Genomic DNA, 112,205 nt, shown 5'->3' with positions numbered 1-112,205 from the left:
GGAGCTGTCGGGGCAGCAGCCTGCGCGGGGGCCTGAGCCGCCAGACCAGTGGATGCTGCCGCGAAGGGATGCGCGACAGGGGCAGGCACCGCTCCGGCCGCGCCGCTGGCCACTGGGCCCGGGGGCGCCGACGTCGTCGTTGGGGGAGCCTCGCTCACCGGCGTGTCACCCACCGATTGCGCGGGCGGCAGGGGCTGCATGCCGACGACGGGCGGTGCGGTCCACGCAACCGGCCCGGCGGCTTCGGCGGCGGCCGGGGCGCTGACCGTGGCTCCCGGAACGCCGGCTGGCGCGGAGGCTGTCCCCGTCGCCCATGCGACGGGGACTGCAACCTGCACGGGTGCCGGTCGGCTGGTCGGAGCAGAGAACGGCACCGGCGGAACGGGCGCGAAGGCCGCCGTGGTCGGAGACGAACCAGCCCGGGCGTCCTCCGCGGGACGGTCCCAGCTGGCCGCGGCTGACGGCGCCGGCGGTGTGGCCGGAGGAACGAACGCGGGAGGAACGAACGCCGGAGGAACGAACGCCGGAGGAACGAACGCGGGAGGAACAAAGGCGGGCACGACGACCGGAGAGCCGGCGACCGCTGACGATCCCGGCGCCGGGTTCGGGGCCGCGGCGACGTCCGACGCGCGACCGGTGAGCGGCGCAGCCCCCGCGGCAGCCGGGTTCCAGGTGGCCTTCCCGAAGCCGAGGATCAGGACCCAGACCGGGGATACCAGAATCCCGAGAACGGTGAAACCGCCGCTCCGGCCGAACCCACGGTTGATGTTGTTGAGGGCGAGGCACAGGATGACCGCGCCGACGATGTTCACCCCGGGGATGAGCAGAGCAATGACCCAGAGCGCCGGGTAGCCGCCCAGTTGCAGGAAAGTGATCGTATTGAGCACCGGGACCCAGGCCCTCCAGCCCTCGAGGTCGGCCTTGCCGAACATCCGGGACAGCCCAAGGGCCGTGACAACGTAGACCGCGATGGATGCCACGCTGCTGAGCAGAAGCATGACCCCGAGCGCGCCGACGAGAGCATCCGTCTCATTCATCGCCGGACCTCCTCGGAGAGAACCGGTCGCGGCGGTGTGTCGGTTCCATGATGATCGTGCCTTTCGGACGCGCCTGAGTCAGACGAATGACTGGAGAAGTGCGGGCACCGCGCGGCGGGCATCCGTTGGGGCGGCACCGACGGCTGCGCGAGGGTCGTTGCCCGGATTCGCGGCGCACACACACGAGTCTTCAGCATGTCGTCCCCCCAGACCGGCCACCGACGGGGGCGTCAAAATAAAGATATCAGCCCGATTTCGCGCTGACGAGAGGTTTCGCCCCTCACACCTGCATATTCCCGCCCTCCGGCCCACCCGTCGAGTCCCACCCCCGGTGGTCGAGCCCGTCGAGACCCGGTGGTCGAGCCCGTCGAGACCCGGTGGTCGAGCCCCACCCCCGGTGGTCGAGCCCGTCGAGACCCGGTGGTCGAGCCCCACTCCCGGTGGTCGAGCCTGTCGAGACCCGGTGGTCGAGCCCCACTCCCGGTGGTCGAGCTTGTCGAGACCCGGCATGCCGACCCTGATCATTTAGAACACGACTTCGAAAACTAGCTCACTAATATGTGACAGACTCTCGACTACGCGTACTATTCCTGATAACCTCAAACCATGACCACCACCGCAGATGACCTCAGGCAGGCAACGGATGCCGTCGCCCGCCTGGGCTCCTCCTGCGCCGACTATGAGGCCCTGCCCGACGCCGAGGTGCTGGCCGGTCAGAGGCAGATCGCGGCCGCCCGCCGTCTGCTCGACACCCGCTCCGCCTGGATGGCGGCAACCATCGCCCGCCGCTCTCGGCCCGAGCTCGGCCATTCGGGTCTGGCCGCGCAGCAGGGCTTTCTTTCGCCCGAGGCACTGATCCAGAACTCGACCGGCTCGACCAAGAACGAGGCGTACAAGCTCGTCGCAGTCGGCACGATGATGGCCGACGCCGAAGCGGCGGAGAAACTCGTCGAGGCGGCTGTGGAGTCGCCCGATGCGGATCCCGCCGCGGTCGCGGAGTTCGTGGCGAAGGTGCCGTGGCAGGCAGCGATCGCCCGAGCCGTCACCGACGGCAGCCTCTCGGTCGATGCGGCCGAGTCGATCCGTTCCGGCCTCGGCCAGATCGATGCCGCGGTCACTGCCGAGAAGCTGGGCACCGCCCTCGAGGCGCTCCTCGTTGAGGCCGCGTCGCTGAATGTCGACCAGGTCTTCAAGCTCGCCCGGCGCCTGCGCGACCAGCTCGACGAGGCCGGCATCGCCGCCCGGGAGAAGCAGGCTCACGACGACCGGTTCCTGCGCGTGTACCGGCTCGGCAACGGCAAGGTGCGCCTGCACGGCCTCTTCGCTCCGGAAGACGGCGAATTCGTGCTCTCGACTTTCGACTCCATCACCAGCCCTCGCCGCGGCGGGGTGCGGTTCGTCGACAAGGAGAAGGCAGCCTGGGCCAAGCGCGTCCAGGATGACCCCCGCAGCACCGAGCAGATCGCCGCCGACGCCCTCGTCCAGCTGCTGAAGATCGCCGGTGAGGCCGACCAGGGCCGCGTCTTCGGCGGCCGCCGCCCCTCGGTGCGGGTCATCGTGACCGAGAAGGCCCTGAAGCCGGGACAGCCGGCCGCCCCGGAGACCGCCGAAGCAACCGAAACCCGCGAAGCCGCCGCCCACGGTCAGATCGAGGGCAACCCCGTCCCGATCTCGCAGGAGACCATCGACCGGCTTCTCTGCGACACCGGAACCCGCGGCATCCAGATCGACGACACCGGCCAGATCATCAACGTCGGCCGTGACGAACGACTTTTCACCGAAGCACAACGCGCCGCAATGGGAGTGCGTGACGGCGGCTGCCGCTGGGTGGACTGCGATCGATCACCCGCGTGGACCGAAGCGCACCACATCAACGAATGGCTCGCCGACAACGGGTACACCGACCTCGCCGACGGAATACTCCTCTGCCACCCGCACCACCTGCTCCTGCACAACCAGCACTGGACGATCATCCGCACCGGCAACGACTACTGGCTCAAGCCACCCGTCGACGTCGACCCGGAACAAACCCTGATCGCACTGCCGAGTAAGAGGGCCACTCTGTAAACCGTCGGAAGCCGACCTCGGGCCAACCCGGCAAACCGGAAGCCGATCCCAGGCCACCCGGCATACCGGAAGCCAATCTTGAACGTTCTCCACGCGCAGTCCTTGATGTCTTTGCTGCTCTTGGCTCTTGGCGCTTGGCTCTTCGCTCTTCGCTCTTTCTTTTTTCGACGTGCTCGTGCCCAGCGGCGCGGGACTGCTGCGTTTCGCTATGTTGCGGGCATCCGAGAGGGAGGTCAGCGACTCAGCTAGCCTGCCCCCATGCCCACCTCGCCTGAACTGTGCCTTGATTTCGAAACCCGCCAGATCCACGCGGGCGAGATGATCGATCCCGGTTTCGGTGCGCGGGTCGGTCCGATCTATCAGACAGCCGGCTACCTCTTCTCGTCGTTCGACGATGCCGAGGCCCGATTCTCAGGTGCCACCGCGGCGAGCGTCTACTCCCGCAGCGAAAACCCGACGAACGCGGCTGCCGGCCGCCGACTGGCCGACCTCGAAGGCGGTGTCGCCGGCATCGTCGTGGGCAGCGGACAGGCCGCCATCGCCGCTACCCTGTTCGCCCTGGCCTCCAGCGGAGACCACATCCTCGCCACCGAGAACCTCTACGAGGGCACGAAACAGCTGTTCCTGGGCAGCCTCACCCGCCAGGGTCTGCGGGTCGAGTTCGTCCCCGAGTCCGCCAGCGACGCGGACTGGGCCGAGCGCGTCACCCCGCGCACCCGCGCACTCTTCACGGAAACAATCCCGAATCCCAAGAATCAGGTCGTCGACCTCGAACGCCTGGCCGCCATCGCCCACCGGGCCGGTGTCCCCCTCGTCGTCGACAGCACCGTGGCCACCCCCTACCTCTGTCGGCCCATTGAATGGGGTGCGGACATCGTGATCCACTCCACGTCGAAGTGGCTTGCCGGCCACGGCGCGGTGATCGGCGGGGCCGTGATCGACGGCGGGCGCTTCGACTGGGCTGCTCACTCCGACCGTTTCCCCCAGCTGACCACGTCGCCGCGTGCCGGAGTCTCCTCCTTCGTCGACCGGTTCGGCACCGCCGCCTTCCTCGCCTACCTCCGCACCGTCACGGTGCTCGAATACGGTCCGACCGTGCCACCCACGAGTACATTCCTCTTACTGCATGGGATCGAAACCCTGTCGCTGCGCATGGAGCGCCACGTCACCAATGCCCAGCAGGTGGCGGAGTGGCTCGAACGGCATCCGCTGGTCGCCGGGGTCGACTACCCCGGGTTGCCGTCGAACGCCTTCCATGAGCGGGCGAAGAAGTACCTGCCGAAGGGCTCCGGATCCGTCGTCTCCTTCGACCTCGCCGCCGGGCGCCCCGCTGCGAGACTCTTCATCGATGCGCTGCGGCTGATCAGCAACATGACGCACATCGGCGACGTGCGCACCCTGGCCCTCCACACCGGCAGCACCATCCACGGCCGACTGACCGAGCCCGAGCGCCTGGCCGCCGGCATCACACCGGGACTCATCCGGCTGTCGATCGGCCTGGAAAGCGCCCGCGACATCATTGCTGATCTGGAACAGGCCCTGGGCGCGGTACACCGCGGCACGGATGCCCCGGGTCACGCCTGAGGGCGCGATCCCCCGCGATCTGACTGCGGCCGAGGTCAGGCCACGTTCGCGAGCGAATCACGGGCGGCGCGAGCCACGAGCTCGGTGATGCGCTGCACGGCCTCGCGGAGCGTGTCGGGCGAGCAGGCCAGGTTGAGGCGGGCGAACCCGATGCCTTGTCGGCCATAGGTCTGCCCGTCGTTCAGGGCGACCCGGGCTTCGTTCAGGATGCGCGCGGCCGGCTGTTCACCCAGACCGAGGCCGCGCAGATCGAGCCAGGCCAGGTACCCGGCGCGGGGGCGGTGATAGGTGACTCCGGGCAGGGACTCCCGGAGCAACTCGTCGAGCAGTCGGTCATTCGCGACGATGTGGGCGACGGCGTCGTCGAGCCAGCCCGTACACGAGTAGGCGGCGACGTTGGCGTGCAGGCCGAGGATGCTCGTGCGACAGGCCACCTCCTCGGGAAGTCGATCGAGAAGAGCCGCCGTGACGTCATCGCCTGCGACGATCAGCGCGCACTTGGCTCCCGCCAGGTTCCAGCCTTTGCTGGCCGAGGTCACGCAGACCGAACGCGCTCCGGCCCGCTCCGCGAGCGGCGCGAAGGGCGTGAACGTGACCCCGGGGTGGGTCAGCGGAGCGTGCACCTCGTCGCTCACGACGAGCACACCGTGCAGGGCGGCGATCCGGGCCACGGCGGCGAGGGTGTCGGCCCCGAAAGCGATGCCGACCGGGTTGTGCGGGTTGCAGAGCAGGAACACATCGGCTCCGGCGGCGAAGGCTGCCTCCAGCCCCACCAGGTCGAGCGCCCAGTCACCGTCGACCTCGCGCAGGGGCACCTCGACAACGTCGGCCCCGGCCTCCTCGACCAGCTCGAAGAACGGCGGATAGACCGGCGGGGTCACCACGACGCGACCGCCGTTAGGGAGGGCCAGGCGCAGCGTCTCGACGATGCCGACGCTGACATCCGTTGCAATGTGCACGCGGCGGGGGTCGACCTGCCACCCCCACCGGCTGGCCGCGAACTCGCCGAAGGCGGCGGCGAGCGGCCCGGGGCCGTCGAGGTAGCCGACGTCGGAGGCCTGGATGCGGGCCACCAGCGCCTCCACGATGGGGGTCGCCAGGGCGTAGTCCATCTCGGCCACGAACAGGGGCAGCACGTCGGCCGGGAACCGGGTCCATTTGATGCTGCTGCGATTGGAGCGGATGCTGTCGAGGTGAGGGGTGTTCACGAGGGCCATACCTCAGCCTGTCGGTCGGGCGAACGGATGCCCAGAGCCGTCGTCACGAATCGTCACGATCCCCGGGCCCGTTCTCGCTCCCAACGGCGAGGGGCCCGCACCCGCGTCAGCGGATACGGGCCCGGGCCCGGGTCCGCGAGCCGGCGGCTACTCGTAGCGGAGCGACTCGATCGGGTCCTGCCGTGCCGCGCGCAGGGCCGGGATCGTACCGGCCAGAAACGCCAGCCCCATCACCACGAGGATGATCGTGGCCAGCGAGGCGGGATCGAAGGCCACCAGGGTGAGCCCGGGCAGGTCGGCCAGCAGCGTGTCGGCCAGCACCGCATTGGCGCCCATCCCCGCCAGCATGCCGATGCCGACACCGATTGCGCTTCCCATCAGGCCGATGAACACGGCCTCCAGGCTGAACAGGCCGAAGATCTTGCCGCCACCCAGGCCCATCGCCTTCATCAGGCCGATCTCCCGGGTGCGTTCCTGCACGCTCATCAGCAGCGTGTTGACGATGCCGAAACCGGCCGCCAGAAGAGCGATCACGGCGAAGGCGTTCAGTACCAGCACGATGCCGTCGATGACGGCCTTGAACGAGCCGATCTGGTCCTCTACGGTGGTGCCGGTGTAGCCCAGGTCGGACAGGCCGGCCTTCAGGGTGGTCAGGTCCTCCTCGGCGCCGGTCGGATCGAACCGGACCACGGCCTGGGCATAACTGTCCTTGCTGCTCTCCGACAGGCCGACGCTTTGGGCGTCGTAGAGGGCCTCGGTGAGTACCTCGTTGGCCGTGAACGCCGTCGATCCGGCCAGGCCTTCCTCGGAGACGCCGACGATGGTGGCCGCCAGCTCGGATTGGGTGCCCGTGACGTCGGTGATGGCGAGGGTGAGCGTGGCACCCAGGGCGTCGGCGTCATCCGTGAAGCCCAGGGGCGTGACGAACGAGACCGGCACGGCGACCTCGTAGTCGCTGCTGTCCGAGTCGGGCTCGGCGCCCGCCGCGAGGTCCAGCGCCATGCCGGGGATGAAGCTTCCCACATTGGCCTCATAGGCGGTGCCGGCGGCGACCTGCACGTAGTCCGGGCTCACGCTCAGCTGCGGTTGCACGGAGAGAACGCCGTCAACGGCGCCGATCGCGTCGAGGTCGTCCGTGGTCAGGGCAATGAGGCTGAACCGGGGAGCACCGGGCGGCGAGTTCGGAGAATCGACCGCCACCGCTGCGGGATCGTACTCGACTGGACCCTCCGAGCTGTCTTCGGCCGCCTTGGTGACCGTCAGGACGTCGTCGGCGCCGATCGAGGCCACGGTCGTGTCGATGTACTGGTTGATGCCGGTGCCGACCCCGCTGGTGAGCGTCAGCGTGAAGGCACCGATGAAGATCGAGAGCACGGTGAGGATGGTGCGGGTCTTGCTGCGCAGGCTGTTCTTGACGGCCGAGCGGATCAGGTCGACGGCGTTCATGCGCGCACCTCCGAAACTGTCGATGCGGCGGCCGGGGTGGCCGGCACCGCGTGCAGGCTGTCGGTGATCAGGCCGTCACGGATGTACACCCGCCGGTCGCAGCGGGCAGCGAGGTCTTCGTCGTGCGTCACGATGATCAGGGTGATGCCCTTCTCCCTCTGCAGCGAGAACAGGATGTCCTCCACGACCGTGCCGGTGGCGGAGTCGAGGTTTCCGGTGGGTTCGTCGGCGAAGATGACGCTGGGGTTGTTCACCAGCGCCCGCGCGATGACCACACGCTGCTTCTGGCCTCCGGACAGGTCGGTGGCCTTGTTGCGTGCCTTGTCGGCCAGGTCGAGCTGCTCGAGCACGGCCATCCCGCGGCGTTTGCGTTCGGCGCCCCCGACGCCGGCGATCTGCAGCGGCAGCGTCACGTTGTCGAGCACGCTCGTGTTGGGGGTCAGGAAGAATTGCTGGAAGACGAAACCGAAGGTCTCGTTGCGGGTCTGGTTGACGACCCGGCCGGAGAGCCCGCTGGCGTCGCGGCCGCTGAGCTCGACGGACCCGGTGCTGGGGTTGTCGAGCAGCGCCAGCAGGTGCATGAGGGTGGACTTGCCCGACCCGCTCTTGCCGACGATGGCGATCGATTCGCCCTGCTGAATGTCGAGGGAGACGCCCTTGAGGGCGTCGAACCGGGTGGCACCGCGGCCGTACGACTTGTGGATGTCGCGAGCGGCGAGAACGGGGAGGGACATGGGTGAGTTCTCCTGGTTACTGCGTGATGGTGGCTGAGTGGGTGGTTGGCGTGCCGGCCGGACCGGCTCACGTCGAACCGGTCCAGCGGCACACCTCCAGTGTCGACGGGCACGCGGCGCAGGTCGTCGCCCCTACGTGGCAACCTGGCCGTACCGCGCCGGGCCCGGTTCGACCGGCTGTGGAGGCCGGCCTACCACCACCGCAGTACGCCGGGCACCCGCGCCCGCGGGAGGACAGCGTGCGGCTCGGTTGACAGAATGGTGTCGAGTCCGATCCTCGGGCGGGAGGACAACATGCCGATCCAGAGCGACCACGTCCCGGAGGGCGACCGCAACTTCACTCCGCTGTCCCGGCTGCCCGTTTGGCTGCGCGACACCATCCTGGTGGTGTTCGTGCTGGGTCCGAGCTTCGCCACCCACGACCTCGGTGGCGCCGCGACGTCGAGCGTCGGGGCCGCACTGCTGGTGCTCGTCTCGGCCGGCTCAGTCCTGCTGCGCCGGCGCGCGCCGCTCGTGGGGGCATCCGTCGCGGTTGTCGCCTGCGTGCTCGGCCTCGCCATCGACGGGTCCATTGTGACCCAGCTGTTAGCGGTTCTGATCGGGGTTTTCGGTGTGGCCCGCTGGGTGGGGAGGCGCACCTCGCTGATCTTCTCCGGCGCGACGGTGATCCTGCTGTCGGTGGCCACGGTGGCCTTCCTGGACACCCCCTGGAACGACATCCGCACGCTCTTGCAGCTGGCCGCTTTCGTGGGATTCGCCACCGCCGCCGGCGACGCGAATCGCTCGCACGCCGCGTACATCCGGTCGATCACCGACCGGGCCCGCCGTGCCGAGGAAACCAAGGAGTCCGAGGCGCTCGGCCGCGTGGCGGAGGAGCGCCTGCGCATCGCCCGCGACCTGCACGACCTTCTCGCCCATCAGATCGCGGTGATCAATCTGCACTCCAGCGTCGCTTCGCAGGCACTCCCCGACCGACCGGACGACGCCGAGAAGTCGTTGGCGACCATCCGGGAGGCTGCCCGCGGCGTGCTGGGCGAGATCGGCAGCCTGCTCAACGTGCTGCGAGCACCGGATGCGGGTGGTCCCGGCACCGGCACCGCGCCCGTCGCCGGGCTCGCCGACCTCGAAGCGCTGCTCACCGACTTCGAGCGCAGCGGTCTGAGCGTGGAGCACCGGGTCGTCGGCACGCCCCGGACGCTTCCCGGTGCCGTCGACATGGTGGCCTTCCGCGTGGTGCAGGAGGCCCTGACCAACGCCCACAAGCACGGCGCCGACCGCTCCGCGCTGCTGCACCTGGACTACCAGGCGGCGGGGGTGGAGATCGTGGTGACCAACACGGTGGACACCACCGGACGCGCCGGATCGGCCGGCGCGTCGAGCCGCACGGCGGACGGTTCCGGCCACGGTCTGCTCGGCGCACGTGAACGCGTGGGATCGGTCGCCGGCCGCCTGACCGCGGCCCGGGGGCCTGGCCCGGTCTTCCGATTCACCGCCTGGTTGCCGACCGGCGGAGACCCAACCGCCGATCCGACCTCCGCCACAGACCCAGCCGCGGCCGTTGCCGCACCCCGAACGAATGGTGCCTCATGATCTCCGTGGTCCTCGCCGACGACCAGTCCCTGATTCGCACGGCCGTGGCGGAACTGGTGTCGCACGAGGAGGGCTTCACGGTGGCCGGGCAGGCCGGCAACGGGCGCGATGCCGTGGCCCTGGTTCGGGAACTGCGCCCCGATATCGTGCTGATGGACATCCGGATGCCCGTGATGGACGGCATCCAGGCGACCGCGGCCATCTGCGCCGACCCTGCGCTGGCCGGAACCCGGATCATCGTGCTGACCACCTTCGAAGAGGACGAGTACGTGCTGCAGGCCCTGCGAGCCGGAGCGAGCGGCTTCGTCGGAAAGGGCACGGAGGCCCGCGACCTGATGAACGCCATCCGCACCGTGCACAGCGGCGACGCGCTGCTGTCGCCACGGGCCACCAGGGCGCTCATCGACCGTTACACGGCCCCGGCCGAGCGCCCGTCCCTCGTGGCACCGGCCGAGCTGGCGCTCCTCACCGACCGGGAGCGGGAGATCCTGCTGCTCGTGGGCCGCGGCCTCGCCAACAGCAGGATCGCCGACGAGCTCGTGATCTCCCCGCACACCGCCAAGACCCATGTGAACCGCATGATGACCAAGCTGGGCGCGCACGATCGCGCCCAGCTGGTGATCATCGCCTACGAGTCGGGCCTGCTCGTGCCCGGTTCGTGAGCCGGGACGCGTCGCCAGGACCGGTCAGTCTTCCTCTTCAGCCCGCGAGAGCCGCTGCGACACATAGACGGGGATGAACGAGGCAAGGATGATGACGGTGGCGACCACGTTGACGACGCTGGCCTCGTTGGGGCGGGCCATCTGATTCATGATCCACAGCGGCAGCGTGTCCACTCCCGGCGGTGCCGTGAAGATGGTCACCACCACCTCGTCGAAGCTGAGGGCGAAGGCCAGCAGACCTCCGGCCACGAACGCGGTGCGGAATTGGGGGAAGGTGATCAGCTTGAAGGTCTGCCAGAGCCCGGCCCCGAGGTCCATCGAGGCCTCCTGCAGGTTCGGGCTCATGCGCCGCAACCGGGCGAGCACGTTGTTGAAGACCATGACCATGCAGAAGGTGGCGTGGGCCACGATCATGCCGAAGTACCCGATCTGAATGCCGATCGGTTCGAGGATGTTGTTGTACGTGTTGCTCAGGGCGACACCCGTCACGATTCCGGGCAATGCGATCGGGAGCACGACGAGCAGGTTGACGGTCTGCTTGCCGAAGAAGCTGTACCGCTGCAGTGCGAACGCGGTGAGCGTGCCGAGCACCAGCGCCAGCGCGGTGGCACCGAGGCCGACGACGATCGAATTGAGCAGGGCTGCCCGAATGGGCTCGCTGGTGAAGGCGACCACCCACCAATTGAGCGAGAAGTCCGTCACCGGCCACGTGGCGATCCGGGCGGCGTTGAACGAGTTGAGCACGACGAGGGACAGGGGGATGTACATGAACACGAGCACGACGCCGACGATGGCGCCGAGGCCGATCTTGGCGCTGCGGGTGAGTCTCAGCATGGCGGGCTCCTACATCCGGTCCAGTGCGCCGGTCTTACGAACGGCGAACAGGTAAACCAGCACGAAAACGATGGGAACGACCGAGAAGGCGGCCGCGATGGGCGGGTTGAGGTTGATGTTCGAGGCGATCACGCTGCCGATCATCTGGGTGGAGCCCCCCACGAATTTGGCGGCAAGGTAGTCGCCGAGGCTGAGCGAGAAGGTGAAGATCGAACCGGCGATGAGGGCGGGCTTGAGCAGGGGTACGACGACGGTGCGGATGGTGGTCCAGCTGCGCGCACCCAGGTCGGCCGACGCGTCGAAGAGGTTGGCCGGGATCTGGCGCACCGCGGTGTAGACGGGCAGGGCCATGTACGGGAACCAGAGATAGGTGAGAGTGAGGACCACGGTCGTGTAGCTGAATCCGGGACCGCTGAGGCCGAGGGGTTCGAGGGCCGAGTTGAAGAAGCCGTTCTCGGTGAACGTGATGCGCATGGCGAGGATCTTCACCAGGTAGCCCGCCCAGAGGGGCAGGGTGATGGCGACGGCCAGGAAAGCACGCAGCCAGGGCGACGCCACCTTGGCCATGAAGATACCCAGCGGGATGGAGAACACGACGCTGAGGATCGTCACCAGCAGGGCGATCGACAGTGTTCGCAGCGAGGTCGAGAGGTAGGCAGGGTTTTCGACCAGCCGCACGAAGTTGTCGAGGGTGAAACCCGGGATGACCTTGGAGGTGAACGGGTCGGTGCGCCAGAACGCGGTGATCAGGAGCATCACGAGGGAGAAGATGTAGACGCCGACGAGCCAGGTCAGGGGCAGAGCCAGCAGCCCGAGCAGGCGAAGCCGTGGACTGCGGTGCAGCCGGGTCGAGAGCGGCTTGCTGCCGGCGGGCTGGACCCGGCCCGGGCCGGGTGTCGTGACGCCGCCCGGCTCGGCTGGCGTGACGCGGGGCACTGTGCTGGTCACGGTGATTCCTTCGGTGCTTGCGGATGCGGGTGGGGGCCGGTGGGGCCCCGGTCGGGGCCCCACCGGAAGGTGACTAGCTCTTGACGGTGAGCCAGGCATCCGTCCACTGCTGGAAGTTGGTGCAGGTGACGTCGGTACGTCCGTCGATGCACTGCTCGAGCGGAGTGGTCCAGAACCAGACGTTCTCGAAGTACTCCTCGTCGGTGGCGTGGAAGTAATCGCAGTGCGCTGCGGCCTCAGCGCTGGTCTCGCAGAAGGCGCCGTTGGCCGGGGCCATGCCGAAGCCCATCGCGATCGCGCCGTTGACCTCGGCGGAGCTGGTGTAATCCATCCACAGGTAGCCGCAGTTGGGGTTCTTCGCCTCGGCCGAAATCATCCAGGCGTCCGACCAGCCGGTCGAGCCCTCTTCGGGCAGCACGCTCTTGAACTTCTCGTCCTCGGTGAGCTTGCGCAGGATCTCCCACGAGGTGCCCACGACGGACGTTCCACCGGCGTACGAGGTGATCTGGGCGACCGGGTCGGCCCAGTACTCGCTGACGATCCCGTTCTGCGTCTTGAGCAGCTCGATGGCGGCGTCAAGCTGCTCCTGGTCGAGCGCGTACGGGTTGGTGATGCCCAGATCGGGTTCGTGCGTCATCAGGTAGACGGCGGCGTCGGCGATGTAGATCGGGGCGTCATAGGCGATGATCTCGCCGGCATAGGGGCTGTCTTCCTCCCACACGACGTCCCAGCTGGTGGGTGCCTCGGTGACGACCTCGCTGTTGTACTGCAGGATGTTCGCACCGCGGCCGATCGGAACGCCGTAGCTCTTGCCGTTGATCGTGTCGTAGATCTGGCCCTGCATGCCCTTGACGGTGTCGTCGCCGAAGTTGGGGATCAGGTCGATGTTGATCGGTGCGACGTCGCCGCCGGCGATCAGGCGCAGGCTCGCGTCGCCGGAGGCTGAGACGAGGTCGTAGTCTCCGGTGCGCATGAGCGTCACCATCTCGTCGCTCGTGCCGGCGACGCGACGGTTGACGGCGCATCCGGTTTCTTCGGTGAACTGGTCGGACCATGCCGGCTCGACGAATCCGCTCCAGGCGACGATGTTCACCTCGCCCTCGGCCTTGCCCAGCTTGTCCATCATGGGCACGTCGGGAACGTCGATGTTCAGGCCGCCGGCAGACGTGTCGCTGTTCGCCGTGTCCCCGGTGCCGCTGCAGCCGACGAGCACCAGCGTTGCCGCTGCCATCATCGCGGGAAGCAGCATGTACTTCTTCTTCATGGAACTCTCCTAGTGATTCGTGGTGCAGGGTTGGTGTCGTGAGGGTCGTTCGGCTCAGGGGACGATCGACACGTGGTCGGTCTTCCAGATGGCGCGCACGGCGTCTCCGCGGCCGAAGGCGGCCGCCGCTGTGGGGTGGTGGTCGTTGTGGCGTTCGGCGGTGAGGCGGAGGCCGGCGGCGGTCTCGATGATGTACCGCGTGGCCGGGCCGGTGTAGACGGTTTCGTAGACGGTGCCGAGCACGGAGGTCTCGTCTGCGGCGACGGCGGAAGCAGCATCGGCGAGTCGCACCCGCTCCGGGCGCACGCTGATGAGCTTGTCTATTCCGGTGATGACGCTGGCGTGGGCAGGGGCGATGAGGTTCGAGATCCCCAGGAATCCGGCCACGAACGCGGTCTGGGGAAACTCGTAGACCTCGTTGGGTGTTCCGACCTGTTCGATGCAGCCGTTGTTGAACACGGCGATGCGGTCGCTCAGGGTGAGGGCCTCCTCCTGGTCGTGGGTGACGAAGATGAAGGTGATGCCGACCTCGCGCTGGATCTGCTTGAGCTCAACCTGCATCTCTTCGCGAAGCTGCTTGTCGAGAGCGCCGAGCGGCTCGTCGAGCAGCAGAACGCTGGGCTGCAGGATGAGCGCACGGGCCAGCGCGATGCGCTGCCGTTGCCCCCCGGAGAGCTGGTGGGGCAGGCGGTCGGCGGTGTGGGCGAGGCGCACCTGCTGGAGGGCCCGCTCGACTCGTTCCGCCGTTTCGGACTTCCCCATCCTCCGCACCCGCAGACCGTAGCCGACGTTCTCGGCGATGGTCAGGTGGGGGAACAGCGCGTAGTCCTGGAAGACCGTGTTCACGTTGCGGTCGAACGGGGCCATCCGGGTGACGTCGACGCCGTCGAGTTCGATCGATCCGCTCGTGGCGTCCTCGAAGCCGGCGATCATGCGCAGCACCGTGGTCTTGCCTGACCCGGAGGGCCCGAGCATGGAGAAGAACTCCCCCGCGTGAACTTCCAGGTTGAGTTCTGCGACGGCGACGACATCCCCGAACACTTTGGTGACGGAGTGCAGGCTGACGCCCTTGGGCGTGGGCGAAGCGGCTGATGCTGCTTCCAGTAGTGCGCGGCCAGACTGTGGCATTGGTCGATGACTCCTTGGAACGACGGTGGTCTAAGAGGTTGGACTAAACCTATAGTTCCATAGGTTTTGTTGCAAGCAATTTAATCTCGTGGTTCATTCATCGCGGGAGCCCCGGCGGTGTGAGGGAGAATGAGGCCGTGCCCGCATCAACGACGACGCCCTCTCGACGGGGCGAGCCCTCGCGACTGCAGAGCGCCGTGTTCCAGCCCATCGGCGACGCGGGACGGGCGGCCCTGGTGGAGCGGCGCATCGCCGAGGCGATCACCGGTGGAGTCCTCGCTCCCGGCACGAAGCTGCCGGCGGAGTCCGAGTTGGCCAGGCTGTTCGGCGTCGCTCCGGCAACCGCTCGGGAGGCACTCCACTCCCTGCGCGAGCGTCGCCTGGTCGTCACCCGCCGCGGGCGCAGCGGCGGAAGTTTCGTCGCGGAAACGGCCAATGCCGCAGAATTCGCCACGCGGGCCCTGTGCGCCATGTCACGGGTCGCCCTCCGCGACCTCGCCGCGCACTACCTGGCCGTCACTGGCGCCTGCGTCGCCCTGGCCGCCCAGCGGGCCGACCCGAGCGAGATCCTGCGCATCCGCGGCCGGCTCGATCGCTACACCGGCAACGATCCACTGACGTGGCGACGGCTGGCCGACGACGCGCACCTCGAGATCTCAGCGCTCAGCCAATCGGCCAGGCTCACCCGTGAGCAGATGCGCCTGCAGGCGGAATTCTCGCCGTTCCTCGCGCTCGTCGACGCGTCCGAGGCCGATCGGGATCGCAGCCGTAACCAGCTCCTCGCCGTTCTCGACGCCGTCGCCGCCGCGGACTCGGCTGCCGCGACCGGCCGGGTGCGCGAATCCATCATGGATGCCGTGGACCGGCTGATCGACCACCGGGCGGAGTTGGCCCGGTCGTGACTGCGGGCGCTCTCCCCCGGTACTGTGTATCCCAGTCACCGAGGATCAGCGCCCTGGCGCGACTCGCAACAAGGAGGTTGCCATGACTACAGGAGTCACCACGGTCGCGTCCCGCGCGGTCGCAGCCGTCGATGGGTACTTCGCTGACGCCCTCGACGCCCTGGAGGCCTGGCGGCTCGACATCGCGGGCGACATCTCCGCGGCGCGGCGCTCCGGGCCGGTCACCACGTCGCGACTCGACGCATTGGTGGCGCCGTACGCGCGGCAAACCCTCGACACGCCCGGAATCTCCGTCTACGGTGCGGGCTTCATCGCCGCCTACGACTCCCTCGCCGACGCCCCCAGCCACCTCGCCTGGTGGCAGGGGCCGCAGCGGGCCCGGCTGACCCTCGCCAATCAGGCGATCAACAAGGGCAACATCGACTACAGCGAACTCGAGTGGTACCGGGTTCCCCTGCTCACCGGTGAGGCCCACATCGCGGGGCCCTATGTCGACTACCTGTGCAGTGACGAGTACACGATCACCGTGGCCGCACCGGTGCGGATCGATGATGTCTTCGTCGGCGTCACCGGACTCGACCTGCTCATCGACACCGTCGAGCGCGACCTCACGCCCCGCCTCGCGCTGCTGGGTGCCGACATCACCATCGTCAACACCGCCGGCCGCGTCGTGGTGTCGACGAACCACCGCCTGGCCACCGGGGAGTCCCTCCGCGGTGACGCATACCGGGACGCCGAGCGGGTGCCGTGTCTGCGCACGCCGCTCGAGATCATGCTGGTCTGACACGACCGCGTTCCGAACGCCACCAGCACCCGATTCACCGTGAGAACGACAAAAGGCCCCCGATTTCTCGGGGGCCTTTCTGTCCGATTGGGTTGTTGGCAATCAACCCATCTTGTTCACTGTGCGCGAGGGGGGACTTGAACCCCCACGTCCTTTCGAACACTGGCACCTGAAGCCAGCGCGTCTGCCAATTCCGCCACTCGCGCGAACTTAGGAAGATTAGCACTTTCCGAGGGCACTCCGCCATTCGAGGCAGACGGGCCCCGCGAAACACAGGGCTGCACGGCGTGGCGGGCATCCCCGACCGCACAGGAAAATGCCCCCGAAGTGGCGACACGGACTCGCTCCCGTAGGATGACAACCCTTGCCGGGTATTGCCCGGCGGGTGAGTTAACACTTGAGACAAGTAACATGCTCATAGCCGAAAGGATCGGATCGGGAGACCTGTGGGCATTCTGGATAGTTTTGAAAAGGGTCTCGAGCGTGCCGTCAACGGTGCGTTCGCCAAGACCTTCAAGTCGGGGCTGCAGCCGGTGGAAATCACCTCAGCGTTGCGTCGCGAACTCGACACGAAAGCGGCGGTTGTGTCCCGCGATCGCATTCTCGCGCCCAATCGCTTCACGGTTCGGATGAGCAACACCGACTTCCAGCGCATGTCCGCCCTCGGTCAGACCCTCCTCGACGAACTCACCTCACTCGTGCAAGAGCATGGCCGGGATCAGCGCTACCAGTTCGCCGGCGGCGTCTCCATCAGCCTCTCCGCCGACCGGGGCCTCAGTGAGGGAATGGTCCAGATCGACTCCAGCACCATCAAGGGCAGCGTCGCCTGGATCCCCGTGGTCGAAGTCAACGGCAAGCGTTACCCCCTGACCCAGTCGCACACCGTCATCGGCCGTGGCAGTGACGCCGACATCACCATCGACGACTCCGGCACCTCCCGCCGTCACGTCGAGATCCTCTGGGACGGCTCCCGAGCCCAGGTGCGCGACCTGGGCTCGACCAACGGCTCCCAGCTCAACGGTTCGCCGGTCAAGCAGGCGATCCTGGAACCCGATTCCGTCGTCACCATCGGTCGCACCCGCATCGTCTTCCGCGTCATCGCGCAGGCCTCGTCGTCGTCCGAGCCCGTCAGCGAGCGTCGGCGCGACGGCGGCCGCGAGCGGCATGACATGGACGGATTCTGGGGGCCCAACGCATGAGCGTCAGCGAACTCACCCTGCTGGTGCTGCGCCTCGGCTTCCTTCTGGTGCTGTGGCTGTTCATCTTCGGTATCGTCTACGCGCTTCGCAGCGACCTGTTCGGCCACCGCGCACGCAAGATGCAGCCGGATGCCGGTGCACCGGTCGGTGTGCCCGCCGCGTTCCAGAGCCCTGTCACCCTGCCCCCCGCGGCCGCGGCATCCGCGCCCACCGAGCAGTTCGCAGCCAGGCCCAGTCCGGCGTTCACGGACGTGGACGACAAGGCCACCAGCCAGAACGCGACCCGCCTCGTGATCACCTCCGGCCCGAAGGCGGGCACCGAGTTCCCCCTCACCGGCGACTCGATCACCATCGGCCGGTCCGGCGACTCCAGCCTCGTCATCCGTGACGACTACACGTCCACCCACCACGCACGCCTGATGCTCTGGCATGACAAATGGATGATCCAGGACCTCGATTCGACGAACGGCACCTTCCTCGACGGCAACCGCCTGGCGGTCCCCACGCCGGTCCCGCTGAACACCACGGTCAAGATCGGCGCAACCAGCTTCGAGCTCCGGCGGTAGCTGCATGGCGACAGTCAGTCACAGCGCGGCCGCGTCCCACGTTGGAAAGATTCGGTCCAACAACCAGGACTCCGGTTATTCCGGGCGCCATCTCTTCCTGGTGGCCGACGGGATGGGCGGCCACGCCGGCGGCGACGTCGCCTCGGCGATCGCCACCAAGCGCATCACGGAAGCCGACCGGGACTACCAGTCGCCGCAAGACGCCGAGTTCGCCCTGCAGGCCGCACTGATCGCCGCCAACTCGCAGCTGGCCGAGACGGTGTTCGAGCACCCCGAACTCACCGGCATGGGCACCACCGTCAGCGCCATCATCGTGTTGCAAGACGAGGTCGCCATCGCCCACATCGGCGACTCGCGCATCTACCTGCTCCGTGAGGGTGAGCTGTCGCAGATCACGATCGACCACACCTTCGTTCAGCGCCTCGTCGACAGCGGCCGCATCACCGAGGCGGAAGCCATGGTGCATCCGCGCCGCTCCGTGCTGATGCGGGTGCTCGGCGACGTCGAGTCGTCCCCGGAGATCGACACCTCGATCCTCGCCACGTTCGCCGGCGACCGCTGGCTGATCTGCTCCGACGGCCTCAGCGGCGTGGTCTCCAACACGGGCATCGCCGCGGCTCTGCTCAGCCCTCTCGACGCGCAGGGCGTCACCGACCGCCTGGTCAAGGAAAGCCTCGACGGCGGGGCGCCCGACAATGTCACCATCGTCGTCGTCGACATCGGCTCGCCCGTCGACCGGGTCGACTCCCCCGTCATGGTCGGGTCGGCATCCGCCCCTCTGGCCTTCGGCGAAGAGCCCACCCGCGGTCGGGCGCTGCGCATGTCCAGCCTGCGCCTGCACCCCGTGCGGGAGACACACTTCGAGCCCGACTCCCAGGACTATCTCTCCGAGCTGATCGAAGAGGACAACCGCCGTGCACGCCGGCGCAAGGTCACCTGGCTGGTCGGCATCACCCTGCTGGTCCTGACCATCGTCGGCGCCGGGTTCTTCGGTTACCAGTGGACCCAGAGCCGCTACTACGTGGGGGTGGAGGGCAGCACGGTCGCGATCTTCCAGGGCGTGCAGCAGGACCTCGGCCCGCTCTCCCTCTCCTCCGTCTACGAGGACACCGACCTGGAACTGTCCGAGTTGCGGGTCTACGACCGGCAGCAGGTCGAACAAACCATCAGCGCAACGTCCCTCGCGGACGCCATGCTCATCGTCGAACGGCTTCAAGATGCCAGCGTCCAGTAACCGGTCAACGACGACGGATGCGCCGGCGCGCCCGCCCCGCGTGCGTCGCCTGCATCTGCCACAGAAGCTGCGCAACCTCGAGTTGTTCCTGCTGCTCATCGCCTGCGGCATCAACGCCGCCAGCGTCGTGCTCGTGCAGCTCGGCGCGCTCGGCCGCATCGACACCACCCTCGTCCTGCTCGGCGCCGGCCTCTCGGTGATGGTGCTGGGCATGCACGTGGTGCTGCGCTTCGTGGCCCGCGAGGCCGACCCCTTCATCCTGCCCATCGCCACCCTGCTCAACGGCCTCGGGATCGCCATGATCTACCGCATCGACCTGGCCAACCAGGAGACGGGCCTGTCCAGCGCCTCCGTGCGCCAGACCATCTGGAGCGCCCTGGCGATCGGCTGCGCCATCGCGGTGCTGCTGATCATCCGCAATCACCGAGTGCTGTTCCGGTACACCTACATCGCCGGTTTCGTCGGTGTGGCCCTGCTGCTGCTCCCCCTCGTGCCCGGCCTCGGCCGCGAGGTCAGCGGAGCGCGCGTCTGGATCGGAATCGGCTCCTTCGCCACCTTCCAGCCGGGTGAGATCGCGAAGATCGCCCTGGCGGTCTTCTTCGCCGGCTACCTCGTGCGCAACCGCGACAGCCTCTCCATGGTGGGCAAGAAGTTCCTCTGGATGCGGTTCCCGCGCCTGCGCGACCTCGGCCCGATCCTCGTGGTCTGGGCGTTGTCCATGTCCGTCATCATCTTCCAGCGCGACCTCGGCACCGCCCTGCTCTACTTCGGACTGTTCCTGGTCATGCTCTACCTCGCCACTGGCCGGCTCAGCTGGGTTCTGCTCGGCATGTCCCTCTTCCTGGGCGGCGCCCTCGTCGCCAGCCAGACCCTGGACTACGTCAACGGCCGGTTCCAGAACTGGCTCGACGCCCTCAACCCGGATGTCTACACGGCCGACGGCGGCAGCTACCAGCTGGTGCAGGGCCTCTTCGGCCTCGCCAAGGGCGGCCTCGTCGGCACGGGCCTCGGCCAGGGGCGTCCGGAAATCACTCCGGTCCCGCAGAGTGACTACATCATCGCCAGCCTCGGCGAGGAACTCGGCCTGGCCGGCATCTTCGCGATCCTGGCCCTCTACCTGCTCCTCGTCGCGCGCGGCTTCCGCATCGGTTTCGCCGGCAACGACGATTTCGGCAAGCTGCTGGGCGTCGGTCTCTCCTTCGTCATCGCACTGCAGTGCTTCATCGTGATCGGCGGCGTCACCCGGGTGATTCCGCTCACCGGGCTGACGACCCCGTTCCTGGCCGCGGGCGGGTCCTCCCTCGTGGCGAACTGGATCATTGTGGCCCTGCTCCTGCGCCTGTCAGACACAGTGCGCAACCAACCCAGGCTGGTGGTCTGATGAATCGTGAACTCAAGCGAGTGAGCATGGTCGTGCTGCTCATGTTCGTCGCTCTCCTCGCCTCGACGACGATCGTGCAGGTGTTCCAGGCTGACAGCCTGTCCGCGGATGCCCGCAACACCCGCACGCTGTACGACAGCTATTCCATCGAGCGCGGTCCCATCCTCGTCGCGGGTGAGCCGATCGCCCAGTCGATGCCCGCCGACGACGAATACAAGTTCCAGCGCACCTACAGCAACGGCCCGCTCTACGCCCCGGTCACCGGGTTCATCCCCCTCAACGGAGCGCCGACCGGCCTCGAGCACGCCCTCAACAGCGAACTCAGCGGAACCTCGGACGCTCAGTTCTTCGACAAGATGAACGCCCTGATCACGGGCCAGAGCCCCAAGGGGGCATCCGTCGAGGCCACCATCGACCCCGTCGCGCAGCAGGCCGCCTGGGATGCCCTCGGCGACCTCACCGGGTCGGTCGTGGTCACCGAGCCGGCGACCGGCCGCGTCCTCGCCATGGTGTCCAAGCCCAGCTACGACCCGAACCTGCTCACCGTGCACGACGACCAGCAGGTCACCGACAGCTACCAGGCCCTGCTCAACGACGAGTCCGACCCGCTGATCGACCGGTCCATCAATGCTCTCAACCCCCCTGGCTCGGTGTTCAAACTGGTGGTGGTGACCGCCGCGCTCGAATCGGGCAAGTTCACCCCGGAGAGCACGTTCCCCAACCCGGCCACCTACCAGTTGCCGGGGTCGTCGTCGATCGTCATCAACTCCGGCGGCGGAACGTGCGGCGGCGGCGACACGGTCACCATCGCGACCGCCCTCAAGCAGTCCTGCAACATTCCGCTGGCGGAACTCGGGCTGCAACTGGGAGACGACGCCATCCGCGCAACGGCCGAGAAATTCGGCTTCAACAGCGACTACTCGATTCCCCTCGACGTGTCCCAGAGCGTGTACCCCACCGTTCTCGACGACGCGCAGACCGCCCTGTCGGCCTTCGGCCAGACGGATGTGCGGGCAACAGCGATGCAGATGGCGATGGTCTCGGCCGCGATCGCCAACGGCGGTGTGCTGATGGCCCCCAACCTGGTGGACAAGGTGACGGCCCCCGACCTGAGTCCGATTCAGGTCTTCGAGCCACAGACCAGGGAACGGGTGATGAGCGCTGAAACGGCCGCAACCTTAACCCAAATGATGGTCAATGGAGTCCAGGATGGCGCCGCCAGCAATGCAAGAATAGACGGGGTCGATGTGGCAGGAAAAACGGGGACGGCGGAGAACGCCGAAGACGAGCCCTACACACTGTGGTTCACCGGTTTCGCCCCTGCGGCGGATCCGAAATACGCGATCACCGTTCTCGTTGAAGACGGCGGGGGAATGGGCCAGACGGGGTACGGCAATCTGCTTGCCGCACCAATTGCAAAGCAGGTACTAGAGGCGGTGCTGAACAAATGAGACCTACATCAGGGCTCACCTTCGGGGGACGATACGAACTGCAGTCCCGGATCGCCATTGGCGGGATGGGCGAGGTTTGGAAGTCCGTCGACCTCGTAATCGGCCGCACGGTCGCCATCAAGATCCTCAAGGACGAGTACCTCGGTGACCCCGGGTTCCTCGAGCGCTTCCGCGCCGAGGCCCGGCACGCCGCCCTGGTCAACCACGAGGGCATCGCCAACGTGTTCGACTACGGCGAAGAAGACGGCAGCGCCTTCCTGGTGATGGAACTCGTCCCCGGCGAGGCACTGTCCACGATCCTCGAACGTGACCACGTGCTTCCCGCCGACAAGGTCCTCGACATCGTGTCGCAGACGGCTGCCGCACTGCACGCTGCCCACGCCGCGGGCCTCGTGCACCGTGACATCAAGCCGGGCAACCTCCTGATCACGCCCGAAGGCCGCGTCAAGATCACCGACTTCGGCATCGCCCGGATCGCCGACCAGGTGCCGCTGACGGCAACCGGCCAGGTCATGGGCACGGTGCAGTACCTCTCTCCCGAGCAGGCCAGCGGTCGCTCCGCCTCGCCGACCACGGATATCTATTCTCTGGGGATCGTCGCCTACGAGAGCCTCGCCGGCCGCCGCCCCTTCACGGGTGAGTCGCAGGTCGCGATCGCCATGGCCCAGATCAACGAGACCGCTCCCGACCTGCCCGAAACGGTGTCGGAGCCGGTGCGCAACCTGGTGATCTCCTGCCTGGCCAAGAACCCGGCCGACCGGCCGGCCTCGGCCGCGCACCTGTCCCGCGCCGCCGCAGCCCTTCGCCGCGGTGACATCGCGGCGGCTGCGGCATCCGTGCCCGCGATCATGAACGGTGTCACGCCGACCTCAGCGACCATGCTGATGCCCGGCGCAGCCGGTATGGCGGCCACCACGGTGCTGAACACCGGTGGGCCCGCGACGCGTTCGTCCACGATCGCGACGGAAACCGACGAGGAGAAGAAGAAGCGCAGCCCGTGGACCTGGCCTCTGATCGCCTTGATCGCGCTGCTCGCCCTCGTTCTCACCGGCACCCTGATCGCCCTGTTCACACAGGACGATCCGAGCACTCCGGTGGATAAGCCCACGGCATCCGCCACGCCGACGCCGACCAAGACGCCCACGGCGACACCGAAACCGACCCCGACACAGGCGCCGGCGGTCACCACCGTCGAGGTCAGCCTGGCTGATTTCCAGGGCCTGACCAGTGGGGAGGCCCGCGACAAGCTCTCCGGTCTCGGTCTGGTCGCGGATGTCCAGACCGGCAACGCCGCAGCAACCGAGGACCAGATCGCCGACACCGTCTATGAGGTGAACCCGACCGGCCCGGTCACGAAGGGCTCCACCATCACGGTCAAGGTCTACGGCGCCGCCGAGACCCCCGACGCCCCGACGGCGGCACCCACGGTTGCCCCGGCGACGGCCGTCGCCGGCACCCCGGTGACGGTCAGCTGGGCGGCCCAGTCCTGCCCCAGCGGCCAGACCCTGTCGGGCTATGAGGTCGTCGCCGACGGCGCGGCCGAGTCCCCCGGCGCGCTGGGCCCGGACGCCACCTCGACCACGATCACCACGGGTCCCGACGCCGGAACCTTCACGGTCAAGTTCCGCTATATCTGCGGCCAGGTCTCATCCGACTACTCAGCATCATCGACCGCGGTCACGGTCACGGCAGCGCCGGCAGGATAGCCGCCGCGTGAGGAGTTACCGCTAAAGTACGAAGATCTGTGTCTGCGACCTGGGAGTAATGCTGTGACTGATGAAGGCCGACTTCTCGCTGGCCGGTACCGTGTGGGGGCACACATCGGGCGCGGTGGGATGTCCGACGTGCACATCGGCACCGATTCCCGGCTCGGCCGCACGGTCGCGATCAAGCTGCTCAAGTCGTCCCTCGCCGCCGACCCGGCGTTCCGCACCCGCTTCCGCCAGGAGGCACAGGCAGCCGCTCGCATGGCTCACCCCACCATCGTGCGGGTCTTCGACGCGGGCGAGGAGACGATCGTCGAAAGCAGCGGGCACGAGTCGCAGATCCCGTTCATCGTGATGGAATACGTCGACGGCCGCCTGCTCAAGGACATCATCCGGGAGGGTCCGCTCCAGGCCGACGAGGCCGTGCGCATCATCGACGGCGTTCTGACCGCCCTCGAGTACTCACACCGGGCCGGTGTCGTGCACCGCGACATCAAACCGGGCAACATCATGATCACCAGGACCGGCCAGGTCAAGGTGATGGACTTCGGTATCGCCCGCGCCATCTCGGACTCCTCGACGACGGTGGCGCAGACCACGGCGATCCTCGGCACGGCCTCCTACTTCTCTCCCGAGCAGGCCAAGGGCGAGTCGGTGGATGCCCGCACCGACCTGTACTCCACCGGTGTCGTCCTGTTTGAAATGCTCGCCGGACGAGCGCCGTTCCGCGGCGAGTCCCCCGTGGCCGTGGCCTACCAGCATGTGAGCGAGACTCCGGTCAAGCCGAGCTCGATCAACCCGAAGGTGTCCCCCGCCCTCGACGCCGTCGTGCTGCACGCACTGGCCAAGGATCGTTTCGATCGTTATCAGAGCGCCGTCGATTTCCGTGCCGACGTCGATCTGGCCGCCGGCGGCCAGATCCCGGTCTTCCACAGCGCCGACGACTCCGGTGGCGGCCTATTCGCGGCTGCCCCGCTGTCCGCGTCCGCCTCCGAGCTCGCCCTCAAGCAGCTCTCCGAGGACGAGTCCATGGTGCGCACGCAGCGCCGGCCGCCCGTGATCTGGATCTGGGCGGGCATCCTGAGTGTCGTCGTCATCGTGCTGTCCGTGATGATCTGGGCCTTCAGCCTCACCCCGAGCAGTGATCTGCCCGACAACTCCCGCCGGGTGCCGTCTCTCACCGGGCTCAGCTACGACCAGGCGCAGACCTCCCTGCTGGATCAGGACCTCGCCGCCATCCGTGCCGAGGAGCCCAGCGCCACCGTGGCCAAGGACCAGGTCATCCGCACCGACCCGCCCGCCGGAACGATCGCCCAACCGACCGACCTGATCCGGGTGTACATCTCGACGGGGGCTCAGCCGGTCGATGTTCCGGATGTCACGAACCAGCCACTGGCAGACGCTCAGACCACGATCACGGACCTGGGCCTCACCCCCGGGTCGGTGACCCGGGAGAATTCCCCGGACGTCGCGGCTGGACTGGTGCTCCGCACCGACCCGGCTGCCGCTTCGATGGAGAAGACCGGCGTGACGGTCAACTTCATCGTTTCGAGTGGGCTCGTCGCCCTCCCCGATCTGGAGGGTCAGGCTCTGAGCGCCGCGACCGATCTGCTCAACAGCGCCGACCTGCAGCTGATCAGCATTCCCACCCCCGACGACACATGCCCGCTGGAGGCCGGCTCCCCGGTGACCAAACAGTCCCTTGCCCCGGGTGATGTGCCCCAGAAGTCCGAGGTCACGCTGTTCTACTGCGCCGGCTGATCACGCTCCCGGCCGACGGTCAGCTGAGCTTCAGCATGGGCGTGAGACCCTTCGCCGTCTCCCGCGCCTCGGGTAGGCCGGCCAGGGCGAGCCAGTTGGCGACCATTGTGTAGCCGCCCTCGGTCAGGACGGACTCGGGATGGAACTGGACTCCCAGGATCGGTGCGCTCACATGCCGCAGGCCCATGATCACGCCGCCCTGGGTGCGCGAGGTGACGATCAGCTCACTCGGCACCGTCCCGTCGACCACGGCGAGGGAGTGGTAGCGCGTGGCCGTGAAGGGCTGCGGCACACCGTCGTAGAAGTCGCTGCCGTCGTGCGTGATCTGACTGGTCTTGCCGTGCATGAGTTCTTCGGCGTTGGTGACCGTGGCCCCGAAGGCCTCCGCGATCGCCTGATGACCCAGGCAGACGCCGAACAGGGGCAGTCCTGAATCGACGGCGGCTCGCACGATGGCGATGGAGACCCCGGCGTCAGACGGTTTGCCGGGCCCGGGCGAGAGGAGAACGCCGTCGAACTCCGCAATCCGGGCCGCGGCGTCCGCGGGCTCGAAGGCGTCGTTGCGCAGCACGACGGTTTCGGCCCCGAGTTCCATCAGGTACCCGTTGAGCGTGTAGACGAAACTGTCGTAGTTATCGATGACGAGGATGCGGGTCATGGGCGTCCCACCGTGACTTCCTGGTTGTTGACAATGGAATCCACCCATGGGAAGACCCAGGTGGACAGGGTGAACAGAACGATGGCCAGCAGAACGAACACGAGCACGATCCGAAGCCACAACGGTCCGGGTAGAAGCCGCCAGAGCGCAGCGTACATAGTGGCCTCCTAGCCCTGGGCCTGGGCGTCGATAACGGCCGCGACCTCGGCCGGCGGGCCGGCGGATGTCGGCTGCCAGGACTCGAGAACACCGTACGCGATGATGCGCTCGGCCGTGGACAGCAGTGGGTTGCAGCTCGTGAGGGTGATGAACCGGTCCACCGGAGCGGCCACCGCGTTGTGCGGCACCGGTGCGATGACATCCACCGCGGTCGGAGCCACATATTCGAGATCGCGGAACCGGTAGGTGTAATAGCCGTCCGCGGTCTGCACGTAGATCGCGTCTCCCAGCCGGAGCTCATTGATCCGGTGCATCCCGCCGCCGTTGGCGCTGCGGTGCGCCGCCAGGGCGAAATTGCCGACCTCACCCGGCATCTGGGTGCCCGGGTAGTGGCCGATCCCCGAACGGGAGCTGTTGAGCACGTCGTTGCCGATCCCCTCGGCGATGGACCGGTTGTAATCCGCCCCGAAACGCGGCACGTAGAGCACGGCGAAGGATTCGGACTCCCCCGCTGTCTCAGCGACGACCGGTTCGCCGAAATCCACCGCTTCGGCAGCATCCACTTCCGGGGCGGCGGCAGGATCCCGGTTGGAGACGTCGGCGTCGATCCAGGTTTGACTGATTTCGGCGGCGGCAGTGGATTGCTGGCCCGCCATGACCATGTCATTCCACCAGAGTTGCCAGCCGAGGAAGACGAGAACGAGCACCCCGGCGGTGATGAGCAACTCACCGAGCACGCCCACGACGCTGACCCGCGCCCGGCGGCCGCGGTGGCGCAGGGCTCGGCGGGTCGGCTCAGCGGGAGGCATTTCTTCTCGCTCGGACATGGTCTCGATTCTAATCGTGGAGGTGCGCGCCACCCGGCGGATGCCTGCGTCGGGTTTCAGCCAAAGGCGCTAGAATCGCAGGCATGTCACGTGCGAATCCCCGAACGAAGCCCGCCCGCACCGAGGTCGTCCGCTCCGGTGAGGCCGGTCCGAACCCCGTGTGGTTCAAACCGGTGATGTTCGGCTTCATGCTCATCGGCCTGGCCTGGATCATCGTGTTCTATGTGAGCCAGGGCACCCTGCCGGTGGCCAGCTTCGGGTCGTGGAACATCATGGTCGGCTTCGGGATCGCCTTCGTCGGCTTCCTGATGACCACGCGTTGGCGCTAGCGCTCCCCCTGAATTCGCCCCTCTCACACCGAGAATGACAACGGTGTAATTATCCCCATGTGGATAACCTGTGGATAACTTCCTGGCCGCGGCAACGCCCCTCGGGTGCCCGGTGTTCGCGCGCATCCGTGGCTAAGCTGCTGTGTAAACCAAACGGGGGGCACCGGTCGAAAAGCGGCCGAACTGTGTTTCCGTCGTGTGAGAGAGGCGCAACGCTATGAAGGCATCAGCACAACTGGGCTCCAACCTGCAGTCCGTTCTCGTCGACCTGATTGAGTTGCACGTTCAGGGCAAGCAGGCGCACTGGAGCGTCGTGGGCAAGAACTTCCGGGATCTGCACCTGCAGCTCGACGAGATCATCGACGATGCCCGGCTGTTCTCCGACCAGCTCGCCGAGCGGATGCGCGCCCTCGACGCCCTGCCGGACGGCCGGAGCGAAACCGTCACCGCAACCACCCACCTGCCCAAGTTCCCGGCCGGTGAGGTGGACACCACGGAGACCGTCGGCCTCGTCACCGACCGTCTCGATGCGACCGTCGACAACATCCGGGCCGTGCACGACGCGGTCGACGAGGAGGACCCGACGAGCGCCGACATCCTGCACGCCTTCATCGAGAAGCTGGAGCAGTATTCCTGGATGGTCAGCGCCGAGAACCGCACCCCGCGAAAGCCCACGTCCAAGTCCTCGACCAAGCCGGCCGGCAAGGCTTGAGCCGGGAGCCGGTCTGGCTGACGGCACCGGGTAAGAGAACAGCGGAATCCGGCCTGCGGGGCACCGCCGCGGCGGCCTTCGCCGTGAACGGAGACGCTGCGCGAGCCCTGGAGCTGTCCCGCACCCTCGGCGCCTCCGTTCCCCGCCCGGGGTCAGGGCAGACGCTCCGGCTCTTCGAAACCCTGGCCACTCTGGCCGCCATGGACCTCACGGCGGCCAGAGTGGCCGAGGCTCACCTTGATGCGCTCTCCATCCTCGATCAGGCCGCCCTGGATCCGGCCGTGCTGGTCGCGGACGGAGGCACGGAACCGACCTGGGGCGTCTTCGCCGCCGAAGGCGCGGGGGCTCGCCTCGTCGCGCGACCGACCGGCGCCCAACAGTGGCGACTCGACGGAACGAAACCCTGGTGCTCGCTCGCCGGCTCACTCAGCCATGCCCTGATCACCGCGCACACCTCCCCCACCACCCGGCGCCTGTTCGTGGTTGCCCTCGCCGACCCCGGAATCACCGCCCGCACCGATATGTGGGTGGGCCGAGGGCTCCCCGGCGTGCCGAGCGGGCCGGTGGAATTCCGGGACATTGCCGCGCGGCCGGTCGGAGCCGACGGCTGGTACCTCCGCCGGCCGGGCTTCGCCTGGGGAGGGATCGGCGTCGCGGCCTGCTGGTGGGGTGGAGCCGTCGGCCTGGCCCGACGCGTCTGGGAGTCCGTGCTCGAGCGGGAACCCGATCAGATCGCGCTCGCCCACCTGGGCGCCCTCGACCTCGCCCTGACTGCCGCGGGGACCTCCCTGGCCGCCGCCGCGGCGGCGATCGACGCCGGAGAGGCCGGCGGCGAGCAGGGCGCACTCCTCGCGGCGCGGGTGCGCGGCCAGGTCGCACACACTGTCGACGCGGTGATCACCCGCGCGGGCCATGCACTCGGCCCCGCCCCGCTCGCCTTCGACGCCCGGCATGCCGCCCGCGTCGCCGACCTGCAGCTCTATGTTCGCCAGCACCACGCCGAACGTGACGATGCGGCCCTCGGGCGACGCCTGCGGGAGTCGGGGGTGTCCCCATGGTGACGTTCCAGCACACGGAGGTCGGCACGTCCGAGAACGTCTGGGCGGAGGCGCACCGCTCGCCACAACGCCCACCGGAGGAACTGCACGTCGATGAACTGCGCCAACTCGTCGTGGTCGCGGCGCACCCCGACGATGAGACCCTCGGCGCCGGCGGGCTGATCGCCCGGGCCGCCCAGGCCGGCCTTCCGGTGACCGTGGTGGTGCTCACCAACGGCGAGGCGTCCCACCCCGGCTCCAGCACGCACGACCCCGCTCGTCTCGTGGCACTGCGCCGACTCGAGGTGACCGCCGCCGTCGCCGCCCTGGCGCCCACGGCGCTGGTTCGCCTCGTCGGACTTCCCGACGGATCCCTCGCCGGGCATCTGCAGGACGCGGCGCGCGCGATCTCCGACGCCATCGGAGACGACGGCCCGGGAACCTGGCTGGTGACTCCCTGGCGTCTCGACGGCCACCCGGACCACGCGGCGGCGGCCGAGGCAGGCCGCCAGGCGGCTGGAGACCGAAGTATCCGGCTCCTCGAATACCCGATCTGGGCCTGGCACTGGTCTACCCCGGTCGACCCGCTCTGGTCGCACGTCTCGGTGCGGACTCTGGACCTTGCACCCGAAGACAGCAGGCGCAAGTCCCGGGCGATGACCCTGCATCGCAGCCAGGTGCAACCGCTCTCCGACCTACCTGGCGACGAACCGATCATCCAGGCGAGTTTCAGTGCGCACTTCGAGCGCGGCTACGAGACATTCATCCAGAGCGAGAGTGAACCGGAGACCCGGCCGGAGGCCGAGGCCAGGCCGAGCCTGTCCGGAGCCTTCTTTGAGGACTTCTACGCCGGAAAGCGCGATCCGTGGGGCTTCGAGACCCGCTGGTATGAGGAGCGAAAACGCTTCGTCACTCTGGCGGCGCTGCCCCGCCCACGATTCCAGGCGGCGCTGGAACTGGGCTGCTCGATCGGCGTGCTCACGGCCGGTCTGGCCGACAGGTGCGACAGCGTCGTCGCAGTGGACATTGCTGAGCAGCCGCTCCGGGTGGCTCGCGCCCGGCTGGCCGACCGCCCAGGCGTCACCTTCGCACGGCGAACCCTGCCTGCCGACTGGCCGGACGGCTCGTTCGACCTGATCGTGCTCTCCGAGGTCGGCTACTATTTTTCCGCGGAAGAACTGACCGAGCTGCTCGCGCGCTGCCGCGACAGCCTCTCGGACGGTGGGGCGATCGTGGCCTGCCACTGGAGGCATCCGGTGCCGGAGTATCCACTGACCGGGGACCAGGTGCACGCCGAACTCGGCCGGCTGGCCGGGATCGAGCGCACGGTGCAGCATCGGGAGCGCGATTTCCTGCTCGAGGTGTTCGAAGCGGCGCCGGCGCGCTCCGTCGCCCAACGTGAAGGCCTGGTGCCGTGAGCCGGCAGGATTCGATCGACCGGGTCGTCGTCGTCGTACCGGCCCGCAACGAGGAAGAGCTCCTGCCGCGCTGCCTTTCGGCGCTTGACGAGGCCATCGCGGAGGTCGGCGACGTGGCCGGCCAGGCACCTCCCGTCATCGACGTCGTGGTCGTGCTCGATCGGTGCAGCGATGGCACGGCCGCCATCGCCGCGGCCTGGCCGAAGATCGAGAGCATCAGCACGAACAGTGGGGCCGTCGGGGCCGCCCGCCGCACCGGTGTCCGGCATCTGTTGCCTACGTCGGACCATTTCACCTCGGCAACCTGGATCGCGTCGACGGACGCCGACTCCGCCGTGCCGCCGAACTGGCTGTCCGCGCAGCTCGCCTTCGCCCGCAACTCGGTCGATCTCGTGCTGGGAACCGTGATTCCCGATGAGGGGTTGGCCGACGGCGTCCGGGAACGGTGGGACGCCCAGCACCGCCTGGTCGAGGGGCACGGCCATGTTCATGGCGCGAACCTCGGCGTGCGCGCCGACCGGTACCTTCAGGCCGGGGAATTCGCCCGCGTCGACGGGCACGAAGACGTTCGGCTGGTCTCCGACCTGCGCAGCCTCCGGGTGAGCGAGATCCGCACCGAGCTGATTCCGGTGCTCACCTCCGGACGGCTCACCGGACGCGCCCCGGCGGGCTTCGCCGGCTATCTGCGTGACCAGGCCGCCGAAGCGCTCCCCTAGACCAGGAACATCGACAGGCTGAGCAGGCCCAGCACCGCCCCGAAAGCAGTGATCAGCACCGTCTGCAACCTCTGCTGCTTGATGCGGCGGGTCTGAACGAAGATCAACCCGATCACGGCTCCGGCCACCAGACCACCGACGTGCGCCTGCCAGGCCACGTTCAGCCCCGGCAGGAAGCCGATCACGAGGTTGATCCCGACCAGGATCAACAGCTGGGTCGCGTTGCCGCCCAGGCGTCTCTGGATGACCAGGAACGCACCCATCAGACCGAAAATGGCCCCGGATGCGCCGACCACCGGAATGCGCGGATCGGACAGGAACAGGACACCCAGTGATCCGGCAAGACCACTCAGCAGGTAGAGGGCGAGGAACCGCCCCCGGCCGAGCATTCCCTCGAGGATCTGCCCGAAGATCCACAGTGTGTACATGTTCAGCAGCACGTGGAAGATGGAGCCGTGCACCAGGACGCTGGTCAGCATCCGCCACGGCTCGAAATTCCCGGGATACGAGTAGACGCCCGCGTACCAGAGGATCCTGGTGAGATCGTCACCCAGAACGAACTGCAGCAGATACACCGCCATCGTGATGCCGACGATCGTGGTCGTCACCGGGTGCGAGGACCGGGTGAGCCGGGTCAGCACGGCCGGCTTGGTGCGCGGGGCGTGCTTGCGCTGCTCCGCCATGCACTCGGGGCAGATCACGCCGACGGCGGCCTGCGTCTGGCAGTCGGGGCAGATCGTGCGGCCGCAACGCTGGCAGAGGATGAAGCTCTGCCTGCCCGGATGCCGGTAGCAGAAGTTCGCGGCGGTTCCGGGCAGGTCTGTCATCGAAGGGAGCCTAGACCTGCTCGACGGTGACGCTCTCGATGACAACTTCCGTCAACGGACGGTCGCGGCCGTCGGTGGGAACCGTCGCGAGCTTCGCGACGATCGCACGGGAGTCCTCGTCTTCGACGGCGCCGAAGATGGTGTGCTTGCCCTGCAGCCAGGTGGTCGGCACGACGGTGATGAAGAACTGCGAGCCGTTGGTTCCGCGGCCGCCCTGGATACCCGCGTTCGCCATGGCGAGCACGTAGGGCTGGGTGAAGTCGAGGTCAGGGTTGATTTCATCGTCGAACTGGTAGCCCGGTCCACCGGTGCCCTGGCCGAGCGGGTCGCCGGCCTGGATCATGAAGTCCTTGATGATGCGGTGGAAGACCGTGCCGTCGTAAAGCGGCGCGTTGGAGGTCTGACCGGTGGCAGGGTGCTTCCACTCGATCTCACCGGTCGCGAGACCGACGAAGTTCTTGACGGTCTTCGGCGCGTGATTGCCGAAGAGGTTGACCTTGATCGGTCCGAGGGTGGTGTTGAGAGTGGCGACAGCGGTGTGCTTAGACATGGCACCAATTCTTGCACAGCCGAATTCGGGCAATCCGATGGACACCCGCGCACCCAGAGCCCTCCCAGACGATTGCGTGGCAAGATGGACAGTGTTAGCCACATGACATCGATGGAGGGTCCAGATGAGCCTGTCACGCAAGCGCCGCAAGGAACTTACTCGGCTGCGTAAGAGCGCAGACGAATTATGGAACAACCAGCAGGAAGTGCTTGAGCGTGCCAACGCCATCGCACGGGAGGCCAGCCGCCAGGCCGGCATCCTCACCCGCGAAGAAGTAGTACCCCGCGTGCGTGATAGCTACGATCACCTCCTGCGCCCCGGAGTGCAGGCCACTCAGGACATGGCCGAAGGCGTGCGCCACCAGGTCGTCGACCGGTTGCTCCCCGGCATCGGCAGTGGAATCGGCACGGCCATCGGCTCCGTGATGAGCGTCGGGGACATCGCACGCGACGCACGAGTTCGCGCTGCGCTGAACCGCGTGCGGTTCCAGAAGCCCGTTGTGATCGAGAAGAAGGGCCCGGGCGCCGGCACCTACATCGCGCTCGGTGTCGCCCTGGCGGCCGCCGCCGGCGTCGCGTACGCCGTCTGGCAGACCTTCCGCGCCGATGACGAGCTGTGGGTCGCCGAAGACGAGCCCGCCGCCGCCACGTCGGTCGAGGACTAGTCCTCAGCACGAGTTCAGCTACTCAGGGGAGGGCCCGCATCCAGTGGATGCGGGTCCTCCCCTTTTGTGTGCGTGAGGGGGCTGCGTCAGGGCACTGCGGGCACGGCGCCTCGTAGCGGTCCCCGCAGGCCTGATGGGCCTTGAGAGCGCTCAGGGAGCGGCCTGAGCGCTGTGGAGGGGCTTCGCGCCTCCGAGCCAGGGATCTGCCACGGGGAGCCCCTTCGTTCGCTCCTTCGTCGCTCACTGCGGGTTCGATTCGCAGTGTTCTATTAAATGAGTAACGCCCGGCCCCAAAAAGCGGGGCCGGGCGTTACTCATTTGTGGAGCCACGGGGAATCGAACCCCGGACCTCCTGCTTGCAAAGCAGGCGCTCTACCAATTGAGCTATGGCCCCGCATGTTCACGGGGAGTGTGTGCTGTGGTGGTGACTCTTGCGTGGGGATACCGGGATTTGAACCTGGGACCTCTTCGTTATCAGCGAAGCGCTCTAACCAACTGAGCTATATCCCCCTCTTTGGGCAGGTTTGAGACTACCCGATGCGGCGGGAATCTCCCAATCGAGCCGCACAACGACTCGATTGGGAGGATCCGACGACTAGTTGTTCGTGAAACCGACGAGCAAACCGCCGGTGATCTTCACGCTCAGGTTGTACAGAACCGCGTAGACGGCTCCCAATGCGGTGATGACGACCGTGTTCAGAATCGCCACGACGAAGGCGAAGCCCATGACATTGCCGATCGACAGGATGCTGGCCAGATCCGAGGACGCACCCGCGATGTCGGTGTACAGGTCGTCGATCTTGCCGAAGATCCCGGTTCCGTTCAGGATCGTGAAGATCAGGAACGTCGCCACGATCGTGACGATGCCCAGGCACAGCGCGATCAGGAAGGACAGTTTCACGGCCGACCAGAAGTCCACGTACACGAGCTTGAGCCGGACCTGTTTGGTCGCGGCCGGCTTGCGGCTGGATTTCTTGGCGAGCTTTTCAGCGACACTACTCATTTACAGGTACTTCCTCTCCCAAGGCGCTTTCCGGATCGGCCGCAATGATCTCGGCCACCAGGTTGCGCTCGGTGTTCTTCGCGATAGCGATGATTCTGTCTTCATCCGCAAACTTAGCGAAAACGACACCCATTGTGTCTCGTCCCTTGGCGGGGACCTCGGAGACGTCAGAGCGTACCACCTTGCCGCTGGCGAGGACCACGAGCACTTCGTCCTCCTCATCGACGATCAACGACCCGACGAGGTCTCCGCGATCGTCACTGAGCTTGGCGACCTTGATGCCCAGACCGCCGCGGTTCTGCAAGCGGTACTGGTCGGCGGCGGTGCGCTTGGCATAACCGCCCTCGGTCACGACGAACACGTAACCGTCGTCGGAGACCACGGAGGCGTCCAGCAGGCTGTCCTCGCCGCGGAAATGCATGCCGATCACGCCGGACGTGCTGCGTCCCATCGGGCGCAACGCTTCATCCGATGCCGTGAACCGGATCGACATTCCCTTTTTGGAGACGAGCAGCAAATCGGAGTCGTTCTCGACGAGCAGGGCCGAAACGAGCTCGTCGCCCTCGCGGAGCTTGATCGCGATGATGCCGCCCGTGCGGTTCGTGTCGTACTCGCTGAGCGCGGTCTTCTTGATCAGGCCTTCGCGAGTGGCGAGCGTCAGGTATTGCGCCACGCCGTAGTCCCGGATGTCCAGGATCTGCGCGATCTCTTCTCCCGGCTGCAGCGCGAGCAGGTTGGCCACATGCTGGCCCTTGGCGTCGCGGCCGGATTCCTGCGCCTCATAGGCCTTGGCCCGGTACACCCGGCCCGTGTTCGTGAAGAACAACAGCCAGTGGTGCGTGGTCGTGACGAAGAAGTGCTCGACCACGTCATCCGCACGCAGCTGGGCGCCCTTGACGCCCTTGCCGCCGCGGTGCTGGTTGCGGTAGTTGTCGCTGCGGGTGCGCTTGATATAGCCGCCACGGGTGACGGTGACGACCATCTCCTCTTCGGGGATGAGGTCCTCGATCGACATGTCGCCGTCGAAACCGAACATGATCTCCGTGCGCCGGTCATCGCCGAACTTGTCGGTGATCTCGGTGAGCTCGTCGCTGATGATGGTGCGCTGGCGTTCCGGGCTGGCCAGGATCGACTGGAACTCCACGATCAGCAGTTCCAGCTCGGCAGCCTGGTCGATGATCTTCTGTCGTTCCAGGGCGGCCAGTCGACGCAGCTGCATGGTGAGGATCGCGTCGGCCTGGAGCTTGTCCACGTCGAGCAGGTGCATCAGGCCGGTGCGGGCGTCGTCGACGGTGGGGGAGCGACGGATGAGTGCGATCACCTCGTCGAGGGCGTCGAGGGCCTTGAGATAGCCACGCAGAATGTGCGCATCCGCTTCGGCCTTCTTCAGCCGGAACTGGGTGCGCCGCACGATGACTTCGATCTGGTGGGCGACCCAGGCGGAGATGAAGCCGTCGAGCGACAGGGTGCGCGGAACCCCGTCGACGATGGCCAGCATGTTCGCGCCGAAGTTCTCCTGCAGCGGGGTGTGCTTGTAGAGGTTGTTCAGCACCACCTTCGCCACCGCGTCGCGCTTGAGCACGATCACGAGGCGCTGGCCCGTTCGCCCGCTGGTCTCGTCACGGATGTCGGCGATGCCGCCGATCTTCCCGTCCTTGACCAGGTCGGCGATCTTGATCGCGAGGTTGTCGGGGTTGACCTGGTACGGCAGCTCGGTGATCACCAGGCAGGTGCGGCCCTGGAGTTCCTCGATGCTGACGACGGCGCGCATGGTGATCGAACCGCGGCCGGTGCGATAGGCATCCTGGATGCCCTTGATGCCGAGGATCTGCGCGCCGGTCGGGAAGTCGGGACCCTTGATGCGCTGGATCAGCGCTTCGAGCAGTTCCTCGCGGGACGCTTCGGGGTTCTGCAGATACCACAGGGCGCCGGCGGCCACCTCGCGCAGGTTGTGCGGCGGGATGTTGGTGGCCATGCCCACGGCGATGCCGACGGAGCCGTTGACCAGCAGGTTCGGGAAGCGCGAGGGCAGCACGGTGGGTTCGAGGGTGCGACCGTCGTAGTTGTCCTGGAAGTCGACGGTGTCCTCGTCGATGTCCCGCACCATCTCGAGCGCGAGAGGGGCCATCTTCGTCTCGGTGTACCGCGGTGCGGCGGCGCCGTCATTGCCGGGGGAGCCGAAGTTGCCCTGGCCGAGGGCGAGCGGGTACCGCAGGCTCCACGGCTGGACCAGGCGCACGAGAGCGTCGTAGATCGACGAGTCACCGTGGGGGTGGAACTGCCCCATCACGTCGCCGACCACGCGAGCGCACTTGGAGAATGCCTTGTCGGGACGGTAACCGCCGTCGAACATGGCGTAGATCACACGGCGGTGCACGGGCTTCATCCCGTCGCGGACATCGGGCAGGGCGCGCCCGACGATGACGCTCATCGCGTAGTCGAGGTAGGACCGTTGCATCTCGAGCTGCAGGTCGACCTGGTCGATCCGGCCGTGCTGTGCGTGATGCGCGGCCTTCGCCGCGGTGTCGGCCGCAACGGATACGGTGTCAGCCTCGGTCGGTTCGGAGCCTTCGCCGAAGGTGCCCCCGGTGGTGGTGTCGTCAGATGTCAAGGAAACGCACGTCCTTCGCGTTTTTCTGGATGAAGTTACGGCGGGACTCGACGTCCTCGCCCATCAGGGTGGAGAAAATTTCATCGGCGGCGGCAGCATCGTCGAGAGTGACCTGCAGCAGAGTGCGGGTCTCGGGGGCCATGGTGGTTTCCCACAGCTCCTTGTAGTCCATCTCGCCGAGACCCTTGTAGCGCTGGATCCCGTTGTCCTTGGGAATGCGCTTGCCGGCTGCGGCGCCGTCGGCCAGGAGAGCATCGCGCTCCCGGTCGGAGTACACATATTCGTGCGCTGAGTTGGCCCATTTGAGGCGGTACAGCGGCGGCTGGGCCAGGTAGACGTACCCCAGGTCGATCAGAGGACGCATATACCGGAACAGCAATGTGAGCAGCAGGGTCGTGATGTGCTGGCCGTCGACGTCGGCGTCGGCCATCAAAACGATCTTGTGGTACCGCACCTTGTCCGGGTTGAACTCTTCGCCCATACCGGCGCCGAAAGCCGTGATCATGGCCTGAACCTCGGCGTTGCCGAGGGCCCGGTCGAGCCGGGCCTTCTCCACGTTCAGGATCTTGCCGCGCAAGGGAAGAATCGCCTGGAACTCCGGGTTGCGGCCCTGCACCGCGGAACCGCCGGCCGAGTCACCCTCCACGATGAAGATCTCGGAGAGGGACGGGTCCTTGCTCTGGCAGTCCTTGAGCTTGCCGGGCATGCCTCCACCCTCGAGGAGACCCTTGCGCCGCGCGGTCTCGCGCGCCTTGCGTGCGGCCATCCGGGCATTCGACGCCTGAAGCGCCTTGCGGATGATCTCCCGCGCCGGGTTGGGATTGCGGTTGAACCAGTCGGACAGCTGGTCATTGGCGACCTTCTGCACGAACGACTTGGCCTCCGTGTTGCCGAGCTTGGTCTTCGTCTGGCCCTCGAACTGCGGTTCCGCCAGCTTGATCGACACCACGGCGGTCAGACCCTCGCGCACGTCGTCGCCGGTGAGATTGTCATCCTTTTCCTTCAGGATGCCCTTTTCCCGGGCGTACTTGTTGACCAGGGTTGTCAGGGCGGCGCGGAAGCCCTCTTCGTGGGTTCCGCCCTCATGGGTGTTGATGGTGTTCGCGTAGGTGTGCACGCTTTCGGTGTACGCGGTGGTCCACTGCATCGCCACTTCGAGCGCCATCTTGCGTTCGTGGTCTTCCCACTCGAACGAGATGATGTCGTCATTGACCAGGTCGGCCTTCTTGGCCTTGTTCAGGTATTCGACGTAGTCGACGAGGCCGTTCTCGTAGAGGAAGTTCTTGGTGACCGGCTTACCCTCGTCGTCGAGGTTCTCCGGTCGCTCATCCGTGAGAGTCAGGCTGAGCCCCTTGTTCAGGAAGCCCATCTGCTGGAAACGGGCCCGCAGTGTCTCGAAGTCGAAGACGGTCGTTTCGAACGTCTCCGCGCTCGGCCAGAAGGTGATGGTGGTGCCGGTCTCGTCGGAAACCTCATCCATGGTGAGGGGAGCGTTGGGCACGCCATCGTGGAAACTCTGGCGCCAGACGTGGCCCTGACGGCGCACCTCGACCTCGAGGCGGCTCGACAACGCGTTGACGACGGAGCTGCCCACTCCGTGCAGCCCGCCGGACACCGAATAGCCGCCGCCACCGAACTTGCCTCCGGCGTGCAGCACGGTGAGCACGACCTCGACGGTCGAGCGGCCCTCCGCCTTGTGAATGTCGACCGGGATTCCACGGCCGTTGTCGGCGACGCGAACCGCGCCATCTGCCAGAATCCTAATGTCGATGGTGTCGCAATGACCGGCGAGGGCCTCGTCGACGGAGTTGTCCACGATCTCGTAGACAAGGTGGTGCAGACCGCGAGGTCCGGTGGATCCGATGTACATTCCGGGACGCTTGCGAACGGCCTCGAGTCCTTCGAGGACTTGGATATCATCTGCGCCGTAGCCGTGCTCCGGCTCGATCTGTGGGTCAACTGACATCTGAAATTGGGCTCCTGACCGTCGCGCGGGCGACCCTTGAGCTTATCAAACGGGTCAAGGGGTCAGGGCCAAATCGGGCATCTGAGGCGTTTATTTCACAGGGTTGACCTGTTTTGTCTAGTTACCCGTAGGTATCGCGTGGACCGCGCCCTGGAATTGATCTGGGACCCTTTTTCCAGGAGGGCGCGTTGGGCCCTTGAAAACGGATCGACTCGATTCCGGCATCCGGATACTTCACGGCGATGTGCGTCATGATTTCAACCCGCATCATGCGCAGCTGCGTGGCCCAGGCCGTCGACTCGCACTGCACGGTGAGCACACCCTCGTCGATCCCGGCCGGGGTGGAATGCTTCGACGTCTCCTCACCGGCGAGTTCGATCCACGATGCCAGCAATTCGGATTGGGCCAGCGGCGAATTCCAGCCGAGCTGCAGGGTCAGGGAATCGATTGTGTCCCCCAATCCGCGCGGATCACGTCCGGCGCCGAAGGGGACACTCGACCCGATTTCTGCCCCCGGACGCCGGCGGGCCCGGATGCGTTTCGCGTTCGGGTCGCCGAAGACATCCTTGAAGCGCAGGTAGACGCGGGCGGCCTCGCTCGATTCAGCCATCGACGACCGAGCCGGCATTGATATGGATGGTGTGGGCCGTGAGTTCCTCCGGCACGTCTTCCAGAACCGCGGCGGTGATCAGGACCTGCTCGAATCCGGTGACGGCGGCGGCCAGACGGCGACGACGGGACAGATCCAGTTCGGCGAACACATCGTCCAGGATGAGGACCGGGTCACCGGTCGCGGAGTCGCGACGCAACAGCTCAGCGGAGGCGAGTTTCAAAGCGAGCGCGAAGGACCAGGACTCCCCGTGACTGGCGTAACCCTTGGCCGGCAGGGAGTTGAGCATGAAGATAACGTCGTCGCGATGAGGACCGACCAGGGTCATGCCTCGGTCGAGTTCCTTGCGGCGGAGCTCCGCCAGCGCCGTGCGGAAAGACTCCCCGGTGGTTGAGCCCGTCGAAACCGAGCCCGTCGAAACCGAGCCCGTCGAAACCGAGCCCGTCGAAACCGAGCCTGACGGAACGGCCTCGCCGGAACCACCCGCCTCGATCGCGGCATCCTCGTCGGCGCCGAGGATGCTGAGCAGAGGCAGCAGCGCCGGCCCGTGGTTTTCGCCTGCGACGGCCTGGTAGGCCGCACCCAGCGGCTCAGCGAGTAGACGAACCAACTCGGCACGTTCATCGATGATCTCGGAGCCGAGAGCCACGAGCCGGTCGTCCCAGATTTCGAGGGTGCCGAGTTGGGTGGTGCGCAGCCCCGAAGCGCGCGCCGATTTCAACAGGGTGTTCCGCTGTCGCAGGACGCGGTCGTAGTCGGCGAGCACGCCGGCCAGACGTGGGGTGCGCAGGACCAGGAGCTGGTCGAGAAAACGTCGACGGCCGGACGGATCGCCGCGCACCAGGGCCAGATCCTCGGGTGCGAACAGCACGCTGGAGAAATAGCGCGTCAATTCTCGGGTCTTGATCACCGAACGGTTGACCTGAGCCCGATTCAGTCCCGTGCGGTTGATCTGCACCTCGGCCAGGATCTCACGCCCGTTGTATTCGAGCCGTGCCCGGATGATCCCGGCATCCTGGCCGGCCCGGATCATGGCCGAGGTGTTCGACACCCGATGTGAGCTGAGGGTGCTGAGGAATCCCAGTGCCTCGACGAGATTGGTCTTGCCCTGGCCGTTGCGGCCCACGATCAGGTTGGGTCCCGGCGCGAACGGAACCTCGACTTGCGCATAGTTGCGGAAGTCGGTCAGCGACAGGTGTGTGACCCGCACTCGGGTCAGTCAGCCGTTTTGACGGCGTGGCCACCGAACTGATTGCGCAGGGCTGCGACGGCTTTCATCGCGGGGGAGTCATCCTGACGGGAGACGAAACGGGCGAAGATCGCCGCGCTGATCGTCGGAACGGGGACGGCATTGCTGATGGCCTCTTCGATGGTCCACCGCCCCTCTCCGGAGTCTTCGACGAAACCCTCGATGTTCGCCAACTCGGGGTCTTCTTCCAGAGCACGGACCAGCAATTCGAGCAACCAGGAGCGTACGACGGTTCCGCGTTGCCAGGCTTTGAAGACCCCGGGAACATCGGCGATCAGGTCGTCGCGCTTCTCCAGCAGTTCATAGCCCTCGGCGTATGACTGCATGAGCGCATATTCGATCCCGTTGTGGACCATCTTCGCGTAGTGCCCGGCACCGACCGCCCCGGCATGCACGAAGCTCTCATCCCGCGGGCCCGCCGGGCGCAATGCGTCGAATACGGGCATGGCTCGCTCCACCTGGTCGGCCGACCCGCCGACCATCAGGCCGAAACCGTTGGTCAGCCCCCACACGCCGCCGGAAACGCCGGCGTCGATGTAGTGCACCCCCACGGTGGCCAGCAAGGCCGAGTGGGCGAAATCATCCGTGAAGCGCGAATTGCCACCGTCGATCACGAGGTCGCCGGAGCTCAGCACCGTGGCCAGCTCAGCGATCACGGCATCTGTCACGGCTCCGGCCGGAACCATGATCCAGACCAGGCGTGGGGTCGGAAGGGTTTCGATCAGTTCGTTCACCCCGGCAACATCCGAGACGTCAGGGTTCTGGTCGAAACCGGTGACCTCGATCCCGTTCGCCTGAAGCCGAGCGCGCATATTGGCGCCCATTTTACCCAGGCCGATGATGCCGATGTGCATTGCAGTCCTTCCGAGACTTCTCTAGCGCAACAGCAGGTTGGGCTGGAGCAGGTACTTGTAGCTATCGGCGCCTGCCTGCTCCCGCGAGGTCTGGCTGGTGATGAGCACGGGACCGGGCTTGTTGGGGTTCTCGGTCTTGGTGAACGAGATCCGCACGAATTCGGAATGAACCGCGCCCAGGCCGTCGAGTAAGAACTGCGGTTTGAGCGAAACGACCGTGTCCGTGCCGGACAGGATCGCATCAATGGTCTCGGAGGCCTGAGCCTGCTCGGATCCGACAGCCTCGAGGGTGAGGCCGTCCGCGGTGAACGTGAAACGCAGGGCCGCTTCCCGCTCGAGAACCAGTTGCACGCGGCGGGTGGCCTCGATCAGGTCAGCGGTGTTCATGACCGCGTAGTTGTCCACATTGTCGGGGAAAAGCCGCCGAACGGGCGGGTAGTTTCCCTTGATCAGCAGTGAAGTAACGGTTTTCTTATCGGCCGTGAACGCGATCAGCTCGCGGTCGTCCGTGTTGGTGATCGCGATCGAAATCGTTCCACTGTGGCCGAAGGTCTTTCCGACTTCCTGCAGGGTGCGGGCTGGAACCAAGGCCGTCACAGTGTCGGTCGAGGTTGTGCTGCCCTTGTCCCAGTCGATCTCGCGAACGGCCACGCGGTAGCGGTCGGTGGCTACCAGGCTGAGGCTGTTCTCGGTGATCTGCAGCTGAACCCCGGTGATCACGGGAGTGACGTCGTCGCGGGAGGCGGCCACGGCGACCTGCGCGACTGCAGCCGAGAATTCTTCGGCCGGTACGAGACCGGACTGCGCGCTGACCTGCGGGATACTCGGGTATTCCTCAACGGGCATAGACAGCAGGGTGAAACTGGCGCTGCCGCAGCTGACCGTGATGCGGGACTCGTTGGTCGAGAACCGAACGGGTGCGTTCGGCATCCGGCTCGCGATGTCGGCCAAAAGCCGGCCGGAGACGAGAACTTTGCCGGTTTCTTCCACGTCTGCGGCGATTTCGGTTTGTGCCGAAACCTCGTAGTCGAACGAGGAGAGGATCAGGCCGGTTGCCGTCGCCTCGATCAGCACACCGCTCAAAATGGGCAGCGTCGTGCGCTGGGGGAGGAGCTTGACAGCGAAAGAGACGGCTTCACTGAAGACGTCCCGGTTGGCCTGAAATCTCACGAAGTCACTCCTGTTCGGTTTGAGACCTGGATACGGCCTCAATGGTAGTCGTGTTTGGCCGGGCACTTTTTTGTAACCGGCCGGCACTAAAGGTTGTCGGATGGAGAGAGATAGAAGTTAATTGTTAATCTTCTTAACCGGTGTGGAAACTGTGGATAACTATTTGGATCCCGCTTAACGACTGGGAACTACAAACTTGTAACTTGTTGGCAGCCTGTGAGTGTTAATCACCCATCGGTGCCGGGCCGTGATTCGGCCGGAGGGAGTTTGCACAACAACCGCAGGAGTTTCAACAGGTTGTGCCCAGTTGTGTAAACAATTTCCACAGGGTTATCCACAGGTGTGAAAACCGCCGCAAAATGGGTCTTATTTGTAGCGGTGGTTCTGCTTGATGCGGTTTGTGAGCTCCGTCACCTGGTTGTAGATCGACCGGCGCTCTTTCATCAATTCGCTGATTTTCTTGTTGGCGTACATGACCGTGGTGTGGTCGCGGTTGCCGAACAACTGGCCGATCTTGGGCAACGAGAGGTTTGTCAGCTCACGGCAGAGGTACATCGCGATCTGGCGAGCCGTGGCGATCGCCTGAGAACGAGACGACCCGTAGAGGTCATCGACGGACAGCTTGAAGTAGTCGGCGGTGTTGGTGATGATGTCCACCGGCGCGATCACGTTGTCCTCATCGAGAGTGATCAGGTCCTTGAGCACGGTCTGCACCAGGTCCATGTCCACCGGTGTGCGGTTGAGGCTGGCGAAGGCCGTCACTCGAATCAGCGTGCCTTCCAATTCACGGATGTTGGATGAGACCTTGGACGCCATGAATTCGAGGATGTCGTGCGGAACCTGGAGTTTTTCGCTCTGAGCCTTTTTGCGCAGGATGGCGATGCGGGTTTCGAGGTCGGGCGCCTGGACATCCGTGATCAGACCCCACTCGAAGCGTGAGCGCATCCGGTCTTCGAAACCGGTGAGGTGTTTGGGCGGGAGGTCACTGGTGATGACCACCTGCTTGTTGTGGTCGTGCAGAGTGTTGAAGGTATGGAAGAAGGCTTCCTGGGTTTCCGCCTTGCCCTGCAGGAACTGAATGTCGTCGATCATCAGGATGTCGATGTTGCGGTACCGGGACTGGAATGCGGAGCCGCGGTTGTTCGCGATGGAGTTGATGAAGTCGTTGGTGAATTCCTCCGAGCTGACATAACGCACACGGATGCCGGGGTAGAGGCTCATTGCGTAATGGCCGATGGCGTGCAGCAGGTGTGTTTTGCCGAGGCCAGACGAACCGTAGACGAAGAGTGGGTTGTAGGCCTTCGCCGGTGCCTCCGCCACAGCGACCGCGGCAGCATGAGCGAAGCGGTTGGACTGCCCGATCACGAAGTTGTCGAAACTGTATTTCGAGTTGAGTCGGGTGTCGTGCGGGCGTTCGGGAGAGCTGCTCTCAAAAACCGACTGCGGCGCTGCCGGCGTTTCCACATCAGGGGGAGAGGTGGACTCGTGTACGGGCCTGATCGACTCCTTCTCCAGCTCCGGATTGACGACCACATAGAACGTGGACACTGCGGAGGCCTCATCGAGTTGGCCCATCGCTGTCAGCAACGGCACACGCATCCGCTGGTTGAGCATGCTGGCCGTGAACTCGTTCGGGACCTCGAGGTAGAAGGTTCCCGCGGCAATTCCCTTGGGCTCGACTAAATTGAGAAAGCCGTACAGCATGGGGGTGATGCTGTCGTCGGATTCCAGACTGGTCAGGACAGACCGCCAGGTATCCGCGATGGGCTGTTCGTCGGTGGCCATGGTTTTTCTCCGCTTTTCTCTCAGTGTTGCCTTCTACAACGACGGAGATCGAGGCGCGGCTCGACTCTGAACGCGTGATCCAGCCAAAGCATCCACAAGGTTATCCACCGCCTGTGGGCAAATAAGCCCCAATTCACAGGCAATGTTGAAAACCTGTGGATAACTTGTCCTCACGGTAGTCAATCACCGCCAGTCAGGCCAAATTCGTTCGCATTTCGTGCGCGTGTCGATGATCCAACTGAACCAAACTGTGTGTAGAACGAGGATTCTGGGAGGTCGAGTTTGACCATCACCTGTCAAAGCCGTAGTTTTAATCAGTTGACCCCAGCCCGAGGGCTACCTCACTCTTTCCCGGCCGCTCAGTTTGGCCTACGGAGATTTAACACGTGGAGACAAAACAATGAGCAAGAGAACTTTTCAGCCGAACAATCGCCGTCGCGCCAAGGTGCACGGCTTCCGCCTTCGCATGAAGACCCGTGCCGGCCGCGCGATTCTCGGTGCTCGCCGTCGCAAGGGTCGCATCGAACTCTCCGCTTAAGCACGCTCGTGCTCGCGGGGGCCCATCGCATCACCACCGGTGACGACTACAAGTTGGTGGTCCGCCGGGGTGTGCGGGTTGTGGGCCCGCATCTGGTGACCTATCTGCGCCGGAATTCCGATGGAGTTTCAGTGCGGTTCGGCTTCATCGTTGCTAAAAACGTGGGCGACGCCGTGCGGCGCAACCGTGTTCGGCGCCGGTTGAAGGCAGCAAGCTTCGATTTGCTTGCCTCAACCCGGCCCGGCACGGATATAGTGATCCGGGCTCTGCCCTCGGCGACGAATGCGCCCTGGTCGATTCTGCATGCGGAATTGGCCGATGCGCTGGGGAAATTCCAGCGCACGTCGAGTTCCCCCGCGGTCGGCAGCAACCAGACGTCGACCCGAACGGCTCGATGACCGATGAAAAGGTTTCTGACGACGCTTCTGCTCCTCCCGCGAAATGCGGGGGTTCTCATTCTGCGTCTGTACAGGGCCGTGATTTCTCCGCTCTACGGCGATGTTTGCCGGTACTACCCCTCCTGCTCGGCGTATGCACTCGGCGCCGTTCAGGAGTACGGACTCATCGTGGGATCAGCCCGAGCCGCGCTCAGGTTGGGCCGATGTCACCCGTGGGCCGCAGGCGGGATTGATGACGTTCCCCTCAAACGGAAGCGTCGCTACACCGTGACGCCGTTTGGTTTTGTTATCGCAGCGAGCCACGGAAAGGGCTGACGCAAAGATGGACCTCCTAGGTACGATTCTCTGGCCGCTGAAGTGGGTCGTCGAGCTACTGCTCGTTGCCTTCCACTCGCTCTTCTCCTTCATGGGGATGGGTTTCAACGACGGCCTCACATGGGTGCTCTCGATCGTCGGTCTCGTGATTGTTGTACGGGCAGCCCTGATCCCCATCTTCGTGCGGCAGATCAAGAGCCAGCGAAAGATGCTGGAGGTTGCCCCACAACTCAAGAAGATCCAGGACAAGTACAAGGGCAAGAAAGACCAGTTCTCACGCGAGGCCATGTCCCGCGAGACCATGGAGCTCTACAAGCGCACCGGAACCAACCCGCTCAGTTCCTGCCTGCCTCTTCTCTTGCAGATGCCGATCTTCTTCGCCCTGTTCTCCGTACTGAACGACGCACAGCGCAGCCAGGCCGGAGTGGGTCCGCTCAACGCCGACCTCGCCAAGAGCTTCGGCAACGCCACCCTCTTCGGCGACGCGCCGCTGCATGATTCGTTCGCCTCCCAGTGGACCAAAATGGTCGCTGGTCAGGACTTCAACGCAGTCGTCATGTGGATCGCGGCCGTCATGGTAGTTCTGATGACTGCCTCGCAATTCATCACCCAGCTGCAGATCGTCTCCAAGAACATGTCACCGGAGACCAAGGCCAGCCCCATGTTCAAGCAGCAGCGCATCATGCTGTATCTGCTGCCTCTCGTTTTCGCCTTCTCGGGCGTCGCCTTCCCCCTCGGTGTCATGTTCTACTGGCTCACGTCCAACATCTGGACCATGATCCAGCAGTTCCTGGTCATCCGGAACATGCCCACGCCCGGTAGTGAGGCAGCCAAGGCGCGCGAAGAGCGTCTGGCACGCAAGGGTAAACTCATCGCCACGGATGGTGACGTGATCGTGGTTGAAGAGCCAAAGAAACCCCAGCGTCAGCAGCCGATCGCCAAGAATCGTGCCAAGAAGCAAACCGGCCCCAAAAAATAAGAAGAGACCCAACGTGACTGAGAACACTGATGTGATCGCCGCGCCTGGACCGGCGGACGAGTCCCCCACGCTCGACCAGCTCGAGCAGGAGGGGGATATCGCCGCAGACTACATCGAGGAGTTCCTCGACATCTGCGATCTCGATGGGGACATCGACATCGATGCCCGCAACGGTCGGGCGTACCTGTCGGTCAACTCCTCGGACGTCGCGAACCTCCGGTTGCTCTCCAAGCCAGAGACGGTCAACGCCTTGCAGGAGCTGACTCGCCTGGCCGTGCAGAACAAGACCGGATCCTTCTCCCGGCTGATCCTCGATATCGGCGGATCCCGAGACGCCCGGCAGTCTGAGCTGGCCTCTCTGGTTGCACGGGCCGTTGAGCGTATCCAGGCCGGCGCCGCCGAGGCTTCCCTGCCGGCCATGTCGTCCTACGAGCGCAAGCTTGTGCACGACCTGGTCTCCGAAGCCGGTTTCGTGTCGGAATCCAAGGGCGAGGGCCGGGACCGCCACACGGTTATCTCCCCGGCGTAGCTCTCGCGCCGTGACTGACATTCTTGAGGTTGAACCTGCCGCGGCTGTGGCTCTCTTCGGAGACCGAATCGAGGTGGCGCGCGCATTCGTGCGCAACCTGGCCGCACAGGGTGAGGAACTCGGTCTGATCGGGCCACTTGAGTTACCCCGGCTATGGAGTCGACATATCCTCAACTGTGCGATCGTCGCTCCACTCCTGCGTCCCGGCCTGGTCGGCGACGTGGGTTCCGGGGCCGGTCTGCCGGGCCTGGTCCTTGCGATCGCCCGCCCAGATGTGACCTTTGTGCTGATCGAGCCGATGGAACGCCGGGTTGCCTGGCTCACGAGTCAGGTCACCGCACTGGGTCTGACCAATGCCACCGTGCTGCGGGCCCGCGCGGAAGACGTGCGTCTGCCGCAACGCCTCGACCAGGTCACTGCACGGGCCGTGAGCGCCTTCCGCACCCTGATCCCACTGACCGCCCCCCTTGTGAAACCCGGGGGCCAACTGGTGTTGATGAAGGGCGCGGGGGCACCGGCAGAGATTGAAGCCGCAGCGAAGGCCATCCGCAAGTTCCGTCTGAGCAATGTCGAGGTGATCACGCTCGGTGACGGTGTGCTGCAGGACGTGACCCGGGTCATAAGGGCTACAGTGGATTAGTCCCCGGTGTCGGCTTTCTGTCAGTGGTGAGACACAACCGGAGCCCCTGCGGGATGGCTCATCAATCGTCGAACGCGAAGGTTTCACGTGAAACAACCTGGCGAAGACCAGCAATTGAGCAAGACGGCAACGGGGTTTGACGATACGACTCCGCTCGCCCGGGAGATTTCGGACCTGACCCGGCGCCGGCAGCGGATCGCGGCGGATCAGCTGCCGAAGCCGGAGAAGACGCGTGTTATCACCATCTCGAACCAGAAGGGTGGTGTCGGTAAGACCACCACGGCGGTCAACCTCGCCGCGGCGCTGGCCCGCCAGGGCGCCCGCGTCCTGGTGATCGACCTCGACCCGCAAGGCAACGCCTCCACGGCGTTGGGTGTCGAGCATCGTGCGGAGACGCCGAGCGTCTACGACGTGATCGTCAACGATCTTGAGATGGCCACGGTTGTACAGAACAGCCCCGAGTTCGGGTCGCTGTTCTGCGTGCCGGCGACCATTCACCTCGCGGGTGCTGAGATCGAGCTGGTGTCGCTCGTGGCGCGCGAACAGAGGCTGAATCGCGCCCTCGAATTTCACCTGAAGACGATGGACGATCCGTACGACTACGTATTCATCGACTGCCCACCGTCTCTCGGCCTTCTCACGATCAACGCGTTCGTCGCGGCGCGCGAGGTGCTGATTCCGATCCAGTGTGAGTACTACGCCCTCGAGGGTTTGAGTCAACTGCTCAAGAATATCGAGTTGATCGAGAAGCACCTGAACCCGGAACTCGCCGTTTCCACGATCCTGCTCACGATGTACGACAGCCGCACCAACCTGGCCAACCATGTGGCTCAGGATGTGCGCGAGCACTTCCCGAAGCAGGTCCTGAATACCTTGATTCCCCGGTCTGTGCGCGTTTCTGAGGCGCCGAGCTATGGCCAGAGCGTCATCAGTTACGACCTCAACTCCGCAGGATCGCTCTCCTACCTCGAAGCAGCGGCAGAAATCGCCCGTCGGGGCGCCCCTCAGACAGGAGTCGTACTCTAATGGCAAAACGGACTGGGCTCGGCCGTGGGATCGGCGCACTGATCCCCATCCAGGATGACCCGACACAGGCGCGCCCCGTCGACGTCTTCTTCCCCTATTCCGACGCGGTCAAGCCAAATGAGAACGTCGGCCTGCTGCCCGTTCCCGGGGCCCGCCTGGCGCATCTGAATCCGAACGATATCGTTCCGAACCACGTGCAACCGCGAAATGTCTTCGACGAAACAGATCTGGCCGAGCTGGTGCGCAGCATCAGGGAAGTCGGCGTCCTGCAGCCGATCGTGGTTCGGTCCATCGTTGAGCAACCGGGCAAGTACGAACTCGTCATGGGGGAGCGGCGCCTGCGCGCCACCAAGGAGGCGGGTCTCGCCACCATTCCCGCCATCATCCGCGAAACGGCGGATGTCGACATGTTGCGGGATGCGCTGCTGGAGAACCTGCACCGAGCACAGTTGAATCCCCTGGAAGAGGCCTCGGCATATCAGCAGCTTCTCGCGGACTTCGGTATCACCCAGGAGGAGTTGGCGCTCAAAATCGGACGCTCGCGTCCGCAGATCACGAATACCATTCGTCTGCTCAAGCTTCCGGAGTCCGTTCAGCTTCGTGTCGCGGCCGGCGTTCTTTCGGCAGGTCACGCTCGCGCCATCCTGTCGGTCGCCGACCCGGTCGGCATGTTGAAGCTCGCGGACAAGATCGTCAACGAAGACCTATCCGTGCGGGCAGCGGAGGCCGCTGCGGCGACCACACCGCGGATTGCGCCGGTCAAACCGATCGGCGGGCGCCGACAGGGTCACCTCGATGAGATCGCCGAGCACCTCGGGGATCGCCTCGACACTCGCGTCAAGATTCATCTGGGTGCACGAAAAGGCCAGATCACGGTTGATTTCGCCACCATTGGCGACCTCAATCGTATTCTCGGCGTGATCGGCGAGCCCGGCTTCGGAGCCAGCTAGCCCGACTCCGCCACACCCGTGTCCTCGGACCGGGGGAGGCCCGTAGGTGCTCGACCCTGTCGGTGGTCGAGCCTGTCGAGACCCTGAGTCCCTCGGTGGTCGAGCCTGTCGAGACCCTGAGTCCCTCGGTGGTCGAGCTTGTCGAGACCCTGAGTCCCTCGGTGGTCGAGCTTGTCGAGACCCTGAGTCCCTCGGTGGTCGAGCTTGTCGAGACCCTCTGTCCCTCGGTGGTCGAGCCTGTCGAGACCCTCTGTCCCGTGTGTGGTCTACCCCGTCGCTGGTCGAGCCGGTCAAGATTCGTTCGCTTGTTTCACGTGAAACATCAATTCTGTGTCCTCGCGAGATCGGTCGCACTGCTCGGTGGTCGAGCCTGTCGAGACCCGCGGAGTGAACCGCCAGGGTCTCCCGGTGTGATTCTTCGAGTATTCACAGCGGCGTCGATTCAGAAGCCTTTCCATGTGAGGCCAGAAATGCACGCAAAACGGAATATTTCGCGTCACCAGGAAGCATCCTAAGCGTCGTTGAAGCACTTCGAATTTTCGGAAATCACCTCTGCGAGGCGCAAATTTGATCCATTTCGGGTTCACGAGGGCACGACTGTCCACATCGATTGTTCAGTGTGGTGTGGCTTGGAGGCAGATTTGTCGGTGACGAGGTCTCGACAAGCTCGACCCCCGAAACGCAATGACTTCCAAAAAACCGGTGGTCGAGCCTGTCGAGACCCTGCTAGGTACGCCGAGCGGTGATCCCGGCGGTGGTCGAGCGTGTCGAGCCCCTGCAAGGTACGTCGTGCGGTGATCCCGGCGGTGGTCGAGCCTGTCGAGACCGAAGCTGTCGCACCAGTTGCGGTCTCACACCGCGACGTGGCCTCCGACCCGCAATTGGCCACTGTCCCTGCGCAACCGAGACGCACGAGTTCAGTGCATGTTTCACGTGAAACCTTGTCGCGTCGGTGCATGCTGCTTCAAGAGCATCCACTCACCCAGTGCTGCTCATCGCGGGAGAAGGATTCCCGTCCGCTCACCGAGCGAAGACGACTTGGACCAGCCCCCGGGTGCATTCGGTCGAGTCTCATAAGGGTGGGTTGTCGTTCGTGGCCCTTATGCCCGCGCTCGTGGAGAGAGGTAGTGCACGCGTCGCGTGAGGTAGGTACCCGGACTCTCCGGAAGTGAGGATCCGGGCCTGATCTAGTAGCTGTCTCAAGTGAACAGGTAGTTCTGCTCGCTAGCGGGCAACGACTGGAATTGACGGGGACGACTGGCGACCTGGGGCGACGTGGGTGTGTTTCACGTGAAACATGAGAGTTCAAGGGGCCGAGGAGTCGGAATTGTCTTCCAGAGCGGACCCACTGAGTGCTCGTTTCGTTTCAAACCGATGATTGCAATGCTTCCGGACGTCGCTAATTCTGCCCTGTTTCCTTGTAGCGCGCAGTGTGTTGAATGTCAACCGGGGTGGATCCTGGATGCGTGGCGGGCGGGCGGGAGCAGGTCAGGTCGGTCGATTTCAGACCTGAAGCCCGTTCTCTACTGCTCACAGTGCACAGATCGTGCGAAGTTCCTGCGGTCAAACCGTGTCGGGTGGTAGGCCGGCGGATCCGTAGACCTCTACGGACGTTTGGTCTCCGATGCCGTCCGCGATCGGGGGGCTCTGGTGGAGTCCAACGGCCATCCGTCATGGTGGCGATAGGCAGGTGAATGCCCACGTGGATCATGATCTCGAGGGTGAGCCAGGTGGTGAGTGTCAACACAATGGCTGTGACGCGATACCGAGCAATATGACCACAGTGGTGGAACGGTGCGGACTGCGGTGCGCCGAGTGTTTCACGTGAAACGGTCGAGTGTGCGGTTGTAGGTCGGCTTGACGGACACTGCGTCGGGGAGTAGCTGCGCCTGTGCACGTGAATTGTCGATTGATCCGGCTCAAGGGTCGTGTGGAGGCGTTTATACCGGTCAGGCGTTCAGTCGACAGTCTCAACGCCGCTGCTGCCCAGCCGTGCCGTGCGGCTCAGTGTGGGGAGTTCATCAGCGCGACCTTCGATGAGAGCCCTGCGCTTTCGACGGCTCCATCCCTGAACCTGCTTCTCGCGCGCGAACGCATCCTTGATCATGTAGTACTCCTCAAGATATCGGAGCTCCACCGGGCAGCGTGTACGGGTGTAGCCAGCGCCCTCGCCAGCGTTGTGCTGTGATAATCGACGTTCGATGTTCCACGTGCTACCGACGTAGTAGGAGCCGTCTGAGCACTCGAGGATGTACATATATGGCATGGGGACCATCTTGGCTGCGACGGTGGGGAGATGCGGGCGGGCTGCGGGTGTGGGACAACATGGCGGAGTGTTGGCGTGGGGGAGGAGATGTGGAGCGGCTGTCGAAGCGTGATGGTCCCAATGGTCCCACCCGTGGAGCCGACTCAGAGGTGAGCGGTTGTGTGGGGTGAGGCTTCGACAAGCGCGACTGGGGCGAGCGGGGAGGGGTCTCGACAAGCTCGACCACCGTGGCGTGCGGTCTGGTGGGTGGGTCTCGACAAGCTCGACCACCGTGGGTGCTCGACCGGCGTGAGTGCTCGAGCCGCGTGGGGGTGGCGTGGCCGGCGTCAGAGGGAGGGGGTCTCGACAAGCTCGACCACCGTGGGTGCGAGACCACCGTGGGTGCGAGACCACCGTGGGTGCGAGACCACCGTGGGTGCGAGACCACCGTGGGGGCGACTGGGGGACGAGTCTCGACAGGCTCGACCACCGGGGCAGCGGGGTGCGTGTTTCACGTGAAACACGGCGGATTGGGGGAGTTTTAAGCGTCGGCGATGGCCGCGCGGGCGAGCGCGTCGTAGACGGCGCCGAGGGACTGCCCGGAGGCTTCGATGCACTGGGGGACCAGGGATGTCTCAGTCAAACCGGGGAGGACATTCGCCTCCAGGAACCACGGCACTCCGTCCGCGTCCACGATCAGGTCGATGCGGGAGATGTGCCGGAGACCGAGCAGGGTGTGAATGGCGATCGCGGTCTCCGCCACCAGGTCGGCGATCTGGTCGTGAATACGAGCCGGAGTGTAGAACAAGGTCTCTCCGGCGTTGTACCGAGCCTCGAAGCTGTACACACCGTCGATGGGGACGATTTCCACGGCGGGGAGGGCGACGGGGCCGTCGCCGATGTCAATCACGGTCACAGCGAGCTCAGTGCCCTCGACCTTCTCTTCAACGAGCGCGACGGTGGCGTAGGTATAGGCATCGACCATGGCCCGGGGCAGCCCGGCGGCGGTGTCGATGATACTGACTCCCTGGGCCGAGCCGCCTTCGGCGGGCTTCACCACAAGCGGCGTGGGTAGTGCGGTGAGCAGGTGCTCCAGAACACTCGCGGCACCGAGATCGCGGAATGTCTCGGTGGACAGGGCGATCGAGTCCGGGGTCGAATACCCGGCCCGGCGCACGAGCTCCTTGGCGATGGGCTTGGACCAGGCCAGACGTGCGGGGCCGCCGCGTGAACCTACGTGGGGGATCCCCGTGGTCTCGAGGAGGGCCAGGAGGGCTCCGTCCTCGCCGGTCGCCCCGTGCACGACCGGCCAGACCACGTCAGGCTTGCGCCTGGTCAGGTCGGCGAGCAGACCGGCCTGGGGATCGAGCAGGGTGACGGTGTGACCGAGGCCCGTCAAGGCATCCGCGACCCGTCGTCCCGATCGAAGCGACACGTCTCGCTCATGCGAGATCCCACCGGCGAGAACAACAATATCAAGGGGTGAAAAATCGCTCATGATCAGGGTTTTCCTTGCTCTGGCTGAAATGGGACCGGGGGAGGTGAACTAGGAGACGTCCGGCGGAGGTGACGTGAAGCGGCCGTCTTCGTACGGCGGGTTCAGGGAACCGGTGCCGGCGAAGGTCTCAAGCAGGTCAAGCTCATCGCGGAGAACGGTCGCAAGGCGGCGTACGCCGAGACGGATGTGATCCGGCGTCGGGTAACAGAAGGAGAGGCGCATGTTGCGCCGCCCGTCCCCGTTGGCGAAGAATGCCGTGCCCGGCGTGTATGCCACGAGCTCCTTGACCGCCCGCGGCAGCATGGCCTTCGAGTCGAGCCCATCGGGAAGGGTCACCCAGACGTAGAACCCGCCGTTGGGGTTGGTCCAGGTGAGATCGGGCAGGTACTCCTCGAGGGCATCCAACAGTGCGGTCTTGCGCTCGTGGTAAACGCCGCGGAACGTGTTGATCTGCCCCTTCCAGTCGGCTGTCGCGAGGTACTCCGAAATGACCAGTTGGCTGAACGAGCTGGGGGAGAGCACTGCGGCCTCGTTAGCCAGCACCAGCTTCTCCCGGATGGCGTGCGGGGCCAACGCCCACCCCACCCGGAAACCGGGAGCGAGGGTCTTGGAGAACGTGCCGAGGTAGACGACGCCGTCCTCTTCGACCGAACGCATCGCATCCGGTGCCGGCTGGTCGAAATAGAGCAGCCCGTACGGGTTGTCCTCCAGCACCAGAATGTCGTTGGCCCGGGCGATCTCAAGGATTTCGAGGCGCCGGGCCCAGCTGAGCGTCACGCCCGCCGGGTTGTGGAAGTTGGGGATCGTGTAGAGGAACTTGATGGTCTTGCCGGCGGTTTTCAGGCGCTGGATGTGCTGCCGAAGCGCCTCGGGGATCAGACCGTGCTCGTCCATTGGCACGTGGTCCACCTCGGCCTGGTACGACTTGAAGATGACCATGGCGGTCACATAGCTGGGGCCCTCCGAGAGCACCACGTCACCGGGATCGAGAAAGAGCTTGCTGACCAGTTCCAGCGCATGCTGCGACCCGGTCGTCACGACAACGTCATCGGCGTGCGCACGGATGCCCTCCAGCGCCATGACCTCGAGAATCTGCTCTCTCAAGACGGGGACCCCCTGGCCGGAGCCGTACTGCAGGGCGACGGGGCCCTGCTGGCGCATGACACGGTCCATGGCGCTGATGACCAGGTCGGGTGGCAGAGCAGCGACGAACGGCATGCCGCCGGCCAGGGAAACGACTTCGGGGCGGGAAGCCACCGCGAAGAGGGCCCTGACCTCGGAGGCGCGCAACCCCGCGGCTCGCTCGGCGTAGTGGTGGTACCAGGGGTCGAGGTTGTTGCCGGTCTGGGGAGAGCGCTGTGCGGTCACGTCACGTCCGATCTGGTGAGGCTTCAATCGTATGGGGTTGCCACCACTCGGCCCGAATCCCAAAAGACCCGCCCGGCGAGTGCCGGGCGGGTCAGGGTCTCTGCGGAGAGAGGTGGTCAGGCCAGGTAGGCGGCCAGATCCTTCTCGAGCGCAACCTTGGGCTTGGCGCCGATGACGGTCTTGACGACCTCGCCCTTCTGGAACACCTTCATCGCGGGGATGGAGGTGATCTGGTACTTGGCGGCCAGCGCCGGGAAGTCGTCGACGTTCAGCTTGACGATGTCGAGCTTGTCAGCGTTCTCGGTGGCGATCTGATCGAGGATCGGGCTGACGGCGCGGCACGGGCCACACCACTCCGCCCAGAAGTCCACCAGAACGGTCTTCTCGTTGTTGATGACTTCCTGGTCGAAGGTGGCGTCGGTGACAGCGCGTGCAGACATGTGGTTGCTCCTTGATTGTGTGATGGGCGAGTTCGGTGAGGTTTACGCGAGTGCGGGTTCGCCGGCGCTGGCCAGCAGTTCCTCGGGCAGCGAGGCCAGGTAGTGCTCCGCGTCGAGGGCGGCGACGGTTCCGGATGCCGCGGCGGTCACGGCCTGACGGTACGTCGGGTCGATCACGTCGCCTGCCGCGAACACACCGGTCTGGCTGGTCTTCGAGCTGCGACCGGCGACGGCGATGGTGCCCTCGGGGGTGAGGTCGAGCTGGTTGTGCACGAGGTGCGTGCGCGGGTCGTTGCCGATCGCCACGAAGATACCGCCGAGGGGGAGCGAGGTCTCGGCGCCGGTGACGGTGTGGCGCAGGACCAGGCCGTCCACGGCATCCGTGCCCGTGATGCCGACCACCTCGGAGTTCCAGACGAATTCGATCTTCGGGTTGGCGAAGGCGCGCTCCTGCATGATCTTGGAGGCCCGCAGGGTGTCCTTGCGGTGCACGATGTAGACCTTGCTCGCGAAGCGGGTGAGGAACGTGGCCTCCTCCATGGCGGAGTCGCCGCCACCGATCACGGCAATGGTCTTCTCCTTGAAGAAGAAGCCGTCGCAGGTGGCACACCAGGACACGCCGCGGCCGGACAGGCGCTCTTCGTCCTCGAGGCCGAGCTTGCGGTAGGCGGAACCGGTGGCGAAGATCACGGCAAGGGCTTCGTGCGTCTCGCCGCTGCCGAGGGTGACGGTCTTCGTGTCGCCGGTGAGGTCGAGCTCGGTGACGTCGTCGTAGAGAACCTCAGTGCCGAACCGCTCGGCCTGCTCCTGCATCTTGGCCATCAACTCGGGGCCCTGGATACCCTCGGCGAAGCCCGGGTAGTTCTCCACCTCGGTCGTGTTCATCAATTCGCCGCCGGCTTCGACCGAACTGGCGATCAGAAGCGGCTTCAGGTTCGCGCGGGCGGCGTAGATCGCGGCCGTGAAACCGGCCGGTCCGGAGCCGATGATGATGATCTGACGCACGCGTAGACTCCTTCGAGTTGTAGGGGGAAGCGATCTCAATTGCCTCGCTGCCGGATACAACACATCCTAATCGGATGCTATTCCGAGGCTCCTGAGCGCCGGTCACCCGGCCGGCCGTCGACCGATCGGTCGTGCAGTGGATCAGCGGCGACGGATGCGGTCGACCAGCGGGTCGACGAAGCCCCGAAGCTCGCTGGTGCGCATGAGCAGCAGCAGCCCGAAGTAGACGGCGGACATGACCAGTCCGATCACGATCATGGACACGACGGCCGCGAGCTTCCCGGAAAGGGCGAACCCGGCTTCCTCGGTGCCCCCGAGCAGGAGCAGGAGCAGGAGACCGGCCAGGATTGCGGGCACGGCGGCCACCGCGTACTTGACGAGGCTGCGCAGGATGCGCCGCCCGTCGAGGCCGCCCAGACGCCCGCGGAGCAGCCAGGCGGCCAGCACAGCCTGGGCCACGCCGGAGACGGTGACCGTGAGGGCGACGCCGGCGGCGATCCAGGCGCTGGGCAGGAGCGCACAGGCGAGCACGCCGATGATGACCAGGGTCACCTGGAACAGGGTGAAGAAGAACGGCGTCCGGGTATCGCCGAGAGCGTAGAAGGTGCGCTGCACGACGAACAGGATGCAGAACGCGACCAGGCCGAGGACGTAGGCGATGATGACGTTTCCGATGCTCTGCACCTGGTCGTACGGGGAGACGAAGACCCGTGCGAACGGATAGGCGCAGACGGCGATGACGGCGGAGGCGAGCATGATGATCAGGGTGGTTCCCCGGATGGCGGAGGAGGCATCCGTTCTCACCAGGTCCACCTTGCCCACCGAGGCGTGCTCGCTCATGCGGGTGAAGTAGGCGGTGGCGACCGAGACCGTGATCACCGAATGCGGGAGCATGAAGATGAGCCAGGCGGTGTTGAGCGCCGCGACCGAAGCGTCGGAGTCGCCGGCGAGAGTCACCACCCGGGTCTCAACGATCCCGGCCAGGGTGGTCAGAAGAAGCATCCCGAAGGTCCAGCTCGCCATGCGGCCGGCCACGCCGAGACCGACGCCGCGGAATCGGAAGTCGAGCCGGAAGCGCAGGCCGATGCGGTGCCAGAAGTAGAACAGCACGACCGCCTGGAGCACGACCCCGAGTGTGGCACTCCCGGCCAGGACCGCGATCATGGCGGGCGTGAACTCGGTGGCCAGTCGGGCACCGTTCGGGTCGGCCCCGTAGAGCGCGGAGAAGATGACCAGACCGGCGATGGCCACGACGTTGTTGAGCACGGGAACCCAGGTGAACGGGCCGAATGACTTGCGAGCGTTGAGCACCTCACCCAGGACCGTGTAAAGGCCGTAGAAGAAGATCTGCGGCAGGCACCAGAAGGCGAACGCCGTTGCCAGAGCCAACGATTCCGGCTTCATGTTCGACCCGTAGAGCAGCGTCAGCACGGGAGCGAGGGCGGTGGCTGCGATGGTCGTCGCGGCGAGGATGACCAGGGCCAGCGTGAGGAGTTTGTTGATATAGGCCGTGCCGCCGTCGTCGTGCAGGCTGGCACGCACGATCTGGGGCACCAGGACGGCCGTCAGGACCCCGCCGGCCACGATGACATAGATGGTGTTGGGGAGCTGGTTCGCGACGGCGAAGGCGTTGGTGCTCTGGCCGACCTGGCCGATCACCCCGGCCAGCACGATCAGTTTCACAAAGCCGAGGATGCGGGAAACGATCGTTCCGGAGGCGAGGAACGCGCTCGCCCGGCCGATGCTGTCGGTCTTAGGCACGGGACTCCGTCGGTGATGCAGTGTCGGTGGGCTCGAGGTTGGCGAGTTCCCGGCGTCGTCGCAGAATGTTGCGCCACACGCCGAAGCCGAAGAACAAGACCACGAATGCCGCGAACAGCAGGGCTCCGAGACCCTCCCAATCCGCGCGCACGTTGATCGGAATCAGGGATGCGTCCTGGATGACTGATCCCGTCGGGGTCAGCAGAGTCACGCGCAGGGTGACGGCGCCGTTGCCCACGGCCGCCGTCACGGGGATGGTCACGGTGCGCGCGGACTGCGCTTCGATGGTGGATTCGACGGCGTCGCCGACCAGTAGTCGTCCGTTGGACGGAACGACCTGCACCATGACGGTCACGGCCTGGTTCAGGGCATTGTCCAGGGTCACGGGGATGTCCACCTGGCTGCCCACCACGTTGATCGGCCCCTTGGTCGCCACCGTGATGGAGCCCAGGAGCTCCGAGGACGCCGCGAGACTGGTGCCGACGGCATCCGACCAGGTCTTGTCGTGCGCGGCCCAGGCGTTGGACAGGAGGGCCATCAGGTCGAGGCGCTGGGTCCCGGTGACGAACACCGGGTTGGACAGCGCCGCGGAGAAGGCGAGAACGTCGGCCTCCCGCTCGAGGAGTCGGGTGGCCTGGTCCACACGGTTTGCGGGTTCGGCCAGGCTGTCGAAGGTGACCTCGTCGGCGGGGGCGGATGCCCGCACCTGCGGCAGGGTGGACGGCGCGTACCAGAGGAGGGTGGACAGAGCATCGATGGTCTGGTCGAGTCGGTTGGCGTTCGGCGGCCAGCCACGATCGAAGGTGGCCAGGAGGGTGCGGGCCGTTCCGGGCCGCTCCGCGGAGACCACCGCCAGCTGCGAGCTGAACTCCGCCATGGCCTTGCGCCACGCGTCATCCGTGGTCGCCATCGCTGCGGCGCGCAGTGCGTCGGCGATGTCGTCGTCGATCACCAGGCCCTGACCATTGCCGGTGCCGAGATCCACGGCGGAGTCGGGGGTGAAGTCGCTGGCGGCCCCCGAGGCGTTCGCACCGCCCAGGATGGTGGTGGTGAGGCCGCCGGCCGTGAACACGTCAAGGTCGCTTGCGGCCACGTCGCCCTCGGCGGGCCAGCCGATGTCGGTGGCGCTGTATTCCCAGGCGAGCAACTCCTCCATGGTCGGCGGCGTGCCGTCGACCGGAGGTGCCGGCTGTTCCGTGGAGGCGGGCGAGTCCGTGGCCGCGTCCGCGGGCGTCTCAGCCGGTTGGGGGGCGTCAGTGGACTCAGTGGGCGGCAGGTTCTGGTCCGTCGCGGTGAACAGCGCGGGGTCGATGGCCTGGTCGAAGGAGGTCGGCGTGAGAAGTGTTGCCGCGCCGGCCTGGGCCTGCAGGGACAGATCCGCATCCGCATAGCTGAGAGGGAATATATCGTTCGGCGCCTGGTCGAGCCGGTCCAGCCACGCGATCGCGCTGGGCGGCGCGGCGGAGCCGAGAATACGGATGGAAACGATGATCATCGGGTCGATCGCGATCGTGACCGGTTTCCCGGCGACGCCGTCGAGCTGGCGGCTGAGCACGCCGGACGGCGAGGTGTAGGTCTCGAGCGCGTTCGAGGTGATCAGTCCGGTGGACTGAGCGGGAACGGTGATCGGCATGATCACCGCCAGATTGACCGGTGTGACCTCCTCATCCGAATACCAGACGAAGGTGCCGCGGCCCTCGGCGCGGACAGTGTCGCCGGTGGTGAGGGTGGCGGCGATGCCGCGGGCACCCCAGGCGTTGCCGCTGGTGAGGCCGACGGAATCCGCCGGCACGGTCAGCGTGAAACTCTCGACGCTGTCCGGCTGGATGGACGCCGTCACCGGCCGGCTCAGCATGAGGTCGCCGGATGTGACCGACGACTCCGGGCTCAGCCAGGAGTTGAGGGCGGTGCGGCTGATGAGCGCGCGCTCCGCGAGGTAGAGGTCGATGGTTCCCGGAGCGATGGTGTCGGGCGTCGCATTGTCGATCGTGACGGTGACCGTGAGGTCCTGGTCGGCCTTCAGCGGCTGCATCGTGGTGGGTGCCACCGTGATACTGACCTCGTTGGCCGACGTGGCTGCGGCGACCTGCGCGGTTTGCGCGGACTGCGCGGCCGGTGCAGGCATCTCGGCGGATGCGGGCAGGCCGATCGCGAGCGGGAGCACCCCTGCCAGCAGGCCGGCCAGAACGACGCCCAACGGCATCCGTGGGCGTCCCCGGAGGCCCCGCCTCGATCCGGGGAGCGCGGGCCGATGCTGAGGTACAGACACGGCCACCATGTAGGGGATTCTACGGCTTACACGGGTGGGATGACGCTGCGCCGGGCGGTCGGCGCCCCTCCAGCAACTAATATGGGGGCATGCAGAGCGTTGCGACAGCCCTCAAGCGGCTGGGCGACCTGGCTGCCACCCCCACGGTTTCCCGACTGGCCACGGCCTTCGCGAACGCCGGCCACGAGCTGGCCCTGGTCGGCGGCCCGGTGCGCGACGCCTTCCTGGATCGGCCGATCAATGACCTCGATTTCACGACGGATGCCACACCGGACCAGATCCTGAAGATCGTGAAGCCGATCTCGGACGCCCACTGGGACATCGGCCGGGCGTTCGGCACCATCGGCGCGCAGGTCTCCGGCGAGAAGGTGGAGATCACGACCTACCGGTCCGACAGCTACGACGGTCAGACCCGCAAGCCCGAGGTGGTCTTCGGGCACCGCCTCGAGGACGACCTCCTGCGCCGCGACTTCACGGTCAACGCGCTCGCCCTGCGCCTGCCGGGGCTCACCCTGGTTGATCCCGCGAATGGCATCGATGATCTGCTGGCCGGCGTTCTGCGCACCCCTATCTCCCCGGAGATCTCGTTCGGCGACGACCCGTTGCGCATGATGCGGGCAGCCCGGTTCACGGCCCAGCTCGGATTCTCCCTAAACGTAGACACCGCGGTGGCGATGGAAGCGATGGCGGACCGCATCCGTAACATCTCGGCCGAACGCATCGGCGAGGAGCTTACGAAGCTGCTGACGGCGGACAACCCGCACGCCGGCGTCGAACTGCTGGTGGACTCGGGGCTGTGTGCGCTGGTGATGCCGGAGATTCCCGCATTGCGGCTCGAGGTCGACGAGCACCACCACCATAAGGACGTCTACCAGCACACGCTGACCGTTCTCGACCAGGCCATCGGCTATGAGACATCCCGTGGCAACTTCGACGGCCCGGACCTGATCGTGCGCCTTGCGGCTCTCCTGCATGACATTGGAAAGCCGGCGACCCGCAAACTCGAGCCGGGTGGCGTGGTCAGTTTCTACCACCACGACCTGGTCGGAGCGAAGCTGGCCAAGAAGCGCCTGCGTGCGCTGCGCTTCGATAACGACACCATCGCGGCGGTCGCGCGTCTGATCGAGCTGCACCTGCGCTTCTTCGGCTATACCGAGGGTGCCTGGACCGACTCCGCGGTGCGCCGGTACGTGCGCGATGCCGGGGACCAGATCGAGCGGCTGCACATCCTGACCCGTGCAGACGTGACCACCCGCAACCGTCGCAAGGCCGACCGTCTCGGCTTCGCCTATGACGATCTGGAACACCGCATCCACGAGCTGAATGAGCAGGAGGAGATGGCGGCCGTGCGTCCCGACCTGGACGGGGAGCAGATCATGGCCGTGCTCGGCGTGCGTCCCGGCCGCGAGGTCGGTGAGGCCTACCGCTACCTGCTCGAGCAACGCCTGGACGACGGCCCGCTCGGTGAGGAAGAAGCCACCCGTCGCCTGAGCGCCTGGTGGGCCGAGCGCGCGCAGTAGCGCCCTCGCCGCCGCACAGACATCCCCTTCGCCCGTCGCCGAGGCTCGCCGTTTGTGCCGAGAGTAGCCGCGCGGGCGGCGACTTTCGGTTGAACCAGCGATAGTCGAGAACCAACGGCACTTCGCGAGCGGATGTTCGACTATCCCTCCACAGGGCCTCCGCAGTCCATCCTTCCCCCAGGATCCCCCAGTGCGGTCGAAGCCACTGAGTCGCACAACAGCATGGGGCTATGAATCCTGACTCCCCACATGACTGGCGGCCACTGCACCTCGGACGTGACGCTCGGCTTCTTGGCAGTGATGGGCGCCCCGTTCAGCGGCTGGTCCGCTCCGGTCAAGCCGTTCGCCTGCGGCGTGGCGTTGCCGTCGACGCAACCGGCTGGGAAACGATCAGTGATCGCGATCGGTACTTTCTGCGTATGCGCGCTGTGGGGGCCACCAGAAAGACTCGCCCCGTCTACTCCCACGAATCGGCTGCTGTTCTGTGGGGTCTGCCCGTCATCGGTCGATGGCCCGACGAGGTGCACCTCATGGCGGCCGGCAGAAGTGGCGTGCACTCGAAGAACGGGGTCACCTGGCACCACGACCGACTCCCCGACGAGGATGTCGTCGAGATCGACGGGATGCTTGTCACGAGTCTGCTGCGCACCCTGATCGACAGTGCGCGAACAAGAGGATTCCTGTCGGCAGTCGCCGCCCTCGACTACGGAACGAAACCTCGGTTCACCCTGCCGAATGGCACGGCTGCGTGCGGAATCGACCGCGACATCCTGATTGATCGACTCGACTCCGACGGACCCACGCGTGGGGCACGCGCCGCTCGGATCGCCATTGTCTTCTGTGATGATCGTTCCGGTTCGGTGGGCGAGTCTCTCAGCCGCGGACAGATTCATCTGTGCGGATTCCCGCCCCCTGAACTTCAAGTGTCCTTCGTGCACGGCGACGGGCAGGAAGACATCACGGACTTCCGGTGGGTTCAGAAGCAGGAGACCCGCACACTTCGCCTCCTCGGCGAATTCGACGGCAAAGTCAAATACACGCGGGACGACTTCATGAACGGGCGAACCATTGAGGAGGTCGTCTGGTCGGAAAAGCTCCGTGAGGACCGGCTCCGCGGCACCGGGCACGGAATGGCGCGCTGGATCTGGGCGGAAGCGCTGCGCCGGGAGAGCCTGCAACGCCTTCTTCTCGCAGCTGGGCTGCGTCCCGAACCAGGTAAACGCCCCGTGGGAGAAGTGAATGTCGCCATTCGGACCCAGAATCGCCGATAGGACGACGATGATCGGCACATTCGGCGATTCCCGCGATAACGCTGACGGCCTCCGCGTCGACAAGAGCGCCAAACCAGTGAGTGGACGGGGGCGGTGGCGGAGGGCCGTCGCTTCCGGTAGTCTTGGCAGGTTGTCTGTGCGCCGGATTCCCGGCCTCCGCGTTCAACACATGCACAACCCTCCTGTTGCAGAGATTCTGCAGCCGTTTAGTCCGAAGGAGGTGGGTTAGTCATGCATCAGTACGAGTTGATGGTTATCCTCGATCCCGAGATCGATGAGCGCACCGTAGCTCCCAGCCTTGACAAGTTCCTCAACGTTGTTCGCAACGATGGTGGAACCATTGACAAGGTTGACGTTTGGGGTCGCCGCCGTCTCGCATACGAGATCAACAAGAAGTCCGAAGGCATCTACGCCGTTGTCGACTTCACCGCGAACGCTTCTGCCACGGCCGAGCTCGACCGCCAGCTGAAGCTGTCGGAAGCCGTCATGCGCACCAAGGTTCTTCGCGCAGAAGAGGGCATTGCCCAGGTTGCCGTCGCAAGCAAGCTTGCCGCCGAGAAGGCCGCCCGCAAGGCAGCCAACCCGAAGGTAATCGCTGCGAAGGCTGAAGCCGCCGCCGCCGCTCCGACCGCCAAGGTCGCCGCGTCTGCAAAGCCCGCTTCGGCAGTTGCTGCCGCTGCGGTCAAGGCTGCTCCGGCCAAGGCCGACGCCCCGGTTGCCGACGCTCCTGCCACGGCAGAAGCTGCAGCTCCCGTCGCGGCCGAGTCCGCCGACAAGGCAAGCGACAAGTAGCCCATGGCCGGCGAGACCGTAATTACCGTGGTGGGCAACCTCACCAGCGATCCGGAGCTGCGTTACACGCAGAACGGGCTGGCGGTTGCCAACTTCACCATCGCATCCACTCCGCGCAATTTCGATCGCGCAACGAGTGAGTGGAAAGATGGCGAGTCGCTCTTCCTGCGCGCGAGCGTTTGGCGTGAATTCGCCGAACACGTGGCCGGTTCGCTGACCAAGGGTACCCGTGTCATCGCTACCGGGCGTCTCAAGCAGCGTTCGTATGAGACGAAGGAAGGCGAGAAGCGTACGAGCATGGAGCTCGAGATCGATGAAATCGGTCCTTCGCTGAAATACGCCACCGCTCAGCTCACTCGAGCGCAGTCATCGTCGGGTCCTCGCAGCGGCGGCGCACCTGCCGTTGCGTCGAACGACGAGCCCTGGGCTGCCAGTGCCCCCGCCGCGAACACCGGTGGAGACGTCTGGAACACTCCGGGAAACTTCAGCGACGAGACACCCTTCTAAGCCGGACCTTTCAGGTTCCTGGCTGAAAAACACTTCTTAAGAAAGTAAGGAAATCATGGCTGGAAAGTCGAGCGGCGACCGCCGCAAGCCGCTCCGCGGAGCTAAGGGTGGCAAGAACGCCGCTCCCGCGAAGTCGATCCGGGTTGGTGTCATCGATTACAAGGATGTCCCCACCCTCCGCAAGTTCATCTCCGAGCGTGGAAAGATCCGCGCCCGTCGCATCACCGGTGTTTCCGTTCAGGAGCAGCGTCTCATCGCCCGCGCCGTCAAGAACGCTCGCGAAATGGCGCTGCTGCCCTACGCCGGTTCAGGCAGGTAGGACACCTCATGTCAAAAATCATTCTGACGCACGAGGTCTCCGGCCTCGGTGCACCCGGTGACATCGTCGAGGTCAAGAACGGGTACGCCCGTAACTACCTCTACCCGCAGGGTTTCGCTGTTTCCTGGACCCGCGGTGGCGAGAAGCAGATTCAGCAGATCAAGGCCGCCCGCGTAGCCCGCGAGCACGCCACCCTCGAAGAGGCGCAGGCCCTCAAGGCTGCACTCGAGAACGCCAAGGTCAAGCTGGTCGTCAAGGCCGGCGAAGGCGGACGCCTCTTCGGCTCCGTCAAGACCACGGACGTTGCGGAGGCAGTCGCCGCCGCAGGGCTCGGTGCAATCGACAAGCGCAAGATCGAGCTCAGCCCGATCAAGATGACGGGCGAGCACCAGGCGACGGTTCGTCTTCGTGACGAGCTGAGCGCGACCATCACACTGCTGGTGGTAGCCGCAAAGTAAGACAGATCGCAGGTGTAGCGGCGGACTCCGTTTGGAGTCCGCCGCTACACCCGTTTAAGGAGTTCCGCTCACCCTGTTCAGGGGTGATTTCAGATCTTGAAAATGAGGGTTTGTGCACAGCTTCCCCCACAGCACACCAAGCTTCAACGGCTTGTTTAGATTACTTTCCACACACTGCTGTGAATAGTTTTTATACCTGATCAAAAGCATTTTATGAGTCAAAAAACTTAAGTTCTCCACAGTCGAGTGCACAGGTTGTGCACAAGACACGCGGCGTTTCGCCCAGATTCTCCACAGGCTTATCCACAGCCCGTTTTGGAGTCCGTCGAGCGAGGTCCGTAGTGTGGGCAGGCGGCCACAATCGAGGTGTGCACAGGGCTGAGGCAGCGATGTCGGAGGGTCCTGATAGAACTGCACCACGAGGAAAAAGGAGGCACAAGTGTCGATCGCTCACTTGGGTCTGGCCGACAAGCGCGGGGCCGACGGGCGCGGCGGACTGGAGCCCCGGCACACCGAGCGCACCCTTCCGCACGACCTCCTGGCTGAGCAGAGCGCGCTCGGCGGAATGATGCTGAGCAAGGACGCCGTCGCCGACGTCGTCGAGACCGTGCGGGCCGCCGACTTCTACATTCCCAAGCACGAGATCATCTTCGACGCGATCCTGTCGCTGTACGCACAGGGTGAGCCCACCGACGTCATCGCCGTCACCGACGAACTCACCAAACTCGGCGAGCTGTCCCGCGCGGGCGGTGCCGACTACCTGCACACGCTCACGAGCCTGGTACCGACCGCCGCCAACGCCGGTTTCTACTCCTCCATCGTCGCCGAGCGGGCCCTGCTCCGCCGTCTGGTCGAGGCCGGCACCCGCATCGCCCAGATGGGCTACTCGGGCGAGGGCGAGGTGCTCGACCTGGTGAACACCGCCCAGGCCGAGATCTATGCGGTCACCGGCGGCACCGAAACCGAGGACTACGTTCCTCTGACGGACGCCGTCACGGCGGCGATCGAGGAGATCGAGGCCGCGAAACTCAAAGACGGCCAGATGACCGGCGTTCCCACCGGCTTCGCCGACATGGACGAGCTCACCAACGGTTTCCATCCCGGCCAGCTCATCATCGTGGCAGCTCGTCCGGCTCTGGGTAAGTCCACCCTGGCCCTCGACTTCGCCCGCGCGGCGTCGATCAAGCACGACATGCCCAGCATCTTCTTCTCCCTGGAAATGGGTCGCAGCGAAATCGCGATGCGTCTGCTGGCGGCCGAGGCATCCGTGCCCCTGCAGAGCATGCGCAAGGGTGCCGTCGACGCTCGCGACTGGACCACCATCGCGGCCACCCGCGGCCGTATCAACGACGCGCCGCTCTACATCGACGACAGCCCCAACATGACCCTCGTCGAGATCCGGGCCAAGTGCCGCCGACTGAAGCAGCGAGTGGGCCTCAAGATGGTCATCATCGACTATCTGCAGCTGATGACCTCGGGCAAGAAGGTCGAATCGCGCCAGCAGGAGGTCAGCGAGTTCTCCCGGGCATTGAAGCTGATGGCCAAGGAACTCCAGGTTCCCGTGATCGCCCTCTCCCAGCTGAACCGTGGTCCCGAGCAGCGCGCCGACAAGATGCCGGCCATCTCCGACCTGCGTGAATCCGGTTCCCTCGAGCAGGACGCCGACATGGTCATCCTGCTGCACCGTGAGAGCGCGTACGAGAAAGACAACCCGCGAGCAGGGGAGGCCGACCTCATCGTCGCCAAGCACCGTAACGGACCCACCCGCACCGTCACGGTCGCCTTCCACGGCCACTACTCACGCTTCGCAGACATGGTGCCGGGCGCGTAGCGCCGAACCGCACCGGTCATATTCTCCGGACGGCACCCGAACCCCACTACGCTACGACTGGGGCTGAAAGTGCCGCGCAAGCGTTCGGATCGGTCCGTTCTCTCCTTCGTGGCCGCCACGAAGGAGACATGCGCGTGAGAGTCGGAATCGCACGAGAACGCCTGCGGGGTGAGCGCCGCGTCGCGGCGACTCCGGAGACGGTAACCCAGCTCACGGCACTCGGACTCGGAGTGCTGGTCGAGGCCGGGGCGGGAACGGAGTCCGGACACTCCGATACCTCGTACACGGATGCCGGCGCGACAGTTGTGCCGCTCCTCACCCCGGGCGACGTCGAGATCTTCTGCCACGTGCGTCCGTTGACCCCTGAGTTCGCCGGCACTCTGCGGCCCGGCACCGTCACGCTCGGCCTGGCGTCGCCCGCCTCCGAGCTGGCCACCGTCGCCGCCCTCGCCGCGTCCGGGGTGACGGCCTTCGCCCTCGAGCTGGTTCCCCGCATCTCGCGCGCCCAGTCGATGGACGCCCTCACCTCCCAGTCCCTGGTCTCCGGGTACCGCGTGGTGCTGGAGGCAGCCATCCGCTTCCCCCGGTTCTTCCCGCTCTACATGACCGCCGCCGGCACGATTCCGCCGGCCCGCGTGCTCGTGCTCGGCGCCGGCGTCGCCGGACTGCAGGCCATTGCCACGGCCAAGCGGCTCGGCGCCCGGGTCTCCGCCTACGACGTGCGCCCGGCATCCGCCGACGAGGTGACCTCGATGGGCGGAACCTTCGTGAACCTCGACCTGGACGCCGTCGAGGGCGCGGGCGGCTACGCCCGCGAACTGAGCGAGGACCGTGCCGTGCGCCAGCGCGAGCTGCTGGCGCCCTACGTCGCCGCCGCCGACGTGATGATCACCACGGCGGCCATCCCCGGCCGCGCCGCCCCGTTGCTCGTCACGCACGACATGGTGACCGCGATGCGCCCCGGTTCGGTCGTGATCGACCTCGCCGCCGAAACCGGCGGGAACGTCGAGGGTGTTCTCGCCGGGCAGGACACCCAGGTGCCCACGAGCGCCGGCGACGGCTTCGTGACACTGGTCGGCATGCAGGATGCCCCGTCCACCATGCCGGCGGATGCCTCCCGCCTCTTCGCCAAGAACGTGGCCAACCTGCTCGCCTTGATGACCGCCGACGGTGCCGTGACGCCGGACTTCACCGATGAGGTGGTTGCCGGCGCCTGCCTGACCCATGACGGCACGATTCGGCACGAACCGACGGCCGCCGCCGTAGCCGCAGCCGTGACAGGAGAGAACTGATGGATCCGATCACCCTGCTGACCGTCGTCGTGCTGGCGGTCTTCGTCGGCTTCGAGGTCGTCTCGAAGGTCTCGAGCACGCTGCACACGCCGCTGATGAGCGGCGCGAACGCCATCCACGGCATCATCCTGATCGGTGCCATCATCGTCGCCGGGCAATCCCTGGAACCGTGGCTGCTCGCCGTCGCCCTGCTCGCCGTGGTGATGGCCACCGCGAACCTCGTCGGCGGCTTCGTCGTCACCGACCGGATGCTCCAGATGTTCGCCCCCCGCAAGCCGGCCGGCGTCGATACGAAGAACGACCCGAAGGACACGACGAAATGAGCCTGCTCAGCCCCGAGTGGACCGGCCTGCTCTACCTGATCGCCGCGGTCTGCTTCATTCTCGCCCTGCGCGGACTGTCCTCGCCGAAGACCGCCCGCCGCGGCAACCTGATCGGGGCCGCGGGCGCGCTGCTGGCCGTGGTCACCGTCTTCCTCTCCGCCCGGATCGAGAACATCCCGTTCATCCTGATCGCCATCGCGGTGGGGTCGGCGATCGCCGCGCCGATCTCCCGGCGGGTGGAGATGACCCAGATGCCCCAGCTCGTCGCGCTCTTCAACGGCGTCGGCGGCGCCGCCGCCGCGCTGGTCGCCGTGCTGGAACTCCACAGCAGCGAGAGCCCGTGGAGCAAGGTCGCAGTCGTCTTCACCATGCTCGTCGGCGCGGTTTCGTTCTCCGGTTCCGCCGTCACCGTCGGCAAGCTGCAGGGTCTGATCAGTTCACGTCCGCTCATCTTCCCCGGCCTCGCGATCGTGATGGGCGGCGTGGTGCTGGCCGCCCTCGTCGCCGGAGGCTTCGTCGTCGCCACCGGTGCGGCCGGCTGGGCCATCGCCCTCCTGGTGCTGGGCCTCCTCGTCGGCGCGCTGCTCGTGCTCCCCGTCGGCGGCGCGGACGTTCCCATCGTGATCTCCCTGCTCAACGCCTTCACCGGGCTGGCCGTCGCGGCCTCCGGTATCGTGCTCGGCAACCTGCTCCTCGTCGTGGCCGGCACCCTCGTGGGCGCCAGCGGCACGATCCTGACCCGCGCGATGGCATCCGCCATGGGCCGAGGCGTCAGCGGGATCCTGTTCGGGGCGTTCAAGGGCGGATCCACGGCCGGCTCGACTACGCAGAGCGACCGGCCCGTGCGCAGCTCCAACCCGGAAGACGTTGCCGTGCTGCTGAACTACGCCCAGCGCGTCGTCATCGTGCCCGGTTACGGCCTCGCCGTGGCGCAGGGCCAGCACACCATCGCTGAACTGGCCACCACCCTCGAGGCCCGCGGCGTCGAGGTCGTCTTCGCCATCCACCCGGTGGCCGGCCGGATGCCCGGGCACATGAACGTGCTTCTCGCCGAGGCCAATGTGCCCTACGAGGCGTTGAAGGAGATGGCCGAGGTCAACCTCGAATTCAAGAACACGGATATCGCCCTCGTCGTCGGTGCCAACGACGTGGTCAACCCGGCCGCGAAAACGTCGCCCGGCTCGCCGATCTACGGCATGCCGATCCTCGACGTCGGTGAGGCCCGGCAGGTCGTCTTCCTCAAGCGGTCGATGCGTCCCGGTTTCGCCGGCATCGAGAACGAGCTGCTCTACGACCCGAAGACGACGCTGCTGTTCGGCGACGCCAAGGACTCCCTGACGAAGGTGCTGGGCGCGGTCAACGCGCTCTGACCGGGCCGGCTCTGACCGGGCCGGCTCTGACCGGGCCGGCTCTGACCGGGCCGGCTCGGTCCAGGCCCGGCGGTGTTCGCCTCCGGCCCGGGGCGTGACCCTGGCCTGTCCGGGCGCTCAGGTCTGCGCGGTAGGGTGTCGTCACGGAAGAAATCCAACCGGGCATTCCGAGGGAGAAGCCATGGCGAGCAGGTGGGCGCGATTCGTTCGCGGCTGGCTCACGGCATCCGTCGCCATCTTCGTCGCCGCCCTCTCGCACGTTGCTGCCGGCGGCAGTGCCCCCGGGCCGCTCAGCGTGGTCCTGGCCCTCGCGTTCGCGGGGGTCGCGTCGGTGCTCCTGGCCGGCAAGAGCCTGTCCCTGTTCCGCCTCTCCCTCTCCGTCGGGGTCAGTCAGCTGCTGCTGCACGCTCTGTTCGGCCTCGGCGGGGCGTCGAGCGTCGTCATGACGGGTTCGTCCCATCACCACGGCGCGGGCCTGCCCGAGATCACCGATGCGGCGGCTCTGCCGCTGGTGTCCATGGCCGCCGCGATGCCCGGCACGAGCTGGATGTGGGTTGCACACACCCTGGCCGCCATCGTCACGATCGCGGCCCTCCACCGCGGGGAGAAGACCTTCTGGGCACTGCTCGAGGAGACTGCGAACCGTCTCGTCGCGGTTGTGATCGACCGCGTCGCCCCCGTCTCGATCGCAGCGGATGCCGCGGCCTCGCGCCCGGTCTTCGGCCGGGTCTTCGTACCCGCCGATCTTGGCGTGCTGCTCTCGAGTGTGCTCCGTCGTGGTCCACCGCTGCGCGCCCTGACGCACTGACTCCCGACCCACTCGACGCTGCAGCACCTCCACGAACCGGAGTACTTCGATGACCCATGCCCTTCTGCGACGCCCGGCAACGGGCCTTCTGCTAACCCTGACCGTGATCGCGCTGGCCGTCCTCGGCCCGATGGCTCCGGCGGCGTACGCGCACGATCAGGTGCAGTCGACGCTCCCGGCTGACGGCGAGCACGTCGACACCGCTCCGTCGGCGATCACCATCACCTTCACGGACGAGATCCTTGAGCTCGGCGCCATCGTGATGGTCGTCGACGACGAAGAGCGGAACTGGGCCGAGGGCGAAATGGGCCTCGACGGGGCTCAAGCCACGCAGGCTGTGGAGCCCGGGATGCCCGACGGCGCCTACCAGGTGCGCTGGCGGGTCGTCTCGGCCGATGGGCATCCGGTGTCGGGGGCCTTCGCCTTCGCCGTCGGTGACGCGGTTCTGCCCGAAACCGGCACGGGTGCAGCGACGTCGGAACCGTCACACGACGCCGGCGCGGAGCCCGCAGTCTCGGGCGACGACGCTGAGTCGGGCGCCGGAACCGGACTGCCCCTGGCTGTGGTGGGCCTCATCGGCGCCCTGGGCGGGCTCGCCGTCTTCGCACTGTTCACGCTGTGGAGAGCCAAGCGCCACCGCAACCCCTGAAAAACCTGAAGCACCAGAAAAACCCGAAGCACCTGAGGCACCACACTGTGCCATTCCCAACGAACCTGAACCAGGAGAATTCCCCTTGAAGCTCAACACTGCTCCCACCCGCCTCACCGTTGCCGCCGCCGTTCTGATGCTCGCCCTCTCGGGCTGCGCCGGCGCGGCCGAGACGCCTGCGGCGACCGCCGAGGCCAAGACCGCCGCCGACACCCTGACGATGACGGATGCCTGGGTCAAGGCCTCCGAATCCGGCATGACCGGAGCCTTCGGCCTGCTCGAGAACGCCGGCACGGCCGACGTGACCATCGTCTCGGCCGACACTTCTGCGGCCTCCATGATCGAACTACATGAGACGGTCACCAATGACGCCGGAGACATGGTCATGCAGGAGAAGCAGGGCGGCTTCGTGGTGCCGGCCGGCGGATCGGTCGAGCTCGCGCCCGGCGCGAGCCACATCATGCTGATGGGCCTCACCGGCCCGTTGGCCGCCGGCGATGAGACCACCGTGACGCTGACTCTCGACGATGGATCGAGCCTCGAGTTCACCGCCCCGGTGAAGGACTACACGGGCGCCAACGAGACGTACGAGGGCGACACCGAGATGGATATGGACACCGACAACTAGTGAGTTCCGAACCGACGAACGACCAGCCTGACCAGGCTGAGCCGGCGGCCCACCCGGGCCGTCGGCTCAGCCGGCGGCACCTCCTTCTGGGCGGTGCCGCCGCCGGGATCGGTGCCGCCGGCGCCATCGGCGTCGACCTCGTCGCCAAGGCCGGGCGTGGTGGCTCGGCGGCGCCCGCGGTTCCGCTCTTCAGCGGAACAGCGACCGTACCGTTCTTCGGTCTGCACCAGGCCGGCGTCGACACGGAGCCGCAGGCGCGGGCCACGTTCGTGGCCCTCAACCTGCTTCCCGGGGTCGACCGGGCGGCGCTTCGGCGCATGATGCGCATCCTGACCGATGACGCGGCCCGACTCACCCAGGGTGAGGCTGCCCTGGCCGATTCCGAGCCGGAGCTTGCTGTCGTTCCAGCGCGACTGACCGTGACCTTCGGTTTCGGGCCCGGCCTCGTCGCCATCGCCGGGGGAGAGGCACCCGGCTGGTTGCGGCCGCTGCCCCCGTTCACGATCGACCGGCTCCAACCGGAGTGGAGCGACGGCGACCTCCTGCTGCAGATCGCCGCCGACGACCCGCTGACGGTCGCCCACGCCACCCGGATGCTGCTCAAGGACCTGCGCTCCTTCGCGGCGGTGCGCTGGGTGCAGTCCGGTTTCCGTCGTGCCGCCGGTTCGGAGAAGCCCGGCACCACCATGCGCAACCTGTTCGGTCAGGTGGACGGCACCGCGAACCCCGTGGTCGGAACCGCGGACTTCGACGCCCTGGTCTGGGGTCAGGCGAACAACCCCGCTTGGCTGGCGGGGGGAACGGGCTTCGTCTTGCGGCGAATCAGCATGGACCTCGACAAGTGGGACGGGCTCGACCGGTCGGGCCGCGAGTCCACGATGGGTCGCACCCTGGCCAACGGGGCACCGTTGACGGGAACGAAAGAGCGCGACGAACCCGACTTCGAGGCGAAAACGTCGCTCGGCTTCCCGGTCATCCCCGAGTTCTCCCACCTGCGGCGAGCCCGATCCGAGGACAGGAGCCAACGCATCCATCGCCGTGGCTACAACTACGACGAGGCACCCTCGGGCACCGGTGTCTCCAACTCCGGACTGTTGTTCGCATGTTTCCAGACGGATGTCGACGCGCAGTTCGTTCCCATCCAGACGCGCCTCGACACCCTCGACCTGCTCAACCAGTGGACCACTCCGATCGGCTCCGCGGTGTTCTCGATTCCGCCGGGATGCACGCCGGAGGGCTACATCGGCGACACCCTGTTCTGACCTCCCGGCGGGGCCTCCGGCCCCGCCGGGAGCCTCGGCGTGCCCGCGTAGACTGGACCTGTCTCAACCCGCAACGAAAGAGGTCGCCGCGTGGCGAACGCCCAGGCTCCACACGCACGTCAACCCCGGTACTGGCTGGTGCCGGTGCTGCGCTCAGCCGTCGCCCTTGTCCCCGCGGCGGCGATCACCTTCAACGCCGACCATTCGGCGGAGTTCGGCCTCGTCGCGTTCGGTGCGTTCGCGCTGGTCAGCGGCCTCACGATGGGTCTGCTCAGCCGGCGCACACTGTCCGACCCGCGGGAGCGGTCCCTCTTCCTGGTGCAGGGGGCCGTCGGGGTGATCGCCGGCATTCTCGCGCTGGTCTTCCACGCTGGCGGGCTCGGCTTCTTCCTCTTCCTGGTCTCGGTCTGGGCCGCTGTGACAGGGTTCCTCGAGCTCTACAGCGGAATCCGGGCCCGTCGACGGGACCCGGCCGACCGCGACTGGCTGCTCGTCGGCGCCGTGACGGCGTTCCTGGCCCTGGTCTTCCTGCTCCTGCCGCCCAACGCGGTGGTGTCGGTCGGTCTGTTCGGTGCCTACCTTGTGGTACTCGGCGTCTACCTTGCCATCGCCGGGTTCTCCCTCAAGTGGGCAGGCACGGATGCCGCCCTCATCCTCGCGACTTCACCCAACGATTCGGACACCCTGTGACCCAGAACACGCCGCGCAAGCCCACCCGCTCCGAGAAGCTCAAGCCGGTGGAACTCGTCGGCTTCTCGGCCGTGATGGCGTTGTTCCTCGGCCTCGTCGTGCTGATGAGCACCCGGGACGTGGTGCTCTCCCTGATCGGCTTCGGCGGCACATTCATTCTGGTGCTCGTCGTGATCGCGATGCTCGTTCTCGGCATGAAGCCGAACTCGATCGAGCGCACGGACATCGACGAGCAGAACCACCCGCTGACCTGACCCGCGCGGCAGAACTACGGCAGGTAGTCCAGCAGCGGGTCCGCGAGGCCCACGTAACTGCCGGGCGTCAGCTCGAGCAGCCGCGCTCTGGCGGCGTCGCCGATCTCCAGAGCGGCGACGAACGCCACCAGATCGTCCCGGTTGATGCGCTTGCCGCGGGTGAGTTCCTTGAGCAGGGCGTACGGGTCCTCGATCGTGGAACGTCCCGCCGACACCTCGGCCCGGATCACGGTCTGGATCGCTTCGCCGAGGATCTCCCAGTTGGCATCGAGGTCGCGTGCGAGCATGGCGCGGTCGATGTCGATCTCGCCGAGGCCCCGCGCGATGTTGTCGAGTGCGAGCAGGGAATGGCCGAAGCCCACACCGATGTTGCGCTGCGTGGTGGAGTCGGTCAGGTCACGCTGCAGGCGCGAGGTGACGAGCGTGGCCGCCAGGGAGTCGAGGATCGCACTGGACAGCTCGAGGTTGGCCTCCGCATTCTCGAAACGGATGGGGTTGATCTTGTGCGGCATGGTCGATGAGCCCGTGGCCCCGGCCTGCGGGATCTGGCGGAAGTAGCCGAGGGAGATGTAGGTCCAGACATCCGTCGCCAGATTGTGCAGAACCCGGTTCGCGTGGGAGATGCGCGAGTAGAGCTCGGCCTGCCAGTCATGGGACTCGATCTGCGTGGTCAGCGGGTTCCAGGTGAGGCCGAGGCCCTCGACGAAACCGCGTGAGACGGCGGGCCAGTCCACGGCGGGATCGGCGGCGACGTGCGCAGCGAAGGTGCCGGTGGCGCCGCTGAACTTGCCCAGGTACTCGCTGTTCTCAACCTGAGTGGCCAGGCGTTCGAGCCGGTAGACGAACACCGCGAGCTCCTTGCCCACCGTGGTGGGCGTCGCCGGCTGGCCGTGCGTGCGGGCCAGCATGGAGTCGGCGCGGTATTCGAGGGCGCGCAGGCGGAGGGCGCCGATGACGGCGCGGAACTTGGGCAGCCAGACCTCGCGCACGGCGTCGCTGACGGTCAACGCGTAGGACAGGTTGTTGATGTCCTCGCTGGTGGCGGCGAAGTGGGTCAGTTCGCTGATGTGGTCGAGGCCCAGCGTGGTCAGGCGGCGGCGCACGAGGTACTCGACGGCCTTCACGTCATGCCGGGTGGTGGCTTCCAGAACGGCCAGCTCGTCGATTTCGGCCTGGCCGAAGTCGGTGACCAGCGCGCGCAGGGCCAGCTTCTGCTCGGCGTTCAGCGGCACGGATCCGAACAGGCTGCGGTCGGTGAGGGTGATCAGCCACTCCACCTCAACCTGCACGCGAGCCCGGTTGAGACCCGCCTCGGACAGGTATTCTCCCAATTCGGTGACGGCGGCGCGGTAGCGGCCATCGAGTGGGCTGAGGACCTGGGGCGGTAACGGACTCATCGGACTCCCTGTCGGATTGCGGGTGCAAGTTGCGCGAACAGCGCTTCATTGGCGCTCTCAATCATGCCAAGAACCGTGTCAAAAAAAGCATCGTCCGAATAGTAGGGGTCCGGAACGTCCATCAGGGCGGCCTGGGCCGGGTCGAAACTGAGCAGCAGGCGCACCTTGCTGCGGTCCCGGTCGGTCGATGCCCAGTTGCGCAGGATGCGTTCCTGCGCGCGGTCGAGCACCACGACGAGGTCGAGGTCGGCGAACCATTCCGGGTCGAACTGGCGGGCCCGGTGGTGGCTCCCGTCGTAGCCGTGGGCGGCCAGGGCGGAGATCGTGCGCCGGTCGGCCTGCTCCCCGACATGCCAGTCGCCCGTGCCCGCGGAGCTCGTGGTGATCAGCCGGCCCAGGCCCGAGCGGGTGATCAGGTCGCGCAGCATCACCTCGGCCATCGGCGAGCGGCAGATGTTGCCGGTACAGACGAAAACAATGCGGAACGGTGTCGACTCATCGGGCGTGATCGACACAAAGTCCATGTCCCCATTGTGTGGCACTGCGCACCCCTCCACAGTCGGCGGGCGGACGCACATTTCGTGAACACGCGGATTCGGCGCGGCCCGGCAGGCGCGTGGTGGCACGCTCGCAGTGCGCGAACCGTGGCGGCGGCGGCGGCGCGGGAAGGGCAGACATGGGCATTCCAGGTGACACATTCCTCTCCGAATACGCGGTGGAGGCGCGCCTCGACGGGCTCCGCGAGCGACGGATGCTGCTGCGCCAGCTCCGCGACGACGTCGACCTGGCCGCGGGCCGGCTCACGGCCGCTGACCTGACCGGTTCGTGGCGCTCGCCGGCGCAGCAGGGCTACGACGCCCAGCGCGGCGACCTCGCCGGCGACCTGCGCCGCGCCGCCGTGCTCATCGACGACGCCCTCACCGCCGTGGTGACCTCCATCGACGAGATCCGAGCCGCCCGGGACGCGGCTGCCGCGCCGGCCCCGGCCGCGAGCCCCGCCGCGATCCCCGTCGCGAGGGGCGGGCGATGACCGCGGAACGGCCCGACGGCGCGGGGGACACCCTGATCGTGTCCGGCGGTGGCACCACACTCGTGGCCAGTGACACGCTGCTGGCGGAGGCAGCCCGGCTGCGACTGTTGCAGGCGGCTGCGGAGGACTGGCTGGGGCGACTGAGCCGCATCCAGTCTCTGGATTCCGACCCGTCGACGGGCCCGGTCTGGGCGGCGGCGCCCGGCGCGGGGGAAAGCGTCTACGCGGCCCGGCACGCGCTGAGCGCCGTTCTCGAGCGCAGCGGGAGCCTCGCCGATGCGCTGCTCACGGCGGCGGAGGGCTACGGCCGGGCCGACCGGATCGTCGACTGGGGCACCCGCGTGTCCGGGGCCTGGCTGGGCTCCACACTGGGAATGCTGGCACCCCTCCTCGCCCTGGCCGCGGTACCGGCACTCACGGCCGGCACGGTGGGGTTGCTGCTCGGCCTGCTGGTCACCGGCACCCGGGTCGGGGATCCGGCCGCGCTGGCCGGATCCTGGCTCCAGGCGCATCCGCGGGCTCTGACCAACCCGCTCCTGGTCGCGGCGGTGCGGGTGCTCGTCTCCTCGGTCGACGACGCCGCCGCGGGCCGCGCCGGGGTGCCGTTCCCGGTGTCGCTCGCCCTCGGCGACGAGGGGGCCGGCGTTTTCGGCGTGACGACGACAGCGGCAGCCGCGGTGGTGCTCGCGCGGTCGCTCGGGCTGCTGCGTGAGACGCCGGTGTCCGTGGAGCGGTTCGATGCGCCCACGCGCCGCCTCGGTCCGCCTCACCCGCAGGCATCCTCCGGCCCGCCTGCGCCGGGCGCTGCCGTGCCCGGCCTCGGTGCCCCGACCCGGCCGGTGGCCCCGCCGACCGGATTCGGAGATCTGGCCGCCCGGATCCCCTCGGTGTCGGCCGACGCCCCCCAGATGCGGATCGAGCGCTACGGCGACCCGGATGACGCGTCCTGGATCGTCTACATCGGCGGCACGGCCGCGTGGAGCCCGGTCACCGGCGAACAGCCGTGGGACCTCACCTCCAACCTGGCCGCCGTCGCCGACCAGGGCTCCGGCTCCTACCGCGCGGTCGTGCAGGCGCTGCACGAGGCCGGGGTGGCGCCGGGCGACCCCCTGGTGCCGGTGGGTCACTCCCAGGGTGGGCTGGTGGCCGCCCAGCTGGCGGCATCCGGCGAGTTCAACACCGTGATGATGGCCACCTTCGGAGCTCCCAACGGCCAGGTGAGCCTTTCGTCCGAGGTATCGGCCGTCACGGTCGAGCACTCCGACGATCTTATCCCCGCGGCGGGCGGGGCCGCCAGTGCCGACGATGCGCGCCTGATCGTGCGCCGCGAGGTGTTCGGCGATCGGATGCCGCCGCCGGACCTGGTGCTGCCGGCGCACGCTCTCACCGAATACCGGGACACCGGGCGTCTGATGGACGACTCCGAGGAGCCGCGATTGCGGCAGTTCCGGGCGGACCTCGAGGGCCTGACGGGGACGAACGCCGGTGCCGCGTCCCGGTGGCGGGGCATCCGCCTGGTCGGCGGGCCCGTCGGCGCCGCGCCTACGAGCGGGGGCTGACCGGACGGATCAGCACCCCGAGGATCCAGCTGAGGATGCCCAGGACCAGGGCCCCCAGCACTCCCCACCAGAAGTCGTCGACCGCCAGCCCGAAGCCCACCAGGTCGGAGAACCAGGCCACGATCATCAGCAGGAAACCGTTCACGATCAACGAGATCAGGCCGAGGGTGAGGATGTAGACCGGGAATGCGACCACGCGCACGAACCCGCCTACCACGCTGTTCACGAAGCCGAAAACCAGGGCGACCAGCAGATACGTGACCACGAGCGGCACTGCGCCCTCCGCGTAGGGATCCACGCGAACCCCGGTGACGAGCAGGGTCGTGAGCCACAGGGCGAACGAATTGAGAATCAGTTTGATCAGGAATCTGGCCATGCCTCCACTATGACATCGGGGGCGTCGGGGCGCACCGATGCGTTTGCCGTGGGCATGGCTATGCGGCCACGTGAATATGCCGCGGCGTAGAATCGCCGAGTGAGCCCATCAGACCCGACTTCGGTCCGCCTGCGCCCTGAGATTGTCGCCCTGCCGGCCTATCGGCAGGGACAAGCCGCCGCCGCCACCGCGTTCAAGCTTTCGAGCAACGAGAACCCCTTCGACCCGCTGCCCGGCGTCATCGCCGCAGTGAGCGCCGAAACCGCCTTCAACCGCTACCCGGATGCCTCGGCGCTGGCTCTGCGCGAACGGCTGGCCACGCGGTTCGACCGGAGCGTCGACGAGGTGCACATCGGCGCCGGTTCCGTGGCCATCCTGGCCCAGCTCATCCTCGCCGCCGCCGGTCCGGGCGATGAGGTGCTCTACTCCTGGCGTTCCTTCGAGGCCTACCCGGGTCTGGTCACCGTCGCCGGCGCCACGAGCGTTCAGGTGCCGAACCGACCGGACCACGGCCACGACCTGCCCGAGATGGCCACCCGCATCACGCCGCAGACCCGTGTCGTCATCATCTGCAGCCCGAACAACCCCACCGGCACCATCGTCACGGCGGACGAGTTCGAATCCTTCATGGCCGTCGTCCCGCCCGACCTCCTCGTCATCCTCGATGAGGCGTACTGCGAGTTCGTCACCGACCCCGACGCGGTCAACGGCCTTCCGCTACTGGCCCGGTTCCCGAACCTGGTCGTGCTGCGCACCTTCTCCAAGGCCTATGGTCTGGCCGGCCTCCGCGTCGGCTACGCCCTGGGCCCGGTCGCCGTGCTGGACGCGGCCCGGTCCACCGCGATCCCGCTCTCGGTCACGGGGGTGGCCAGTGCCGCCGCGCTTGCGTCGCTCGACGCCGCCGACCAGCTGCTGCGCAGGGTGCGCGCCCTGTCCGAACGGCGCGACCGCGTCTGGCGTCTCCTCGGAGATCAGGGGTGGAACATCCCGGCGCCCCAGGGCAACTTCATCTGGCTGCCCACGGGCGAGGAGACCACGGATATCGCCGACGTCCTGTCGGCCGTGGGCCTCATCGTCCGCCCGTTCCCCGAAGGCATCCGGATCTCGATCGGTGAGGAAGAGTCTGTGGACAAACTCCTTGGCATTTGCGCCGACATTGTTGATGATCTACCAACGGGGCACCCCGCCCGGAAGTCAGGTTAGTCCGGTGACAGCGACCCCCGCGAGCTCTCCCACGGTACGACTGCTGTCCCCGGAGGGTGTCTTCGCCCCGAGCGAGTCGGCGGCCGAATTCCTGCCGTACCTCGATCGGCTGACCGAAGCCGACTACCGGCGGTTCTACCGTGACATGGTCGTCGTGCGTCGCTTCGACACCGAGGCCGCGAACCTCCAGCGGCAGGGCCAGCTGGCCCTGTGGGTGCCGAGCCACGGCCAGGAGGCCGCCCAGGTCGGATCCGCCTACGCCACCCGCCCGCAGGACCACGTCTTTCCCTCCTACCGGGAGCATGTCGTCGGCATGATCCGAGGCCTCGACCCCGTCGACATCCTGCGGATGCTGCGCGGCGTCACCCTCGGCGGCTGGACCCCGGAAGACCACGGCAACTTCCACCTCTACACGCTGGTACTGGCCTCGCAGACGCTGCACGCCACGGGTTACGCGATGGGCATGCAGCTCGACGGCGCGACCGCGACCGGTAACCCCGAGACCGACCAGGCCGTCATCGTCTACTACGGCGACGGAGCCTCGTCGCAGGGTGACGCCAACGAGGCGCTCGTCTTCGCCGCCAGCTACCAGACCCCGCAGGTCTTCTTCCTGCAGAACAACCACTGGGCCATCTCGGTGCCGGTGACCCGGCAGTCCCGCACTCCGCTGTACCTGCGCGCCGCCGGGTTCGGCATGCCCGGCACCCAGATCGACGGCAACGACGTGCTAGCCAGCTATGCGGTGACGGCCAAACACCTCGACGACGCCCGCGCCGGCCACGGCCCGGCCCTGATCGAGGCCCTGACCTACCGTGTCGGCGCCCACACCACCGCCGACGACCCCACCAAGTACCGTGACCCCGAGCAGCTGGCCTACTGGGTCGCCCGCGACCCGATCGTGCGCTTCCGCAGCTACCTGCAGGGTCTGGGCGTCGAGCAGGAGTTCCTGGAGGCCGTCGACGAGGAGGCCGATGACTACGCGGCGGATGTGCGCCGTCGCGCCCTCGACATCCACTCACCCGACAAGACGGTCATCTTCGACAACGTCTATGCCGAACCGCACCCCCTGATCCAGGAACAGCAGGCCTGGCTCGACCGCTACGAGGCATCCTTCGAAGGAGGCGACGCGTGAGCGACACCATCGTGACCAGCATTCCCGGCCAGGCGACCCCGCAGCACGCGGCGGCGCCCGTGGTGCCGACCGCCACCCCGCGGGCCCTTCCCGGCACGGGCACGGTGAGCCTGCCCATGACCAAGGCCCTCAACGCGGGTCTCCGCCAGGCTATGCGCGACGACCACAAGGTGCTCCTGATGGGTGAGGACATCGGCCCGCTGGGCGGCGTCTTCCGCGTCACCGAGGGCCTGTTCGCCGAATTCGGCGACAAGCGCGTGCTCGACACCCCGCTGGCCGAGTCCGGCATCATCGGCACCGCCATCGGCCTGGCCCTGCGCGGCTACCGCCCGGTCTGCGAGATCCAGTTCGACGGCTTCGTGTTCCCCGGCTTCGACCAGATCACCAGCCAGCTGGCCCGGATGCGCAACCGGCACGAGGGCGAAGTGATCATGCCCGTGGTGATCCGCATCCCTTACGGCGGCCACATCGGTTCGATCGAGCACCACCAGGAGAGCCCGGAGACGTACTTCGCGCACACGCCGGGCCTGCGTGTGGTCAGCCCGTCGAACCCGCACGACGCCTACTGGATGATGCAGGAGGCCATCGCCTCCGACGACCCGGTCATCTTCTTCGAGCCCAAGAGCCGCTACTGGCCCAAGGGCGAGGTGAACCTGGCCGACAGCGGGGCGGCCCTGCACGCCAGCCGCGTGGTGCGCAGCGGCACGGATGCCACCGTCGTCGGCCACGGCGCCATGGTCAGCGTTCTGCTGCAAGCCGCGGAGCTCGCGGCAGTGGAGGGCACCAGCATCGAGGTCATCGACCTGCGCTCGATCTCGCCGATCGACTACGGACCCATCCTTGCGTCGGTCGAGAAGACCGGGCACCTGGTCGTGGCCCAGGAGGCCCACGGCTTCGTCAGCGTCGGATCGGAGATCGCCGCCACCGTCATGGAGAAGGCGTTCTACCTGCTCGAGGCTCCCGTGCTGCGCGTCTCCGGCTTCGACACCCCGTTCCCGCCGGCCGCCGTGGAGACGCATTTCCTGCCCAGCCCGGACCGCGTGCTCGAGGCCGTCGACCGCGCCCTCTCCTACTGATCCCCCCGCCCGCTGATGACCCCACAGCTCCACCGACAGTCACCTTTCCGGTCGAGAGTGCCCGTTCTGCGGGTCACTCTCGACCGGAACGGCCACTCTCGCCTCACCAACCGCAAGGAGCGCACTCGATGAGCGTGTCGAAATTCACATTGCCCGACGTCGGCGAGGGTCTCACCGAGGCCGAAATCGTGGAATGGCGGGTCGCCCCCGGAGACACCGTCTCGATCAACCAGGTTCTGGTCGAGATCGAGACGGCCAAGTCGCTCGTCGAGCTCCCGTCGCCGTTCGTCGGTGTGGTCGGTGAGATTCTGGTGCAGCCCGGCACGACCGTCGATGTCGGAACGGTGATCATCACGATCGTGTCCGAAACCGTCACCGTCGCCGTGGTGCCCGGCGGTGCGCCCGTCGCCGGCCCCGGCGAGCTGGCCGTGGCCGCAGCGGATGCCGGTTCCACCATCACGGACGAGCCGGCTGAGACGCAGGGTGCGGTCCTGGTCGGGCGCGGCGCAGCGGCCACCATGCCCACCCGGCGCAAGCGCCACGGCACCGCCCCCGTCGCCCACGAGACGATCGCGCCGTCGGCCCTGCCGCAGCGCCCGGCCGCCCAGCCGTTGCCGCAGTTGCCGCGCGCGGCATCCGCCGGACCCGTCGTCGCCAAGCCGCCGATCCGCAAGCTGGCCAAGGACCTCGGGGTCGACCTGCTGCTGGTCGAGGCGACCGGCCCGGTCGGCGACGTCACGCGGGAGGACGTGTTGCGGGAGGCCACCCAGGCCAGCGTGTTCCGCAACATCCAGACGCCCGAATGGCCCAGCGACCGTGAGGAGCGCATCCCGGTCAAGGGTGTGCGCAAGGCCATCGCCCAGGCCATGGTGTCGAGCGCCTTCTCCGCGCCGCATGTGAGCCTGTTCGTCGATGTGGACGCCACCCGCACCATGGAGTTCGTGAAGCGGCTCAAGGCCTCCGCCGACTTCGCCGGTGTGCGCGTGTCACCGATGCTGATCATGGCCAAGGCCATGATCTGGGCGGTGCGGCGCAACCCCACGGTCAACTCGGTCTTCACCGACGAGGAAATCGTGATCAAGCACTACGTCAATCTGGGGATCGCCGCGGCCACCCCTCGCGGGTTGATCGTGCCCAACGTGAAGGAAGCGCAGGACATGAGCCTGCTGGAGCTGGCGCGAGCCCTCGAGAAGCTCACAATCACGGCCCGCGACGGCAAGACCGCACCGGCCGACATGGCGAACGGCACGATCACGATCACCAATATCGGGGTCTTCGGCATGGACACCGGCACGCCCATCCTCAACTCCGGCGAGGCCGGGATCGTCGCCCTGGGCACGATCAAGCCCAAACCGTGGGTCGTCGACGGTGAGGTGCGGGTGCGCCAGGTGACGACCATCGGCGCCAGCTTCGACCACCGGGTCGTCGACGGCGACGTCGCGAGCCGCTTCCTGGCGGATGTCGCGAGCATCATCGAGGAACCCGCACTGCTGCTCGAGTAATCGCTTGCAGGTAAAGAAAGCCTTGCCTCACCAGCTTTTTTGCTTACCGGTGAGGTAAGGCTTTCCACGCTGGCGGCGGGGTGGCACCCTGTGTTCTGATGGTCGGATGACCACCCTCGCCCCCGCCGCATCCGTTGTCCTCACCCCCTCGGTCGCTGTCCCTGTCGCCGAGCCGAAGCGCACCGAGAGCCATGCCGGCCGGCTGAACTGGCTGCGGGCCGGGGTGCTCGGCGCCAATGACGGAATCGTCTCCGTCGCGGCCCTCGTCGTCGGCGTGGCCGGGGCGACCGGTTCCACCGCTGCCATTGCAGCGGCAGGCACCGCCGGTCTCGTCGGCGGGGCCATCTCGATGGCCCTCGGTGAGTACGTCTCGGTCAGCAGCCAGAGTGACAGCCAGCGCACCCTGATCGAGCGCGAGAAGCGCGAGCTCAGCGTCGATCCCGAGGGGGAACTCGACGAGCTCGCGCAACTCTACGAAAAGCAGGGACTCGCCCCCGCCACGGCCCGGCAGGTCGCCGTGGAGTTCACCGCGATCGATCCGGTGCGTGCCCACCTGCTCGCCGAGCACAACATCGCCGAGGACGACGTCGTCAGCGCCTGGCACGCAGCCTGGGTCTCGGCCGCGGCCTTCACCCTCGGCGCACTGCTCCCCTTCCTGGCCATCCTGCTTCTGCCCACGAGCGTGCGCATCCCGATCACGTTCGGCGCCGTGCTCATCGCGCTCGCCGCGCTGGGCATGACCGGCGCCCACCTCGGCGGCAGCCCCAAGCTCCGCGCGACCATCCGGGTCGTGCTCGGCGGCGCCGCGGCGCTCGTCGTCACCTTCCTGATCGGGTCTCTGCTCGGCACGTCCGGCGTCGTCTGAACCGGCCTCGGCACGCGCTGAACGGCCCTATTGGTGTTGACAATCATTATCATTAGGCGTAGCGTCGTCGTGTGATCAAGAAACGATTCGTCCTCCCCGCCCTGGCCGCCGTCGCCGCAGTGACCCTGGCCGGCTGCACGCCGGCCGGCAGTTCCGCCGACGCCGGCGCCGGTGAGCTCCAGGTGGTCGCGACGACCACCCAGGTGGCGGACCTCACCCGCAACGTCGTCGGTGACACCGAGGGTGTGTCGCTGACCCAGCTCATCCAGCCCAACCAGAGCGCGCACAGCTACGACCCCTCGGTGGCCGACCTGACGGCCCTCGGCAACGCCGACGTGCTCGTGATCAACGGCGTCGGCCTCGAAGAGTGGCTCGACGACGCGATCAGCGCCAGCGGCTTCGACGGCGTGACCATCGACTCGGACATGGGGATCGAGATCCAGGACGTCGCGGCCGGCGACGAGCACGCCGACGAGGAGAACCACGCCGACGACACGACCGAGACGGATGACGCCGAGCACGCCCATGAGGGCGGCAACCCGCACATCTGGACTGACGTCTCCAACGCCGAGACCATGGTCGGAACCATCGCCGCGGGCCTGGCGGACGCGAAACCGGACCTGGCCACCGCCTTCGACGCCAACGCCGCCGCGTACACCGGGCGGCTCACCCAGCTCGACGAGTGGATCCGCGCCAACATCGACGCCGTTCCGGCCGACCAGCGCCTGTTCGTGAGCAATCACGATGCGTTCGGCTACTTCACCGCGGCCTACGACGTGACCTACGTCGGCTCGATCATCCCGAGTTTCGACGACAACGCCGAACCCAGCGCGGCCGCCATCGACGCGCTCGTCGCCGCCATCCAGGAGACGGGCGTGAAGGCCGTCTTCTCCGAGGCGTCGATCAGCCCCAAGGCCGCCGACACCATCGCCGCCGAAGCCGGCGTCACGGTGTACTCCGGCGACGACGCTCTCTACAGCGACTCACTCGGCAAGGCGGGCAGCGACGGTGCCACCTACATCGGCTCGCAACTGCACAACGTCACCCTAATGCTGGAGTCCTGGGGCGCCGAGCCCACCGCGGTGCCCGCAGACCTGCGATAGTTAGTCAGTGATCGAGAACCCTTCTCAAGTACGGCCGAGTGCCCCCCTGGCGCTCAAGGTGGCGGGGGCCTCCTTCTCCTACGGCCAGAAGCCGGCCCTGGCCGACATCGACTTCGAGGTGCACGCCGGCGAGGCCGTGGCGCTGATCGGGCCCAACGGTTCCGGCAAGTCCACGCTGCTCAAGGGCATCCTCGGGCTGATCCAGCGGGTGGGCGGCACCGTCGAGGTGCTGGGGTCCTACCCGGCCCCGGTCGGGTCGATCGGCTACGTGCCCCAGGCCGACGAGATCGACCAGCAGTTCCCGGTCACTCTCGAACAGGTCGTGATGATGGGCCGCTACCGCTCGCTGGGCTGGCTGCGCCTGCCCGGCAAGCGCGACCGACAGGCCGTGGCCCACGCGCTCGAGGCCGTGGGGCTCGCGCACCGGGCCAAGACCCGCTTCGGCGAACTCTCCGGCGGCCAGCAGCAGCGCGGGCTGCTCGCTCGGGCCGTGGCCTCCGGCCCCCGGCTGTTACTGCTCGACGAACCGTTCAACGGCCTCGACCAGCAGAACCGGGACGCCCTCGTCGGCACGGTGAACCGCCTGAAAGCCGAGGGTGTGGCCGTGGTCGTGTCCACCCACGACCTGCAGCTCGCCCGCGAGGTCTGCGAACAGGTGCTGTTGCTCAACGGCACCCAGGTGGCCTTCGGGCCGCGTAACTCGGTGCTGGTCCTGGAGAACGTGCAGCGCACCTTCCGGGAGGTCGGCGTCGAAATCGACGAGCACACCGTGGTCGTGCCCGGCCACACCGGGCACTGACATGGACGTTCTCGCACCACTGTTCGACGCTTTCGCCCTTCCGTTCATGGCGCGGGCCCTGATCGTGCTCGCGGCACTCAGCCTGGTGGCCGGCGTGGTCGGTGTGCTGGTCAATCTGCGCGGCCTCGAATTCATCAGCGACGGCCTGACCCACGCGGTCTTCCCCGGAATCGCGATCGGCTTCGTCTGGGGTGGGCGCGAGGGCCTGTTCGCCGGGGCGATGGTCGCCGCGCTCTTCGCCGCCGTCATCCTCACCCTGATCGTGCGCCAGTCCGTGTCCTCGGATGCCGCGATCGCCATCGTCTTCACCGCCATGTTCAGCGTCGGCATCATCCTGGTCTCGCGCGAGACGAACTACGTCGGCCAGCTGGAGCAACTCCTCTTCGGCCGCCTCCTCACGGTCAGCCCGACCGAGGTCGTGCAGACCGTCGTCATCTGCCTCGTGGCGCTGATCCTGATCGGGCTGACGCTCAAGGAGGAGGTGTTCCGCGCGTTCGACCAGATCGGTTTCGCGGCAGCCGGCTACCGCACGCTGGTGCTCGACCTCGTGCTCAACGTGGCGATCGCGCTCGTCGTCGTCGCGGCATCCAGTGCCGTCGGAAACCTGCTCGTGCTGGCCGTTCTGATCGTGCCCGGCGCCGTGGCCCGCCTGGTCACGACCCGGCTGTGGCTGCTCTTCCCGATCGCCGCCGGCTTCGCCGCCGTCGGGGCGTGGCTCGGGCTCGTTCTGGGGTTCCAGGCCTCCGTTCAGGCCGGCCTCGACCTGCCCAGCGGCGCCACGGTGGTGCTGGTCCTGGTCACCGGCTATGCCGTGGTGCTGGTTCTGCGCCTGGCCGTCGACGGGCTCCGGCGGATGCGGCAGCGCCGCCTGCCGGAACCGGAGAACCGACCGGCATCCAACCAGGCGGTGCGCTGATGGGCTATTTCGAGAAGGCGCTCCTGGCCGCCGCGGTGATCGGCGCCCTCAGCGGCCTGGTCGGCGCGGTGGTCGTACTGCGCCGCCGCACCTTCTTCGCCCAGGCCCTCACCCACGCCACCTTCCCGGGCGCAGTGGCCGCCACCATCGTCGGCGTGAGCATCCCGCTCGGCGCGGCCCTGGCGAGCATTCTGATCGTGGGGATCATGACCCTGATCGGCCGGGTCAAGCGGCAGGGCAGCCAGGTGGCGTCGGGCATCCTTCTCACCGCGGGCTTCGCGCTCGGCGTGCTGCTGCAAGCCCTCAACCCGTCGCTGCCGGTGCAGGTCGACTCCTATCTGGTCGGGTCGATCCTCACCGTCACCACCGGCGACCTCGCCCTGGCCGTCGGAGTGCTCGGGGTGGCTCTGGCTGTGATCGTGCTGCTGGGCAAGGAGATCCTGTTCTCCACCTTCGACCCGAGCGGATTCCGCGCCGCCGGATTCCGGGAGTGGCCGATCGAGCTGCTCACCCTCGCCCTGATCACGGCCACCGTGGTCACCGCCATGCCGGCCGTCGGCGCGATCCTCGCGATCGCACTGATCGCGGCGCCCGCGGCCGCCGCCCGACTGGTCATGCGCACCACCGCGCAGATCCTGGTGGCGGCGCCGCTGCTGGGCGCGGCCGCCGGCCTCATCGGCGTGCTGCTGTCCCGGGCGATCGACGTGGCCGCGGGGCCGGCGATCGCCCTCACGGCGGCCGCCTTCTTCCTGCTGGCCCTCGGCGGTCGCCGGCTACTCCGGGCGCGGTTACGGTTGAGATCATGAAGCGAAACACCTGGCAGCGTGAGGCCGTGCGCACCGCGCTCAGCGAGACCGAGGGATTCGTCAGCGCCCAGGGTCTGCACGCAGGCCTGCACGCCACCGGTTCGCCCATCGGACTGGCCACGGTGTACCGGGCCCTGGCCGACCTGGCCGGCGAGGGCGAGGCAGACTCCCTGCAGTCGCCCGACGGGGAGGCGCTCTACCGTGCCTGCAGCACGACCGACCACCACCACCACCTGATCTGCCGCAATTGCGGGCTCACCATCGAGATCGAAGTGGATGCCGTCGAGAACTGGGCGAACAACGTCGCCGCCGAGCACGGTTTCACCCAGGCTGCCCACGTTGTCGACGTGTTCGGTCTCTGCGCGGCCTGTTCCGCGGCATCCGTCGACTAGCGGAACGCCCGCGCCCGGGTCTCCGCCCCGAACGAATTCGACGGAGATTTTGCCCCCACAACCCAGTTTTGCCTGTTGTGGGGCGTCAACCGGCAAAATCTCCGTCGAATTGGTTGGGTTTGCGCCGGGGGAGCGCACCGCGTAATGTTGAACGCTGCTGCGCATATCTGTGCGTGCACTGCTGGCTCGCCTCGTCTTCGCTTCTGCGGAGCTGACGTCGTGCCAGCCGACAAGAGATCTTGGGAAGGGCATTCGCCCTTCGGTATTGGAGGAGAACCATGGCAGCTACTTGCCAGGTGACCGGAGCCGTTCCCGGCTTCGGACACAACATTTCACACTCGCACCGACGCACCAAGCGTCGTTTCGACCCGAACGTCCAGACCAAGAAGTACTACGTACCGTCGCTTCGTCGCAACGTCACGCTGACCCTGTCCGTCAAGGGCATCAAGGTCATCGACGCTCGTGGCATTGAGTCGGTCGTCAAGGACCTTCTCGCCCGTGGGGAGAAAATCTAATGGCCAAGCAGCATGACGTTCGCCCGATCATCAAGCTCCGTTCGACGGCCGGCACCGGTTACACGTACGTGACCAAGAAGAACCGTCGCAACGACCCCGACCGTCTCGTACTCAAGAAGTACGATCCCGTAGTGCGCAAGCACGTTGACTTCCGTGAGGAGCGCTAAAAATGGCGAAGAAGAGCATGATTGCCAAGAACAACCAGCGCAAGGTTATCGTCGAGCGCTACGCCGCGAAGCGCCTTGAGCTCAAGAAGGCCCTCGTTGACCCGGCCGGCACCGACGAGTCGCGTGAAGCTGCTCGCCTCGGCCTGCAGAAGCTTCCCCGCAACGCGTCGCCGGTCCGCCTGCGCAACCGCGACGCGGTTGACGGTCGTCCCCGTGGACACCTCAGCAAGTTCGGAATCTCGCGCGTACGTTTCCGCGACATGGCTCACCGTGGCGAACTGCCCGGCATCACCAAGTCCAGCTGGTAACACCGCACGCGGCCGCTTCGGCGGCCACCCGGAACCTCGGTTCTGAATGAGAGAGGATGTCGACTTCGGTCGGCATCCTCTCTCTTTTTTCGCGCACAGCGAAAATGGAGCCGTTCCGGGAGCCAAACCGGCTGGAAACGCCGCAAATCCGCGGAATTCCGCGGATCTCTGCTAGATTCAACCCGGTCCAACCGGCCAAACGGAGTCGCTCCCCGGAGCGTCGCCCGCAATACGTGAATACCTGTTTTTACAGACAAAGGTCCGAGGAGGACACTCAATGGCTGACAAGTCGCTGAACAAGACCGAGCTCGTTGCCAAGGTTGCCGCAGACTCTGGCCAGAGCCAGGCTGCAGTTGACAGCGTTCTGAACGCTTTCTTTGCAACTCTCGCCGACACCGTCGCGAACGACGGCAAGGTCACGATCCCGGGCTGGCTCGGAGTCGAGCGCACCGCTACCGCAGCGCGCACCGGCCGCAACCCGCAGACCGGCGAAGAGATCGCCATCGCCGCGGGCCACCGCGTCAAGCTGACCGCTGGTAGCAAGCTCAAGGCTGCCGCCAAGTAGGTTCCACAAGAGAACAGGGCGTCGACTTCGGTCGGCGCCCTGTTTTGCGTGTGCAGCCCGCGTCCACCGGGCACGGTTAGGCTGAGTCAGTGCCTCGTCTCGTGCGGATTCTCGGTCCGGTAGTGCTCCTGCTGGTGGCCACGCTGACGACGCTCGTCGCTCTCGCCTACGGCGGAGGCGCCACGGCCCAGCTGCTGGCCGATCCTGGGCCTGTCGTGCGCTGGGGTCTGCCGCTGGCCAAGGTGCTCGTCAACATCAGTGCCGCGGGCACGATCGGCGCCCTCGTGCTCACCCTCTTCGCGTTGAGCCCCAGGGAGAGCGAGTACAACGCGGCCCTCGATTTCGCCGCCGGCTCCGCCGCCGTGTTCACCGTGGCATCCGCCCTCACCGGCTTCTTCACCTTCCTGCAGGTGACCACGATCCCGCTCAGCTTCGACGACCGGTTCAGCGCCACCGCCGGACAGTTCTTCAGCGACATCGCCATCGGGCAGGCCTGGCTGGCCACCACCCTGATAGCCGCCTTCGTGACCGTGCTGTGCTTCGCTGTGCGCTCTCTGACCGGCCTGATCTTCGTCGCGGTCCTCGCCGTCGGCGCTCTGGTTCCGATGGCCCTGCAGGGTCACGCAGCCGGCGCGGAGGGGCACGACGTGGCCATCACCGCCCTGGGTCTGCACCTGGCCTTCGCCGCGGTGTGGCTGGGCGGCCTGTTGACGATCATCGTGCTGCAGAAGCAGCTGGCGGGCGGCCGCATCGGCGTGGTGCTGGCCCGCTACTCGTCGCTCGCCCTAGTCAGCTTCATCGTGGTCGCCGCGTCCGGCTACGTCGGCGCCGAACTGCGCCTGGGTGCCTGGGACCGCCTGCTGACGCCCTACGGCGTCCTCGTGCTGGTCAAGGTGCTCGCGCTCACCGCGCTCGGCGGGTTCGGCGTGCTGCAACGCCGGTTCCTGATCGGCCGGATGCTGCGGAGCACTCCCACGCCGTCGCCGGGTTCGGCCCCGCGCGCCGGTGTCTGGTTCTGGTGGCTCGTCGTGTCCGAATTGGCGTTCATGGGAATCGCCTCCGGCGCCGCTGCCGCGCTGGCCAAGACCGCCACTCCGGTGGAACAGATCACGGCGACCGAGATCCCCACCTCAACGCCCGCGCAGATCCTGACCGGGGAGCTGCTGCCGCCACCGCTGACGTTCAGCCGGTACTTCACCGAGTGGAACTTCGACCTGGCCTGGGTGCTGTTCTGTGCGTTCGCGATCTTCTTCTACCTGGCCGGGGTGCGCCGCCTGCACCGCCGCGGCGACAAGTGGCCGCTCTTCCGCACCGTGCTCTGGGTGATCGGCATGCTCATCCTGTTCTACATCACCAACGGCGGTGCGAACCTCTACGCGAAGTACCTCTTCTCCTCGCACATGCTCATGCACATGGCCCTGACCATGCTCGTTCCGGTCTTCCTGGTGCCGGGGGCGCCGGTCACCCTGGCCGCACGCGCCATCCGCAAGCGCCAGGACGACAGCCGCGGCCCGCGCGAGTGGATCCTGCTGGCCGTGCACTCCCGGTACGCGGGTTTCCTGGCCAACCCGCTCGTCGCGGCCGTGCTCTTCGCCGGGTCGCTGTGGGTGTTCTACTACTCGGCGTTGTTCAGCTGGGCGACGACGGACCACATCGGCCACGAGTGGATGATCGTGCACTTCCTGATCACCGGCTACCTGTTCGTGCAGTCGCTGATCGGCATCGACCCGGTGCCGTACCGCCTGCCCTATGCCGGTCGCCTGCTGCTCCTGCTCGGCACCATGGCTTTCCACGCCTTCTTCGGTGTGACCATGATGACCGGCACCGGTCTGCTTCTGGCCGACTGGTACGGGGCCATGGGACGGGACTGGGGTCTCAGCGGCATCGAGGACCAGCAGATGGGCGGCGGGATCGCCTGGAGCGTCGGTGAGATCCCGACGATCGCCCTGGCGATCGCGGTGGCGATCCAGTGGAGCCGCAGCGACGCGAAGGAAACCCGCCGTAAGGACCGCAACGCGGACCGCACCGGCGACGCCGAACTGATCCGGTACAACGCGGCCCTCGCCCGGCTGGCCGACCGCGACCGCGTGGAGTGAGCGGTACGCCCGGCGTGACGCTCAGCGCAGCTGGAGGGCGAGCGAGCCGTTCGGGTTCACGGTCACGCTGATGCCGACGGAGAAGGCCACGTCCTCGTCTCGCACGACGACGTCGCCGTCGAAGAGCGACTGCACCTTGACCACGATGTGCGCCTGCCCTGCGGTGTCCGGCATGTCGAACGTGGTGTCGCCGGCCGTCAGGGTGACCGCCGGGTACTGGGCGATGGACCAGATCGGGTCGTCCAGAACCCGGTCGTCGATCTCGATGCCGAACGGGCAGTTCGAGGGCTGCAGCACCTGCTGCGTGGTGCAGTCGTCGAGGAAACGGTCCAGCTCGGTCTGGACCTGACTGAGGAATTGGTCGTTGGGCTGGGCGTCGACCGTGACATCCGTCGGCCCGGAGGCCGTGACCGGCACCGATTGCGGGACCGCGTCCAGCAGCGGGGAGGTGTGCCCGAACGAGTACACCGCGGGGGCGAAGGCCAGGTAGTCCGCCTGGTTCGAGAACGTTGCCGGTGCGTCGTCCGCGGCGTGCGCACGCGTGTCGAGAGTGAGCCGGTTGACCGAGAACGTCGCCTGGTGCAGCACGGTCACCTGCAGCACGGCCAGGGGGCTGGTCTCGAAGCGCCAGCTGTCGAAGACGCCGAAGAAGGTGCCTGCGCTCTCCACCTCGAAGGTCATCGTCGCGGGGGCGTCGTCGAGTTGGAATTCGTAGCTGACCGTGTGGTGGCCCGGCGTCGTCTCCTCGTCGCCGGTGAGACGGATGTCGGTGAGCTCACCGAGCACCGAGTCCCGCAGCAGAGTCTCGGGGAGGTTCTGCGGCAGCGCGTCCGCGTCCAGTTGCGCCTTCGTGGGGGTGACCCCGGGCAGCAGGAGCGCGCTGGCGGTGTCCTGGCGGGCCAGGGCGTCGAGGTACTGCCGCACGAAGCCGCTGGCGCTGTAGAGGTCGCGGTTGAGTGAACCGATCGTCGCCACCAGAGCCGCGCCGAGGAGAGCCGCGATCAGCACCACGGCCACGAGCGCTCGCCGCTGGTTGCGCTGTCGCCTGCCGTCCCGGTTGCCCACTCCCACATCCTACGGGGCGGGTTCTCCACGGACCCGTCAAGCGGGACGGTCGCGTGCAGCCGGGCCGGATACAGTGGTATGTCCCGTCCGAACCCATCGAAAGCGCCGCCGTGTCTGAGATTCCACTGTCGCGTGAGCAGGCCGAAGTGTTCCAGGCCATCGAGGGCACAAAGCAGAACGTGTTCGTCACGGGGCGGGCCGGCACCGGCAAGTCGACGCTCCTGAACCACCTGTCCTGGAACACGAGCAAGCAGATCGTGATCGCCGCTCCCACCGGGGTCGCGGCGCTGAATGTGGGCGGCCAGACCATCCACTCGCTGTTCCGCCTGCCGATCGGCGTCATCGCCGACAATGCGATCGATCAGTCCGACCAGGTGCGCAAACTGCTCAACACCATCGACACCGTCGTCATCGACGAGGTGTCCATGGTCAACGCCGACCTGATGGATGCGATCGACCGCAGCCTGCGTCAGGCGCGGCAGCGTCCGAACGACACCTTCGGCGGCGCGCAGATCGTACTGTTCGGCGACCCCTACCAGCTGGCCCCGGTGCCGGGAGACTCCGACGAGCGCGCGTACTTCGCAGACACCTACCGGTCGATGTGGTTCTTCGACGCGAAGGTGTGGCAGGGCGCGGACCTGCGCATCTTCGAGCTCACCGAGGTGCACCGCCAGCGCGACGCCGACTTCAAACACATGCTCAACGCGGTGCGTCACGGACAGGTCACGGCCGAGATCGGTGGCGCCCTCAACGCCGCGGGTGCCCGCACCCCGCCCAGCGAGGGCGTGATCACGCTGGCCACCCGCAACGATTCCGTGAACCGCATCAACGCATCCGCCCTGAAGCGGCTGTCCGGCAAGGCGCTCACCGCCAAGGCGGACGTCACCGGTGACTTCGGCGGGCGCACGTTCCCTGCCGACGAGGTGCTCGAGCTGAAGGTCGGCGCCCAGGTCATGTTCCTGCGCAACGACTCCAATCAGGATGGCGGGCCGCGCTGGGTGAACGGCAGCATCGGCACCGTCACCCGCGTCGATTCCACGGTCTACGTCGACATCGACGGCGAGACGCACGAGGTGGAACCAGCGGTGTGGGAGAAGTTCAAGTACACCTATAACCCGACGACCAAGAAGCTGCGCAAAGACGTCGTGGCCGAGTTCACCCAGTTCCCGCTGCGGCTGGCGTGGGCGGTCACCATCCACAAGTCACAGGGTGCCACCTACGAGCGGGCGGTCGTCGACCTCGGGGCACGCGTGTTCAGCCCTGGACAGACCTACGTGGCCCTCAGCCGGCTGACGAGCCTGGACGGCCTCTACCTGACCCGTCCGCTGCGCCCGAGCGACATGATCGTCGACGAGAACGTGAAACGGTTCATGCGCGGCCCGCGTCCCGCCGCCGCCCGCCCGGTCACCCCCGCCGACTAGGTATACCCGGCAGTCGCCCCGGGCGGCAGCGTGCTTCCGGCACCTGCCTCTGACGAATTCGTCAGGGTGGCAAGGGGCAGAGGCCGGGCCGCGGCGTGGGTACACTCCCTCGTGCAGGGGGAGTCCCTGACCGCGACGCGATGGGGGCCAGGCCATGAATCTCGGACGGGCAACGAACGGCCACACACCGCCCCGCACGGGTCAGCCCCGGCACCATCGGGTACCGGCTCTCGCTCTGGGGGCCGCACTGGTACTGACGGCGTGCACCTCCGCAGCGGATGCGTTCCCCGAGGCGCGCAGGCAGGCTCAGCTTCCCTTCTCGGCCGAGGTCACGGCTCGGCTGGAGGCCGTGCTCATCGAAGCGAAGACCCTGGCCGGTGCGACCGGGGCGCTTGCGGGGGTCTGGGCGCCGTGGGCCGGCAGTTGGGTGGCGGCACCCGGCTCGGCGTCGGCCACGTCTCCCGGCCCGCTCACCCCGGAGATGAGCTTCCGGATCGGCACCAACACCACCGCGCTGACCTGCACCGTTCTGCTCCGGCTGGTCGAGGAGGGCGAGGTGCGGCTCGACGACCCTGTGTCGACCTACCTTCCCCGGATGGTGGGTCTGGAGGGGATCACCCTCGGGCAGCTCTGCCGCAACACGTCCGGCCTTGCCGATCACACCCCGCTGCTGGCACCGCAGTTCGTGAGCAACCCCACCCGCCGGTGGTCGACGAAGGAGCTCGTCGCGAGCGGCACCGGGGCGCCGCGGGTCGCGTTGCCCGGTGGAATCTGGTCGCCGTCGGACACCGGGCTCGTGCTGCTGGGCCTGGCCCTGCAGCAGGCGACCGGCCGTGACTGGCCGTGGCTCTATCGGCACTACGTGTTCGAACCGCTGGGGATGACCGCCACGAGCCTGCCCTCCGCCGACGAGGTGACGCTCCCGGGAGAGAGCCCCCGCGGCTACGCCGCAGCGCTCGATCCGGCGGGGGAGGCGCGCTGCGGGAGCATGATCGATGTGACCGAGTTGTCCCCGTCGACGGGCGGGGTGGCCGCCGGCGCGGTATCCGATCTCGCCGACCTCACAGTCTGGGCGCAGGCGCTGGCCGCCGGGACCCTCCTCACCGACCAGACGACGGATGCCCAGTGGGCGCCCGTGCCGAGCGGCGGCGCTGCCCCCGGCTGGCAGCAGCACGGCCTCGGTGCCGAGAGGTTCGGCCCGCTGGTGGGGCAGAGCGGCGCAATCCCCGGATTCATCTCGGCGGCGATGGCCGACCCGGACAGCGGGCTCACGGTTGTCGTCGTGTTCAACAACTCCACGTCGGGCCGCGGATTCGCCGAGGCCGTCGCCCGGCGACTGGCGGCCGTGGCGGCCTCCGCCCCGGCGAGGGGCGATGGACCGGCACCCCGACTGGACCTGCCCTGGTCGGAGGAACAGGCGGCGGAGGCGATCCGGGCCGCGGCGGTCTGTCCCCCGCCCGATCGGGCAGAGTAGAACCCCATCAGGCGCGGCCCTGCCGCTAGGATCTCCGCATGGCAATCATCGCGGACGTCAAGGATTGGACCTGGGTGCTCGAGCGCCCCTGCCCGGAGTGCGGTTTCTCCGCAGCCGAGGCCGCCTTCGATCGGATCCCGGGGTTGGTGCGCGAAAACGCGGCGCGCTGGGAGCCGGTCCTGCTGCGCCCGGACGTTACCCGGCGCCCCGACGACCACACCTGGTCCGCCCTTGAGTATGCGGCTCACGTGCGTGACGTCTTCCGCATCTTCGACCACCGCCTGGCGCTCATGCTCGCCGAGGACGACCCGGCCTTTCCAAGCTGGGATCAGGACGCCACGGCGGTGGCCGAGCGCTACAACGAGCAGGAGCCGGCGATCGTGGCCCGTGAACTCGCCGAGGCCGCAGCATCCGTCGCCGACGCCTTCGCCGTTGTTCCGCCGGACCGGCAGGGTCGCACCGGCCGCCGCGGCGATGGCGCCCGGTTCACCGTGATCACGATGGCGCAGTACTTCGTGCACGATCCGGTGCATCACCTGCACGACGTCGCCGGAGACTGACGCCGGCAGAGCCAGCAGGCCTGTCCTGTCCGGTTGCCGGAGAATTGGGTACAAAAAAACGGGCGCACCCCCCAATGGTGCGCCCGTTCTTTTTGTTGTGCTGTGGCTTAGGCGCGGCTACGGCGTCCCGTGAGCGCACCGTAGATGACGAGAACGATGATGGAGCCGGCGATGGCGAGGAGCCAGGTCGAGATGTCGAAGAAGTTCTCGAGTCCGGTGCCGAAGATGACCGAGCCGAGGAAACCACCGAGGAACGCACCGAGCACGCCGAGGATGAGGGTGATGACCCAGCCGCCGCCCTGGTTGCCCGGGAGGATGGCCTTGGCGATGGCGCCGGCGATGAGTCCGAGAATGAGGAATCCGATGAAGCCCATAATTTGTCCTTGAGTCTTTCTGCTTGGTTGCGTACTGGTGAGGGGTGAAGTGAAGCTGGGTGGGACTAGTCGGGCAGAACGGTGTCTGCCTCGTCGGAGTCCGAGTCGGTGTCATCGTCTGACGCCTGGTGCACGTCCCTGACGGTCACCTCGACGTCTCTGACCTGCATGCCGACGATCGTCTCGATCGCGTTCTGGATGGCGGAGCGAACGTCGCCGGCCACCTTCTGCAGTTCGTGCGGGTATTCGACAACGATGGAGATGGCGACGGATGCCGCTCCGTTCTCCACAGTGACGCTCACGCCGGGTGCGAGGTCGACTCCGCTGATCGCCTCGCGGAGTGAGCTGAGCGCCCGTACCGCTTTGCCGCCGAGCGTGTAGACGCCCGGAACTTCGCGGGCGGCGATGCCGACGACCTTAGCGACGACGCCATCGGTGATGACGGTCTTTCCCGGCCCGGTCTGTGAATCGGGTGCGGGGATGCTTTGGTCAGCCATGGTGGGATCCAATCTGTTGCGGCGCGCAGGACGAATCCCGGGCGACACTAGTAAGACGGGGCCCGGTCGGGATTCGTCACGCGGATATCAAAAAAAGTTTTGAAACGGGTGTGAAACGGATGGGGGAGGAGATCGTGCCGGTCAGCCGGAGACGTCGAACACGACGCTCATGGTGTGGCTCTGGCCGGCGTCGAGGTGCACCTGGTCACGGCGCACGTTCGCCGTTTCCACACAGACCATACCCGGCCACTCGTCGTCGCCGAAGTCGGCCAGTGTCGAGGCCTTGTCGGTCCAGGGGTTCCAGACCACCGTGCTGTCGGACCTGTCCGCTTCGATCGTGATCATGCGTCCGTCCGGGTCCGTCACGGTGGCGCTGCCGCGGCTGCCCAGGTAGAGGCGGTCCGTCTCGGCGGTGAAGCGCACGGGGGTGCTCTCCGCTGGTTCGGTGAGCCCGGTGACCTGGTTCAGGATCGGGGTGCCCTGCAACCCGGAGACCGTCGTGCCGCGCACCTCGCTCACCCGCAGATAGGTGTGCAGAGCCTCTTCGAACGTGACGGCATCCGTCTCGAGGTTGGTGACCCGCAGGGCGAGGGTCAGCCGGGCGCCGACCGTGACCGTGTAGACAGCCTCGAAGCGGTGGGGCCAGGCCGAGGCGCGCGTGGCGGCGGTGTCGGTGAGGCGCAAGACCAGGACGACGTCGTCGCCGGTCTCGTGGGCGTCGACGAACTCCCACTCGCTCAGGCGGGCGAAGCCGTGCGACGGCGCGGCCGGGTCGGTCGCGTTCGCACCGAACCAGGGGAAGCAGATCGGAACGCCGCCGCGGATGGCGGCGGCGGCCTCAAACCGGCTTGCCTCGCTCAGGAAGAGGAGCGGGTCGCCGCCGACGGGCGTGAAACCGGTGACCTGAGCGCCGTGCAGGTAGACCTCGGCGGAACCGGCCCGGCCGGCCACACGCACGACGGTCAGCCCTCCCGTGCCCTCTTCACAATGAACGGATGCGGGAAGAGTCGCGGGTGCGGAATGTGTGGGAGACATGACCCCAGTGTTGCAGTTGCCCGGTTTGCGCATGGTTCGGGCCCGGCCCCGGAGTAACGTGCAGCTGTACCGGAGTCGAAAGGTGGAACCATGTCAGGCATTCCTGAGGTCAGTATTCCCGAGGTCACCGTTCCCGAGGACGTTGAGAAGCCGGGCCGTTTCCGGGCGCGGCACTGGCGTGACCTGAGCCGGGGACGCCAGATCGCGGTCCTCGTGGGAGCGACGGTGCAGATCACCCTGGCCGTGACGGCCTGGATCGACCTCGCGAAGCGGCCCGCCGGCACGGTCAACGGATCAAAACGGCTCTGGGCGGCGATCATCGGCGTCAACTACGTCGGTCCGATCGCGTACTTCCTCGCGGGCAGACGCCGCTGACGGCGCCCGCGCCGGCCACCGGCTCCTGTTCGGCAGCCCGGTGCGGTGCACGCGCGATGGGGCTACCATCGCAGCGGCCCCGGCGCTCGCCGGGACGGTGCGACACGAGGAGGTTCCTATGGGTCATATCAAGTTGAGCATGCCGATCGACGCCCCGGTGGGTAAGGTCACCGAAATCGCCTTCGATCCGAACCACTGGGCGTCGTGGTGGGTGAACCTCGGCGAGGCCGAGAAAGTGGACGGTGACGGTGGGCCCGGCACGGTGGTGGAGCACAGCTACCTGATGGCTGGTGTGGCATTCCCGGTCACCACCCGGGTGGTGGACGTGACCACGACCGGGACCGGCGGAAAACGGGTGCAGATCGAATTCGCGGGTCAGATCACGGGCTGGCAGACCTGGGACTACGAACCGCGCGGCGACGGGGCGACCCTGGTCACCGCCGAGATCGAATACAACGTGCCGGGCAAGGCGATCGGCAAGTTCGCCGACCGGCTGGTGGTCGAACGGCTGCAGGAGCGGGCACGGCAGCAGACCCTGGAGAACCTGAAGCTGATGGCGGAGAGCTGACACGCCGGCTGCGCCGGCCGCCGTGTCAGCAGGCGGTCAGTCCCGCAGGTACTGTTCCAGGCACGGCACCTTGAGCAGGGCCAGTGCGCGCTTCTCGATCTGACGCACCCGTTCCCGGGTCACGCCCTGCACGACCGCGATCTGGTCCAGCGTCTGAGGTGCGCCTCCGTCGAGGCCGAACCGGGACATCAGGATAGACCGCTCGCGCGGGGGCAGGGCGCTCATGTAGAAGCCGATGTCCGAGGCCCGCATGGTCAGTACCGCGTGCTCCTCGGGCTGGGGCAGGTCGTCGTCGATGATCAGCTCGGAGATGTCGCCGAGACCGTCGCCGACGGGGGACTGCAGCGACATGGGCTCGTTGTCGTAGCGGAGCAGGCGCATCACGTCGGTCGTCGGGATCTGGGAGGCCTCGGACAGCTCCGCCATGGTGGGTTCGCGGTCGAGGGTGCTGGTGAGGTCGCGGCGGATGCGCTTGATCTTGTTGAGTTTCTCCGCGGTGTGCACGGGGATGCGGATCATGCGGGATTTGTCGGCCATGCCGCGGTGGATGGCCTGGCGGATCCACCAGGTGGCGTAGGTGGAGAATTTGTAGCCGGTCATGAAGTCGTATTTCTCGACGGCGCGGACGAGGCCGATGTTGCCGTCCTGTACGAGGTCCATGATGGGCATGCCGCGGCCGGAGTAGTGCTTGGCGATGCTCACCACGAGGCGCAGGTTCGCCTCGATGAAGCGGTTTTTCGCGCGGCGGCCGTCGTGGGCCAGCCAGGCGAGTTCACGCAGGAGGGACGGTTCGACCTCGCCCCGTTCGCTGCGTTCCTCGGCGAACAGTCCCACCTCGATGCGGCGGGCCAGGTCGACTTCGTCCTCGGCGGTGAGGAGCGAGACGCTACCGATCTTTCTCAGGTAGTCGCCGAAGGCATCCGTCGCTGCGCGATTGTAGGTGGCAACGGATGGAGCATGTGCGGTGATAGTCATGGTTTCCTCCAGTTCGGGCTGGAACATCAGTACACAGCCCGGGCGGGGCTGCGTCGAGGGCCTTGACGCGGCCCAGCAGAAACCGAATAATGCTCGGGATCGTCAGCCGTGCACGCCGACGTACGCGATCAGGCCGGTCACCGTGACTATCTCCGCGTAGTCGCGCTCGGGCACGTCGACGCCGGTCGTCTCTGCGATGATCTCCACCAGCCGCAGGAAATCCAGGGAATCGAGTTCCAGGTCCTGACGCAACCGCGCGTCCTCGGCAAGGTCGTCGGTGTCGACGTCCGGCGCCACCTGATGGATCGCGGTGTACACGGCCGCACGGGCCTCCTGCTCGGTCATAGTTCCTCCGGTTTCTGCAACAGCTCGTCGATCCGGGCCAGGTAGCGGCTGCCCCGCAACCCGTCGCTGACCCGATGGTCGGCGGAGAGGGTGGCCGTGATCGCCGGGCGTACGCCGATCAGGCCGTTCAGTGCCCAGGGTTCCTCTCGGAGCCGACCGAAGCCCACGAGGGCGACCTGCGGCGGGTAGATCACACCGAACACGCTGTCGACCCCGAGGTCGCCGAGGTTGGTGATCGTGAGGGTCGGGTCGGCCATCTCCGCGCGCTGCAGGCGTCCGCCGCGTGCGCGGCTCACGAGGTCGCGCAGTTGCCGCATCAGCACCTCCAGGGGCAGGGAGTCCGCGTCGTGCAGCGCCGGGGCAACCAGGCCACCGTGCCGGAGTGCCACGGCGACCCCCAGGTGAACGGCGGCGCTCGGCCGGAAGGACCCCTCGGTGAAGAAACCGTTGACCTCGGGCGTGTCCTTCGCGGCCAGCGCCGAGGCCTTCAGCAGCAGGGCGGCCGGCACGAGGCGCTCGGTGATCGGGCGGCCGGCGTTCTGCGCCTCCATCCAGGTCAGTGCCGCGCGCAGGTCGAGGGTGGTGCTCAGGTAGTAGTGCGGAATGGTCTTCTTCGAGCGCGCCATCAGCGACCCGATGGCGCGGCGCAGGCCCGCAGCCCGCTCGGCGGCATCCGTGGGCCGGGCGGTGGGCGCGGGCTCGGGCGCTCGGGCGAACGGGCGAACGGATGGGACAGCCGGGGCGATGGGCGCGGCCGCCTGTGCCGCCGGCTCGGTGAGCGGGGCGGCCGCTGCCGCTGCCGCTGCGGCGAAGCGTCGCACGTCGGCCTCGGTGACGGCGCCGCCGGCGCCCGTTCCCGGCACGCCGGCCAGCTCGATGCCGAGGGATTCAGCAACGCTCCGGGCGCGCGGCGAGGAGCGCACCCGGCGGCCGGGCGGGCGTGACTGTTCCGGTTCGGCTGCGGGTGCGGGTGCGGGTGCGGCTGACGGTTTCCGGGCGGCCGCGTGCTCCACGTCGGCGCGCGTCACCGCGCCGCGCTTGCCGGTGCCGCGCACGGTGTCGGTGTCGACGCCGAGCCGATGCGCGAGTTGGCGCACCGGGGGAGAGACGAAGCCGGCCGCGGGGGCCTCTACGGGGGCCTCTACGGGGGCCTCTACGGGGGGTGGCTCCGCTCGTGGCGCGGAGGGTGCCGTGCCGGGGGCGGCAGCGGTGGGCTCGGCCCCGGTCGCCGGTGTCTGGGTGATCCGGGCGAGGGCGGCGCCGACGGGAACCGTTGTGCCGACCTCGACGAGCAGTTCGGCGATCACGCCCTCCTCGAAGGACTCCACGTCGATGTCGGCCTTCTCAGTGTCGACGACGGCGATCATGTCCCCGCGGTGAACGTAGTCGCCCGGTTTGACCAGCCACTCCACCACCCGGCCCTGTTCCATGTCGGCGCCGAGCGCCGGCATCCGGAACTCACCCATGCTGGCCCACCGCCTCCCGGGCGGCGGCGATGACCCGGGCGACCGAGGGCAGGGCGGCCTGTTCGAGGTGTTTGGCGTACGGCAGGGGCACCTCCGCACTGCAGACCCGGCCCACGGGTGCATCCAGGTCGAAGAACGCGGCCTCGGTGATGCGTGCGCTGATCTCGGCCGAGATGCTGCCGCTGCGCCAGCCCTCGTCCACCACCACGGCGCGGTGGGTTCGGGCCACGGTGGCCAGGATCGCGGAGTCGTCGAGCGGCCGGAGGGTGCGCAGGTCGAGGACCTCCGCGTCGATTCCCTCCTTCATCAGCTGCGTGGCGGCCTCGAGCACAGTGGGCAGGGTGCCGCCGTAGGTGATCAGGGAGACATCGGCTCCCGGCCGGCGGATGGCGGCGGTGTCGATGTCGACGGCTCCGGCGTCGTCGCCCAGCTCGCCAGAAGTGTTGTACAGCGACCCGTGCTCGAAGATGAGCACCGGGTCGGGGTCTGTCAGGGCTGTCCACAGCATGCCTCGGGCGTCGGCCACCGTCGCCGGTGCGAGGATGCGCAGGCCCGGGATGTGCGCGTACCACCCCTCGAGACTGTGCGAGTGCTGGGCGGCCAGCTGGCGCCCCGCCCCGGTGGTCATGCGAATCACGACGGGCACGCTGAACTGTCCGCCTGACATGTGCGACAGGGTCGCCGCGTTGTTCATGATCTGGTCCAGCGCGAGCAGGCTGAAATTGACGGTCATGATCTCGATGATCGGGCGCATACCTCCCAACGCCGCACCGATCCCCGCCCCGACGAACCCCGCCTCGGACAGCGGGGTGTCCCGGATGCGTTCCGGCCCGAATTCCTCCAGCAGCCCCAGGCTCACCGCGAAGCACCCGCCGTAGGCCCCGACGTCCTCGCCCATCAGGAATACCCGGTCGTCGCGCTGCAGCGCCTCGCGGATGGCCTCGCGCATGGCTTCGCGGTACGTGGTCGTCATCGCGGTCCGTTTCATGGTCGTTTCCGGTCGGTGGCGTCTCGGTCGGTGGCGTCCAGGTCGGTGGCGGCCCGGTCTGTATAGACGTGACGGGTGAGCTCTTCGACCGGCTCCAGGGTGCCGGCCTCGGCGAAGTCGACGGCGGCCTGCACCTCGGCGTCCACCTGCGCCTGCACCTCCGACCACTGCGTCTCGGAGAGTTCGCCGGCAGCCTCGACGGCTCCCCGCAGCAGATCGATCGGGTCGCGTTCCAGCCACTGGGACACCTCGGCCTTCTCGCGGTAGCGTTCCGGGTCGTACATGGAGTGCGCCCGGAACCGGTAGGTGCGCAGCTCGAGGAAGTGCGGTCCGGAGCCGGCCCGCACGGCGGACACGGCCCGCCGGGCGGCCTCTTCGACGGCCAGAACGTCCATGCCGTCCACCGGCCAGGCGGGGATCTCGTACGACGCCGCCTTCAGCGCGAGGTCGGTCTGGGACTCCGAGCGGCCGAGCGCCGTGCCCATGGCGTAGAGGTTGTTCTCGCAGCAGAACAGCACCGGCAGCTGCCAGAGCGCGGCGAGGTTGAGGCTCTCGTGGAATTCGCCCTCGGCCACGGCGCCCTCGCCGAAGAAGCAGACGGTGACGCGGGAGCGGCCGGTCATCTTGTCGGCCAGGGCGAGGCCCACGGCCACCGGCAGGCCGCCTGCCACGATGGCGTTGCCGCCGAAGAACCGGGTGGCCGCGTCGAAAAGGTGCATGGAGCCGCCGCGGCCGTGGCAGCATCCCTGCTCGAAGCCGTACATCTCGGCCAGGATGGCTCCCGCGGCAACCCCGTGCAGCAGGGCATGGCCGTGCTCGCGGTACGTCGCCACGACGGCGTCGCCCGGTTCGAGCGTCGCCAGCACACCGGCCGCCACGGCCTCCTCGCCGATGTAGACGTGCATGAACCCGCGGATCTTCGCGGCGCTGTAGAGCTCGACGCACTTCTCCTCGAACCGGCGCACTCGCAGCATCTGGTGCAGGAGTCTGCGGGCGTGCTCCGGGTTCGACCGGATGCGGGCCGCCGCTCGCTCGGCCCGCTCCGCTCGCTCGGGGTTCATCGGGGTGCCTCGACGGTAGACGTGTCACCCTCGGGCAGGCCCAGCTCGCGGGCCTTGAGCAGTCGGCGCAGAATCTTGCCGCTGCGGGTCTTCGGCAACGACGGGGTGAAGTCCAGTTCCCGGGGCGCCACGGCGGGGCCCAGGCGTTTGCGGGCGAAACCGATGATGTCCAGGCGCAGCGCCTCGCTGGGCTCCCAGCCCGGCAGCAACTCCACGAAGGCCTTGACCACCTCGCCGGCAACCGGGTCGGGGATGCCGATCACGCCGGCCTCCGCCACCGCCTCATGCTCCATCAACGAGCTCTCCACCTCGAAGGGCCCGATCAGGTGCCCCGACGACTTGATGACGTCATCCCCGCGGCCGACGAACCAGTAGTACCCGTCGGCGTCCCGCCGGGCGAGGTCGCCGGTGAGGTACCAGCCGCCGGCGAAGGCGCGGCGGTAGCGCTCCTCCTCGCCCAGATACCCGCGGAACATCGACGGCCAGCCGGGCCGGAGGGCCAGCTCGCCCACGGCATCCGGTTCGGTCACCAGCACGACTTCTCCGCCCTGCATCCGCGGCGCACCCGTCTCGTCGCGCGCGACGATCGCGGCCTCGACGCCGGGCAGGGGCCGCCCCATCGAACCGGGACGGATGGGGGTGGCCGCGTAGTTGGCGATCATGATTCCGCCGGTCTCGGTCTGCCACCAGTTGTCGTGAACGGGTTGCCCGAATGCCTCCTGGCCCCACACCACGACCTCGGGGTTGAGCGGTTCGCCCACGCTCGCCACGAAGCGCAGGGCGGAGAGGTCGTGACCGGCGGCTCGGTCGGTACCGGCTTTCATCAGCATCCGCAGTGCCGTCGGCGCGGTGTACCAGACGCTCACGTGCTGCTCGGCGAGCACCCGGTACCACCGGTCGGCGTCCAACTCCTCCTCGTCGACGATGGCGGTCACTCCGTGCACCAACGGCGCGATGATGCCGTACGAGGTGCCGGTGACCCAGCCGGGGTCGGCGGTGCACCAGTAGACGTCGTCGGGGTGCAGATCGAGGGCGAAACGGCCGGTCGCGTAGTGCGCGACCACCGCGTCGTGTACGTGGACAGCGCCCTTCGGCGTGCCCGTGGTGCCGCTCGTGAAATGCAGCAGGGCCATATCCTCGCCCTGCGTTGCGGCGATCTCGCCGTAGGGTGGAGCCTCCCGCATGAGTGCGGCGAGGTCCAGGGTGTCCGGATCCGGTGTGCCGTCGGCGTCCACCAGCAGCACGTGCCGCAGTTCGGGCAGCCGGTCCCGGATCGGCGCCACCTTCTTGCGATACAGCGCCCGCGTCGTGACGAGCGCGCCCCCCCCGCCCAGCTGCAGGCGCTGCCGCACCGGCTCGGGTCCGAACGCGGAGAACAGCGGGCAGAAGACGCTCCCGTTCTTGAAAGTGCCGAGAACCGTGACATACAGCGCGGGGATGCGACCGGTCAGGGAGAAGACCCGGTCGCCGCGCCCGATGCCCAGGCTTCGCAGCACGCTGGCGAAGCGGCCGGTCTGCTCGGCCAGCTCCGCATAACTGAGCGAGTGGGTGCTGCCATCGCCGCGCACGAAGCGCAGGGCCTCGTGGTTGGCCCGGTCGCCGGCGGCATGGCGGTCGACCGCCTCGTAGGCGATGTTCCGGCCCCGGTCGCCGGGCAGCCCCGAGAGGGACTTCCGGGCTTCGTCCCAGGTGAAGGTGGCGCAGGTCTCGTCGTAGTCGACCAGATTCGGCGGCACCGCGAGGGCGCGAACATTCTTGGGGATGGTGGGCCAGTGTGTCGAAGTATCGGTTCCTGCCGTCATGCTGCCTATGAAACCCCCGAGCGACCCTCGGGCATAGGGTGGCGCCATGGCCTCCATTGAACGGATTGTCGAGGAGGGCCTGCTCATCGCGCTCTCGGCGGTGCGCATGGCCGTGAAGAATCACATCATCGTGGGCGCGCTGCGCGAGCACCGCGACTTCGCGAGCGCCGATTACGCCGCCGCCGCCCGCACCGAACTGAACCGGCTCGTGAGCCAGAACGAGGAGGACGCCGAGCGCGCCGGCCGGCAGCGCAGGGACCTCGCCCGTCAGTGGAGCGCGTTCGAGGCAACGGATGACCGCAAACTCGACGTGCGCCAGCTGGGCCTGCGGCGGCGGGTGCACCTGGAACTGGCTGCGGCCCTGAGCGCCGTGGCCGACGATGACGAGCAGGTCGCGGGTCTTCTCGAGCACGCCCGGCAGGACGCCAGCGAGGAGATCGGTTCCGCGCTCGCCGCACGCCTGGCCGACCAGACGGTGGACCGCCGGGAACCCGACTACGCGCAGCGACGGGCTGAACGGATCCGCACCCTGGTGAGCACGGATCTGGCGGCGCTCCGGTCGAACCGCCGGGCCGGGTCCGGTTCCGGCCGCTAGTGGTGCGCCGCGCCCACACGCAACGACACCCGAACTGGGGGTGAGTGTGAACTAGCAGAACAGTGCACGCATTAATCAAAATAAGTGCAGGGGAAGAGCTTGTATTTCGAGCTGGACAGCGAGATCACTCTCGCTTCCGCAGTCGCGGCCTCAACGATAAAGGCAAACCCGGCGTAAGCCGGGGACGCAAAGCCACGGGACCCGGTGAGGGTTAGCCGGGCTACCGAACCGAAAGAACCCAACTGATCATCCGTACCATCACGTGTGCCCCCGACCCGGTCATCTCGTTTTCGTCTCGCGCTGTGGCGTCGTTGCTGGTGAGTGTCGGCCTTGCCGTCGCCATCTCTCTGGGATCTATGGAAACGGCATCCGCCGCGACTGTTGGTGACGGCCCTGTCGATCTCGGAACGGCCGCAAGTTACGGTGTTCTGGGCGCGACCACGGTCACGAACACAGGTCCCACGATCATCAACGGCGATCTTGGCCTCTCCCCGGGTACCTCGATCACCGGGTTCGGAGGCGCACCGAACGGTATTGTCAACGGCACGGTGCACGCCACCGACGCCGCCGCGGCGGGGGCGCAAAGCGACACGACCACCGCTTACAACGTCGCTGCGTCCCTCACTCCCACGACCACCGGAATCGGTGAGCTCAGCGGTCTGTCGCTGACACCCGGCGTGTACACCGGCGGCGCGCTGGCTCTCTCCGACAACGGTGCCCTCACACTCGCCGGAAGCGCGAATTCAGTGTGGGTGTTCCAGGCAGCCTCGACCCTGACGATCGGGTCGGCGACCCGGATCACGATCACCGGCGGTGCCAGCGCGTGCAATGTGTTCTGGCAGGTTGGCAGTTCCGCCACAATCGGCACGGCCGCACAATTCCAGGGCACCGTCCTGGCGCAGCAGTCCGTCACCGCAACCACGGGCGCCACGATCGTCGGGCGGCTGTTGGCCCGCACGGCCGCCGTCACTCTCGACACGAACACGATCACCGCGCCGACCGGCTGCTTCCCCCTGGACGCTACCTCCGAGACGGTCTCCCCGACAGCGACAAACCCCATCGCGTCGGACGCACCTGCCGTCGGGCCGACCCCGGCCGACACGACAGGGGCGATCTCTGGCACCCCCCTTGCAGCCGGCACAGCGCCGCTGGCACCGATGGCGACGGCCAGCGTGCCCGGCGCGCTCATGCCCGGTGCGAGTGCTGCCCGCTCTCAACTCGCGAAGACCGGTGGGAGCGCTTCATACTCTCAACTCGCGGAGACCGGTACGGTTCTCAGCCCACCGCTCGCAGCCGGGTCGATTCTGCTCCTGGGGGGCGTCTCGCTCACCCTGCTGGCGATCAGACACCGACACACATCACGCGGGCTCTCGGCGTGACCAACCCTCCCCAGACGAACTGAGCCGGCGGACCGCTAGGCCTTCTTGACCACGCTGGACTTCAACTGCATGGCCCCGAACCCATCCACCTTGCAGTCGATGTCGTGGTCACCGACGCCATCGACCAGGCGGATGCCGCGCACCTTCGTTCCCACCTTGATCGAGGTCGCGCTGCCCTTGACCTTGAGGTCCTTGATGATCGTCACGGTGTCGCCGTCGGCGAGCACGGTACCGAAGGCATCCTTGACGGTGGTGTCTTCGGCCGTTTCGGCCGTCTCGGCCGGGTCGTTGCTCCACTCGTGCGCACAGATCGGGCAGACCAGGAGGGCCCCCATCTCGTAGGCGTATTCACTGGAACATTCTGGGCACGGCGGCAGGGAGTCATTCACCTCCCCATCGTACGTCTGCGCTCAGGCGTGCATCTCGGTCTTCTGAATCTGCCATTCCAGGTCGTCCGGGGCCAGATTCGCGTTCTTGAACGCATCCGTCAGTGGCAGTTGCAGGCGCAGGTCGGTGCCGAGGCACAGGGCCGCGCGGCCGGAGCGCAGCTTGAAGTCGAGCACATGGCCACCGGCCGTGCGGTCATCGGTGACGAAGTGGGTGTGGCAGCCCGGAACCCCGATGCCCTGCTCGTAGAGCGGGGTTCGGAAGCCGGCGACGACGCCCGAGACGTCGTGCAGCTCGACGATGGCGTCCTCGTCGGTGGCCTCCACCATCGGGCGGTACGGCTTCTCCTGCTTGACGACCGTGCGCATCCGAATCCATTCGAAGTCGCCGTCGATGCGCAGGGCGTACATGTAGTTCTGCGACGCCGTCATCTTGTCGATGAACGTCGACGCCTCGGCGCGCACGATGTTCTGCGGCAGCTTGCTCTCGATGTGAGGGACGAAATTCGTGACGACGGCGTAGGGCGTGTACGCGCCCAGGTCGGCCTTGGAGACCCCGCCGTCGGCCCGTAGCTGGTAGCAGGTGCCGTCGATGATCAGCATTTCGCCGTCGAGGCCGTTGAACGTGCCGATGCCGAAGCTGCCGCGGCTCAGCAGGTCGGCTACGGTCATCTCATCTTCGTAGACCCCGTCGAGCAGTGCGCTCATCAGGCTGGTCTGGAAGATCTCGTGGCGGGTGACAGTGGACTTGCTCATTGCAGTACATCGCTTTCCAGATCGGCCATCAGGTCATCTCTATTGTTGCGGTAGTCGACGTGCACGTCGATGATGCTCGGACCCGGTTCGGCCAGGGCCTTCGCCAGCACGGCAGCGAAGTCGTCGAGGTGCGTCACCCGGTAACCGTGGGCGCCGAACGATTCGGCGTAGGCGACGGCGTCGTAATCGCCCAACTGCACGCCGGACGTGCGGCCGTACTTGCCCATCTGCTGGAACGCCACCATGTCGTAGGTGCCGTCGTTGAAGATGACGTGCGTGAACGTCGACCCGAGCCGCACGGCCGTCTCCAGTTCCATGGCGGAATAGAGGAAACCGCCGTCGCCGGAGACGGACACGACCGGGGTGCCCGGTCGCACCAGGGTTGCCGCGATCGCCCACGGCAGCGCCACGCCCAGTGTCTGCTGGCCGTTCGAGAACAGCAGGGTGCGCGGGTGGTAGGTGCGGAAGTGCCGCGCCATGTAGATGTAGTGCGACCCGACGTCGCAGAGCACCGTCGTGTCGTCCGGCAGTAGCTCACGCATCATCAGCGTGAGGTCGGCCGGATGCACGCCCTCGGATTCGTCCCGGTGGCCGGTGGGCTGGTCAGCGTGCGCGAGACGGGCCCGCTGCGCGGCGACCTCGGCGGCGGCGGCCGTCGGCATCGTCAGACCGTCGACCTGACGGGCGAGCGCGTCGAGGGTCTCCGCGACGTCGCCGCGCAGCTCGACCGTGGGGCGGTAGTAGTCGTCGAGGTCGGCCGAGAGCTCGTCGAGGTGGATGATCACGCGCAGGTGGTCTTTGTTCCACTTCGATGGCTCGTACTCGACGAAGTCATAGCCGACGGCCAGGATCACGTCGGCCTTGTGCAGCAGGATGTCCCCGGGCTGGTTGCGGAACAGGCCCACGCGTCCGAGATAGTGCTCCTCGAGCTCGTGCGAAATGACTCCGGCGGCCTGGAAGGTCTCGACCACGGGCAGCCCGGCCACGCCCAACAGGCGGTGCAGTGCCGCGACGGCGCGGTCCGAGCCGGACCGGGCGCCGGCGAGGATGACCGGGAACTTCGCATCCTTCAGCAGAGCGGCGGCCTGCTCGAGGCTCGCCGAGGATGCCGCGCCCAGAGTCGGGACCCAGTGCGGGTGCTTCATCGACACGGTGGTCGAGTCGGTGAGCACGTCGTAGGGGAGCACGACGGCGGCGGCGCCCTTGGGCTCCTGGGTGGCCTGGCGGAACGCGTTGGCGATGGCCTCCGGGACGTTGTCGGCGACGCTGACCTCGCCGGCGGACTTGGTCACGGCGGAGAGCATGCCTACGGCATCCATGGTCTGGTGGGTGCGCTTCAACCGGTCGGCCCGGGGGACGGCGCCGCACAGGGCGACGAGCGGGTCTCCCTCGGTCGTTGCCGTGAGCAGTCCCGTCGCCAGATTGGAGGTGCCCGGGCCGCTCGTCACGAGCACGACGCCCGGCTGGCCGGTGAGGCGTCCGACGGCTGCGGCCATGAAGGCGGCGTTCTGCTCGTGCCGCACCACAATCACCTCGGGGCCGTTGTCGACGAGAGCGTCGTAGACCGGGTCGATCTTGGCACCGGGAACGCCGAAGATCCACTTCACGCCGTAGGCCGTCAGCACCTCGACCACGCGTTCGGCGGAGCGAACGGATCCGGCGGGCCGGCCGGCGTCCGCCGGGGTGAGTGGGGCATCCGTCGCGTCTCGGTCGCTCAGGACAGGTGAGTTCGTCGTCATGGTCATGCCTTCCGGGTCGCCGCTGTTGCGGCGTCTCTGACAATCCTTGCCGGTCAACCGATAGGAAACAACGCCGAATTACGATGCCACTGATCTGAAAATGAGATGCTAAACGCATGGATGTCAGACAGCTCGAATTCTTCAGCGCCGTCGCCGGCGAACTGAGCTTCACCCGCGCCGCGGACCGCCTCACCATCGCCCAATCCGCCGTGTCGGCGGGCGTGCGTTCACTGGAGAACGAGCTGGGCGTCGAGTTATTCGATCGCAGCCGGCGCCAGATCAGGCTCACCTCGACCGGGGAGTTGCTCCTGCCGAAGGTGCGCGACGCGCTCGACGCGGTGAACGAGGTGCGTGACGCGGCTCAGGAGAGCACCCGGGCGATCACCGGCGCCATCGTGATCGGGTTGATGACCTCGGTCACGCTGGTGAATGTGCCGAGGCTGCTCGGCCTGTACCGAACCGGCCACCCCGGTGTCGGGGTTCGTCTGCGCGCGGCGCGGCGCGGCTCGGCCGGCCTGGTCGACGAACTCGTCTCGGGCGAACTCGACCTGGCCTTCCTCGCCCTCAGCGGCCCGGCGCCGACGGCGCTGCTGGCGGTGCCGCTCGCCTCATCGCCGATGGTGTTGGTCGTGCCTCACGGCCACCGGCTGGCCGCCGCGTCTGCGGTGGACCTCGCCGACTTCGGTGCGGAGGAGTTCATCGATCTCCCGCCCGGCTACGCCAGCCGGCAGATCGTGGATGACGCCTTCGCCGCCGCCGGGCTCGAGCGGCGGGTCATGATCGAGGTGTCCGACATCGGGACCGCCGCCGAATATGTGACGAACGGCCTCGGCGTCGCCCTGTTGCCGGCCTTCACCGCTCAGGACGCCCCGGCGGTGCACCGCATCCCCGTGGCGAACCTGCCCGATTTCACCGTGTACCTGGCCGCGGCCCGCAAACGGCGGGCATCGGCCGCCGTGCGC

At 67.0% G+C, this 112,205-nt stretch carries 111 protein-coding genes, 3 tRNA genes, 1 pseudogene and 1 riboswitch (2 of these 116 only partly in view); of the genes and pseudogenes, 68 read left to right on the top strand and 47 right to left on the bottom strand.

What is annotated here, in order from left to right; translation table 11 throughout:
* Positions 1-1,037, bottom strand: partial view of a DUF5684 domain-containing protein gene (locus AC0J5J_RS10500; protein WP_474897894.1) — the 5' portion only. Its footprint begins 388 nt before the window's first position; the window shows 1,037 of its 1,425 coding nt (coding positions 1-1,037); its start codon is at positions 1,035-1,037; the stop codon falls past the left edge of the window.
* Between the two features lie 606 nt (positions 1,038-1,643).
* Here AC0J5J_RS10500 and AC0J5J_RS10495 point away from each other — a divergent pair.
* Together AC0J5J_RS10495 and AC0J5J_RS10490 are read left to right on the top strand one after the other, a co-directional pair.
* Positions 1,644-3,104, top strand: coding sequence for a DUF222 domain-containing protein (locus tag AC0J5J_RS10495; protein WP_474897892.1), 1,461 nt, complete (start codon positions 1,644-1,646; stop codon positions 3,102-3,104).
* A gap of 258 nt (positions 3,105-3,362) precedes the next feature.
* Entirely contained in the window at positions 3,363-4,688 is a 1,326-nt protein-coding gene (locus AC0J5J_RS10490) for an O-acetylhomoserine aminocarboxypropyltransferase/cysteine synthase family protein (RefSeq protein ID WP_474897890.1), read from the top strand.
* A gap of 35 nt (positions 4,689-4,723) precedes the next feature.
* Here the strand turns inward: AC0J5J_RS10490 and AC0J5J_RS10485 are convergent, their stop codons facing one another.
* The 3 genes from AC0J5J_RS10485 to AC0J5J_RS10475 all read right to left on the bottom strand — a co-directional run bounded on the left by AC0J5J_RS10485 (position 4,724) and on the right by AC0J5J_RS10475 (position 8,085).
* Positions 4,724-5,905 (bottom strand): MalY/PatB family protein, encoded by a 1,182-nt coding sequence (locus tag AC0J5J_RS10485; protein WP_474897888.1) that lies wholly within the window; start codon positions 5,903-5,905, stop codon positions 4,724-4,726.
* Positions 5,906-6,052: 147 nt separating this feature from the next.
* On the bottom strand, positions 6,053-7,351 hold the full coding sequence (locus AC0J5J_RS10480) for an ABC transporter permease (protein ID WP_134424581.1): 1,299 nt from the start codon (positions 7,349-7,351) through the stop codon (positions 6,053-6,055).
* A complete protein-coding gene (locus AC0J5J_RS10475; RefSeq protein ID WP_134424582.1) occupies positions 7,348-8,085 on the bottom strand; it encodes an ABC transporter ATP-binding protein in 738 nt (245 codons plus the stop codon). Before AC0J5J_RS10475 ends, AC0J5J_RS10480 begins: the two co-directional genes overlap by 4 nt.
* Positions 8,086-8,379: 294 nt before the next feature.
* Between AC0J5J_RS10475 and AC0J5J_RS10470 the strand changes: the two genes are divergently transcribed.
* On the top strand, positions 8,380-9,675 hold the full coding sequence (locus tag AC0J5J_RS10470) for a sensor histidine kinase (protein ID WP_474897886.1): 1,296 nt from the start codon (positions 8,380-8,382) through the stop codon (positions 9,673-9,675).
* Positions 9,672-10,337 (top strand): response regulator transcription factor, encoded by a 666-nt coding sequence (locus AC0J5J_RS10465; protein WP_474897885.1) that lies wholly within the window; start codon positions 9,672-9,674, stop codon positions 10,335-10,337. Before AC0J5J_RS10470 ends, AC0J5J_RS10465 begins: the two co-directional genes overlap by 4 nt.
* Positions 10,338-10,361: 24 nt before the next feature.
* Here AC0J5J_RS10465 and AC0J5J_RS10460 read toward each other — a convergent pair whose 3' ends face one another.
* The 4 genes from AC0J5J_RS10460 to AC0J5J_RS10445 all read right to left on the bottom strand — a co-directional run bounded on the left by AC0J5J_RS10460 (position 10,362) and on the right by AC0J5J_RS10445 (position 14,511).
* Entirely contained in the window at positions 10,362-11,171 is an 810-nt protein-coding gene (locus AC0J5J_RS10460; protein WP_134424585.1) for an ABC transporter permease, read from the bottom strand.
* A gap of 9 nt (positions 11,172-11,180) precedes the next feature.
* Entirely contained in the window at positions 11,181-12,119 is a 939-nt protein-coding gene (locus tag AC0J5J_RS10455) for an ABC transporter permease (protein ID WP_241972728.1), read from the bottom strand.
* 73 nt (positions 12,120-12,192) lie between these two features.
* Complete coding sequence (locus tag AC0J5J_RS10450; protein ID WP_134424587.1) at positions 12,193-13,383, bottom strand: extracellular solute-binding protein; 1,191 nt, start codon at positions 13,381-13,383, stop codon at positions 12,193-12,195.
* A 54-nt stretch (positions 13,384-13,437) separates the two neighbouring features.
* Positions 13,438-14,511, bottom strand: coding sequence for an ABC transporter ATP-binding protein (locus AC0J5J_RS10445; RefSeq protein ID WP_134424588.1), 1,074 nt, complete (start codon positions 14,509-14,511; stop codon positions 13,438-13,440).
* Between the two features lie 137 nt (positions 14,512-14,648).
* Between AC0J5J_RS10445 and AC0J5J_RS10440 the strand changes: the two genes are divergently transcribed.
* Together AC0J5J_RS10440 and AC0J5J_RS10435 are read left to right on the top strand one after the other, a co-directional pair.
* Entirely contained in the window at positions 14,649-15,413 is a 765-nt protein-coding gene (locus AC0J5J_RS10440) for a FadR/GntR family transcriptional regulator (protein WP_474897884.1), read from the top strand.
* A gap of 82 nt (positions 15,414-15,495) precedes the next feature.
* Positions 15,496-16,197: a cache domain-containing protein gene (locus tag AC0J5J_RS10435; RefSeq protein ID WP_474897883.1), complete on the top strand. Its 702-nt coding sequence runs from the start codon at positions 15,496-15,498 to the stop codon at positions 16,195-16,197.
* 122 nt (positions 16,198-16,319) lie between these two features.
* Here AC0J5J_RS10435 and AC0J5J_RS10430 read toward each other — a convergent pair.
* Positions 16,320-16,403 (bottom strand) — tRNA-Leu (locus tag AC0J5J_RS10430).
* 240 nt (positions 16,404-16,643) lie between these two features.
* On the opposite strand from AC0J5J_RS10430, the gene AC0J5J_RS10425 reads away from it, so the two are divergent.
* The 7 genes from AC0J5J_RS10425 (at position 16,644) to pknB (ending at position 25,495) form a co-directional block, all read left to right on the top strand.
* On the top strand, positions 16,644-17,396 hold the full coding sequence (locus AC0J5J_RS10425; RefSeq protein WP_134424591.1) for an FhaA domain-containing protein: 753 nt from the start codon (positions 16,644-16,646) through the stop codon (positions 17,394-17,396).
* Positions 17,393-17,962, top strand: a complete 570-nt coding sequence (locus tag AC0J5J_RS10420; RefSeq protein WP_474897881.1) for an FHA domain-containing protein FhaB/FipA — start codon at positions 17,393-17,395, stop codon at positions 17,960-17,962. The genes AC0J5J_RS10425 and AC0J5J_RS10420 overlap by 4 nt, the downstream gene beginning before the upstream one ends.
* A gap of 4 nt (positions 17,963-17,966) precedes the next feature.
* On the top strand, positions 17,967-19,196 hold the full coding sequence (locus tag AC0J5J_RS10415; protein ID WP_134424593.1) for a PP2C family protein-serine/threonine phosphatase: 1,230 nt from the start codon (positions 17,967-17,969) through the stop codon (positions 19,194-19,196).
* Entirely contained in the window at positions 19,180-20,577 is a 1,398-nt protein-coding gene (locus tag AC0J5J_RS10410) for an FtsW/RodA/SpoVE family cell cycle protein (protein WP_134424594.1), read from the top strand. The genes AC0J5J_RS10415 and AC0J5J_RS10410 overlap by 17 nt, the downstream gene beginning before the upstream one ends.
* Entirely contained in the window at positions 20,577-22,028 is a 1,452-nt protein-coding gene (locus tag AC0J5J_RS10405) for a peptidoglycan D,D-transpeptidase FtsI family protein (protein WP_134424595.1), read from the top strand. Before AC0J5J_RS10410 ends, AC0J5J_RS10405 begins: the two co-directional genes overlap by 1 nt.
* The gene (locus AC0J5J_RS10400) at positions 22,025-23,734 is read left to right on the top strand and encodes a serine/threonine-protein kinase (RefSeq protein WP_134424596.1); all 1,710 of its coding nucleotides are present in this window, start codon (positions 22,025-22,027) and stop codon (positions 23,732-23,734) included. Before AC0J5J_RS10405 ends, AC0J5J_RS10400 begins: the two co-directional genes overlap by 4 nt.
* Before the next feature lie 129 nt (positions 23,735-23,863).
* Positions 23,864-25,495 carry a Stk1 family PASTA domain-containing Ser/Thr kinase gene (pknB, locus tag AC0J5J_RS10395; protein WP_474897879.1) on the top strand — a complete coding sequence of 544 codons (1,632 nt, stop codon included), beginning with the start codon at positions 23,864-23,866 and terminating at the stop codon, positions 25,493-25,495.
* Between the two features lie 19 nt (positions 25,496-25,514).
* On the opposite strand, the gene AC0J5J_RS10390 is transcribed toward pknB, so the two are convergent.
* Genes AC0J5J_RS10390 through AC0J5J_RS10380 form a run of 3 tightly spaced genes read right to left on the bottom strand, consistent with a single transcriptional unit; the run spans position 25,515 to position 27,139 of the window.
* Complete coding sequence (locus tag AC0J5J_RS10390) at positions 25,515-26,153, bottom strand: anthranilate synthase component II (protein WP_134424598.1); 639 nt, start codon at positions 26,151-26,153, stop codon at positions 25,515-25,517.
* Positions 26,150-26,311, bottom strand: coding sequence for a DUF4175 domain-containing protein (locus AC0J5J_RS10385; protein ID WP_166785507.1), 162 nt, complete (start codon positions 26,309-26,311; stop codon positions 26,150-26,152). Before AC0J5J_RS10385 ends, AC0J5J_RS10390 begins: the two co-directional genes overlap by 4 nt.
* A 9-nt stretch (positions 26,312-26,320) precedes the next feature.
* Positions 26,321-27,139, bottom strand: a complete 819-nt coding sequence (locus tag AC0J5J_RS10380) for a class E sortase (protein WP_474897877.1) — start codon at positions 27,137-27,139, stop codon at positions 26,321-26,323.
* An 83-nt stretch (positions 27,140-27,222) separates the two neighbouring features.
* Between AC0J5J_RS10380 and AC0J5J_RS10375 the strand changes: the two genes are divergently transcribed.
* The 5 genes from AC0J5J_RS10375 (at position 27,223) to AC0J5J_RS10355 (ending at position 31,351) form a co-directional block, all read left to right on the top strand.
* The gene (locus AC0J5J_RS10375; protein WP_134424600.1) at positions 27,223-27,468 is read left to right on the top strand and encodes a cell division protein CrgA; all 246 of its coding nucleotides are present in this window, start codon (positions 27,223-27,225) and stop codon (positions 27,466-27,468) included.
* Between the two features lie 217 nt (positions 27,469-27,685).
* Positions 27,686-28,180, top strand: a complete 495-nt coding sequence (locus AC0J5J_RS10370; protein WP_134424601.1) for a Dps family protein — start codon at positions 27,686-27,688, stop codon at positions 28,178-28,180.
* On the top strand, positions 28,177-29,241 hold the full coding sequence (locus AC0J5J_RS10365; RefSeq protein WP_474897875.1) for an acyl-CoA dehydrogenase: 1,065 nt from the start codon (positions 28,177-28,179) through the stop codon (positions 29,239-29,241). The genes AC0J5J_RS10370 and AC0J5J_RS10365 overlap by 4 nt, the downstream gene beginning before the upstream one ends.
* A complete protein-coding gene (locus AC0J5J_RS10360; protein ID WP_474897873.1) occupies positions 29,235-30,635 on the top strand; it encodes a PIG-L family deacetylase in 1,401 nt (466 codons plus the stop codon). Before AC0J5J_RS10365 ends, AC0J5J_RS10360 begins: the two co-directional genes overlap by 7 nt.
* The gene (locus AC0J5J_RS10355) at positions 30,632-31,351 is read left to right on the top strand and encodes a glycosyltransferase family 2 protein (RefSeq protein WP_134424604.1); all 720 of its coding nucleotides are present in this window, start codon (positions 30,632-30,634) and stop codon (positions 31,349-31,351) included. The genes AC0J5J_RS10360 and AC0J5J_RS10355 overlap by 4 nt, the downstream gene beginning before the upstream one ends.
* Here AC0J5J_RS10355 and AC0J5J_RS10350 read toward each other — a convergent pair.
* Together AC0J5J_RS10350 and AC0J5J_RS10345 are read right to left on the bottom strand one after the other, a co-directional pair.
* On the bottom strand, positions 31,348-32,178 hold the full coding sequence (locus tag AC0J5J_RS10350; protein ID WP_474897871.1) for a rhomboid family intramembrane serine protease: 831 nt from the start codon (positions 32,176-32,178) through the stop codon (positions 31,348-31,350). The two genes, AC0J5J_RS10355 and AC0J5J_RS10350, sit on opposite strands and share 4 nt — an antisense overlap.
* Positions 32,179-32,188: 10 nt before the next feature.
* A complete protein-coding gene (locus AC0J5J_RS10345) occupies positions 32,189-32,728 on the bottom strand; it encodes a peptidylprolyl isomerase (RefSeq protein ID WP_134370585.1) in 540 nt (179 codons plus the stop codon).
* A gap of 124 nt (positions 32,729-32,852) precedes the next feature.
* Here AC0J5J_RS10345 and AC0J5J_RS10340 point away from each other — a divergent pair, with 124 nt between their 5' ends.
* Positions 32,853-33,392 (top strand): hypothetical protein, encoded by a 540-nt coding sequence (locus tag AC0J5J_RS10340; RefSeq protein WP_474897869.1) that lies wholly within the window; start codon positions 32,853-32,855, stop codon positions 33,390-33,392.
* 321 nt (positions 33,393-33,713) lie between these two features.
* Here AC0J5J_RS10340 and AC0J5J_RS10335 read toward each other — a convergent pair.
* From AC0J5J_RS10335 to dnaA, 10 genes are all read right to left on the bottom strand, one after another.
* A tRNA-Ala gene (locus AC0J5J_RS10335) sits at positions 33,714-33,786 on the bottom strand.
* Between the two features lie 42 nt (positions 33,787-33,828).
* Positions 33,829-33,902 (bottom strand) — tRNA-Ile (locus tag AC0J5J_RS10330).
* 85 nt (positions 33,903-33,987) lie between these two features.
* Positions 33,988-34,395, bottom strand: coding sequence for a DUF3566 domain-containing protein (locus tag AC0J5J_RS10325; protein ID WP_134364748.1), 408 nt, complete (start codon positions 34,393-34,395; stop codon positions 33,988-33,990).
* Positions 34,388-36,880: a DNA gyrase subunit A gene (gene gyrA, locus AC0J5J_RS10320; RefSeq protein WP_474900215.1), complete on the bottom strand. Its 2,493-nt coding sequence runs from the start codon at positions 36,878-36,880 to the stop codon at positions 34,388-34,390. Before gyrA ends, AC0J5J_RS10325 begins: the two co-directional genes overlap by 8 nt.
* A gap of 115 nt (positions 36,881-36,995) precedes the next feature.
* Positions 36,996-38,972, bottom strand: a complete 1,977-nt coding sequence (gene gyrB / locus AC0J5J_RS10315) for a DNA topoisomerase (ATP-hydrolyzing) subunit B (RefSeq protein ID WP_134424607.1) — start codon at positions 38,970-38,972, stop codon at positions 36,996-36,998.
* A 121-nt stretch (positions 38,973-39,093) separates the two neighbouring features.
* Entirely contained in the window at positions 39,094-39,582 is a 489-nt protein-coding gene (locus AC0J5J_RS10310) for a DciA family protein (protein ID WP_241972730.1), read from the bottom strand.
* A complete protein-coding gene (recF, locus tag AC0J5J_RS10305; protein ID WP_474897867.1) occupies positions 39,575-40,792 on the bottom strand; it encodes a DNA replication/repair protein RecF in 1,218 nt (405 codons plus the stop codon). Before recF ends, AC0J5J_RS10310 begins: the two co-directional genes overlap by 8 nt.
* A 5-nt stretch (positions 40,793-40,797) precedes the next feature.
* Complete coding sequence (gnd, locus tag AC0J5J_RS10300) at positions 40,798-41,685, bottom strand: phosphogluconate dehydrogenase (NAD(+)-dependent, decarboxylating) (protein ID WP_134424610.1); 888 nt, start codon at positions 41,683-41,685, stop codon at positions 40,798-40,800.
* 21 nt (positions 41,686-41,706) lie between these two features.
* Entirely contained in the window at positions 41,707-42,855 is a 1,149-nt protein-coding gene (gene dnaN, locus AC0J5J_RS10295; protein WP_134424611.1) for a DNA polymerase III subunit beta, read from the bottom strand.
* Between the two features lie 366 nt (positions 42,856-43,221).
* Positions 43,222-44,640: a chromosomal replication initiator protein DnaA gene (gene dnaA / locus AC0J5J_RS10290; RefSeq protein ID WP_134424612.1), complete on the bottom strand. Its 1,419-nt coding sequence runs from the start codon at positions 44,638-44,640 to the stop codon at positions 43,222-43,224.
* A 400-nt stretch (positions 44,641-45,040) separates the two neighbouring features.
* Between dnaA and rpmH the strand changes: the two genes are divergently transcribed.
* The 8 genes from rpmH (at position 45,041) to AC0J5J_RS10250 (ending at position 50,015) form a co-directional block, all read left to right on the top strand.
* A complete protein-coding gene (gene rpmH / locus AC0J5J_RS10285) occupies positions 45,041-45,178 on the top strand; it encodes a 50S ribosomal protein L34 (RefSeq protein ID WP_104100646.1) in 138 nt (45 codons plus the stop codon).
* A gap of 8 nt (positions 45,179-45,186) precedes the next feature.
* On the top strand, positions 45,187-45,576 hold the full coding sequence (gene rnpA, locus AC0J5J_RS10280) for a ribonuclease P protein component (protein WP_474897865.1): 390 nt from the start codon (positions 45,187-45,189) through the stop codon (positions 45,574-45,576).
* A gap of 3 nt (positions 45,577-45,579) precedes the next feature.
* Complete coding sequence (yidD, locus tag AC0J5J_RS10275; RefSeq protein WP_474897863.1) at positions 45,580-45,891, top strand: membrane protein insertion efficiency factor YidD; 312 nt, start codon at positions 45,580-45,582, stop codon at positions 45,889-45,891.
* 7 nt (positions 45,892-45,898) lie between these two features.
* Positions 45,899-46,870, top strand: coding sequence for a membrane protein insertase YidC (yidC, locus tag AC0J5J_RS10270; protein WP_474897861.1), 972 nt, complete (start codon positions 45,899-45,901; stop codon positions 46,868-46,870).
* 31 nt (positions 46,871-46,901) lie between these two features.
* Entirely contained in the window at positions 46,902-47,399 is a 498-nt protein-coding gene (locus tag AC0J5J_RS10265) for a Jag family protein (protein ID WP_474900214.1), read from the top strand.
* 10 nt (positions 47,400-47,409) lie between these two features.
* Positions 47,410-48,039 (top strand): 16S rRNA (guanine(527)-N(7))-methyltransferase RsmG, encoded by a 630-nt coding sequence (gene rsmG / locus AC0J5J_RS10260; RefSeq protein ID WP_134424617.1) that lies wholly within the window; start codon positions 47,410-47,412, stop codon positions 48,037-48,039.
* Between the two features lie 87 nt (positions 48,040-48,126).
* A complete protein-coding gene (locus tag AC0J5J_RS10255) occupies positions 48,127-49,065 on the top strand; it encodes a ParA family protein (protein ID WP_474897859.1) in 939 nt (312 codons plus the stop codon).
* Positions 49,065-50,015, top strand: coding sequence for a ParB/RepB/Spo0J family partition protein (locus AC0J5J_RS10250; RefSeq protein ID WP_474897857.1), 951 nt, complete (start codon positions 49,065-49,067; stop codon positions 50,013-50,015). Before AC0J5J_RS10255 ends, AC0J5J_RS10250 begins: the two co-directional genes overlap by 1 nt.
* A gap of 1,957 nt (positions 50,016-51,972) precedes the next feature.
* Here AC0J5J_RS10250 and AC0J5J_RS10245 read toward each other — a convergent pair.
* The 7 genes from AC0J5J_RS10245 to AC0J5J_RS10215 form a co-directional block, all read right to left on the bottom strand.
* Positions 51,973-52,272 carry a GIY-YIG nuclease family protein gene (locus AC0J5J_RS10245; RefSeq protein ID WP_474900213.1) on the bottom strand — a complete coding sequence of 100 codons (300 nt, stop codon included), beginning with the start codon at positions 52,270-52,272 and terminating at the stop codon, positions 51,973-51,975.
* 529 nt (positions 52,273-52,801) lie between these two features.
* Positions 52,802-53,758, bottom strand: a complete 957-nt coding sequence (locus AC0J5J_RS10240) for a D-alanine--D-alanine ligase family protein (RefSeq protein ID WP_474897856.1) — start codon at positions 53,756-53,758, stop codon at positions 52,802-52,804.
* Positions 53,759-53,806: 48 nt separating this feature from the next.
* The gene (locus tag AC0J5J_RS10235; protein ID WP_474897854.1) at positions 53,807-55,126 is read right to left on the bottom strand and encodes an aminotransferase-like domain-containing protein; all 1,320 of its coding nucleotides are present in this window, start codon (positions 55,124-55,126) and stop codon (positions 53,807-53,809) included.
* A 116-nt stretch (positions 55,127-55,242) separates the two neighbouring features.
* A complete protein-coding gene (gene trxA, locus AC0J5J_RS10230; RefSeq protein WP_134364764.1) occupies positions 55,243-55,566 on the bottom strand; it encodes a thioredoxin in 324 nt (107 codons plus the stop codon).
* Positions 55,567-55,608: 42 nt separating this feature from the next.
* Positions 55,609-56,571: a thioredoxin-disulfide reductase gene (gene trxB / locus AC0J5J_RS10225; RefSeq protein ID WP_134424623.1), complete on the bottom strand. Its 963-nt coding sequence runs from the start codon at positions 56,569-56,571 to the stop codon at positions 55,609-55,611.
* A gap of 141 nt (positions 56,572-56,712) precedes the next feature.
* Positions 56,713-58,332, bottom strand: coding sequence for a murein biosynthesis integral membrane protein MurJ (murJ, locus tag AC0J5J_RS10220; protein ID WP_134424624.1), 1,620 nt, complete (start codon positions 58,330-58,332; stop codon positions 56,713-56,715).
* Positions 58,325-60,535, bottom strand: coding sequence for a DUF6049 family protein (locus AC0J5J_RS10215; RefSeq protein WP_474897852.1), 2,211 nt, complete (start codon positions 60,533-60,535; stop codon positions 58,325-58,327). The genes murJ and AC0J5J_RS10215 overlap by 8 nt, the downstream gene beginning before the upstream one ends.
* A gap of 155 nt (positions 60,536-60,690) precedes the next feature.
* Between AC0J5J_RS10215 and AC0J5J_RS10210 the strand changes: the two genes are divergently transcribed.
* The 16 genes and pseudogenes from AC0J5J_RS10210 (at position 60,691) to AC0J5J_RS10135 (ending at position 74,575) form a co-directional block, all read left to right on the top strand.
* Positions 60,691-62,121: a CCA tRNA nucleotidyltransferase gene (locus tag AC0J5J_RS10210; protein WP_474897850.1), complete on the top strand. Its 1,431-nt coding sequence runs from the start codon at positions 60,691-60,693 to the stop codon at positions 62,119-62,121.
* Positions 62,122-62,540: 419 nt separating this feature from the next.
* Complete coding sequence (locus AC0J5J_RS10205) at positions 62,541-63,392, top strand: hypothetical protein (RefSeq protein ID WP_474897848.1); 852 nt, start codon at positions 62,541-62,543, stop codon at positions 63,390-63,392.
* 231 nt (positions 63,393-63,623) lie between these two features.
* Positions 63,624-63,992 (top strand): annotated as a pseudogene (rpsF, locus tag AC0J5J_RS10200) (30S ribosomal protein S6); the annotation flags it as partial.
* A gap of 195 nt (positions 63,993-64,187) precedes the next feature.
* Complete coding sequence (locus AC0J5J_RS10195) at positions 64,188-64,691, top strand: single-stranded DNA-binding protein (RefSeq protein WP_134424629.1); 504 nt, start codon at positions 64,188-64,190, stop codon at positions 64,689-64,691.
* A gap of 55 nt (positions 64,692-64,746) precedes the next feature.
* Complete coding sequence (rpsR, locus tag AC0J5J_RS10190) at positions 64,747-65,010, top strand: 30S ribosomal protein S18 (RefSeq protein WP_035835236.1); 264 nt, start codon at positions 64,747-64,749, stop codon at positions 65,008-65,010.
* An 8-nt stretch (positions 65,011-65,018) separates the two neighbouring features.
* A complete protein-coding gene (gene rplI, locus AC0J5J_RS10185) occupies positions 65,019-65,468 on the top strand; it encodes a 50S ribosomal protein L9 (protein ID WP_134364771.1) in 450 nt (149 codons plus the stop codon).
* A gap of 439 nt (positions 65,469-65,907) precedes the next feature.
* Entirely contained in the window at positions 65,908-67,299 is a 1,392-nt protein-coding gene (gene dnaB / locus AC0J5J_RS10180) for a replicative DNA helicase (protein WP_134364772.1), read from the top strand.
* A gap of 134 nt (positions 67,300-67,433) precedes the next feature.
* Positions 67,434-68,591 (top strand): NAD(P) transhydrogenase subunit alpha, encoded by a 1,158-nt coding sequence (locus tag AC0J5J_RS10175; protein WP_474897846.1) that lies wholly within the window; start codon positions 67,434-67,436, stop codon positions 68,589-68,591.
* Positions 68,591-68,914 carry an NAD(P) transhydrogenase subunit alpha part 2 gene (locus AC0J5J_RS10170; protein ID WP_134424631.1) on the top strand — a complete coding sequence of 108 codons (324 nt, stop codon included), beginning with the start codon at positions 68,591-68,593 and terminating at the stop codon, positions 68,912-68,914. The genes AC0J5J_RS10175 and AC0J5J_RS10170 overlap by 1 nt, the downstream gene beginning before the upstream one ends.
* Positions 68,911-70,284: an NAD(P)(+) transhydrogenase (Re/Si-specific) subunit beta gene (locus AC0J5J_RS10165; protein ID WP_474897845.1), complete on the top strand. Its 1,374-nt coding sequence runs from the start codon at positions 68,911-68,913 to the stop codon at positions 70,282-70,284. Before AC0J5J_RS10170 ends, AC0J5J_RS10165 begins: the two co-directional genes overlap by 4 nt.
* Positions 70,285-70,465: 181 nt before the next feature.
* Positions 70,466-71,092, top strand: coding sequence for a hypothetical protein (locus AC0J5J_RS10160; protein WP_474897844.1), 627 nt, complete (start codon positions 70,466-70,468; stop codon positions 71,090-71,092).
* 49 nt (positions 71,093-71,141) lie between these two features.
* Positions 71,142-71,741: a copper resistance CopC family protein gene (locus AC0J5J_RS10155; protein WP_474897843.1), complete on the top strand. Its 600-nt coding sequence runs from the start codon at positions 71,142-71,144 to the stop codon at positions 71,739-71,741.
* 85 nt (positions 71,742-71,826) lie between these two features.
* Positions 71,827-72,369, top strand: coding sequence for a copper chaperone PCu(A)C (locus AC0J5J_RS10150; RefSeq protein ID WP_474897841.1), 543 nt, complete (start codon positions 71,827-71,829; stop codon positions 72,367-72,369).
* Positions 72,369-73,631 (top strand): Dyp-type peroxidase, encoded by a 1,263-nt coding sequence (locus AC0J5J_RS10145; protein ID WP_474897839.1) that lies wholly within the window; start codon positions 72,369-72,371, stop codon positions 73,629-73,631. Before AC0J5J_RS10150 ends, AC0J5J_RS10145 begins: the two co-directional genes overlap by 1 nt.
* Positions 73,632-73,721: 90 nt before the next feature.
* On the top strand, positions 73,722-74,321 hold the full coding sequence (locus AC0J5J_RS10140) for a DUF308 domain-containing protein (protein WP_474897837.1): 600 nt from the start codon (positions 73,722-73,724) through the stop codon (positions 74,319-74,321).
* Positions 74,318-74,575 carry a hypothetical protein gene (locus AC0J5J_RS10135; RefSeq protein WP_134424637.1) on the top strand — a complete coding sequence of 86 codons (258 nt, stop codon included), beginning with the start codon at positions 74,318-74,320 and terminating at the stop codon, positions 74,573-74,575. The genes AC0J5J_RS10140 and AC0J5J_RS10135 overlap by 4 nt, the downstream gene beginning before the upstream one ends.
* A 14-nt stretch (positions 74,576-74,589) precedes the next feature.
* Here the strand turns inward: AC0J5J_RS10135 and purB are convergent, their stop codons facing one another.
* Positions 74,590-75,972, bottom strand: a complete 1,383-nt coding sequence (gene purB, locus AC0J5J_RS10130) for an adenylosuccinate lyase (RefSeq protein WP_474897836.1) — start codon at positions 75,970-75,972, stop codon at positions 74,590-74,592.
* Positions 75,969-76,496, bottom strand: coding sequence for a low molecular weight protein-tyrosine-phosphatase (locus AC0J5J_RS10125; RefSeq protein ID WP_134424639.1), 528 nt, complete (start codon positions 76,494-76,496; stop codon positions 75,969-75,971). Before AC0J5J_RS10125 ends, purB begins: the two co-directional genes overlap by 4 nt.
* 152 nt (positions 76,497-76,648) lie before the next feature.
* Here AC0J5J_RS10125 and AC0J5J_RS10120 point away from each other — a divergent pair, with 152 nt between their 5' ends.
* Together AC0J5J_RS10120 and AC0J5J_RS10115 are read left to right on the top strand one after the other, a co-directional pair.
* Positions 76,649-77,002, top strand: a complete 354-nt coding sequence (locus AC0J5J_RS10120) for a hypothetical protein (protein ID WP_474897834.1) — start codon at positions 76,649-76,651, stop codon at positions 77,000-77,002.
* The gene (locus AC0J5J_RS10115) at positions 76,999-78,561 is read left to right on the top strand and encodes a hypothetical protein (RefSeq protein WP_474897833.1); all 1,563 of its coding nucleotides are present in this window, start codon (positions 76,999-77,001) and stop codon (positions 78,559-78,561) included. Before AC0J5J_RS10120 ends, AC0J5J_RS10115 begins: the two co-directional genes overlap by 4 nt.
* Here AC0J5J_RS10115 and AC0J5J_RS10110 read toward each other — a convergent pair.
* Positions 78,545-78,937, bottom strand: a complete 393-nt coding sequence (locus tag AC0J5J_RS10110; protein WP_134424642.1) for a phage holin family protein — start codon at positions 78,935-78,937, stop codon at positions 78,545-78,547. The two genes, AC0J5J_RS10115 and AC0J5J_RS10110, sit on opposite strands and share 17 nt — an antisense overlap.
* Before the next feature lie 99 nt (positions 78,938-79,036).
* On the opposite strand from AC0J5J_RS10110, the gene AC0J5J_RS10105 reads away from it, so the two are divergent.
* From AC0J5J_RS10105 to AC0J5J_RS10035, 15 genes are all read left to right on the top strand, one after another.
* On the top strand, positions 79,037-80,140 hold the full coding sequence (locus AC0J5J_RS10105) for a histidinol-phosphate transaminase (protein WP_134424643.1): 1,104 nt from the start codon (positions 79,037-79,039) through the stop codon (positions 80,138-80,140).
* The gene (locus AC0J5J_RS10100) at positions 80,100-81,272 is read left to right on the top strand and encodes a thiamine pyrophosphate-dependent dehydrogenase E1 component subunit alpha (RefSeq protein WP_134424644.1); all 1,173 of its coding nucleotides are present in this window, start codon (positions 80,100-80,102) and stop codon (positions 81,270-81,272) included. The genes AC0J5J_RS10105 and AC0J5J_RS10100 overlap by 41 nt, the downstream gene beginning before the upstream one ends.
* Before the next feature lie 116 nt (positions 81,273-81,388).
* Positions 81,389-82,348, top strand: coding sequence for an alpha-ketoacid dehydrogenase subunit beta (locus AC0J5J_RS10095; protein ID WP_474900212.1), 960 nt, complete (start codon positions 81,389-81,391; stop codon positions 82,346-82,348).
* A 128-nt stretch (positions 82,349-82,476) separates the two neighbouring features.
* A complete protein-coding gene (locus AC0J5J_RS10090) occupies positions 82,477-83,850 on the top strand; it encodes a dihydrolipoamide acetyltransferase family protein (protein ID WP_474897831.1) in 1,374 nt (457 codons plus the stop codon).
* A 106-nt stretch (positions 83,851-83,956) separates the two neighbouring features.
* Positions 83,957-84,715 carry a VIT1/CCC1 transporter family protein gene (locus tag AC0J5J_RS10085; protein WP_474897829.1) on the top strand — a complete coding sequence of 253 codons (759 nt, stop codon included), beginning with the start codon at positions 83,957-83,959 and terminating at the stop codon, positions 84,713-84,715.
* A gap of 71 nt (positions 84,716-84,786) precedes the next feature.
* Positions 84,787-85,818: a metal ABC transporter substrate-binding protein gene (locus AC0J5J_RS10080; RefSeq protein WP_474897827.1), complete on the top strand. Its 1,032-nt coding sequence runs from the start codon at positions 84,787-84,789 to the stop codon at positions 85,816-85,818.
* A gap of 7 nt (positions 85,819-85,825) precedes the next feature.
* Positions 85,826-86,617 carry a metal ABC transporter ATP-binding protein gene (locus AC0J5J_RS10075; protein ID WP_134424647.1) on the top strand — a complete coding sequence of 264 codons (792 nt, stop codon included), beginning with the start codon at positions 85,826-85,828 and terminating at the stop codon, positions 86,615-86,617.
* Between the two features lies 1 nt (position 86,618).
* A complete protein-coding gene (locus tag AC0J5J_RS10070; protein ID WP_134424648.1) occupies positions 86,619-87,533 on the top strand; it encodes a metal ABC transporter permease in 915 nt (304 codons plus the stop codon).
* Positions 87,533-88,339: a metal ABC transporter permease gene (locus AC0J5J_RS10065; RefSeq protein ID WP_134424649.1), complete on the top strand. Its 807-nt coding sequence runs from the start codon at positions 87,533-87,535 to the stop codon at positions 88,337-88,339. Before AC0J5J_RS10070 ends, AC0J5J_RS10065 begins: the two co-directional genes overlap by 1 nt.
* Entirely contained in the window at positions 88,333-88,731 is a 399-nt protein-coding gene (locus tag AC0J5J_RS10060) for a Fur family transcriptional regulator (protein ID WP_134424753.1), read from the top strand. Before AC0J5J_RS10065 ends, AC0J5J_RS10060 begins: the two co-directional genes overlap by 7 nt.
* Positions 88,732-89,009: 278 nt before the next feature.
* The gene (gene rpmB / locus AC0J5J_RS10055; protein ID WP_104099753.1) at positions 89,010-89,246 is read left to right on the top strand and encodes a 50S ribosomal protein L28; all 237 of its coding nucleotides are present in this window, start codon (positions 89,010-89,012) and stop codon (positions 89,244-89,246) included.
* Entirely contained in the window at positions 89,246-89,413 is a 168-nt protein-coding gene (gene rpmG / locus AC0J5J_RS10050; protein ID WP_104099752.1) for a 50S ribosomal protein L33, read from the top strand. Before rpmB ends, rpmG begins: the two co-directional genes overlap by 1 nt.
* Positions 89,414-89,415: 2 nt before the next feature.
* Positions 89,416-89,721 carry a 30S ribosomal protein S14 gene (rpsN, locus tag AC0J5J_RS10045; protein WP_134364793.1) on the top strand — a complete coding sequence of 102 codons (306 nt, stop codon included), beginning with the start codon at positions 89,416-89,418 and terminating at the stop codon, positions 89,719-89,721.
* Positions 89,722-89,998: 277 nt separating this feature from the next.
* Complete coding sequence (locus tag AC0J5J_RS10040; RefSeq protein ID WP_104099750.1) at positions 89,999-90,286, top strand: HU family DNA-binding protein; 288 nt, start codon at positions 89,999-90,001, stop codon at positions 90,284-90,286.
* 89 nt (positions 90,287-90,375) lie between these two features.
* A complete protein-coding gene (locus AC0J5J_RS10035) occupies positions 90,376-92,382 on the top strand; it encodes a bifunctional copper resistance protein CopD/cytochrome c oxidase assembly protein (RefSeq protein WP_474897825.1) in 2,007 nt (668 codons plus the stop codon).
* 21 nt (positions 92,383-92,403) lie between these two features.
* On the opposite strand, the gene AC0J5J_RS10030 is transcribed toward AC0J5J_RS10035, so the two are convergent.
* On the bottom strand, positions 92,404-93,447 hold the full coding sequence (locus AC0J5J_RS10030; protein WP_474897823.1) for a hypothetical protein: 1,044 nt from the start codon (positions 93,445-93,447) through the stop codon (positions 92,404-92,406).
* Positions 93,448-93,557: 110 nt separating this feature from the next.
* Between AC0J5J_RS10030 and AC0J5J_RS10025 the strand changes: the two genes are divergently transcribed.
* The 3 genes from AC0J5J_RS10025 (at position 93,558) to AC0J5J_RS10015 (ending at position 96,902) form a co-directional block, all read left to right on the top strand.
* Positions 93,558-94,868, top strand: coding sequence for an ATP-dependent DNA helicase (locus tag AC0J5J_RS10025; protein WP_134424651.1), 1,311 nt, complete (start codon positions 93,558-93,560; stop codon positions 94,866-94,868).
* A gap of 154 nt (positions 94,869-95,022) precedes the next feature.
* The gene (locus AC0J5J_RS10020; protein WP_474897822.1) at positions 95,023-96,342 is read left to right on the top strand and encodes a serine hydrolase domain-containing protein; all 1,320 of its coding nucleotides are present in this window, start codon (positions 95,023-95,025) and stop codon (positions 96,340-96,342) included.
* Positions 96,343-96,380: 38 nt separating this feature from the next.
* Positions 96,381-96,902 (top strand): DinB family protein, encoded by a 522-nt coding sequence (locus AC0J5J_RS10015; RefSeq protein ID WP_474897820.1) that lies wholly within the window; start codon positions 96,381-96,383, stop codon positions 96,900-96,902.
* A gap of 107 nt (positions 96,903-97,009) precedes the next feature.
* Here the strand turns inward: AC0J5J_RS10015 and AC0J5J_RS10010 are convergent, their stop codons facing one another.
* The 3 genes from AC0J5J_RS10010 to AC0J5J_RS10000 all read right to left on the bottom strand — a co-directional run bounded on the left by AC0J5J_RS10010 (position 97,010) and on the right by AC0J5J_RS10000 (position 98,808).
* The gene (locus AC0J5J_RS10010) at positions 97,010-97,276 is read right to left on the bottom strand and encodes a GlsB/YeaQ/YmgE family stress response membrane protein (protein WP_134424654.1); all 267 of its coding nucleotides are present in this window, start codon (positions 97,274-97,276) and stop codon (positions 97,010-97,012) included.
* A gap of 65 nt (positions 97,277-97,341) precedes the next feature.
* On the bottom strand, positions 97,342-97,773 hold the full coding sequence (locus AC0J5J_RS10005; RefSeq protein WP_134424655.1) for an Asp23/Gls24 family envelope stress response protein: 432 nt from the start codon (positions 97,771-97,773) through the stop codon (positions 97,342-97,344).
* Between the two features lie 141 nt (positions 97,774-97,914).
* A complete protein-coding gene (locus AC0J5J_RS10000) occupies positions 97,915-98,808 on the bottom strand; it encodes a D-hexose-6-phosphate mutarotase (protein ID WP_474897818.1) in 894 nt (297 codons plus the stop codon).
* 90 nt (positions 98,809-98,898) lie between these two features.
* On the opposite strand from AC0J5J_RS10000, the gene AC0J5J_RS09995 reads away from it, so the two are divergent.
* Together AC0J5J_RS09995 and AC0J5J_RS09990 are read left to right on the top strand one after the other, a co-directional pair.
* Positions 98,899-99,183, top strand: coding sequence for a PLD nuclease N-terminal domain-containing protein (locus AC0J5J_RS09995; protein ID WP_474897816.1), 285 nt, complete (start codon positions 98,899-98,901; stop codon positions 99,181-99,183).
* Positions 99,184-99,301: 118 nt separating this feature from the next.
* Positions 99,302-99,751 (top strand): SRPBCC family protein, encoded by a 450-nt coding sequence (locus AC0J5J_RS09990; protein ID WP_474897814.1) that lies wholly within the window; start codon positions 99,302-99,304, stop codon positions 99,749-99,751.
* Between the two features lie 36 nt (positions 99,752-99,787).
* Here the strand turns inward: AC0J5J_RS09990 and AC0J5J_RS09985 are convergent, their stop codons facing one another.
* From AC0J5J_RS09985 to acsA, 6 genes are all read right to left on the bottom strand, one after another.
* Positions 99,788-100,726 carry a sigma-70 family RNA polymerase sigma factor gene (locus AC0J5J_RS09985; RefSeq protein ID WP_474897812.1) on the bottom strand — a complete coding sequence of 313 codons (939 nt, stop codon included), beginning with the start codon at positions 100,724-100,726 and terminating at the stop codon, positions 99,788-99,790.
* A gap of 102 nt (positions 100,727-100,828) precedes the next feature.
* A complete protein-coding gene (locus tag AC0J5J_RS09980; protein WP_134424663.1) occupies positions 100,829-101,071 on the bottom strand; it encodes an acyl carrier protein in 243 nt (80 codons plus the stop codon).
* Positions 101,068-102,537, bottom strand: a complete 1,470-nt coding sequence (locus AC0J5J_RS09975) for a 2-oxo acid dehydrogenase subunit E2 (protein ID WP_474897810.1) — start codon at positions 102,535-102,537, stop codon at positions 101,068-101,070. The genes AC0J5J_RS09980 and AC0J5J_RS09975 overlap by 4 nt, the downstream gene beginning before the upstream one ends.
* Positions 102,530-103,510 carry an alpha-ketoacid dehydrogenase subunit beta gene (locus AC0J5J_RS09970; protein ID WP_134424277.1) on the bottom strand — a complete coding sequence of 327 codons (981 nt, stop codon included), beginning with the start codon at positions 103,508-103,510 and terminating at the stop codon, positions 102,530-102,532. Before AC0J5J_RS09970 ends, AC0J5J_RS09975 begins: the two co-directional genes overlap by 8 nt.
* Positions 103,511-103,521: 11 nt before the next feature.
* A complete protein-coding gene (gene pdhA, locus AC0J5J_RS09965) occupies positions 103,522-104,586 on the bottom strand; it encodes a pyruvate dehydrogenase (acetyl-transferring) E1 component subunit alpha (RefSeq protein WP_134424273.1) in 1,065 nt (354 codons plus the stop codon).
* Entirely contained in the window at positions 104,583-106,388 is a 1,806-nt protein-coding gene (gene acsA, locus AC0J5J_RS09960; RefSeq protein WP_474897808.1) for an acetate--CoA ligase, read from the bottom strand. Before acsA ends, pdhA begins: the two co-directional genes overlap by 4 nt.
* A 46-nt stretch (positions 106,389-106,434) precedes the next feature.
* On the opposite strand from acsA, the gene AC0J5J_RS09955 reads away from it, so the two are divergent.
* The gene (locus AC0J5J_RS09955) at positions 106,435-106,983 is read left to right on the top strand and encodes a hypothetical protein (RefSeq protein ID WP_134424271.1); all 549 of its coding nucleotides are present in this window, start codon (positions 106,435-106,437) and stop codon (positions 106,981-106,983) included.
* Positions 106,984-107,134: 151 nt separating this feature from the next.
* Positions 107,135-107,211: riboswitch (cyclic di-GMP riboswitch) on the top strand.
* Positions 107,212-107,285: 74 nt separating this feature from the next.
* Positions 107,286-108,362 carry an ice-binding family protein gene (locus tag AC0J5J_RS09950; RefSeq protein WP_474897806.1) on the top strand — a complete coding sequence of 359 codons (1,077 nt, stop codon included), beginning with the start codon at positions 107,286-107,288 and terminating at the stop codon, positions 108,360-108,362.
* 35 nt (positions 108,363-108,397) lie between these two features.
* Here the strand turns inward: AC0J5J_RS09950 and AC0J5J_RS09945 are convergent, their stop codons facing one another.
* From AC0J5J_RS09945 to alsS, 3 genes are read right to left on the bottom strand one after another with little or no spacing between them, the layout of a single operon-like run.
* On the bottom strand, positions 108,398-108,751 hold the full coding sequence (locus tag AC0J5J_RS09945; RefSeq protein WP_134424270.1) for a zinc ribbon domain-containing protein YjdM: 354 nt from the start codon (positions 108,749-108,751) through the stop codon (positions 108,398-108,400).
* Between the two features lie 21 nt (positions 108,752-108,772).
* A complete protein-coding gene (gene budA, locus AC0J5J_RS09940; RefSeq protein WP_474897804.1) occupies positions 108,773-109,504 on the bottom strand; it encodes an acetolactate decarboxylase in 732 nt (243 codons plus the stop codon).
* Positions 109,501-111,243, bottom strand: a complete 1,743-nt coding sequence (alsS, locus tag AC0J5J_RS09935) for an acetolactate synthase AlsS (protein WP_474897802.1) — start codon at positions 111,241-111,243, stop codon at positions 109,501-109,503. The genes budA and alsS overlap by 4 nt, the downstream gene beginning before the upstream one ends.
* 116 nt (positions 111,244-111,359) lie before the next feature.
* Here alsS and AC0J5J_RS09930 point away from each other — a divergent pair, with 116 nt between their 5' ends.
* A protein-coding gene (locus AC0J5J_RS09930) for a LysR substrate-binding domain-containing protein (protein WP_474897800.1) crosses the window boundary here: on the top strand, positions 111,360-112,205 show its 5' portion. Its footprint extends 54 nt past the window's final position; the window shows 846 of its 900 coding nt (coding positions 1-846); its start codon is at positions 111,360-111,362; its stop codon lies beyond the right edge, outside the window.

Source organism: Cryobacterium sp. TS_SC_7, assembly GCF_056156285.1.
Note: the sequence above shows the minus strand (reverse complement) of the source record. Positions and strands in the feature narration are given on the sequence as shown.

Bases quoted from the DNA above. Each gene is read 5' to 3' on its own strand.
- AC0J5J_RS10495 (WP_474897892.1), top strand. From the start codon at position 1,644: ATGACCACCACCGCAGATGACCTCAGGCAGGCAACGGATGCCGTCGCC.
- AC0J5J_RS10490 (WP_474897890.1), top strand. From the start codon at position 3,363: ATGCCCACCTCGCCTGAACTGTGCCTTGATTTCGAAACCCGCCAGATC.
- AC0J5J_RS10485 (WP_474897888.1), bottom strand. From the start codon at position 5,905: ATGGCCCTCGTGAACACCCCTCACCTCGACAGCATCCGCTCCAATCGC.
- AC0J5J_RS10480 (WP_134424581.1), bottom strand. From the start codon at position 7,351: ATGAACGCCGTCGACCTGATCCGCTCGGCCGTCAAGAACAGCCTGCGC.
- AC0J5J_RS10475 (WP_134424582.1), bottom strand. From the start codon at position 8,085: ATGTCCCTCCCCGTTCTCGCCGCTCGCGACATCCACAAGTCGTACGGC.
- AC0J5J_RS10470 (WP_474897886.1), top strand. From the start codon at position 8,380: ATGCCGATCCAGAGCGACCACGTCCCGGAGGGCGACCGCAACTTCACT.
- AC0J5J_RS10465 (WP_474897885.1), top strand. From the start codon at position 9,672: ATGATCTCCGTGGTCCTCGCCGACGACCAGTCCCTGATTCGCACGGCC.
- AC0J5J_RS10460 (WP_134424585.1), bottom strand. From the start codon at position 11,171: ATGCTGAGACTCACCCGCAGCGCCAAGATCGGCCTCGGCGCCATCGTC.
- AC0J5J_RS10450 (WP_134424587.1), bottom strand. From the start codon at position 13,383: ATGAAGAAGAAGTACATGCTGCTTCCCGCGATGATGGCAGCGGCAACG.
- AC0J5J_RS10445 (WP_134424588.1), bottom strand. From the start codon at position 14,511: ATGCCACAGTCTGGCCGCGCACTACTGGAAGCAGCATCAGCCGCTTCG.
- AC0J5J_RS10435 (WP_474897883.1), top strand. From the start codon at position 15,496: ATGACTACAGGAGTCACCACGGTCGCGTCCCGCGCGGTCGCAGCCGTC.
- AC0J5J_RS10420 (WP_474897881.1), top strand. From the start codon at position 17,393: ATGAGCGTCAGCGAACTCACCCTGCTGGTGCTGCGCCTCGGCTTCCTT.
- AC0J5J_RS10415 (WP_134424593.1), top strand. From the start codon at position 17,967: ATGGCGACAGTCAGTCACAGCGCGGCCGCGTCCCACGTTGGAAAGATT.
- AC0J5J_RS10410 (WP_134424594.1), top strand. From the start codon at position 19,180: ATGCCAGCGTCCAGTAACCGGTCAACGACGACGGATGCGCCGGCGCGC.
- AC0J5J_RS10405 (WP_134424595.1), top strand. From the start codon at position 20,577: ATGAATCGTGAACTCAAGCGAGTGAGCATGGTCGTGCTGCTCATGTTC.
- AC0J5J_RS10400 (WP_134424596.1), top strand. From the start codon at position 22,025: ATGAGACCTACATCAGGGCTCACCTTCGGGGGACGATACGAACTGCAG.
- pknB (WP_474897879.1), top strand. From the start codon at position 23,864: ATGTCCGACGTGCACATCGGCACCGATTCCCGGCTCGGCCGCACGGTC.
- AC0J5J_RS10390 (WP_134424598.1), bottom strand. From the start codon at position 26,153: ATGACCCGCATCCTCGTCATCGATAACTACGACAGTTTCGTCTACACG.
- AC0J5J_RS10385 (WP_166785507.1), bottom strand. From the start codon at position 26,311: ATGTACGCTGCGCTCTGGCGGCTTCTACCCGGACCGTTGTGGCTTCGG.
- AC0J5J_RS10380 (WP_474897877.1), bottom strand. From the start codon at position 27,139: ATGTCCGAGCGAGAAGAAATGCCTCCCGCTGAGCCGACCCGCCGAGCC.
- AC0J5J_RS10375 (WP_134424600.1), top strand. From the start codon at position 27,223: ATGTCACGTGCGAATCCCCGAACGAAGCCCGCCCGCACCGAGGTCGTC.
- AC0J5J_RS10370 (WP_134424601.1), top strand. From the start codon at position 27,686: ATGAAGGCATCAGCACAACTGGGCTCCAACCTGCAGTCCGTTCTCGTC.
- AC0J5J_RS10360 (WP_474897873.1), top strand. From the start codon at position 29,235: ATGGTGACGTTCCAGCACACGGAGGTCGGCACGTCCGAGAACGTCTGG.
- AC0J5J_RS10350 (WP_474897871.1), bottom strand. From the start codon at position 32,178: ATGACAGACCTGCCCGGAACCGCCGCGAACTTCTGCTACCGGCATCCG.
- AC0J5J_RS10345 (WP_134370585.1), bottom strand. From the start codon at position 32,728: ATGTCTAAGCACACCGCTGTCGCCACTCTCAACACCACCCTCGGACCG.
- AC0J5J_RS10340 (WP_474897869.1), top strand. From the start codon at position 32,853: ATGAGCCTGTCACGCAAGCGCCGCAAGGAACTTACTCGGCTGCGTAAG.
- AC0J5J_RS10325 (WP_134364748.1), bottom strand. From the start codon at position 34,395: ATGAGTAGTGTCGCTGAAAAGCTCGCCAAGAAATCCAGCCGCAAGCCG.
- gyrB (WP_134424607.1), bottom strand. From the start codon at position 38,972: ATGTCAGTTGACCCACAGATCGAGCCGGAGCACGGCTACGGCGCAGAT.
- AC0J5J_RS10310 (WP_241972730.1), bottom strand. From the start codon at position 39,582: ATGGCTGAATCGAGCGAGGCCGCCCGCGTCTACCTGCGCTTCAAGGAT.
- gnd (WP_134424610.1), bottom strand. From the start codon at position 41,685: ATGCACATCGGCATCATCGGCCTGGGTAAAATGGGCGCCAATATGCGC.
- dnaA (WP_134424612.1), bottom strand. From the start codon at position 44,640: ATGGCCACCGACGAACAGCCCATCGCGGATACCTGGCGGTCTGTCCTG.
- rpmH (WP_104100646.1), top strand. From the start codon at position 45,041: ATGAGCAAGAGAACTTTTCAGCCGAACAATCGCCGTCGCGCCAAGGTG.
- yidD (WP_474897863.1), top strand. From the start codon at position 45,580: ATGAAAAGGTTTCTGACGACGCTTCTGCTCCTCCCGCGAAATGCGGGG.
- yidC (WP_474897861.1), top strand. From the start codon at position 45,899: ATGGACCTCCTAGGTACGATTCTCTGGCCGCTGAAGTGGGTCGTCGAG.
- AC0J5J_RS10250 (WP_474897857.1), top strand. From the start codon at position 49,065: ATGGCAAAACGGACTGGGCTCGGCCGTGGGATCGGCGCACTGATCCCC.
- AC0J5J_RS10245 (WP_474900213.1), bottom strand. From the start codon at position 52,272: ATGTACATCCTCGAGTGCTCAGACGGCTCCTACTACGTCGGTAGCACG.
- AC0J5J_RS10240 (WP_474897856.1), bottom strand. From the start codon at position 53,758: ATGAGCGATTTTTCACCCCTTGATATTGTTGTTCTCGCCGGTGGGATC.
- trxA (WP_134364764.1), bottom strand. From the start codon at position 55,566: ATGTCTGCACGCGCTGTCACCGACGCCACCTTCGACCAGGAAGTCATC.
- AC0J5J_RS10215 (WP_474897852.1), bottom strand. From the start codon at position 60,535: ATGCCGTTGGGCGTCGTTCTGGCCGGCCTGCTGGCAGGGGTGCTCCCG.
- AC0J5J_RS10210 (WP_474897850.1), top strand. From the start codon at position 60,691: ATGCAGAGCGTTGCGACAGCCCTCAAGCGGCTGGGCGACCTGGCTGCC.
- AC0J5J_RS10205 (WP_474897848.1), top strand. From the start codon at position 62,541: ATGCGCGCTGTGGGGGCCACCAGAAAGACTCGCCCCGTCTACTCCCAC.
- AC0J5J_RS10195 (WP_134424629.1), top strand. From the start codon at position 64,188: ATGGCCGGCGAGACCGTAATTACCGTGGTGGGCAACCTCACCAGCGAT.
- rpsR (WP_035835236.1), top strand. From the start codon at position 64,747: ATGGCTGGAAAGTCGAGCGGCGACCGCCGCAAGCCGCTCCGCGGAGCT.
- rplI (WP_134364771.1), top strand. From the start codon at position 65,019: ATGTCAAAAATCATTCTGACGCACGAGGTCTCCGGCCTCGGTGCACCC.
- AC0J5J_RS10170 (WP_134424631.1), top strand. From the start codon at position 68,591: ATGGATCCGATCACCCTGCTGACCGTCGTCGTGCTGGCGGTCTTCGTC.
- AC0J5J_RS10165 (WP_474897845.1), top strand. From the start codon at position 68,911: ATGAGCCTGCTCAGCCCCGAGTGGACCGGCCTGCTCTACCTGATCGCC.
- AC0J5J_RS10160 (WP_474897844.1), top strand. From the start codon at position 70,466: ATGGCGAGCAGGTGGGCGCGATTCGTTCGCGGCTGGCTCACGGCATCC.
- AC0J5J_RS10155 (WP_474897843.1), top strand. From the start codon at position 71,142: ATGACCCATGCCCTTCTGCGACGCCCGGCAACGGGCCTTCTGCTAACC.
- purB (WP_474897836.1), bottom strand. From the start codon at position 75,972: ATGAGTCCGTTACCGCCCCAGGTCCTCAGCCCACTCGATGGCCGCTAC.
- AC0J5J_RS10125 (WP_134424639.1), bottom strand. From the start codon at position 76,496: ATGGACTTTGTGTCGATCACGCCCGATGAGTCGACACCGTTCCGCATT.
- AC0J5J_RS10120 (WP_474897834.1), top strand. From the start codon at position 76,649: ATGGGCATTCCAGGTGACACATTCCTCTCCGAATACGCGGTGGAGGCG.
- AC0J5J_RS10115 (WP_474897833.1), top strand. From the start codon at position 76,999: ATGACCGCGGAACGGCCCGACGGCGCGGGGGACACCCTGATCGTGTCC.
- AC0J5J_RS10110 (WP_134424642.1), bottom strand. From the start codon at position 78,937: ATGGCCAGATTCCTGATCAAACTGATTCTCAATTCGTTCGCCCTGTGG.
- AC0J5J_RS10100 (WP_134424644.1), top strand. From the start codon at position 80,100: ATGATCTACCAACGGGGCACCCCGCCCGGAAGTCAGGTTAGTCCGGTG.
- AC0J5J_RS10095 (WP_474900212.1), top strand. From the start codon at position 81,389: ATGACCAAGGCCCTCAACGCGGGTCTCCGCCAGGCTATGCGCGACGAC.
- AC0J5J_RS10090 (WP_474897831.1), top strand. From the start codon at position 82,477: ATGAGCGTGTCGAAATTCACATTGCCCGACGTCGGCGAGGGTCTCACC.
- AC0J5J_RS10085 (WP_474897829.1), top strand. From the start codon at position 83,957: ATGACCACCCTCGCCCCCGCCGCATCCGTTGTCCTCACCCCCTCGGTC.
- AC0J5J_RS10070 (WP_134424648.1), top strand. From the start codon at position 86,619: ATGGACGTTCTCGCACCACTGTTCGACGCTTTCGCCCTTCCGTTCATG.
- AC0J5J_RS10065 (WP_134424649.1), top strand. From the start codon at position 87,533: ATGGGCTATTTCGAGAAGGCGCTCCTGGCCGCCGCGGTGATCGGCGCC.
- rpmB (WP_104099753.1), top strand. From the start codon at position 89,010: ATGGCAGCTACTTGCCAGGTGACCGGAGCCGTTCCCGGCTTCGGACAC.
- rpmG (WP_104099752.1), top strand. From the start codon at position 89,246: ATGGCCAAGCAGCATGACGTTCGCCCGATCATCAAGCTCCGTTCGACG.
- rpsN (WP_134364793.1), top strand. From the start codon at position 89,416: ATGGCGAAGAAGAGCATGATTGCCAAGAACAACCAGCGCAAGGTTATC.
- AC0J5J_RS10040 (WP_104099750.1), top strand. From the start codon at position 89,999: ATGGCTGACAAGTCGCTGAACAAGACCGAGCTCGTTGCCAAGGTTGCC.
- AC0J5J_RS10020 (WP_474897822.1), top strand. From the start codon at position 95,023: ATGAATCTCGGACGGGCAACGAACGGCCACACACCGCCCCGCACGGGT.
- AC0J5J_RS10015 (WP_474897820.1), top strand. From the start codon at position 96,381: ATGGCAATCATCGCGGACGTCAAGGATTGGACCTGGGTGCTCGAGCGC.
- AC0J5J_RS10010 (WP_134424654.1), bottom strand. From the start codon at position 97,276: ATGGGCTTCATCGGATTCCTCATTCTCGGACTCATCGCCGGCGCCATC.
- AC0J5J_RS10005 (WP_134424655.1), bottom strand. From the start codon at position 97,773: ATGGCTGACCAAAGCATCCCCGCACCCGATTCACAGACCGGGCCGGGA.
- AC0J5J_RS10000 (WP_474897818.1), bottom strand. From the start codon at position 98,808: ATGTCTCCCACACATTCCGCACCCGCGACTCTTCCCGCATCCGTTCAT.
- AC0J5J_RS09995 (WP_474897816.1), top strand. From the start codon at position 98,899: ATGTCAGGCATTCCTGAGGTCAGTATTCCCGAGGTCACCGTTCCCGAG.
- AC0J5J_RS09990 (WP_474897814.1), top strand. From the start codon at position 99,302: ATGGGTCATATCAAGTTGAGCATGCCGATCGACGCCCCGGTGGGTAAG.
- AC0J5J_RS09985 (WP_474897812.1), bottom strand. From the start codon at position 100,726: ATGACTATCACCGCACATGCTCCATCCGTTGCCACCTACAATCGCGCA.
- AC0J5J_RS09980 (WP_134424663.1), bottom strand. From the start codon at position 101,071: ATGACCGAGCAGGAGGCCCGTGCGGCCGTGTACACCGCGATCCATCAG.
- AC0J5J_RS09975 (WP_474897810.1), bottom strand. From the start codon at position 102,537: ATGGGTGAGTTCCGGATGCCGGCGCTCGGCGCCGACATGGAACAGGGC.
- AC0J5J_RS09970 (WP_134424277.1), bottom strand. From the start codon at position 103,510: ATGACGACCACGTACCGCGAAGCCATGCGCGAGGCCATCCGCGAGGCG.
- pdhA (WP_134424273.1), bottom strand. From the start codon at position 104,586: ATGAACCCCGAGCGAGCGGAGCGGGCCGAGCGAGCGGCGGCCCGCATC.
- acsA (WP_474897808.1), bottom strand. From the start codon at position 106,388: ATGACGGCAGGAACCGATACTTCGACACACTGGCCCACCATCCCCAAG.
- AC0J5J_RS09955 (WP_134424271.1), top strand. From the start codon at position 106,435: ATGGCCTCCATTGAACGGATTGTCGAGGAGGGCCTGCTCATCGCGCTC.
- budA (WP_474897804.1), bottom strand. From the start codon at position 109,504: ATGAGCAAGTCCACTGTCACCCGCCACGAGATCTTCCAGACCAGCCTG.
- alsS (WP_474897802.1), bottom strand. From the start codon at position 111,243: ATGACGACGAACTCACCTGTCCTGAGCGACCGAGACGCGACGGATGCC.